The organism is Streptomyces sp. TRD_SC_5 (assembly GCF_056836825.1).
On the sequence record NZ_JBWZZS010000001.1, the window covers coordinates 1,131,521 to 1,243,504 of the forward strand.

At 70.3% G+C, this 111,984-nt stretch carries 103 protein-coding genes, 1 tRNA gene and 2 pseudogenes (1 of these 106 running past the window's edge); 43 read left to right on the forward strand and 63 right to left on the reverse strand.

The window, feature by feature from the left end:
* The first annotated feature begins 563 nt into the window (after window positions 1-563).
* The gene (locus AC1P0E_RS05320) at window positions 564-1,766 is read left to right on the forward strand and encodes an amino acid deaminase/aldolase (RefSeq protein WP_482740979.1); all 1,203 of its coding nucleotides are present in this window, start codon (window positions 564-566) and stop codon (window positions 1,764-1,766) included.
* A 51-nt stretch (window positions 1,767-1,817) separates the two neighbouring features.
* Here the strand turns inward: AC1P0E_RS05320 and AC1P0E_RS05325 are convergent, their stop codons facing one another.
* Genes AC1P0E_RS05325 through AC1P0E_RS05335 form a run of 3 tightly spaced genes read right to left on the reverse strand, consistent with a single transcriptional unit; the run spans window position 1,818 to window position 5,399 of the window.
* Window positions 1,818-2,624, reverse strand: a complete 807-nt coding sequence (locus AC1P0E_RS05325; RefSeq protein WP_482740980.1) for a 3-oxoacyl-ACP reductase — start codon at window positions 2,622-2,624, stop codon at window positions 1,818-1,820.
* A 4-nt stretch (window positions 2,625-2,628) separates the two neighbouring features.
* Window positions 2,629-4,017, reverse strand: coding sequence for an aldehyde dehydrogenase family protein (locus tag AC1P0E_RS05330; protein WP_482740981.1), 1,389 nt, complete (start codon window positions 4,015-4,017; stop codon window positions 2,629-2,631).
* Between the two features lie 8 nt (window positions 4,018-4,025).
* Window positions 4,026-5,399, reverse strand: coding sequence for a glutamine synthetase family protein (locus AC1P0E_RS05335; RefSeq protein ID WP_482740982.1), 1,374 nt, complete (start codon window positions 5,397-5,399; stop codon window positions 4,026-4,028).
* A 77-nt stretch (window positions 5,400-5,476) separates the two neighbouring features.
* Between AC1P0E_RS05335 and AC1P0E_RS05340 the strand changes: the two genes are divergently transcribed.
* The 3 genes from AC1P0E_RS05340 (at window position 5,477) to AC1P0E_RS05350 (ending at window position 8,537) form a co-directional block, all read left to right on the forward strand.
* Window positions 5,477-6,205, forward strand: coding sequence for a FadR/GntR family transcriptional regulator (locus tag AC1P0E_RS05340; RefSeq protein WP_482740983.1), 729 nt, complete (start codon window positions 5,477-5,479; stop codon window positions 6,203-6,205).
* A 118-nt stretch (window positions 6,206-6,323) separates the two neighbouring features.
* Window positions 6,324-7,793 carry an ethanolamine permease gene (gene eat, locus AC1P0E_RS05345; protein ID WP_482740984.1) on the forward strand — a complete coding sequence of 490 codons (1,470 nt, stop codon included), beginning with the start codon at window positions 6,324-6,326 and terminating at the stop codon, window positions 7,791-7,793.
* A 27-nt stretch (window positions 7,794-7,820) separates the two neighbouring features.
* A complete protein-coding gene (locus AC1P0E_RS05350; RefSeq protein WP_482740985.1) occupies window positions 7,821-8,537 on the forward strand; it encodes a gamma-glutamyl-gamma-aminobutyrate hydrolase family protein in 717 nt (238 codons plus the stop codon).
* Window positions 8,538-8,792: 255 nt separating this feature from the next.
* On the opposite strand, the gene AC1P0E_RS05355 is transcribed toward AC1P0E_RS05350, so the two are convergent.
* Complete coding sequence (locus AC1P0E_RS05355) at window positions 8,793-9,248, reverse strand: hypothetical protein (protein WP_482740986.1); 456 nt, start codon at window positions 9,246-9,248, stop codon at window positions 8,793-8,795.
* A 36-nt stretch (window positions 9,249-9,284) separates the two neighbouring features.
* Complete coding sequence (locus AC1P0E_RS05360; protein ID WP_482740987.1) at window positions 9,285-10,250, reverse strand: LysR family transcriptional regulator; 966 nt, start codon at window positions 10,248-10,250, stop codon at window positions 9,285-9,287.
* Between the two features lie 70 nt (window positions 10,251-10,320).
* On the opposite strand from AC1P0E_RS05360, the gene AC1P0E_RS05365 reads away from it, so the two are divergent.
* The gene (locus AC1P0E_RS05365) at window positions 10,321-11,460 is read left to right on the forward strand and encodes a TDT family transporter (protein WP_482740988.1); all 1,140 of its coding nucleotides are present in this window, start codon (window positions 10,321-10,323) and stop codon (window positions 11,458-11,460) included.
* Here the strand turns inward: AC1P0E_RS05365 and AC1P0E_RS05370 are convergent.
* From AC1P0E_RS05370 to AC1P0E_RS05385, 4 genes and pseudogenes are all read right to left on the reverse strand, one after another.
* A complete protein-coding gene (locus AC1P0E_RS05370) occupies window positions 11,399-12,151 on the reverse strand; it encodes a helical backbone metal receptor (RefSeq protein ID WP_482740989.1) in 753 nt (250 codons plus the stop codon). The two genes, AC1P0E_RS05365 and AC1P0E_RS05370, sit on opposite strands and share 62 nt — an antisense overlap.
* Window positions 12,132-12,689, reverse strand: a complete 558-nt coding sequence (locus tag AC1P0E_RS05375; RefSeq protein WP_482740990.1) for a helix-turn-helix domain-containing protein — start codon at window positions 12,687-12,689, stop codon at window positions 12,132-12,134. The genes AC1P0E_RS05370 and AC1P0E_RS05375 overlap by 20 nt, the downstream gene beginning before the upstream one ends.
* 199 nt (window positions 12,690-12,888) lie before the next feature.
* Window positions 12,889-15,506 (reverse strand): annotated as a pseudogene (locus AC1P0E_RS05380) (ABC transporter permease/substrate binding protein).
* Between the two features lie 7 nt (window positions 15,507-15,513).
* Entirely contained in the window at window positions 15,514-16,656 is a 1,143-nt protein-coding gene (locus tag AC1P0E_RS05385; protein ID WP_482740991.1) for a quaternary amine ABC transporter ATP-binding protein, read from the reverse strand.
* Between the two features lie 231 nt (window positions 16,657-16,887).
* Between AC1P0E_RS05385 and AC1P0E_RS05390 the strand changes: the two genes are divergently transcribed.
* Window positions 16,888-17,793: a 5'-3' exonuclease gene (locus AC1P0E_RS05390; RefSeq protein ID WP_482745658.1), complete on the forward strand. Its 906-nt coding sequence runs from the start codon at window positions 16,888-16,890 to the stop codon at window positions 17,791-17,793.
* Between the two features lie 61 nt (window positions 17,794-17,854).
* Window positions 17,855-18,697, forward strand: a complete 843-nt coding sequence (locus tag AC1P0E_RS05395; RefSeq protein WP_482740992.1) for a siderophore-interacting protein — start codon at window positions 17,855-17,857, stop codon at window positions 18,695-18,697.
* 54 nt (window positions 18,698-18,751) lie between these two features.
* Here AC1P0E_RS05395 and AC1P0E_RS05400 read toward each other — a convergent pair whose 3' ends face one another.
* Entirely contained in the window at window positions 18,752-19,393 is a 642-nt protein-coding gene (locus AC1P0E_RS05400) for a MerR family transcriptional regulator (RefSeq protein ID WP_482740993.1), read from the reverse strand.
* 174 nt (window positions 19,394-19,567) lie between these two features.
* Between AC1P0E_RS05400 and AC1P0E_RS05405 the strand changes: the two genes are divergently transcribed.
* The 6 genes from AC1P0E_RS05405 (at window position 19,568) to AC1P0E_RS05430 (ending at window position 24,637) form a co-directional block, all read left to right on the forward strand.
* The gene (locus AC1P0E_RS05405) at window positions 19,568-20,482 is read left to right on the forward strand and encodes a hypothetical protein (RefSeq protein WP_482745659.1); all 915 of its coding nucleotides are present in this window, start codon (window positions 19,568-19,570) and stop codon (window positions 20,480-20,482) included.
* A complete protein-coding gene (locus AC1P0E_RS05410; protein ID WP_482740994.1) occupies window positions 20,479-20,973 on the forward strand; it encodes an ABA4-like family protein in 495 nt (164 codons plus the stop codon). The genes AC1P0E_RS05405 and AC1P0E_RS05410 overlap by 4 nt, the downstream gene beginning before the upstream one ends.
* A gap of 45 nt (window positions 20,974-21,018) precedes the next feature.
* Window positions 21,019-21,603: a sigma-70 family RNA polymerase sigma factor gene (locus AC1P0E_RS05415; protein WP_482740995.1), complete on the forward strand. Its 585-nt coding sequence runs from the start codon at window positions 21,019-21,021 to the stop codon at window positions 21,601-21,603.
* Window positions 21,600-22,364 carry an anti-sigma factor gene (locus AC1P0E_RS05420; RefSeq protein ID WP_482740996.1) on the forward strand — a complete coding sequence of 255 codons (765 nt, stop codon included), beginning with the start codon at window positions 21,600-21,602 and terminating at the stop codon, window positions 22,362-22,364. The genes AC1P0E_RS05415 and AC1P0E_RS05420 overlap by 4 nt, the downstream gene beginning before the upstream one ends.
* Window positions 22,365-22,427: 63 nt before the next feature.
* Window positions 22,428-23,792 (forward strand): cryptochrome/photolyase family protein, encoded by a 1,365-nt coding sequence (locus tag AC1P0E_RS05425; protein WP_482740997.1) that lies wholly within the window; start codon window positions 22,428-22,430, stop codon window positions 23,790-23,792.
* Window positions 23,793-23,980: 188 nt separating this feature from the next.
* Entirely contained in the window at window positions 23,981-24,637 is a 657-nt protein-coding gene (locus tag AC1P0E_RS05430; protein ID WP_482740998.1) for a fasciclin domain-containing protein, read from the forward strand.
* Between the two features lie 64 nt (window positions 24,638-24,701).
* Here AC1P0E_RS05430 and AC1P0E_RS05435 read toward each other — a convergent pair whose 3' ends face one another.
* The 13 genes from AC1P0E_RS05435 to AC1P0E_RS05495 all read right to left on the reverse strand — a co-directional run bounded on the left by AC1P0E_RS05435 (window position 24,702) and on the right by AC1P0E_RS05495 (window position 37,890).
* Entirely contained in the window at window positions 24,702-25,343 is a 642-nt protein-coding gene (locus tag AC1P0E_RS05435; protein WP_482740999.1) for a TetR/AcrR family transcriptional regulator, read from the reverse strand.
* Between the two features lie 447 nt (window positions 25,344-25,790).
* Window positions 25,791-28,619 carry a DEAD/DEAH box helicase gene (locus tag AC1P0E_RS05440; RefSeq protein WP_482741000.1) on the reverse strand — a complete coding sequence of 943 codons (2,829 nt, stop codon included), beginning with the start codon at window positions 28,617-28,619 and terminating at the stop codon, window positions 25,791-25,793.
* A 45-nt stretch (window positions 28,620-28,664) separates the two neighbouring features.
* Window positions 28,665-29,561, reverse strand: a complete 897-nt coding sequence (locus AC1P0E_RS05445) for a diacylglycerol kinase (protein WP_482741001.1) — start codon at window positions 29,559-29,561, stop codon at window positions 28,665-28,667.
* An 18-nt stretch (window positions 29,562-29,579) separates the two neighbouring features.
* Window positions 29,580-30,527 carry a twin-arginine translocase subunit TatC gene (gene tatC, locus AC1P0E_RS05450; protein WP_482741002.1) on the reverse strand — a complete coding sequence of 316 codons (948 nt, stop codon included), beginning with the start codon at window positions 30,525-30,527 and terminating at the stop codon, window positions 29,580-29,582.
* Window positions 30,528-30,598: 71 nt separating this feature from the next.
* The gene (gene tatA, locus AC1P0E_RS05455; protein ID WP_482741003.1) at window positions 30,599-30,898 is read right to left on the reverse strand and encodes a Sec-independent protein translocase subunit TatA; all 300 of its coding nucleotides are present in this window, start codon (window positions 30,896-30,898) and stop codon (window positions 30,599-30,601) included.
* 208 nt (window positions 30,899-31,106) lie between these two features.
* On the reverse strand, window positions 31,107-31,304 hold the full coding sequence (locus tag AC1P0E_RS05460) for a hypothetical protein (RefSeq protein ID WP_364657303.1): 198 nt from the start codon (window positions 31,302-31,304) through the stop codon (window positions 31,107-31,109).
* Window positions 31,305-31,335: 31 nt separating this feature from the next.
* Window positions 31,336-31,620: a hypothetical protein gene (locus AC1P0E_RS05465; RefSeq protein WP_482741004.1), complete on the reverse strand. Its 285-nt coding sequence runs from the start codon at window positions 31,618-31,620 to the stop codon at window positions 31,336-31,338.
* Window positions 31,621-31,634: 14 nt separating this feature from the next.
* Window positions 31,635-32,597 carry a helix-turn-helix transcriptional regulator gene (locus AC1P0E_RS05470; RefSeq protein ID WP_482741005.1) on the reverse strand — a complete coding sequence of 321 codons (963 nt, stop codon included), beginning with the start codon at window positions 32,595-32,597 and terminating at the stop codon, window positions 31,635-31,637.
* Between the two features lie 23 nt (window positions 32,598-32,620).
* A complete protein-coding gene (locus AC1P0E_RS05475; RefSeq protein ID WP_482741006.1) occupies window positions 32,621-33,577 on the reverse strand; it encodes a helix-turn-helix transcriptional regulator in 957 nt (318 codons plus the stop codon).
* 114 nt (window positions 33,578-33,691) lie between these two features.
* Entirely contained in the window at window positions 33,692-34,063 is a 372-nt protein-coding gene (locus tag AC1P0E_RS05480) for an FKBP-type peptidyl-prolyl cis-trans isomerase (protein ID WP_482741007.1), read from the reverse strand.
* A 58-nt stretch (window positions 34,064-34,121) separates the two neighbouring features.
* Entirely contained in the window at window positions 34,122-35,093 is a 972-nt protein-coding gene (locus AC1P0E_RS05485; RefSeq protein WP_482741008.1) for an FKBP-type peptidyl-prolyl cis-trans isomerase, read from the reverse strand.
* 154 nt (window positions 35,094-35,247) lie between these two features.
* Window positions 35,248-36,609 (reverse strand): Pup--protein ligase, encoded by a 1,362-nt coding sequence (pafA, locus tag AC1P0E_RS05490; protein WP_482741009.1) that lies wholly within the window; start codon window positions 36,607-36,609, stop codon window positions 35,248-35,250.
* Between the two features lie 9 nt (window positions 36,610-36,618).
* Entirely contained in the window at window positions 36,619-37,890 is a 1,272-nt protein-coding gene (locus tag AC1P0E_RS05495; protein ID WP_482741010.1) for an MFS transporter, read from the reverse strand.
* 121 nt (window positions 37,891-38,011) lie between these two features.
* Between AC1P0E_RS05495 and AC1P0E_RS05500 the strand changes: the two genes are divergently transcribed.
* The gene (locus tag AC1P0E_RS05500) at window positions 38,012-39,067 is read left to right on the forward strand and encodes a LacI family DNA-binding transcriptional regulator (RefSeq protein ID WP_482741011.1); all 1,056 of its coding nucleotides are present in this window, start codon (window positions 38,012-38,014) and stop codon (window positions 39,065-39,067) included.
* A gap of 81 nt (window positions 39,068-39,148) precedes the next feature.
* On the opposite strand, the gene prcA is transcribed toward AC1P0E_RS05500, so the two are convergent.
* The 5 genes from prcA to arc all read right to left on the reverse strand — a co-directional run bounded on the left by prcA (window position 39,149) and on the right by arc (window position 44,836).
* The gene (gene prcA / locus AC1P0E_RS05505; protein ID WP_482741012.1) at window positions 39,149-39,895 is read right to left on the reverse strand and encodes a proteasome subunit alpha; all 747 of its coding nucleotides are present in this window, start codon (window positions 39,893-39,895) and stop codon (window positions 39,149-39,151) included.
* 56 nt (window positions 39,896-39,951) lie between these two features.
* Window positions 39,952-40,797, reverse strand: coding sequence for a proteasome subunit beta (gene prcB / locus AC1P0E_RS05510; RefSeq protein ID WP_482741013.1), 846 nt, complete (start codon window positions 40,795-40,797; stop codon window positions 39,952-39,954).
* A 147-nt stretch (window positions 40,798-40,944) separates the two neighbouring features.
* Entirely contained in the window at window positions 40,945-41,163 is a 219-nt protein-coding gene (locus AC1P0E_RS05515; protein ID WP_482741014.1) for a ubiquitin-like protein Pup, read from the reverse strand.
* A gap of 135 nt (window positions 41,164-41,298) precedes the next feature.
* Window positions 41,299-42,810 carry a depupylase/deamidase Dop gene (gene dop / locus AC1P0E_RS05520; RefSeq protein WP_482741015.1) on the reverse strand — a complete coding sequence of 504 codons (1,512 nt, stop codon included), beginning with the start codon at window positions 42,808-42,810 and terminating at the stop codon, window positions 41,299-41,301.
* Between the two features lie 259 nt (window positions 42,811-43,069).
* Window positions 43,070-44,836 (reverse strand): proteasome ATPase, encoded by a 1,767-nt coding sequence (gene arc / locus AC1P0E_RS05525; protein WP_482741016.1) that lies wholly within the window; start codon window positions 44,834-44,836, stop codon window positions 43,070-43,072.
* 241 nt (window positions 44,837-45,077) lie between these two features.
* Between arc and AC1P0E_RS05530 the strand changes: the two genes are divergently transcribed.
* A complete protein-coding gene (locus tag AC1P0E_RS05530) occupies window positions 45,078-45,398 on the forward strand; it encodes a ferredoxin (protein ID WP_482741017.1) in 321 nt (106 codons plus the stop codon).
* 4 nt (window positions 45,399-45,402) lie between these two features.
* On the opposite strand, the gene AC1P0E_RS05535 is transcribed toward AC1P0E_RS05530, so the two are convergent.
* The 3 genes from AC1P0E_RS05535 to AC1P0E_RS05545 all read right to left on the reverse strand — a co-directional run bounded on the left by AC1P0E_RS05535 (window position 45,403) and on the right by AC1P0E_RS05545 (window position 48,354).
* Window positions 45,403-45,966 (reverse strand): hypothetical protein, encoded by a 564-nt coding sequence (locus AC1P0E_RS05535; RefSeq protein WP_482741018.1) that lies wholly within the window; start codon window positions 45,964-45,966, stop codon window positions 45,403-45,405.
* 175 nt (window positions 45,967-46,141) lie between these two features.
* Window positions 46,142-47,050 (reverse strand): tRNA (adenine-N1)-methyltransferase, encoded by a 909-nt coding sequence (locus AC1P0E_RS05540; RefSeq protein WP_482741019.1) that lies wholly within the window; start codon window positions 47,048-47,050, stop codon window positions 46,142-46,144.
* A gap of 80 nt (window positions 47,051-47,130) precedes the next feature.
* Window positions 47,131-48,354, reverse strand: a complete 1,224-nt coding sequence (locus AC1P0E_RS05545) for a site-2 protease family protein (protein WP_482741020.1) — start codon at window positions 48,352-48,354, stop codon at window positions 47,131-47,133.
* Between the two features lie 118 nt (window positions 48,355-48,472).
* Between AC1P0E_RS05545 and AC1P0E_RS05550 the strand changes: the two genes are divergently transcribed.
* Both AC1P0E_RS05550 and AC1P0E_RS05555 read left to right on the forward strand, forming a co-directional pair.
* On the forward strand, window positions 48,473-49,366 hold the full coding sequence (locus tag AC1P0E_RS05550; RefSeq protein ID WP_482741021.1) for a RecB family exonuclease: 894 nt from the start codon (window positions 48,473-48,475) through the stop codon (window positions 49,364-49,366).
* A gap of 13 nt (window positions 49,367-49,379) precedes the next feature.
* On the forward strand, window positions 49,380-50,051 hold the full coding sequence (locus AC1P0E_RS05555; protein WP_482741022.1) for a response regulator: 672 nt from the start codon (window positions 49,380-49,382) through the stop codon (window positions 50,049-50,051).
* A gap of 65 nt (window positions 50,052-50,116) precedes the next feature.
* Here AC1P0E_RS05555 and AC1P0E_RS05560 read toward each other — a convergent pair whose 3' ends face one another.
* From AC1P0E_RS05560 to metH, 4 genes are all read right to left on the reverse strand, one after another.
* Entirely contained in the window at window positions 50,117-51,706 is a 1,590-nt protein-coding gene (locus AC1P0E_RS05560) for an ABC transporter substrate-binding protein (protein WP_482741023.1), read from the reverse strand.
* 87 nt (window positions 51,707-51,793) lie between these two features.
* Complete coding sequence (locus AC1P0E_RS05565) at window positions 51,794-53,395, reverse strand: ABC transporter substrate-binding protein (protein ID WP_482741024.1); 1,602 nt, start codon at window positions 53,393-53,395, stop codon at window positions 51,794-51,796.
* 497 nt (window positions 53,396-53,892) lie between these two features.
* Window positions 53,893-54,594 (reverse strand): HAD family hydrolase, encoded by a 702-nt coding sequence (locus AC1P0E_RS05570; protein WP_482741025.1) that lies wholly within the window; start codon window positions 54,592-54,594, stop codon window positions 53,893-53,895.
* Between the two features lie 99 nt (window positions 54,595-54,693).
* Complete coding sequence (metH, locus tag AC1P0E_RS05575) at window positions 54,694-58,209, reverse strand: methionine synthase (protein WP_482741026.1); 3,516 nt, start codon at window positions 58,207-58,209, stop codon at window positions 54,694-54,696.
* Window positions 58,210-58,448: 239 nt separating this feature from the next.
* On the opposite strand from metH, the gene AC1P0E_RS05580 reads away from it, so the two are divergent.
* From AC1P0E_RS05580 to AC1P0E_RS05600, 5 genes are all read left to right on the forward strand, one after another.
* Window positions 58,449-59,213 carry an IclR family transcriptional regulator gene (locus tag AC1P0E_RS05580; protein WP_482741027.1) on the forward strand — a complete coding sequence of 255 codons (765 nt, stop codon included), beginning with the start codon at window positions 58,449-58,451 and terminating at the stop codon, window positions 59,211-59,213.
* Between the two features lie 246 nt (window positions 59,214-59,459).
* On the forward strand, window positions 59,460-60,248 hold the full coding sequence (locus AC1P0E_RS05585) for an MIP/aquaporin family protein (protein WP_482741028.1): 789 nt from the start codon (window positions 59,460-59,462) through the stop codon (window positions 60,246-60,248).
* A gap of 40 nt (window positions 60,249-60,288) precedes the next feature.
* Window positions 60,289-61,815 (forward strand): glycerol kinase GlpK, encoded by a 1,527-nt coding sequence (glpK, locus tag AC1P0E_RS05590; protein ID WP_482741029.1) that lies wholly within the window; start codon window positions 60,289-60,291, stop codon window positions 61,813-61,815.
* Between the two features lie 15 nt (window positions 61,816-61,830).
* Window positions 61,831-63,441: a glycerol-3-phosphate dehydrogenase/oxidase gene (locus tag AC1P0E_RS05595; RefSeq protein ID WP_482741030.1), complete on the forward strand. Its 1,611-nt coding sequence runs from the start codon at window positions 61,831-61,833 to the stop codon at window positions 63,439-63,441.
* A 189-nt stretch (window positions 63,442-63,630) separates the two neighbouring features.
* Window positions 63,631-64,662 (forward strand): PAC2 family protein, encoded by a 1,032-nt coding sequence (locus AC1P0E_RS05600; RefSeq protein WP_482741031.1) that lies wholly within the window; start codon window positions 63,631-63,633, stop codon window positions 64,660-64,662.
* 170 nt (window positions 64,663-64,832) lie between these two features.
* On the opposite strand, the gene mshC is transcribed toward AC1P0E_RS05600, so the two are convergent.
* From mshC to AC1P0E_RS05620, 4 genes are all read right to left on the reverse strand, one after another.
* A complete protein-coding gene (gene mshC / locus AC1P0E_RS05605; RefSeq protein WP_482741032.1) occupies window positions 64,833-66,062 on the reverse strand; it encodes a cysteine--1-D-myo-inosityl 2-amino-2-deoxy-alpha-D-glucopyranoside ligase in 1,230 nt (409 codons plus the stop codon).
* A gap of 266 nt (window positions 66,063-66,328) precedes the next feature.
* The gene (locus AC1P0E_RS05610) at window positions 66,329-67,171 is read right to left on the reverse strand and encodes an SCO1664 family protein (RefSeq protein WP_482741033.1); all 843 of its coding nucleotides are present in this window, start codon (window positions 67,169-67,171) and stop codon (window positions 66,329-66,331) included.
* Window positions 67,135-67,725, reverse strand: a complete 591-nt coding sequence (locus tag AC1P0E_RS05615; RefSeq protein WP_138894543.1) for a DUF3090 domain-containing protein — start codon at window positions 67,723-67,725, stop codon at window positions 67,135-67,137. Before AC1P0E_RS05615 ends, AC1P0E_RS05610 begins: the two co-directional genes overlap by 37 nt.
* Before the next feature lie 86 nt (window positions 67,726-67,811).
* Window positions 67,812-68,498 (reverse strand): histidine phosphatase family protein, encoded by a 687-nt coding sequence (locus AC1P0E_RS05620; protein WP_482741034.1) that lies wholly within the window; start codon window positions 68,496-68,498, stop codon window positions 67,812-67,814.
* A gap of 59 nt (window positions 68,499-68,557) precedes the next feature.
* On the opposite strand from AC1P0E_RS05620, the gene corA reads away from it, so the two are divergent.
* Complete coding sequence (gene corA / locus AC1P0E_RS05625) at window positions 68,558-69,550, forward strand: magnesium/cobalt transporter CorA (RefSeq protein ID WP_482741035.1); 993 nt, start codon at window positions 68,558-68,560, stop codon at window positions 69,548-69,550.
* Window positions 69,551-69,586: 36 nt separating this feature from the next.
* Here the strand turns inward: corA and AC1P0E_RS05630 are convergent, their stop codons facing one another.
* On the reverse strand, window positions 69,587-70,375 hold the full coding sequence (locus tag AC1P0E_RS05630) for a ferritin-like domain-containing protein (protein ID WP_482741036.1): 789 nt from the start codon (window positions 70,373-70,375) through the stop codon (window positions 69,587-69,589).
* 258 nt (window positions 70,376-70,633) lie between these two features.
* Entirely contained in the window at window positions 70,634-71,683 is a 1,050-nt protein-coding gene (locus AC1P0E_RS05635; protein ID WP_482741037.1) for an LLM class F420-dependent oxidoreductase, read from the reverse strand.
* A gap of 187 nt (window positions 71,684-71,870) precedes the next feature.
* Here AC1P0E_RS05635 and AC1P0E_RS05640 point away from each other — a divergent pair, with 187 nt between their 5' ends.
* Together AC1P0E_RS05640 and AC1P0E_RS05645 are read left to right on the forward strand one after the other, a co-directional pair.
* Complete coding sequence (locus AC1P0E_RS05640; RefSeq protein ID WP_482741038.1) at window positions 71,871-72,854, forward strand: aldo/keto reductase; 984 nt, start codon at window positions 71,871-71,873, stop codon at window positions 72,852-72,854.
* 476 nt (window positions 72,855-73,330) lie between these two features.
* Window positions 73,331-75,634, forward strand: a complete 2,304-nt coding sequence (locus AC1P0E_RS05645) for a helix-hairpin-helix domain-containing protein (protein ID WP_482745660.1) — start codon at window positions 73,331-73,333, stop codon at window positions 75,632-75,634.
* A gap of 33 nt (window positions 75,635-75,667) precedes the next feature.
* Here AC1P0E_RS05645 and AC1P0E_RS05650 read toward each other — a convergent pair whose 3' ends face one another.
* Complete coding sequence (locus tag AC1P0E_RS05650; RefSeq protein WP_482741039.1) at window positions 75,668-76,363, reverse strand: hypothetical protein; 696 nt, start codon at window positions 76,361-76,363, stop codon at window positions 75,668-75,670.
* Between the two features lie 47 nt (window positions 76,364-76,410).
* Between AC1P0E_RS05650 and AC1P0E_RS05655 the strand changes: the two genes are divergently transcribed.
* Window positions 76,411-76,599 carry a DUF5703 family protein gene (locus AC1P0E_RS05655; RefSeq protein ID WP_111666225.1) on the forward strand — a complete coding sequence of 63 codons (189 nt, stop codon included), beginning with the start codon at window positions 76,411-76,413 and terminating at the stop codon, window positions 76,597-76,599.
* 81 nt (window positions 76,600-76,680) lie between these two features.
* Here the strand turns inward: AC1P0E_RS05655 and AC1P0E_RS05660 are convergent, their stop codons facing one another.
* From AC1P0E_RS05660 to AC1P0E_RS05670, 3 genes are all read right to left on the reverse strand, one after another.
* Window positions 76,681-77,445, reverse strand: coding sequence for a chaplin (locus AC1P0E_RS05660; RefSeq protein ID WP_482741040.1), 765 nt, complete (start codon window positions 77,443-77,445; stop codon window positions 76,681-76,683).
* Between the two features lie 146 nt (window positions 77,446-77,591).
* Window positions 77,592-77,825 carry a chaplin ChpH gene (gene chpH / locus AC1P0E_RS05665; protein WP_482741041.1) on the reverse strand — a complete coding sequence of 78 codons (234 nt, stop codon included), beginning with the start codon at window positions 77,823-77,825 and terminating at the stop codon, window positions 77,592-77,594.
* A 179-nt stretch (window positions 77,826-78,004) separates the two neighbouring features.
* Window positions 78,005-79,339: a M20/M25/M40 family metallo-hydrolase gene (locus AC1P0E_RS05670; RefSeq protein ID WP_482741042.1), complete on the reverse strand. Its 1,335-nt coding sequence runs from the start codon at window positions 79,337-79,339 to the stop codon at window positions 78,005-78,007.
* A gap of 137 nt (window positions 79,340-79,476) precedes the next feature.
* On the opposite strand from AC1P0E_RS05670, the gene AC1P0E_RS05675 reads away from it, so the two are divergent.
* A tRNA-Leu gene (locus AC1P0E_RS05675) sits at window positions 79,477-79,564 on the forward strand.
* 39 nt (window positions 79,565-79,603) lie between these two features.
* Here AC1P0E_RS05675 and AC1P0E_RS05680 read toward each other — a convergent pair.
* The 4 genes from AC1P0E_RS05680 to AC1P0E_RS05695 are packed head-to-tail and all read right to left on the reverse strand — an operon-like array spanning window position 79,604 to window position 84,556.
* A complete protein-coding gene (locus AC1P0E_RS05680; protein WP_482741043.1) occupies window positions 79,604-80,248 on the reverse strand; it encodes an MBL fold metallo-hydrolase in 645 nt (214 codons plus the stop codon).
* The gene (locus tag AC1P0E_RS05685) at window positions 80,245-81,333 is read right to left on the reverse strand and encodes an S-(hydroxymethyl)mycothiol dehydrogenase (protein WP_482741044.1); all 1,089 of its coding nucleotides are present in this window, start codon (window positions 81,331-81,333) and stop codon (window positions 80,245-80,247) included. The genes AC1P0E_RS05680 and AC1P0E_RS05685 overlap by 4 nt, the downstream gene beginning before the upstream one ends.
* 57 nt (window positions 81,334-81,390) lie before the next feature.
* Entirely contained in the window at window positions 81,391-83,040 is a 1,650-nt protein-coding gene (locus AC1P0E_RS05690; RefSeq protein WP_482741045.1) for an amidohydrolase, read from the reverse strand.
* 40 nt (window positions 83,041-83,080) lie between these two features.
* On the reverse strand, window positions 83,081-84,556 hold the full coding sequence (locus tag AC1P0E_RS05695) for an APC family permease (protein WP_482741046.1): 1,476 nt from the start codon (window positions 84,554-84,556) through the stop codon (window positions 83,081-83,083).
* A gap of 100 nt (window positions 84,557-84,656) precedes the next feature.
* On the opposite strand from AC1P0E_RS05695, the gene AC1P0E_RS05700 reads away from it, so the two are divergent.
* A complete protein-coding gene (locus tag AC1P0E_RS05700) occupies window positions 84,657-85,412 on the forward strand; it encodes a TetR/AcrR family transcriptional regulator (RefSeq protein WP_482741047.1) in 756 nt (251 codons plus the stop codon).
* Between the two features lie 246 nt (window positions 85,413-85,658).
* On the opposite strand, the gene AC1P0E_RS05705 is transcribed toward AC1P0E_RS05700, so the two are convergent.
* From AC1P0E_RS05705 to AC1P0E_RS05715, 3 genes are all read right to left on the reverse strand, one after another.
* Window positions 85,659-87,119 (reverse strand): amino acid permease, encoded by a 1,461-nt coding sequence (locus AC1P0E_RS05705; RefSeq protein WP_482741048.1) that lies wholly within the window; start codon window positions 87,117-87,119, stop codon window positions 85,659-85,661.
* Window positions 87,120-87,134: 15 nt separating this feature from the next.
* Window positions 87,135-87,854: a FadR/GntR family transcriptional regulator gene (locus AC1P0E_RS05710; RefSeq protein ID WP_482741049.1), complete on the reverse strand. Its 720-nt coding sequence runs from the start codon at window positions 87,852-87,854 to the stop codon at window positions 87,135-87,137.
* A gap of 99 nt (window positions 87,855-87,953) precedes the next feature.
* Window positions 87,954-88,655: a FadR/GntR family transcriptional regulator gene (locus AC1P0E_RS05715; RefSeq protein WP_364657405.1), complete on the reverse strand. Its 702-nt coding sequence runs from the start codon at window positions 88,653-88,655 to the stop codon at window positions 87,954-87,956.
* Between the two features lie 135 nt (window positions 88,656-88,790).
* On the opposite strand from AC1P0E_RS05715, the gene AC1P0E_RS05720 reads away from it, so the two are divergent.
* Window positions 88,791-89,342, forward strand: a complete 552-nt coding sequence (locus AC1P0E_RS05720) for a gluconokinase (protein WP_482741050.1) — start codon at window positions 88,791-88,793, stop codon at window positions 89,340-89,342.
* A 6-nt stretch (window positions 89,343-89,348) separates the two neighbouring features.
* On the forward strand, window positions 89,349-90,746 hold the full coding sequence (locus AC1P0E_RS05725) for a GntT/GntP/DsdX family permease (protein ID WP_482741051.1): 1,398 nt from the start codon (window positions 89,349-89,351) through the stop codon (window positions 90,744-90,746).
* Here AC1P0E_RS05725 and AC1P0E_RS05730 read toward each other — a convergent pair.
* The 4 genes from AC1P0E_RS05730 to AC1P0E_RS05745 form a co-directional block, all read right to left on the reverse strand.
* Window positions 90,732-91,391, reverse strand: a complete 660-nt coding sequence (locus AC1P0E_RS05730; RefSeq protein ID WP_482741052.1) for a cytochrome b/b6 domain-containing protein — start codon at window positions 91,389-91,391, stop codon at window positions 90,732-90,734. The genes AC1P0E_RS05725 and AC1P0E_RS05730 overlap by 15 nt on opposite strands.
* Complete coding sequence (locus AC1P0E_RS05735) at window positions 91,375-92,040, reverse strand: molybdopterin-dependent oxidoreductase (protein ID WP_482745661.1); 666 nt, start codon at window positions 92,038-92,040, stop codon at window positions 91,375-91,377. The genes AC1P0E_RS05730 and AC1P0E_RS05735 overlap by 17 nt, the downstream gene beginning before the upstream one ends.
* A gap of 123 nt (window positions 92,041-92,163) precedes the next feature.
* Window positions 92,164-93,714, reverse strand: coding sequence for an APC family permease (locus AC1P0E_RS05740; protein ID WP_482741053.1), 1,551 nt, complete (start codon window positions 93,712-93,714; stop codon window positions 92,164-92,166).
* Window positions 93,715-93,762: 48 nt separating this feature from the next.
* Entirely contained in the window at window positions 93,763-94,713 is a 951-nt protein-coding gene (locus tag AC1P0E_RS05745; RefSeq protein ID WP_482741054.1) for a hypothetical protein, read from the reverse strand.
* Between the two features lie 184 nt (window positions 94,714-94,897).
* Here AC1P0E_RS05745 and AC1P0E_RS05750 point away from each other — a divergent pair, with 184 nt between their 5' ends.
* Window positions 94,898-95,350, forward strand: a complete 453-nt coding sequence (locus AC1P0E_RS05750; protein WP_482741055.1) for an ASCH domain-containing protein — start codon at window positions 94,898-94,900, stop codon at window positions 95,348-95,350.
* On the opposite strand, the gene AC1P0E_RS05755 is transcribed toward AC1P0E_RS05750, so the two are convergent.
* A complete protein-coding gene (locus tag AC1P0E_RS05755) occupies window positions 95,347-97,002 on the reverse strand; it encodes an FAD-binding dehydrogenase (RefSeq protein WP_482741056.1) in 1,656 nt (551 codons plus the stop codon). The two genes, AC1P0E_RS05750 and AC1P0E_RS05755, sit on opposite strands and share 4 nt — an antisense overlap.
* A gap of 113 nt (window positions 97,003-97,115) precedes the next feature.
* On the opposite strand from AC1P0E_RS05755, the gene AC1P0E_RS05760 reads away from it, so the two are divergent.
* The 7 genes from AC1P0E_RS05760 (at window position 97,116) to AC1P0E_RS05790 (ending at window position 102,479) form a co-directional block, all read left to right on the forward strand.
* Window positions 97,116-97,661 (forward strand): NUDIX domain-containing protein, encoded by a 546-nt coding sequence (locus tag AC1P0E_RS05760; RefSeq protein ID WP_482741057.1) that lies wholly within the window; start codon window positions 97,116-97,118, stop codon window positions 97,659-97,661.
* A gap of 128 nt (window positions 97,662-97,789) precedes the next feature.
* A complete protein-coding gene (locus AC1P0E_RS05765) occupies window positions 97,790-98,188 on the forward strand; it encodes a YidH family protein (protein WP_482741058.1) in 399 nt (132 codons plus the stop codon).
* Window positions 98,185-98,511: a DUF202 domain-containing protein gene (locus AC1P0E_RS05770; RefSeq protein ID WP_482741059.1), complete on the forward strand. Its 327-nt coding sequence runs from the start codon at window positions 98,185-98,187 to the stop codon at window positions 98,509-98,511. Before AC1P0E_RS05765 ends, AC1P0E_RS05770 begins: the two co-directional genes overlap by 4 nt.
* A gap of 287 nt (window positions 98,512-98,798) precedes the next feature.
* Window positions 98,799-99,095: a hypothetical protein gene (locus AC1P0E_RS05775; RefSeq protein ID WP_482741060.1), complete on the forward strand. Its 297-nt coding sequence runs from the start codon at window positions 98,799-98,801 to the stop codon at window positions 99,093-99,095.
* Window positions 99,096-99,209: 114 nt separating this feature from the next.
* Window positions 99,210-100,121: an MBL fold metallo-hydrolase gene (locus tag AC1P0E_RS05780; protein ID WP_482741061.1), complete on the forward strand. Its 912-nt coding sequence runs from the start codon at window positions 99,210-99,212 to the stop codon at window positions 100,119-100,121.
* A gap of 108 nt (window positions 100,122-100,229) precedes the next feature.
* Window positions 100,230-101,255, forward strand: a complete 1,026-nt coding sequence (locus AC1P0E_RS05785; protein ID WP_482741062.1) for a phosphotransferase family protein — start codon at window positions 100,230-100,232, stop codon at window positions 101,253-101,255.
* A 9-nt stretch (window positions 101,256-101,264) separates the two neighbouring features.
* Entirely contained in the window at window positions 101,265-102,479 is a 1,215-nt protein-coding gene (locus AC1P0E_RS05790; RefSeq protein ID WP_482741063.1) for an acyl-CoA dehydrogenase family protein, read from the forward strand.
* A 43-nt stretch (window positions 102,480-102,522) separates the two neighbouring features.
* Here the strand turns inward: AC1P0E_RS05790 and AC1P0E_RS05795 are convergent, their stop codons facing one another.
* From AC1P0E_RS05795 to AC1P0E_RS05805, 3 genes are read right to left on the reverse strand one after another with little or no spacing between them, the layout of a single operon-like run.
* Entirely contained in the window at window positions 102,523-103,116 is a 594-nt protein-coding gene (locus AC1P0E_RS05795; RefSeq protein ID WP_482741064.1) for a TetR/AcrR family transcriptional regulator, read from the reverse strand.
* A gap of 41 nt (window positions 103,117-103,157) precedes the next feature.
* The gene (locus AC1P0E_RS05800) at window positions 103,158-104,876 is read right to left on the reverse strand and encodes a class I adenylate-forming enzyme family protein (protein ID WP_482741065.1); all 1,719 of its coding nucleotides are present in this window, start codon (window positions 104,874-104,876) and stop codon (window positions 103,158-103,160) included.
* A complete protein-coding gene (locus AC1P0E_RS05805; protein WP_482741066.1) occupies window positions 104,873-105,637 on the reverse strand; it encodes an SDR family oxidoreductase in 765 nt (254 codons plus the stop codon). Before AC1P0E_RS05805 ends, AC1P0E_RS05800 begins: the two co-directional genes overlap by 4 nt.
* Before the next feature lie 171 nt (window positions 105,638-105,808).
* Between AC1P0E_RS05805 and AC1P0E_RS05810 the strand changes: the two genes are divergently transcribed.
* Window positions 105,809-107,062: an exo-beta-N-acetylmuramidase NamZ family protein gene (locus AC1P0E_RS05810; RefSeq protein ID WP_482741067.1), complete on the forward strand. Its 1,254-nt coding sequence runs from the start codon at window positions 105,809-105,811 to the stop codon at window positions 107,060-107,062.
* Window positions 107,063-107,152: 90 nt separating this feature from the next.
* The gene (locus tag AC1P0E_RS05815; RefSeq protein ID WP_482741068.1) at window positions 107,153-108,499 is read left to right on the forward strand and encodes a serine-threonine protein kinase; all 1,347 of its coding nucleotides are present in this window, start codon (window positions 107,153-107,155) and stop codon (window positions 108,497-108,499) included.
* 52 nt (window positions 108,500-108,551) lie between these two features.
* Here AC1P0E_RS05815 and AC1P0E_RS05820 read toward each other — a convergent pair.
* Window positions 108,552-108,914: pseudogene (locus AC1P0E_RS05820) on the reverse strand (penicillin acylase family protein); the annotation flags it as partial.
* A gap of 190 nt (window positions 108,915-109,104) precedes the next feature.
* Between AC1P0E_RS05820 and AC1P0E_RS05825 the strand changes: the two are divergent.
* Both AC1P0E_RS05825 and AC1P0E_RS05830 read left to right on the forward strand, forming a co-directional pair.
* Entirely contained in the window at window positions 109,105-109,716 is a 612-nt protein-coding gene (locus tag AC1P0E_RS05825; protein WP_482741069.1) for a hypothetical protein, read from the forward strand.
* 115 nt (window positions 109,717-109,831) lie between these two features.
* The gene (locus AC1P0E_RS05830; RefSeq protein WP_482741070.1) at window positions 109,832-110,551 is read left to right on the forward strand and encodes a 3-keto-5-aminohexanoate cleavage protein; all 720 of its coding nucleotides are present in this window, start codon (window positions 109,832-109,834) and stop codon (window positions 110,549-110,551) included.
* A 1-nt stretch (window position 110,552) separates the two neighbouring features.
* Here the strand turns inward: AC1P0E_RS05830 and soxR are convergent, their stop codons facing one another.
* Complete coding sequence (gene soxR, locus AC1P0E_RS05835) at window positions 110,553-111,044, reverse strand: redox-sensitive transcriptional activator SoxR (RefSeq protein WP_482741071.1); 492 nt, start codon at window positions 111,042-111,044, stop codon at window positions 110,553-110,555.
* A gap of 97 nt (window positions 111,045-111,141) precedes the next feature.
* Here soxR and AC1P0E_RS05840 point away from each other — a divergent pair, with 97 nt between their 5' ends.
* The gene (locus AC1P0E_RS05840) at window positions 111,142-111,603 is read left to right on the forward strand and encodes a MaoC family dehydratase (RefSeq protein WP_482741072.1); all 462 of its coding nucleotides are present in this window, start codon (window positions 111,142-111,144) and stop codon (window positions 111,601-111,603) included.
* Window positions 111,604-111,635: 32 nt separating this feature from the next.
* On the opposite strand, the gene AC1P0E_RS05845 is transcribed toward AC1P0E_RS05840, so the two are convergent.
* Window positions 111,636-111,984, reverse strand: partial view of a TetR/AcrR family transcriptional regulator gene (locus AC1P0E_RS05845; RefSeq protein WP_482741073.1) — the 3' portion only. It continues 287 nt past the right edge of the window; only the last 349 of its 636 coding nucleotides appear in the window; its start codon lies beyond the right edge, outside the window — the gene reads right to left on this strand; the stop codon is at window positions 111,636-111,638.

The window sequence follows — 111,984 nt, forward strand, 5'->3', positions numbered from 1 at the left end:
GGCGGCGGCCGGGCCGGCTGCGGCAGGCCGCGGCCCCGGGGTGGTGGCGGTGGCATCGGCCGCGAGTGGGGACTCGGGCGGCATGGGGGCGTGGCCGAGCGGCATGGCGGGTGGGGACTGGCTGCCTGCGGGGGGCTGCGGAGTGCCCGTGCCGGAAGGGGACGAAGCGCGGAAGGCGCCCGCCGAAAGCTGCGGCCGGCCCGAACCCGCGCCGGAAGGGGACGAAGACTGCGGCCGGCCCGCGCCCGCGCCGGGAGCCGTGGCGACCCAAGGGGTGGTCGGTGGGCGCTGTGGCTGGGGCGGCGGAGGGGCGTCTGGGGCGGATGAGGGGTGGGGTCGGAGGGGGGCACGGTGTGCCTCGGTGCTCATCCGCCCCCCTGTTCGTGGTTCGCCCGGCCTGTGCCCCGATCGCCTTTGGGGGCAGGTCCGTTCGAGTCGTCCTCACCGCGTGAGCGCCACTCTACGGGCTGCCGCGAGCCTGGCGGGAACCAGTCCCCGGGCTCGCGGCATCTGACCGGATCATCCCCCTACCCAGCGGTAATCCGCTCTGGCAAGCTCTGGCCATGACACCGCGCGCTGCTGACCGGGCCAGGTACGACCGGGCCACTGCCCACCTCGACGCTCCCCTCGCCGTCGTCGATCTGGAGGCGTTCGACGACAACGCCGCCGACCTGGTCCGCCGGGCGGCCGGCAAGCCGGTCCGGGTGGCCAGCAAGTCCGTACGCTGCCGGGCGCTGCTGGAGCGCGTACTGGCGAGGGACGGGTTCGCGGGGCTCATGTCGTTCACGCTGGCGGAGTCTCTGTGGCTCGCGCGCTCCGGGTTCGAGGACGTGCTGCTCGCGTATCCGTCCGCGGACAGGAGCGGGTTCGCGGAGCTCGCCGCTGATCCCAAGCTCGCCGCCGCCGTGACCGTGATGGTCGACGATCCGGCGCAGCTCGACCTGATCGAGCGGGCGCGGGACGGCGGCCGGGAGGAGATCCGGGTCTGCCTGGAGCTGGACACGTCGTTGCGGCTGCTCGGCGGCCGCGTCCGGATAGGGGCGCTGCGTTCGCCGCTGCGTGAGCCCGCCCAACTTGCCGAGCTGGCCCGCTCGGTGGCCCGACGCCCCGGCTTCCGCCTGGTCGGCATCATGGCGTACGAGGGACATGTGGCCGGCGTCGGCGACTCGCTCGCCGGCCGGCCGCTGCGCTCCCGCGCGATCCGGGTCATGCAGAACGCGGCGCGCAAGGAGCTGGCCGCCCGCCGGGCGGCCGTCGTGCGGGCGGTACGGGCCGTGGCCCCCGACCTGGAGTTCGTCAACGGCGGCGGCACCGGCAGCGTCCAGCACACCGCCGCCGAGCGCGCGGTGACCGAGATCGCCGCCGGCTCGGGGCTGTACGTACCGCGGCTCTTCGACAATTACTCGTCGTTCACGGGACGGCCCGCCGCCCTCTTCGCCCAGCCCGTCGTCCGCAGGCCGGGGGTGGGAGCGGTGACCGTGCTGGGTGGCGGCTATCCCGCCTCCGGGGTCGCCGGCCTCGACCGGTCGCCCGTCCCGTATCTCCCGGAGGGACTGCGGTACGACCCCCAGGAGGGGGCCGGTGAGGTGCAGACGCCACTGATCGGCTCCGCCGCCGACGATCTGCTGATCGGCGACAAGGTGTGGTTCCGGCACGCGAAGGCCGGCGAGATGTGCGAGCGGTTCGACGAGCTTCACCTCGTCGAGGGCGACGTGGTGACGGCGACCGTACCGACGTACCGGGGTGAGGGGCGGACGTTTCTGTAGGACGAAGGCCCGCCGGGCCGGGGGTGTCCGGCCCGGCCCGCCCCTGCCCGCTTAGAGCGGGGTCACGTACGCGCCCGCGATGCCCCCGTCCACCAGGAAGTCCGTCGCGTTGATGAACGACGAGTCGTCGCTGGCCAGGAACGCCACCGCCGCCGCGATCTCGTCCGCCTCCGCGAAACGGCCGACCGGGATGTGTACGAGACGGCGCGCCGCCCGCTCGGGGTCGCTGGCGAACAGCTCCTGGAGCAGGGGCGTGTTCACCGGGCCGGGGCACAGAGCGTTCACGCGGATGCCCTCGCGGGCGAACTGCACGCCCAGCTCGCGCGACATGGCGAGGACCCCGCCCTTCGACGCCGTGTACGAGATCTGGGACGTGGCCGCGCCCATGATCGCGACGAACGACGCGGTGTTGATGATGGAGCCGCGTCCCTGGCGCTGCATGTAGGGGATGGCGGCCTTGCAGCAGAGGTAGACGGAGGTGAGGTTGACGTCCTGGACGCGCTTCCACGCCTCCAGGCCCGTGGTGAGGATCGAGTCGTCCTCGGGCGGCGAGATGCCCGCGTTGTTGAAGGCGATGTCGACCGAGCCATAGGTGTCGTACGCCGTCTTGAAGAGCGCGTCGACCTGCTCGGCGTCGGTGACGTCGACCCGTACGAACGTGCCGCCCACCTCGTCGGCCGCGGCCTTGCCCGCGATCTCGTCGATGTCGCCGCAGACGACCCGCGCACCCTCGGAGGCCAGGCGGCGCGCGGTGGCGAGGCCGATGCCGCTGCCGGCTCCGGTGATGACGGCGGTACGTCCGACCAGGCGGCGGCAGACGATGGAGTCGGCCCCGGCGGTCTCAACAGTCTCGGTCATGGTCTCAGGCCTCCGTGCTGATGAAGATGTTCTTGGTTTCGGTGAAAGCGGCAAGCGCGTCGGGGCCCAGTTCGCGGCCGAGTCCCGACTGCTTGTAGCCGCCGAAGGGGGTCGAGTAGCGGACGCTGCTGTGGGAGTTGACGGAGAGATTTCCCGCCCTGACTCCCTGGGAGACGCGCAGGGCCCGGCCCACGTCCCGCGTCCAGATGGAGCCGGACAGGCCGTAGTCGGTTGCGTTGGCGAGGCGGACCGCGTCCTGTTCGTCGTCGAAGGGGAGGACCACGGCGACGGGGCCGAAGACCTCCTCCGTCGCGGCGGCCGCGTCCGGGCCGACGCCCGTGAGCACGGTCGGCGCGAACCAGAACCCCGGCCCCTCGGGGGCACTGCCACGGATCGCCTCCGCGCCCTCGGGGACGTACGAACGTACCCTCTCCAGCTGGGACTTGGAGATCAGCGGGCCCATCTGCGTCTTGTCGTCCGACGGGTCGCCGACGACCACGCTCTCGATCGCGGGGCCGAGCAGTTCCAGGAAGCGGTCGTACGCCGTGCGCTGCACGAGGATGCGCGTACGGGCGCAGCAGTCCTGGCCGGAGTTGTCCAAGAAGGACATCGGGGTGGCGGCGACGGCGGCCTCGATGTCGGCGTCGGCGAAGACGATGTTGGGGCTCTTGCCGCCGAGTTCGAGGGTCACGCGCTTCACTCGGTCGGCGCACCTGGCCATGATCTGCTTGCCGACGCGGGTGGAGCCGGTGAAGACGATCTTCGCTACGCCCGGATGCTCGACCAGCGCGTTGCCCGCGACGTCGCCGGCTCCCGGCAGGACCTGGAACAGGTTGTCGGGCAGACCGGCTTCGAGGGCGAGTTCGGCCAGGCGCAGGGCGGTCAGCGGTGTCGTTTCGGCCGGCTTGAGGATGACCGCGTTGCCGGCGGCGAGCGCGGGCGCCGTGCCCCAGGCGGCGATCGGCATGGGGAAGTTCCAGGGCGCGATGACCCCGATCACTCCGAGCGGTTCGAGCAAGGTGATGTCCAGGCCGCCCGCGACCGGGATCTGGCGGCCGCTGAGCCGCTCCACTCCCCCGGCGGCGAAGTCGAGCAGGTCGCGTACGTTGCCCGCTTCCCAGCGGGCGTTGCCGAGGGTGTGGCCGGCCTCGCGGACCTCCAGCAGGGCGAGTTCCTCGATGTGCTCGTCGACCTTGGCCGCGAAGCGGCGCAGCAGCCGGGCGCGGTCGGCGGGCGCGGCGGCCGCCCAGGCACGCTGCGCGCCCGTGGCCCGTACGACAGCCGCGTCGACGTCGGCGGCGGTGGAGGCCGCGACGGTGGCGATGACCTCTTCGGTGGCCGGGTTCAGGATGTCGTGCTCGAAGGAGGAGGAAGGGGATGAGGAGGAGGGCAAAGCGGGCCTCACAGTCGTTCGAAGGAGCGGCGGAGCTCCCAGTCGGTCACCGCGGAGTCGAACGCCTGGAGTTCGACCCGCGCCATGTTCCGGTAGTGCGCGACGACTTCGTCACCGAAGGCGGCCTTGGCGATGGGGCTGTTCTCCCAGAGCTCGGCGGCCTCCCGCAGCGAGGTGGGGACGTGCGCGTAGTCGCCGGTATAGGCGTTGCCCGTACAGACCTCGGGGAGTTCGAGTTTGTGCTCGATGCCGTAGAGGCCGGCCGCGACCAGGCCCGCGACGGCGAGATGCGGGTTGACGTCGCCGCCGGGCAGCCGGTTCTCGAAGCGCATGGAGCGGCCGTGACCGACGACGCGCAGCGAGCACGTGCGGTTGTCGTGGCCCCAGGCGACGGCGGTCGGGGCGAAGGAGCCGGGCTGGAAGCGCTTGTACGAGTTGATGTTGGGCGCGTAGAGGAGCGAGAAGTCGCGGAGGGCGGCCAGCTGTCCGGCGAGGAAGTGCCGCATGACGGGGGACATCCCGTCGGCCGCCGCTTCGTCCGCCATGACGTTGCGCCCGGCCTCCTCGGTGGACTGCAAGGAGAGGTGGATGTGGCAGGAGTTGCCTTCGCGCTCGTTGTACTTCGCCATGAAGGTGAGCGAGACGCCCTCCTGGGAGGCGATCTCCTTGGCACCCGTCTTGTAGATGGCGTGCTGGTCGCAGGTGACGAGGGCCTCGTCGTACTTGAAGACGATCTCGTGCTGGCCGGGATTGCACTCGCCCTTGGCCGACTCGACGGTCAGGCCGGCCGCGGTCATGTCGTTGCGGATGCGGCGCAGGAGGGGTTCGATGCGGCCGGTGCCGAGGACCGAGTAGTCGATGTTGTACTGGTTCGCGGGTACGAGGTCCTTGTAGTCGCGGTCCCAGGCCTCCTCGTAACTGTCCTTGAAGACGATGAATTCGAGTTCGGTGCCGACGTGCGCGGTGTAGCCGAGTTCGGCGAGGCGCTCCAGCTGGCGGCGCAGGATCTGGCGGGGCGCGGCGACGACGGGTGAACCGTCGTTCCAGGCCAGGTCGGCGATGAGCATGGCCGTTCCGTCGTTCCAGGGAACGCGCCGCAGCGTGGAGAGGTCGGCGTGCATGGCGAAGTCGCCGTAGCCGCGGTCCCAGGAGGCCATCTCGTATCCGTCGACCGTGTTCATCTCGGTGTCGACGGCGAGGAGGTAGTTGCAGCCCTCGGTGCCGTGGTCCAGTACGTCGTCGAGAAAGAACTGGGCGGCGAACCGCTTGCCCTGGAGGCGCCCCTGCATGTCGGGGAAGGCCAGGACGACTGTGTCTATCTCACCGCTCGCCACAAGGGCGCGGAGCTCCTCAAGAGCGAGCGGGGGTGTGCGGTCTGCCACGGAAAGTTCCTCCTTCGGTCAGCCGGAAGCCATAAGGTATTGCTGAAGACCATTGCTTGGGAAGGGGAAACCGCAACGTGGCGAGCGAAATCGATTCTGCGGACCGCCTGACGCCCGTCCTGCGCCCCGTACGGGCGGGCAACGGGTTCGAGGAGGCGCTGGAGCAGATCCTCCAGGTCCTGCGTCTCGGCCTGGTGCCCGTCGGGGAGCGGCTGCCCGCCGAGCGCGAGCTGGCCGACCGGCTGCGGATCAGCCGGGTCACTCTGCGCGAGGTCCTGAAGGTCCTCCAGGACCAGGGGCTGGTCGAGAGCCGGCGCGGCAGATACGGCGGTACGTTCGTCATGCCGCACCGGGACGCCTCCGGCGAGGGTGAGCTGCGCCGGCGCGTGGAGTCCGTCGACGTGGAGGACGCGCTGCGCTTCCGTGAAGTGCTGGAGGTCGGTGCGGCGGGGCTGTGCGCGGCGCACGGGCTCACCGAAGACGGCGCGCGGCGGCTGCGGGAGGCGCTCGCGGCGACGCACGACGCGCCGCTGGCCGACTACCGCCGGCTGGACACCCTGCTGCATCTCACACTCGCCGAGCTGTCCGGATCGCCGACGCTGACCGCGCAGTACGCCGCCGTACGGGCCACGGTGAACGGGCTGCTCGACTGCATCCCGCTGCTCGTACGCAACCTGGAGCACTCTCAGCAGCAGCACACCGCCCTGGTCGAGGCGGTGCTCGACGGCGACGCGGACGGCGCGCGCGAGGTGATGCGCGAGCACTGCTCCGGCACGGCAGCACTGCTCCGGGGCTTCCTCACGTGACACGTGGCCCCGGACGATGCGGATCCGTAACAGCGGCTTAACGCACAGGCCTTGCGCTGGGACCGGCCGAACCACAAAGGTATGGCCACCCACCATTGACCCGAGGCAGGAGCGGCTCATGGCCGACAGCACCGACTCGCGCACCCCACCGACCCCTGCGGCACCGGCCTCCCCCGATGCCGACGTCGGCTATCTGCAACGGCGCACCCTGCGCCGGGGCAGCGCCGGCTGGCTGCTGCTCACCGGACTCGGCGTCGCGTACGTCGTCTCCGGCGACTTCTCCGGCTGGAACATCGGCCTGGCCGAGGGCGGCTTCGGCGGGCTCGCGATCGCGACCCTCCTGATGGGCGTGATGTACGCCTGCCTGGTCTTCTCACTCGCCGAGCTGTCCGCCATCCTCCCCACGGCGGGCGGCGGCTACGGCTTCGCCCGCCGCGCGCTCGGCACCTGGGGCGGCTTCCTGACCGGCACGGCCATCCTCATCGAGTACATCCTGGCGCCCGCCGCCATCTCCATCTTCATCGGCCAGTACGTCGAGTCGCTGAACCTCTTCGGGCTCACCGCCGGATGGCCGGTCTACCTGGCCTGCTTCGCCGTCTTCATCGGAATCCACCTGTGGGGCGTCGGCGAGGCGCTGCGCTTCAGCCTCCTCGTGACCGCCATCGCCGTGGCCGCGCTGCTGATCTTCGCGGTCGGCGCGTTCACCGAATTCAGCTCGGACAACCTCAACGACATCCCGGTCAGCAAGGACGCGTTCGGCGCCAACTCCTGGCTGCCGTTCGGACTGCTCGGCATCTGGGCCGCCTTCCCCTTCGGCATGTGGTTCTTCCTCGGCGTCGAGGGTGTTCCACTGGCCGCCGAGGAGGCCAAGGACCCCGTGCGCTCCATGCCGCGCGCCCTGGCCATCTCCATGGCGGTCCTCGCGCTCCTCGCCCTGATCACCTTCTTCGCCGCCACCGGCGCGCGCGGCTCGGCCGCCATTCAGGACGCGGGCAATCCGCTGGTCGTGGCGCTGCAGGGCGACGGCGATCCGACACCGCTCAGCCGCTTCGTCAACTACGCGGGCCTGGCCGGTCTCGTCGCCTCGTTCTTCTCCCTCATCTACGCCGGTTCGCGGCAGCTCTTCGCCCTCTCCCGCGCCGGCTACCTCCCCCGCTTCCTCTCGCTGACGAGCCGCCGCAAGGCCCCGTACCTCGGGCTGCTCATACCCGGCGCGATCGGCTTCGCGCTGGCGGCGGGGACGGGGGACGGCGCCCGGATGCTGAACATCGCGGTCTTCGGCGCCACCATCTCGTACGCCCTGATGGCGCTCTCGCACATCGTGCTGCGCCGCCGCGAGCCCGCACTCCACCGCCCGTACCGCACGCCGGGTGGCACCCTCACCTCGTCCGTGGCCTTCGTGCTGGCGCTGTCCGCGCTGGTGGCGACGTTCCTGGTGGACAAGGACGCGGCGTTCATCGCGCTGGGCGTCTACGTCGTCGCTCTCGCCTACTTCGCGTTCTACAGTCGGCACCGGCTCGTCGCGGCGGCCCCCGAGGAGGAGTTCGCGGCCCTGGCCGAGGCCGAGGCCGAACTCGAACGCAACTAACGCTCAGCACAACCGACCGGAGGTCCCGTGTCCAAGCCGCTCATCGGCATCAGCACCTACCTGGAGCCCGCCAAGTGGGGTGTCTGGGACATGCCCGCCGCCCTGCTCCCGGCCGGTTATCCGCGCCTCGTGCAGGCGGCGGGCGGCCTCGCCGCGATGGTGCCGCCCGACTCACCGTCGTACGCCGAGGAGGTGGTGGCCCGCCTCGACGGCCTCGTCGTCGCAGGCGGAGCGGATGTCGAGCCCGTACGGTACGGAGTCGAGCCGGACCCCCGCACCGGGCCGCCGGCCCGGGAGCGGGACGCGTGGGAACTCGCCCTGATCGAGGCAGCTTTGACGTCCGGTACGCCGCTGCTGGGCATCTGCCGGGGCATGCAGCTGCTGAACGTGGCACGCGGCGGCACGCTCGTCCAGCACCTGGACGGCCACACGGCGGGCCCCGGCGCCTTCGGGCGACACACCGTGCGGCCGGTCGCGGGCACGCGATACGCCTCGGTCGTACCGGAGGAGACGGGCGTACCGACGTACCACCACCAGGCGGCCGACCGGATCGGCGGCGGCCTCGTGGTGTCGGCGTACGCGGCTGACGGGACGCCGGAGGCCCTCGAACTGCCCGGGGAACAGTGGGTGCTCGGCGTCCAGTGGCATCCGGAGATGGGCGAGGACCTGCGGGTGATGGAAGCCCTGGTGGCGGCGGCCGCCGTCAGCCGGGCGCCGCGCCGGGAGCGACAGCTCCAGACGTGACGAGGCGCGGCTGTTCGCGGCGGGGATCACGTCGCGCCCCGGCACCCGCGCCGTCGGCCCCGCACACTTCGGTGGCGGGAGGGGGCGTGCCGGGGCGCTCCCCGCAGGGTGTCGAACGCAACCACCCCGAACGACAGCGAGTACCCGGACGTTCGGCACCCGAGGAGACGCCCCGGCGCGTCACCGACCCCCGGAGCTTCCGGCAATGGCGGGAGGGGCAGCGGCTGCCGCTGCCCTTCACTCCCGGACGCGCGCTCAAATACGACCCGACAGCAAGCGGGTGATCGGGCCCATGGAGCGCTGCTCCGCCTTGCGGCCCGCTATGAACGACGCGGCGCCGATCGCCACCGCGCCGGCGCTCGCACCCGCGACGACGGCCTTGCGCGCGTTGATCAGCACCCAGGCGGTGGACGCGGTCGACGCGACCTTGCCGGCCGCGGACCCCAGGGCCTGACGGCTCACCTCGACTCCCTTGACTCCGGCGGCCTTCGCGGAGCCGACCGCGTCCGTCGCCTTGTCCGTCACCTTCGTCGTGGTGTCGGCGGCGGCGGCCTTCGCGGTGCCCGCCGCGTTCGTGGCCTTACCGGAGGCGTCCGTCGTGGCGGCCTTCGCGGAGTCCGCCGCGCCCGTGGCCTTGCCGGTGGCGCCGTTGGCAGCACCGCCCGCTGTGGCGTTGGTCTTGGTCTTGGTGTTCTTGTCCTGTTCAGTCATGTCCTTCGGGTATCCGCTAAGGGCCGTGACAAACGGTCAGTCCTTCTCCAGGGCCGGCCGCGTCAGCCCCAGCAGGTCACGGGCGGGCCCCGTGGGCCGTGGTCCCGTAGGCCAGACCGCGCGCAGATCGCGGCTCATCCGTACACCCTCGACCGGTACTTCGACGAGGCGGCGGGAGGCCAGCTCCTCCCGCACCGCCAGTTCACTCAGCACGCTGGGGCCCGCGCCACTGACCGCCGCCGCCTTCACCGCTGTCGTGGAGGCGAGTTCGAGGAGCGGGGCGGCGAGGCCGCCGTACCCGGCGAGCGCCGCGTCGAGCACCTGCCGGGTGCCGGAGCCCTTCTCCCGCAGGATGAGCGAAGCCTCGGCGAGTTCCCGCGGGGCCACGGGGCGACGCCTGCGCGCCCAGGGGTGGTCCTTTGCCGCGACCACGACGAGCCGGTCGTGGCCGATGACCACGCCGTCGAGCCCCTCGGGCACGGCCAGACCCTCCACGAAACCCAGGTCGGCCTCGCCACTGAGCAGGCGCTGCGCGACGGCGGCGGAGTTCCCCGCCAGCAGCGACACCGCCGTACCCGGCCGCTGTCCGTGCAGCGCGATCAGCCAGCCCGGCAGCAGATATTCGGCGATCGTCATACTGGCCGCGACCCGCAGTCGCGAGTCCCGCCGCCCGCGCAGCGCCTGCGCCCCCGCGTCGAAGGCCTCGGCCGCCTCCACGACCCGGCGCGCCCAGTCGGTGACGAGCGCGCCCGCCTCGGTGAGGCGCGAGCCGCGCGGCGAACGGTCGACGAGGGCGACACCGAGCTGCCGTTCCATGGAACGGATACGGCTGCTCGCGGCGGGCTGGCTGATGCCGAGCTCCCGCGCCGCGCGCCCCAGGCTCCCGAGCCGGGCGACCCCCAGCAGCAGCTCCATGGCGCCGAGGTCGGGCACCCGGTGGGCGAGCGGGGCCCTGTCGCCGGAGGTGCGGTCCGCGTCGGACCCGGGGTCCTGAAAACTCATAAAGTCAGTTTATGACCTCATAGGGGAACCGTCCCTGGTGGGGGCCGCCTCGTCCATCCAATGTGGACGTATGGCCACCTATGCGCAGCCGAGCCCCCTCCTCGCCGCCCCCCGCCTGCCCGCGCTGCGCCATCTCGGCCCCAACTGGTACTCCACCGTCATGGGCACCGCCATCGTCGCCAACGCGGGCGTCGCCCTTCCCTTCGCGGTCCCCGGCCTGCGCGCCGCGTGCACCGTCGTCTGGGGGCTGTCGGCGGTGCTGCTCTGCGCGTTGCTCGTCGCGCGCGCCGGCCACTGGGCGTACCACCGCGACCAGGCGGGAACGCACCTCCTCGACCCCGCCGTCGCCCCCTTCTACGGCTGTCTGGCCATGGCGCTGCTCGCGGTCGGTGGCGGCACCGTGGCGGTGGGCAGCGACGTCATCGGCCCGGAGGCCGCCCTTGCCGCCGGTGCGGCGCTGTGGGGCGTGGGGACGGCCGTCGGTCTGGCGGCGGCGGTCGCGATCCCGTACCTGATGGTCGTACGGCACAGGGTGGAGGCCGGCAGTGCCTCGCCCGTGTGGCTGCTGCCGGTGGTGGCGCCGATGGTCTCGGCGGCGCTCGGCCCGCAGCTCGTCCCGCATCTGCCCCAGGGCCAGTGGCGGGAGGCGATGCTGCTCGCCTGCTACGCGATGTTCGGGCTCAGCCTGCTCGCGACGCTGCTGATGCTGCCGCTGATCTTCGGCCGCCTCGTCCACGGGGGCCCGCTGCCGCTCGCGCTGACTCCGACGCTTTTTCTCGTACTCGGCCCGCTCGGCCAGTCCACCACCGCGGTCAACTCGCTCGCGGACGTGGCGCCGGGCGCGATAGCGGAGCCCTACGCCGACGCGCTCGGCGCGTTCGCCGTCCTCTACGGCGTGCCGGTGATGGGCTTCGCGCTGCTGTGGCTGGCGCTCGCCGCCGCGATGGTGGTCAGGGCGGCCAGGAACGGCATGCCGTTCGCCATGACGTGGTGGGCCTTCACCTTCCCCGTCGGTACGTGCGTGACGGGCGCCGCCGGACTCGCCCGCCACACCGGGCTCGACGCCCTCGGCTGGCTGGCCGCCGGGCTCTACGCGGCGCTTGTCGTCGCCTGGGCCGTCGCGGGCGTACGTACGCTGCGCGGTCTGGTCAGCGGAGCGCTGCTCGCAGCCCCCGGGGCGCCTCGGCCAACGACGGCCCGTACCAGGTGAGATGGCGCCCGCTGACCAGCGCGGCGGGCTGTCCGGGAAAGGCCTCGGGACCGTCGTCGGCCGTGAAGCGGTAGGGCTCGTCCGGCAGTACGACGAGGTCCGCCCCGGCGGCGCGCAGTTCGTCGAGGGGGATGCGCGGGTAGCGCTCGGCGTGACCGGCGTAGAGGTGATCGACACCGAGTCTGGCCAGCAGGTCTCCGGCGAAGGTGTCGCGGCCCAGGACCATCCAGGGCCTGCGCCAGATGGGCACGACCGCCGTACGACGTGCGAGACGCGGGGACGGCTCGATCCCGTCCCATGCCGCCCGGGCCGCGTCCAGCCAGGCGGGGCGGGTGTTCAGCCCGCAGCCGTCGGCCAGGACCCGCTCCAGCTCGGCGAAGGCCTCGGGCAGGTCCCGGATCACGGTGACCATGACGGTGAGTCCGGCCTGCCGCAGGGCGGCTAGATCGGCTTCGCGGTTCTCTTCCTCATTGGCGATCACGAGGTCCGGGCGCAGCCGCAGGACCGCCTCGACGTCCGGGTTCTTCGTGCCGCCGATCCGTACGACGCCGAGGTCCGCCGGATGGCTGCACCAGTCGGTCGCCCCGACGAGCAGGCCGGGCGCGCTGACGGCCACGGCCTCCGTCAGGGACGGTACGAGCGAGACGACGCGCACGGCCGGGCCCGCCCCGTCAGCCGTCGGCTTCGGCATCGTGACCGACGGTTCCGGCCGCCGCGACCACGAGGATCCGGGTGCCGGGTTCGGTGGCCCGCCAGCGGTGCCGTACGCCACCGGACAGGAACAGCGTGTCACCGCGCTCCAGCCGGTACGCCCGGCCCTCCGCCTCCACCTCGGCGGCACCTTCGGCGATGTACATGAGCTCGTCGCCGTGGTGCTGGAACTCGCGCCCGGTGTCCTGTTCCCCGGTGTACTCGGTGGCACGCAACTGGTGCCTCCCGCGTACGACGCACCGCACACCCGTGCCGTCGCCGTCGTCCTCCCCGGCTCGTACGACATCCACCGTACGACCAGAGTCCGCCGCGGCGATCAGCTCCGCCGCGGAGGTCTCCAGCGCCTCGGCCACCCGTTCCAGGGAACGGGTGCTGGGTCTGGCGCGCTCGTTCTCGATCTGACTCAGGAACGGCACGGAGAGCCCACTGCGGGCCGCGACCGTGGCCAGGGTGAGGGCCAGGGACTTGCGACGCCTCCGGACGGCCGTACCGACCCGAAGAGTTTCCTTGTCGTCCATAGCTCCGGCTCCCTCCCTGTCTCGTGGTCGTCAACGTCTCGTGGTCGTCAGCACTGGGTGCAGCCTACGCAGCTTCGCTCGCCGGTTTCGTACATACGTCAGGGAAGGCCCCCTGTCCAGGACAGCACCGAGGGGCGAGCCTCGCCACAAGGCGATGCCCACCCCTCGGTGGAGCTGCGGTGATGCGTCCGCGCGCGGCTCAGCCGGCGGCCGGCGCCATCTTCTCCGCGATGCCCGGGTTCTCCTTCATCCAGGCCTTCACGGCTTCCTCCTCGTGCCCCGAGCCGCGCTTCTGGATCTCGTTCTCCAGGCCGCCGAGCTGGTGCTCACTCAGCTTGAAGTTCTTGAACCACTTGGTCAGCCGCAGGTAGTTCGCCGGGAACTCCTTGCTGCCGATGATGTGCAGCCGGTCACCCTCGCCGAAGAGCTTCTCGGAGTCCTTGAGCTTGGTCATCGGGTACTCGTTGTAGGCCCAGTGCGGGGTCCACAGAAGCACCGCGACGGGCTCCTTCTTGGCATACGCGCGCTTCAGCTCGGCCAGCATGCCGGGCGTGGAGCTGTCGACGACCTCGTACTCCTTGTCCAGGCCGTAGCCGGGCAGGACGTTCTTCTTGAGGTTCTCCATCGTCGCCGTGCCCGGCTCGATGCCGATGATCCGGCCCTTGAACTTCTTCCCCTTGCCCTTGAGGTCCTCGAGGGTCTTGACGTCCTTGACGTACGACGGGACCGCGACCTCGATCGACGTCGGCCCGTACCAGGAGCCGATGTCGGTCAGCTTGTCGCCGTACTTGTCCCAGTAGTTCTTCTGCGTGTACGGCAGCCAGCCGTCCAGCTGTACGTCGACCTGGCCGCGCGCCATCGCGGCGTACATCGGACCGACCTCGAACTGCTTGAGGTTGATCTTGTAGCCGCGCTGTTCGAGGACTTCCTTCCACAGGTACGTGGCGGCGATGTCCTCCTCCCACGGGAACCAGGCCATCTCGACGGCCCGGTCGCGCTCGTCCTTGCCGTTGGCCGCCTTGGACGTCTTGGCGACGGGGGCCCACTTGTCGGCGAGGCCCGGGTTGTCCTTCAGCCAGGCGCGGACGGCCTCCTGCTCCTTGCCCTTGCCGCCCGCCTGGATCTTCGCCTCGAGGCCCGTGAGCTGCTTCTCGGTCATCTTGAAGTTCTTGAGCCACTTGCCGACGGCCGGGTTCTCGTCCGAGAAGCCCTTGCGGGTGAGCGTGTGCACGCCGTCGCCCTTGCCCCAGGCCCCCTTCGGGTCCTTGAGCTTCTTCAGGTCGTACGTGCTGTACGCCCAGTGCGGGGACCACAGCGTGGTGACAATGGGCTCCTTCTTCGCGTACGCGCGCTTCAGCTCGGCCAGCATGCCGGGCGTGGAGCCGTCGACGACCTTGTACTCGCCCTCCAGGCCGTACTGCTTGAGGACCTTGTCCTTGAGGAGGCCCATCATTCCGGCGCTGGGCTCGATGCCGATGATGCGGCCCTTGAACCGGTCCGACTTGCCCTTGAGGTCTTCGAGGGAGTCGATGCCCTTCATGTACGAGGGGACGGACAGCTCGAGGGAGGTCGGGCCGTACCAGGAGCCCATGTCCTCGAGCTTGTCCTGGTACTTCGCCCAGTACTTCTCGTGGGTGACGGGCAGCCAGGCGTCGGTCTGGACGTCGATCTGGCCGGTCGACTGGCCGGTGTAGAGGGAGCCGGCCTCGTACTGCTTGGCGTCCACCTCGTAGCCGCGCTGCTCCAGCAGCTCCTTCCAGAGGAAGGTGGAGGCGATGCCCTCGTCCCACGGGATGTAACCCATGGAGATCTTCTTGCCCTTGCCGACGTTGCCGGGGTCGTCGGCATTGGCGGCCTTGGCGCCGCCGAACATGCTCATGCCGCCGGCGATCAGCGCCAGTACGAGGACTCCGGCGATGGCGACGGCGGGCTGCGGGCGGTAGTTCCAGATCTTCGGGCCGCCCGACCTGCCCATGGCCTTGGCCTTGGCGAGCGCGCGGCGGCCGAGCGGGGAGACCTGGTGGCCGAGCGCGCCGGTCATCCGGTCCAGATACATGGCCAGGATGACGATGGACAGGCCGGCCTCGAAGCCGAGACCGACGTCGATGTTGCCGAGCGCGCGGTAGACCGCGCCGCCCAGGCCGCCGGCGCCGACCATGCCGGCGATGACCACCATGGACAGGCCCAGCATGATGACCTGGTTGATACCGGCCATGATCGTCGGCAGCGCGAGCGGCAGCTGCACACGCAGCAGGGTGTTGCGCGGACTCGTACCGAACGCCTCGGCCGCCTCGACGAGGTCGCCGTCGACCTGGCGGATGCCCAGCTCGGTCATGCGAACGCCGGGGGCAGCGCGAAGATGATCGTCGCGATGATGCCGGGGACCGCGCCGACGCCGAAGAAGAGCACGCCGGGGATGAGGTAGACCATCGCCGGCATGGTCTGCATGAAGTCCATGACGGGGCGGGTCACGGCGCTGACCGTCTTGGAGCGGGCGGACCAGATGCCCAGTGGTACGGCGATGACGAGCGTGATGATGGTCGCCACGAGAACGAGCGAGAGGGTCGACATGGCGTCGTCCCACATCTCGATCGAGTCGATGAGCGCGAAGCCGACGAAGGCGAGGGCACCGGCGGTCAGGCCGCGCAGCCAGCACGCGATGACGGCGAGGATGCCGGCGAGGAGCAGCGGCTCGGGGGCGGCGAGGACGGTGTAGATGCCGTCCTGCATGCCGCTGATGACCGTGCTGGCGGCGTCGAATACCGGCGAGAGGTGGGTCTGGAGCCAGTCGACGGCGTCGTTGACCCACTCGCCCATGGGGATCCTAGGCACCGGCGGTCACCTTGTCCGTGTTGCTCGCGGAGTCTTCGGCCGCTGTGTCCTGGGCGGTCTTCGCCGACGCCATCGGCTCGCCGAGGACCGCGAGCAGCCGGGCGCGCGGTACGACGCCGGTGAGCTTGCCGTCGGCGTCCGTCACGGCGACGGGCACGCCGCTGGTGGAGCAGGGGGTGAAGAGTTCGATGATCGGGGTGTCCTCGGTGACGGTCGCGGGGGCGGCGTCCAGCACGTCCTGCGCGTCGCGCAGTTCCCGGCCGTCGTCCGTCTTCGTACCGAAGGCCGACTCGGGATCGGCCATGACGGCGCCCGCGGTGAGCACCCGGGAGCGGTCCACGTCCTGGGTGAAGGAGGCGACGTAGTCGTTGGCCGGGGTGACGAGGATGTCCTCGGCGGTGCCCAGCTGGACTATGCGGCCGTCGCGCATGACGGCGATGCGGTCGCCGAGGCGCATGGCTTCGTTGAGGTCGTGGGTGATGAAGACGATGGTCTTCTTCAGCCGCTTCTGGAGTTCGAGGAGCTGGTCCTGCATGTCGCGGCGGATCAGCGGGTCGAGGGCGCTGAACGACTCGTCCATCAGCAGGAGGTCGGCGTCGGTGGCCAGCGCGCGGGCCAGGCCGACGCGCTGCTGCATACCGCCGGACAGCTCGTCGGGCCAGGACTTCTCCCAGCCCTTGAGGCCGGCGAGTTCCAGGGCTTCGGTGGCGCGCTTCTCGCGTTCGGCGCGCGGTACGCCCTGTACCTCGAGGCCGTAACCGGCGTTCTCGAGAACGCTCCGGTGGGGGAACAGCGCGAAGTGCTGGAACACCATGCTGATCTTCGAGGAGCGTACGGCGCGCAGTTCGGCGGGGCTCATCGCGGTGAGGTCCTGGCCGTCGAAGAGGACCTTGCCGGTGGTCGGCTCCAGCAGCCCGTTGAGCATCCTCAGCAGCGTGGACTTGCCGGATCCGGACAGTCCCATGACCACGAAGATCTGCCCCGGCTCGACTGAGAACGAGGCGTCGATCACCGCGGCCGTCGTCCCGTCGGCGCGCAGCTCGTCACGGTCCGCTCCGCTCTCGAGCTCGCGTACCGCCTCTTCGGGTCGTCTGCCGAACACCTTGTACAAGTGATCGGCTTGCAGCCTGGACACATATGCCTCTCGCGTTGAACCGAAAAACGGCTCGCCACACCCCCGCGGGCGGCGAGCCGTGGAGCGGTACGGATTCCGTCCGTTCACCCACCGAGAAGTTGAAACCACAATGGGGTCTGCTCCGAGGCCGCGCCTGCCCTTAGTTGTATGGGCCAAACACAAGAGTGATCCACTTCACCTGCGGGTCACTTGCGTGACGTACGGCATCATCGGGGTGTGACGCGACGCCTGATGCTCCTCGACACCGCTTCCCTCTACTTCCGCGCGTACTTCGGGGTCCCGGACTCCGTACGCGCCCCGGACGGTACGCCCGTCAACGCCGTACGCGGCCTCCTCAACTTCATCACCCAACTCGTCCAGACCCACCACCCGGACGACCTCGTCGCCTGCATGGACGCCGACTGGCGGCCGCACTGGCGAGTGGAGCTGATCCCCTCCTACAAGGCGCACCGTGTCGCGCAGGAGACGGTGACGGGCCCCGACGAGGAGGAGATCCCGGACACGCTCTCGCCGCAGGTGCCGATCATCGAGGACGTGCTGGACGCGCTCGGGATCGCCCGGGTGGGCGTCGAGCCGTACGAGGCGGACGACGTCATCGGCACGCTCGCGGGCCTGGCCACCGGGCCCGTCGACATCGTCACCGGCGACCGCGACCTCTACCAGCTGGTCGACGACGCCCGCCGCGTGCGCGTGCTGTATCCGCTGAAGGGTGTCGGCACGCTCCAGGTCACCGATGAGGCCTGGCTTCGCGAGAAGTACGCCGTGAACGGTCCCGGGTACGTCGATCTGGCGCTCCTGCGCGGCGACCCGAGCGACGGGCTTCCGGGCGTTCCCGGGATCGGCGAGAAGACGGCCGCGAAGCTCCTCGCCGCGTACGGCGACCTGGCCGGGATCATGGCGGCGGTCGGCGACCCGGCGTCCGGGCTGACGCCGTCGCAGCGCAAGCGCCTGGACGAGGCGCGGGACTACATCGCCGTCGCGCCGAAGGTGGTCCGCGTCGCGTCTGACGTACCGCTGCCGGACTTCGACGCGGCCCTCCCCACCGAGCCGCTCGATCCCGCTTCGCTCGACGAGCTGGCGGCGCGCTGGGGTCTTGGCAGTTCGCTGGAGCGGCTGCTCGCCACTCTCCATGGCTAGACTGCTAACTTAGGTAAGCCTAAGCAAGTGTCTCAGCAAGCGAGAGTCAGGGGAGAGCGCCGTGGCAGAACGACCGGCCCGCAAGACACCGCAGGCCCGCGAGGCACAGGTGGTGCGCACCGAGCGGATCACGCCGCACATGGTGCGCGTCGTCCTGGGCGGTGAGGGGCTGGCCGGCTTCGCGGCCGACGAGTTCACCGATCACTACGTCAAGGTGCTGTTTCCCCCGGCCGGCGCGGTCTACCCGGAGCCGTTCGACATGGCGCGGATCCGCGAGGAGTTCCCGGCCGAGCAGTGGCCGGTCACCAGGACGTACACGGTGCGCGCCTGGGACGCCGTGCACCGCGAGCTGACGGTCGACTTCGTCGTGCACGGCGACGAGGGCCTGGCCGGCCCGTGGGCGGCGCGGGTGCGACCCGGCGAGACGGTGCGCTTCCTGGGCCCCGGCGGCGGCTACGCGCCGGACCCGGCGGCCGACTGGCACCTGCTGGTGGGCGACGAGAGCGCGCTCCCCGCGATCGCCGCTTCCCTGGAACGGATGCCGGAGCGTGCCGTGGTGCACGCCTTCGTCGAGGTGGCGGGCCCCGAGGAGGAGCAGAAGATCGTCACGCCCGACGGGGTGGCGGTGACCTGGCTGCACCGCGGCCACAACCCGGTGGGCGAGGCTCTGGTCGCCGCCGTGCGCGGCCTCGACTTCCCGGCAGGGGACGTGCACGCGTTCGTCCACGGCGAGGCCGGCTTCGTGAAGGACCTCCGCCGCCACCTGCGCATGGACCGCGGGATCGCACGCGAGCGGCTCTCCGTCTCGGGGTACTGGCGTCTCGGCCAGGACGACGACGCGTGGCGCGCGGTCAAGCGTGAGTGGAACGAGCAGGTGGAGCGCGAGCAGGAGTCCGCCGCCTGATCCCCCGCTCCCCTTTCTTGTCCGTACGGACGCGACTCGGCCCCCCGCCGGTATTCAGCGGGGGGTCTTGTCGCCTCCGTAGGTACGGGCCGACTCGTCCACCTGCGCAAGCCTGCGCAGCGCCATGAGCACCGCGTCCCCCAGCACCGTGCCGATCACCACGCTCTCCACCAGGTCGTCCATCGCGGCCCGCCGCGCGACGTACGCCAGGTCCGCGCGGGCGACGGTCTGCGCCGCGTCGGCATAGTCGTCGAGCATGCGGGCGAAGCCGCCGTGCCCGAGCCGGCCGAGCGCGGCCAGCGCCGCCGCCAGCGCGTCCACGGCCGGATTCCCTGGATCGACCTGCCACTGACGGCGGGCGATGAGGGCGTCCACCTCGGCCCGGGCAGCGACGGCCTCGTCGTCCGACTCCTCGCCGTACCGCTTGATGATGCTGTTCGTGGCCTCGCCGAGTACGTCGTGCACCGGCCGGGCGGGATCGTCGACCGCCGCGAGCACCTCGCGGATGGCGGCCACCTTCAGGCCGCCCACATCGAGCAGCGCGCGGATGAGCCGCAGCCTGCGCTCGTGCGTCTCGTCGTAACTGGCCTGGTTCGGGCTGGTCAGCAGCCCGGGCGGCAGCAGCCCTTCTCGTACGTAGTACTTGACCGTCGGCACCGGAACCCCGGTTCTGCGACTCAACTCACCGATGCGCACTTCGCGTTCACCTCTCCGTGCTTGCCAACCCACATCCCATCATAGATAGTTTCGCTATCGGATAGCAGAGAGTCCCACTATCCATAACCGGGGAGGGGAACCCCTATGCTCACCACGCCTGCACCGCGTCAATGGCTCGCCTGGCACCGGCCGTTGCTCGTCTTCTCCGGCGTGATGGCCGTCCTGGCCGTCGTCTCGGCTGTGGGGATGATCGTCGACGACCGCGTGCTGGCGGGCTCGGCGATCTGGTTCAAGCCCCTCAAGTTCTCGGTGTCGCTGCTGATGTACGCGATGACGCTGGCCTGGATGCTGTCGCTCGCCACCCGCGGCCGCCGGGTCGGGTGGTGGGCCGGCACGGTCGTCGCCCTGACGGGCGCGATCGAGATGGTCGTCATCGTGGGCCAGGTGATCCGCGGCAGGCGAAGCCACTTCAACTACGAGACAGCCTTCGACGGGCTGCTGTTCAACGTCATGGCCGTGACGATCGTGACGCTGTGGATCGGCTCCCTGGTCATCGCGGTGCTGCTCTTCCGCTCACGGCTGGCCGACCGCGCCTCCGCCTGGGCGATACGGCTCGGCGCGGTCATCGCCCTGGTCGGCGCCGCCCTGGGCAACCTGATGACGCAGCCCACCCCCGAGCAGCGGGCGGCCGGCGGCCGGGGCGCCTCCGACGTGGTCGGCGCGCACAGCGTCGGCGTACCGGAGGGAGGCCCTTCGATGCCGCTGACGGGGTGGTCGACGACCGGCGGCGACCTGCGGATACCGCATTTCGTCGGCATGCACGCCCTTCAGCTGATCCCGCTCTTCCTGCTGGCGCTGATCGCCCTGGCCCCGCGCCTGGCCCGGCTGCGGGACGACCGCGTGCGGCTGCGGCTCGTCCTGGTCGCGTCCGGCTCGTACGCCGCCGTGCTCGCCCTGGTCACCTGGCAGGCACTGCGCGGCCAGGCACTGATACACCCGGACAGCGCAACGCTGGCCGCCGCGGCACTGATCCTTGCCGGAGCGTTCACGGGAACGCTCGTTTCGCTGCGAACGAGTCCCTCACGGGAAGCGTCGGACGGCCGCACCGAGAAGGAGCTCGCGGCATGACCGGAATCCTCTTCGAGCTCACCTTCTGGCTGGCCGCCCCCGTCTGGCTGTTGCTGATCTTCGCGCCCTCCTGGCCGCCGACGGCACGGCTCGCCGCATCACCCTGGACCGTCGCTCCGGTCCTCGTGGTCTATTTCGCCATGGCACTCCCGGTCTTCCCCGAGCTGTGGGCGGCGGTGCGGGCACCCGACATCGACGTCTTCCGTGACCTGGCGGTGCAGGCGAACGGGGCGGGGGCGATCTGGGCGCAGATCATCGCGTGGGATCTGCTGATCGGCCAGTGGATGTTCCTCGAAGCGCGCAGGCTCTCCATCCGTCCGCTGGTGATGGGTCCGCTGCTGGTGCTGACGGTCCTGCTGTCGCCTTTCGCCCTGCCGGTCTTCCTGGTCCTGCGCGCAGTGCGAACGAAGGCGACGAAGGCGACCATGGGAGGAGAAACGATCTTTACCCCGGACCAATCCATGGGGCCGACGGCTCCGAATGTGCGGTGAAGCCTGTCCCGGGCCCGGTCGGTCCGCACCGTGGAGGAAAGCCGCGTGAACGAAGTCGTACACATCGGGGGAATCGCCTCGGCACCGTCCGATCTGCAGGAGCTGCTCGGGAAGGTGGCCCGTGGTGACCGTGATGCCTTCAGCCAGGTCTACGACACGGTCTGCGGGCCCGTACTGGGCCTGGTGCGCGCGGTACTCCGCGATCCGGCGCAGTCGGAGGAGGTCACCCAGGAGGTGCTGATCGAGGTCTGGCGGGGCGCCGCGCGCTTCCAGCCGTCCCGCGGCTCGGCCATGACCTGGGTGCTCACTCTGGCCCACCGCCGGGCCGTGGACCGCGTGCGGTCCGCGCAGGCCTCCTCGGACCGCGAACGGAAGGCGGCGCTGCTGGAACAGACACCCGCCTTCGACCAGGTGACCGAGGAGGTCGAGAGCCGTCTCGAGCGCGAGCAGGTACGACGCTGCCTGCGCACCCTCACCGAACTGCAGCGGCAGTCGGTCACGCTCGCGTACTACCGGGGACTGGCCTACCGCGAGGTGGCCGAACTGCTGGCCGTACCGCTCGGCACGGTCAAAACACGCCTGCGCGACGGACTGATCCGGCTGCGCGACTGCCTGGGGGTCGGCGCATGAACACCGCGGAGCTGCACACGCTGACCGGGGCATACGCACTGCACGCACTGAGCGCCGAAGAGCGCGCGGAGTTCGAGCGCCACCTCAAGGACTGCCCGCCCTGCGCCCAGGAGGTGCGGGAACTCGCCGCCACCGCGGCGCGGCTGGGGCTCGCGATGACCGTGACGCCGCCCGCCGCGCTCAAGGAGCAGGTGATGCGCCGGATCACCGCCGAACGCCAGGAGCCGCCCAAGGTCCCGCAGACCGTCCCGGCATCCGCCACCGGGCGGCGGGCGCGCGCGCTGCCGCGCCTGGTTCTCGCAGCCTGTCTGGCGGCGGCCACCACCTTCGGCGGGGTCGCGGTGTGGCAGCACCAGGAGGCGGGGGACGCGCGGGAACAGGCGCAGCGGTCCGAGCGGCAGTCCGAGGCACTGGCATCGGTGCTCGCCGCGCCGGATGCCAAGGTCACCACGGGGAAGCTGACGGACGGCGCGACCGGCACGGTGGTCGTCTCCCGTGAGCGGAACAAGGCCGCCTTCCTCGTCTCCGGGATGCCTCAGCCGCCGAGCGGCAAGGTCTACCAGCTGTGGTTCGACGACGACGGCACGATGCGCTCCGCCGGACTGATGGACCGGTCGGCGCTCTCTGGGCCGGCCGTGGCCGTACTGATGGACGGCCCCGTCGACGAGGCTCGGGGGATGGGCATCACCGTCGAACCGGCGGGCGGCTCCCCACAGCCGACCACGGCTCCGCTGGCCCTGATGAACTTCGCGGCCGCCTGAGAAGGCCCAGAGGACTCCTGAGAAAGCACAAGAGCACACACAAAGGACTAGGAGCGCGCGCGTATGAGTGTCGCCGTGGTGCTGTTCACCTCCGATCTGCGGCTGTACGACCATCCGGCGCTCGGCGCGGCGCTGCGCCGGGCCGACGAGGTGGTGCCCTTGTTCGTACGGGACCAGGGCGTGGCGGAGGCGGGCTTCGACGCGCCCAACCGTCTCGCCTTCCTGGCCGACTGCCTGGCCGCCCTCGACGCGGGGCTGCGTGCGCGCGGCGGGCGCCTGGTGGTCCGTACCGGTGATGTGGTGGAACAGGTCTGCCGGGTGGTGGCCCGGTCCGGGGCCCAGGAGGTGCATCTCGCTGCCGGGGTCAGCCGTTACGCGGCGCGCAGGGAGGAACGGCTGCGCGCCGCTCTCGGGAACGTTCGTTGCGCGCTGCACGTCCACGACGCGGTGATCACGGCGGTGCCGCCCGGGCACGTCACACCGGCCGGCAAGGACCACTTCGCCGTCTTCACGCCGTACTTGCTCAAGTGGGAAGCGGCGGGCGCGCGCGGCACGGTGCCGACTCCCCGGTCCGTACGCGTCCCGGACACGGTCGAAAGCGATCCCCTGCCGTCACGCCGAGATGTCACGGGAACGTCGCCCGGCCTCGCGACAGGCGGTGAACAGGAGGCCCGCAAGCGGCTGCGCGCCTGGCTGGCGGACGGCTTGGAAACGTACGAGGAACAACACGACGACCTGCCCGGTGACGCCACTTCACGGCTCTCCCCCCACCTCCATTTCGGCTGTCTCTCCGCGGCCGAACTGGTCCACAGCGCGCGGCACAAGGGCGGCCCCGGTGCGGACGCGTTCGTACGGCAGCTCGCCTGGCGGGACTTCCACCACCAGGTCCTCGCGGCCCGCCCTGCCGCGTCGTGGTCCGACTACCGCGCGCGCGGCGACCGGTGGCGTACGGACCGGCAGGACATCACCGCCTGGCGGGAGGGTCGCACCGGCTATCCCGTGGTGGACGCGGCCATGCGCCAGCTGCGCCACGAGGGGTGGATGCACAACCGGGGGCGGCTGCTGGTGGCGAGCTTCCTGACCAAGACGCTGTACGTCGACTGGCGTGTGGGCGCCCGGCATTTCCTGGATCTGCTGGTGGACGGGGACATCGCCAACAACCAGCTCAACTGGCAGTGGGTGGCGGGCACCGGTACCGACACCCGCCCGAACCGGCTGCTCAACCCGCTGACCCAGGCCAGGCGTTTCGACCCGACGGGTGACTACGTGCGGCGCTGGGTGCCCGAACTCGCGGGGCTCGCGGGCGCGGCCGTCCACCAGCCGTGGACGGTGGCAGGGGCGGACCGGGCCCGGATCGACTACCCGGAGCCGATCGTGGATCTCGCGGAGGGCCGTGCCCGCTTCGAGCGGGCGCGCGGTCTGAACTGACTTCGGCGCCTCTCGCGACCGACCACCAGTACGGGAATTGATCAGTTCGGGGAGCGACCAATCCGCGGCGCCCGCGGCACCGAATAGGGGGTGTGAGCGGAGATCCGGAAGCAATGGCAGCGCGCGGCGGAACAGCGCGTCCGGAGCCTTCGCAGCCCTCTTCGTACGTCCCCCTGAAGGAGAACCCCATGAAGACCTCCCGCTTCCAGCGCATCGCCGTCGTCGTCGCGGGCGCCGCGCTGCTCCCCCTGTCGCTGACCGCCTGCGGCAGTGACGACAGCAACGACAGCGACGCCGCGGGCTCGCCGACCGCTGCGGCGGAGACCTCGGAGTCCTCCGAGTCCTCGACGGGCGACCAGGCTGCGACCACGGACAAGCCGTTCGGCCCCGGGTGCGCCTCGGTGCCGGAGGACGGAGCGGGCAGCTTCGACGGCATGGCGCAGGACCCGGTCGCGACGGCCGCCTCGAACAACCCGGCGCTGTCCACCCTGGTCACAGCGGTGAAGAAGGCCGGTCTGGTCGACACGCTGAACAGCGCCGAGAACATCACGGTGTTCGCGCCGACCAACGACGCCTTCGCGAAGATCCCGAAGGCGGACCTCGACAAGGTCCTGAACGACAAGGCCATGCTCACCAAGATCCTGACCTACCACGTGGTGGGCGAGAAGCTCACGCCGAAGCAGCTCGAGAACGGCTCGTACGAGACGCTCCAGAAGGGCAAGCTGACGACGTCCGGCTCCGGTGAGTCGTACCGGGTCAACGACTCCGCCAAGGTCGTCTGCGGCAACGTCCCGACCTCCAACGCGACCGTCTACATCATCGACTCGGTCCTGATGCCCAAGTAACTTGAGTCCCGAGACCGGCCGGAGGCGACTGAGCGCCCACGGCCGGTTCCGGACGTCCGGCGCTTCACCCCTGCGGGCGCTCCGCGATGCCCGCGACGCGCAGTGCCGCGTCGGCCGTCGCGGTGGCGAAGGCCTCGGGCGGGCGGTCGGGGGCGCAACGGTGGATCAGTATGACGCCCTCGATGAGTCCGAAGACCAGGTCCGTACGGAGCGCCAGTTCACCCTGGCCGAGGTCGCCGCAGGCCTTCGTCGCGGCCAGCAACTGCCGGTAGGCGTCCTTGAGATCGGACCGTACGCGGCGGAAGCCGGAGAAGGCCTCCGTACGCACCTCGGGGAGCAAGTAGAGCGCGCCGAGGTTGTGCGGGCCGCCGCACAGCAGCTCGACGTCGGAGCGGCAGAGCTGCCACAGCCTGGCTTCGGCCGACACCATCTCGTCGGCGAGCAGGCGGCGGGCGAGGACCAGGGACGGGGCGACGGTGGACTCCAGGAGGTCGGCCAGCAGCTCCTCCTTGCCCGCGACGTAGTGGTACATCGTCGCCTGGCGCATCCCGGCGCGCTCGGCGACGGCGCGGGTCGTCGTGGCGGCGTAACCGCGGGTGGTGAACAACTCGGCCGCCGCTTCGAGGAGTTCCTCGCGGGGCGACAGACCGTTGTCCGGCCGCTGCTGGGCGCGCGGCCGTCCCACCCGTCGTCCTGTGGTGCTCATGGAGCCGATCGTCGCACACGCCTTCCCGGTCGATCCCGGTGAGCACCCCGTCAGCCCGCGCCTGCCCCGCTGATCGCGGCGGTGCGGGGTGCGGGGTGGGGGTGCGCCTGCGCGTACCCCGGCCGACGGTGTCCGGGAGCGGAACCAGGCCACCGTCCGGCGCAGCCCCTCCTCCGTCTCGACCCGCGGCTGCCGGCCGAGCCATTCACCGGCCCGTTCGATCACCGGGCAGCGGCGGACCGGGTCATCCACCGGAAGCGGGCCGCGCGGCGCAGCATCCGGTAGCGGGGCGGCGATGGCAGCCGGGCAAAGGTGGCGGCGGCGACTGAGAGGGCGCCAGGGGCTCCTCGGTGCCGGCCGGGCTCCGAGCCGGGGACCCCACACATCAATGCGCCGCTCCCCCGAAGCTCGGGGGAGCGGCGCATCAACAATGCTTGAGACGGATCGTCAGCCCACCGACGAGTACGCGACAACGCCCCGCAGCACGGCGTCAACCGCCTTGCGCGCGTTCTTCGTGACCGTACTGCCCTCGGCCGACGACGGCGCGGCCGCCGCGATCTGCCCCAGTACGTCGATGACCTGCTTGCACCAGCGGACAAAGTCCCCCGCCGGCATCTCCGCCTCGCGCAGCACCTCGTCGAGCCCCTTGCCGGAGGCCCACATGTACACCGCCCACGCGAAGCCGAGATCGGGCTCGCGCTGCCCGACTCCCTCCGCCTGGTTGATCTTGAAGTCCTCCTCCAGGGCATCGAGCCTGCCCCAGATACGGACCATCTCGGCCAGCGCGTTCGTCGCGGGACCCGTCGGCACCTTGGGCGCGACCGCGTCGTCCGCCTGGCGCGCCTCGAAGACCAACGCCGAGACGCACGCAGCCAGTTCGGCCGGGTTGAGCCCTTCCCACACGCCCTCGCGCAGGCACTCGGACGCCAGCAGGTCCAGCTCGCCGTAGAGCCGGGCGAGCCGCTTGCCGTGCTCGGTGGCCTTGTCGCCGCGCAGATAGTCCAGCTCGGTCAGCAGGGCGTAGATCCGGTCGAAGGTACGGGCGATGGTGTTCGTCCGCCCCTCGATGCGCCGCTCCAACTGCTTCGTGTCCCGCTGGAGACGGTGGTAGCGCTCGGCCCAACGGGCGTGGTCCTCACGCTCGTCGCAGCCGTGGCACGGATGCGCCCGCAGCTCGGTGCGCAGCCGTGCGATCTCACGGTCGTCGGCCGCGACCGCGCGCTGCTTGCGGTGCCGCTCGGGCGCGATGTGCCCTGCCTTGGTCCGCAGCGCGGATGCCAGGTCACGCCGCGACTGCGGGCTGCGCGCGTTGAAGGACTTCGGGATCCGCATCCGCTCCAGCGCCTCCACCGGCACCGGGAAGTCGATCGACGCGAGTCGCTTGACCTGCCGCTCGGCGGTCAGCACCAGCGGCCGTGGCCCGTCGTGCTGATCGAACCCGCGGTGCCCGTTGGCCCGTCCGGCGGGCAGTCCCGGATCCAGGACCAGCGCCAGCCCCGCGAACTTGCCGGTGGGCACATGGATGACATCGCCGGGCTTGAGCTTCTCCAGCGACGCGGCCGCCGCGACCCGCCGCTGCACCGCGCCCTGCTTGGCCAGCTCGGTCTCGCGGTCCTTGAGTTCGCGGCGCAGCCGCGCGTACTCCTCGAAGTCCCCGAGGTGGCAGGTCATGCCCTCCCGGTAACCCTCGATCCCCTCTTCGTTCTTCTGGACCTGCTTCGAGATCCCGACGACCGACTTGTCGGCCTGGAACTGCGCGAAGGAGGTTTCCAGCAGCTCGCGCGACCGGTGCCGCCCGAACTGCTGCACCAGGTTGACCGCCATGTTGTACGACGGCTTGAAGCTGGAGCGCAGCGGATACGTACGCGTCCCGGCCAGTCCCGCGAGCGCGCCCGGGTCCATACCGCGCTGCCAGAGCACGACCGCGTGGCCCTCGACGTCGATGCCGCGCCGTCCGGCCCGGCCGGTCAGCTGCGTGTACTCGCCGGGGGTGATGTCGGCGTGCTGTTCGCCGTTCCACTTGACGAGCTTCTCCAGCACCACCGAACGGGCCGGCATGTTGATGCCGAGCGCCAGCGTCTCGGTGGCGAAGACGGCCTTGACGAGCCCCCGCACGAACAGCAGCTCGACGACCTCCTTGAAGGTCGGCAGCATGCCCGCGTGGTGCGCGGCGATGCCCCGCTCCAGCCCTTCGAGCCATTCGTAGTAACCGAGGACGTGCAGGTCCTCGCCCGGGATGGAAGCCGTCCGCTCCTCGACGATCTCGCGCACCAGCAGGCGCTCGTCCTGGTCGTTGAGGCGCAGTCCGGCGTACATGCACTGCTGTACGGCGGCCTCGCAGCCGGCCCGGCTGAAGATGAAGGTGATCGCGGGCAGCAGGCCCGCGCTGTCGAGCCGCTCGATGACCTCGGGTCTGGCGGGGGTCCAGATGCGGCTGCGCTGTCTGCGCTCCCGCTCCCGGTCGGCCTCCCGTGTGTTGCCCCGGACGCGGCCACGGCCGCGCGCGAAGGACGTCGTGCTGTTCTCCATCCGCGCCATGCGGACCAGGTCCGGGTTGACCTCGCGCCTGCCGCCCCTGCCGTCGTCGGACTCCTCGAAGAGGTCGTACATCTTCCGTCCGGCGAGCACGTGCTGCCACAGCGGCACGGGCCGGTGCTCGGAGACGATCACTTCGGTGTCCCCGCGGACGGTGTCCAGCCAGTCGCCGAACTCCTCCGCATTGGACACGGTCGCCGACAGCGACACGAGCGTCACCGAATCGGGAAGGTGGATGATCACCTCTTCCCAGACGGCTCCGCGGAAGCGGTCGGAGAGGTAGTGCACCTCGTCCATCACCACATACGCGAGCCCGCGCAGCGCCTGCGATCCCGCGTACAGCATGTTCCGCAGGACCTCGGTGGTCATGACGATCACCGGGGCGTCGGGGTTGACGCTGTTGTCACCGGTCAGCAGCCCGACCTTGTCGGCGCCGTAACGCCGCACGAGGTCCTGGAACTTCTGGTTGGACAGCGCCTTGATGGGCGTGGTGTAGAAGCATTTGCGGCGCTCGGCCAGCGCCAGGTGCACGGCGAACTCACCGACGATGGTCTTGCCCGAACCGGTCGGGGCGGCCACGAGCACACCCTTGCCGGCTTCAAGGGCTTTGCAGGCCTCGATCTGGTACGGGTCCAGCTCGAAGTCGTACAGCTCGCGGAAGGGCGCAAGCGCGGTGGCCTGCTCGGCTGTGCGGATCCGGGCAGCGGCGTAACGCTCAGCTGGGGAAAGGTCCTCTGTCATCTTGTCTTCGAGCCTACCCGCCACGTATGACAGTCAGCCCGATCTTTAAATACGCGGGCCGAGCACCCTGACCGCGCCGGGTACGCACACGGCGGTGAGCGGCAGCGCCCCCAGCGGCTCCCCGTCGGCGTACCCGGTAATTCCGTCCGCCACCAGCTCGACCTTGGCAGCCCGATGGACGGAGACCTTGGGGTGGCTGAGATGCGTCCCCCTGTACACCTTCGGAAAGACCTTGATCAGCGTCGTACGGGAGCAGTCCCCGACCACCGTGACGTCGAAGAGCCCGTCGTCGGCCCGCGCGTCGGCGCAGATCCGCATCCCGCCCCCGTACGACGTCCCGTTCCCCACGGCGACAAGCGTCGCCTCGACCTCACGGACATCCCCGTCGTCAAGCGTGATCCGGTACGCAACGGGCCTGAAGGAGGCCAGTTCCGCGATCATCGCGAGGTCGTACTTCAAACGCCCGCTGGGCCACCGCATCCGGTTGCCCCGGTCATTGACCCGCGAGTCGAATCCGGAGGCGAGTACGGTCCCGAACCACTTCTCCCCCACCCGCCCCAGATCCACATCCGTGATCTGCCCGCCCTTGAGGGCTTCGGCGACCAGCCGCCCGGCCCCGGCCGGGTCCCGTACGGGCAGCTTGAGCGTACGGGCGAAGTCGTTGCCGGTCCCGACGGCGACCACCCCCAGCGGCGTCCGCGTCCCGGCGACGGCCTGCAGAGCGAGCGAGACCATCCCGTCGCCGCCGACGGCTATGAGCGCCCCGGTGCCGCCCTCGACGGCGTCGCGCGCCCGCCGCAGGGCGTCGTCCGCGTCCTGACCGAGGACCGTGCGTACGGAGAATCCCGCGTCCCGCAAAGCAGAAGCGGCCGGCTGCGCGGCGTGCGCGCCCCGGCCGCGGCCCGCGGTGGGATTGACGAAAAGGGTGATCTCACTGGTCACCCGGCGGACCCTACAAGGTCACGTGACGTCGTCGTAGCCGTTCAGCTGCTTCGGTCCCGAGCCGGCGCGCTCGGCGCCCGTCTGCTCGGGGAGCGCGCGAGCGGCGGGGACCGTTTCGATCTCCCCGACCGCCTCCGGGGTGAGGTCGAGCTCCGAGGCCTCGTCGTCGTCCAGCTCGGCGTCCGGGTCGTTGCGGGCCCGTCGCTTGTCGTTCAGCATCGAGAATCCGACCGCCATGAAGTACAGGAGGGTGATCGGCCCGGCCAGGGCGAGCATGCCGATCGGGTCGGTCGTCGGTGTGATGACCGCACCGAAGAGGAAGACACCCATGATCACGCCGCGCCACCACCCGAGCATGCGACGCCCGGTAAGAATGCCCGTGAGGTTGAGCATGATCAACACCAGTGGCAGCTCGAAGGCGAGGCCGAAGACGAGCACCATGCGCAGGGTGAAGTCGAGGACGTCGCCCAGGGACAGGATGTTCGCCGAGCCCGCCGGAGTGAGGCTGATGAGCACCTTCACGCTGATGGGAAGGATGAGGTACGCGAGGTAGGCACCGGCCGAGAACAGCGGCACCGCGGCGCCGACGAACGCGTATGTGTACTTCTTCTCGTTCTTGTGCAGCCCCGGCGCCACGAAGGCCCAGAGCTGGTACAGCCAGACAGGGCTCGCGAGGACCAGACCGGCGGTGAGGCTCACCTGGATCGTCACGGTGAAGGGAGCCGTCAGCGTGTTGAACGAGACGATCGCGCAGTTGCCACCGTCGCTGGTCTCGTTCCTCCCGCACTTGGGCACCGACTGCGTCAGGAACGACATGAGCTCCTCGCTGTACACGAGGGCCACAATCGTGACCGCCATGATCGCGAGCAGCCCCTTGGCGAGCCGGTTGCGCAACTCGCGCAGGTGCTCCACGAGAGGCATGCGCCCCTCGGGGTCCTTCTCCAGTTTGGGGGCAGACTTGAGCAACCCACGTCCTCATCTCGTGCGGCAGGCCATCACCGTTCTTCGCGAAAACGGCGCCTGCGGCGGCCCAGGTGTCAGCGCTTGGTCGTGTCGGTCGGCTCGGCCACAGGGCGCGAACTCGTCACGTCACCGGGCGCGGCCTTGATCGTACGAGGCGCCGGCGTGGTGGGGTCCTGGGCGTTGCCCGTCGCGTGCGGCGGCGGGTCCGCGGGGGTGCTCTGGTCGTCGTCCTTCTTCATCGCCTTGGCCTCGCTCTTGAGAATGCGGGCCGACTTGCCCAGCGAACGGGCCATGTCCGGAAGCTTCTTGGCACCGAACAGCAGGATGATGATGACGAGGATGAGGATGATCTCGGTGGGGCCGAGCCTACCCATAGCTTTTACCTTCTTCACCGAGGCGACAGGGAGTCTGATGCCCGACCGGCCGGACATTTGTCCGGTCGCCGCGCTGGCTGCGATCGTAACCCGTAGGAGTAAACGCAGAGCAATGCCCGTGCATACTCCGGATTGCGGCCCGCGCCTCGCTCCAGGAGCCGCTCAACCAGCCTACGCCTTCACCCGCGCCGTACGGCGCCCGCGCTCCCTACCGCCAGGCTTCGCCAGTGCGAGCCAGGTCCTCGGCCGCGCGTTCCAGGTTCTCCGCGGCCGTATTGATCTCCCGCGAGGTGTCGGCGACCTGGCGCCCGAGGCGCTGGACCTCGACGAACACCCGGATCGCCAGCACGCCCAGTACGGCGAGACCACAGAAACCAAGAGCGATTGCGAGCATCGGCCAGAGCATGCGCAGAGCCTAGACGGTCGGGGGGCGGGGTTCAGCCGGTGGTGTGGAGTCGCAGCGTCCGTACGCCGCCACCTGTGAGCAGCTCGACGATTCGCTCGCCCGCCGGTTTGCGCACCGCCGCGTCGCACTCGGGGCAGGTGAAGGAGTAGAAGGTCGTACGGCGGCTGGCGCCTATCGCGAGGCGCAGCGAGCCCGCGGACAGTTCGAAGCGGGCACCGCAGTCCGGGCAGCCCGCCTTGAAGAGGACCGGGCCCACCTGGGCGTGGATCCCCTGGGCGTGGGCCCCCTGGGCGGGGATCCCTGGCAGTAGCGACATGTCCACCGATCTCCTTACGCCCCGCCGGGGCTCTCGTACGCCGCCAGCGCCTCGCGGGCCGCCTCCCGCGCGCTGACCGCCAGCCCCGGTGGCGACACGATGTGCCCGTCCCTGCCCAGCCGCAGCCCGAGCCGCCGCAGCGAGGCCGGTTCCGGCGTACGCAGGGTGATGCGCAGACCGCCGTCGGGCAGTTCCTCCGCACTGTCGTGCGGGTAGTACTCGGCGACCCAGCGCCCGCCGGGTCCGACCTCCACGACGACCTCCGGGTCGTCCGCCGAGGGCTGGACGAGCCCCTCCGACAGGTCACGCAGCTCGATCTCCGGCGGTACGGACGGCTCGTCCAGCAGCCTGATCTCGGCGACCCGGTCGAGCCGGAACGTACGCCGCGCCTCGGAGAGCCTGCACCAGGCCTCCATGTACGTGTGGCCGACGGCGAAGAGCCGGATCGGGTCGACCTCTCGCTCGGTGAGTTCGTCGCGCGCCGGGGAGTAGTAGCGCAGCCACAGCCGGCGCCGCTCCGAGATCGCCCGGTCGACGTCGGCGAAGACCCCGCCCTCGGATTCGAAGGTCACGGAGAGCCTGGAGCTGGCGCCCGCCACTTCACCCGCCGCGGCCTCCAGCTTCGCGGTGGCCCGCAGCAGCGCCTGCCGGTCGCCCTCACGCAGCCCGGGGAGGGTGGAGACGGCGCGGGCGGCGACGAGCAGCGCGGTGGCCTCGTCGGCGGCGAGCCGCAGCGGCTCCGCGACATCGTCGGGGTTGTGCCACCAGATCCGGTCGCCGTCGGTGTCGATGTCGAGAAGGTCGCCGCCGCGGAAGCTCGTTCCGCACATGGGCAGGACGTCGAGGTCGGAGATCAGCTCGTCCTCGGTGATCCCGAAGGCGCGGGCGACGTCGGTGACATGTGCGCCGGGGCGCTCGCGCAGGTACGTCACCAGGGAGAGCATCCGCCGGGTCTGGTCGATCGCGTTCGTGGCCATGGTGGCTGTGTCCTCGGTCCTTCTCAGTCCTTGGCCACGGCGCGCAGCCGGTCCACGACGTCCGCCCGCAGGTCAGCGGGCTCCAGTACGACGACCTCGGGGCCGAGTTCGACGAGCCAGGCGTCGAGCCCGTGTCCGTACGGAATCGCCAGCTCGTCCCAGCCGTCACCCAGGTCCCGTACGGCGGTGGCCCTGGCCCGCAGCGGGTAGCCGGAGCCCTGGCGCAGCTTGATCAGGGCGCTGCGGGTCGCGGTCTCGCCCGCCCAGCTCTCGACGGTCTCGCGTACGGTCACGACGTCCGGCACCTCGGCGGTGAAGGACCCGGCGCGGGAGCGGACCTTGCCGGTGATCCGGGAGAGCCGGAATACGCGCTCGGCGCCGCGCTCGCGGTCCCAGCCGGCCAGGTACCAGTGGCCGCGCCAGCACTCCAGCGTCCACGGCTCCACGTGCCGGGTCTCGGCGCGGGCGGAGTTGGCCTTGCGGTAGTCGAAGACGACGGGGCGCCGGTCGCGGCAGGCGAGCATCAGCGGCTCGAAGGCCGTCTCGTGCACCGGGATACGGGGTTCGAGGGCGCTGTGGTGGCCTTCGAACGGGTCCTCCGCCTCGGGCATGCCCGCCGCGCGCAGCTTCTGCAGTGCGCCGCTGGCGGCGCCGGCGAGGCGGGCCTGCTGCCAGACCTTGGCCGCGAGGGTGAGGGCGGCGGCTTCTTCGGCGTCGAGGGTGATGGCGGGGAGCCGGTTGCTGTCGCGGCGGGCCAGATAGCCGGCGTCGCCGTCGAGGTTTTCGACGGTTTCGATGACCAGACCGAGTTCGCGCAGATCGTCCTTGTCGCGCTCGAACATCCGGTTGAAGGAATCGTCGGTGCCGGCTTCGAGGTAGGCCTCGATGGACCCTCTCAGTTCCCGCTTGCTGAGCGGGCGCCGGGTCCCGAGCAGGCACAACGCCAGGTTCATCAACCGTTCGGCCTTGGCAATCGCCATCGGCACCCTCTCTCTTGCTCTACGACCCTCGACCGTACCGCCCCGGGGTGTCGCGGCAAAAGCCGAGGGCCCATGCCGACGGACGGCATGGGCCCTCGTACCGCTCCTAGTTGATCAGACCGCGACGAGGTCGCAGACAAAGATCAGCGTCTCGCCCGGCTTGATGACGCCGCCGGCGCCCTGGTCGCCGTACGCGAGGTGCGGGGGAATGATCAGCTCGCGACGGCCGCCGACCTTCATGCCCTGCACGCCCTGGTCCCAGCCGGCGATGACCTGGCCGCCGCCGAGCTGGAACTGCAACGGCGTGCCGCGGTTCCAGCTGGCGTCGAACTCTTCACCGGTGGAGAAGGCCACGCCCACGTAGTGGACCTTGACCTTCTGGCCCGCCTGGGCCACCGCGCCGTCGCCCTCCCAGATGTCCCTGATCTGCAGGTCCTTCGGCGCCTCGCCACCCGGGAAGTCGATCTCGGGCTTTTCGATGCTCACGGAAAATGCTCCTCTGTACTACGAACTGGGCAACCTGGACAGTCTCACAGATCGCCGGTCAGACGGCGCCGAGGATGTCGACGACGAAGACCAGCGTGTTCTTGGCGAGTGGGCTGCTCGGGTCCGCGCCGTAACCGAGCGAGGGCGGGACGACCAGCAGTACGCGGTCACCGACGCGCTTGCCGGTCAGGCCCTTGTCCCAGCCCTGTACGACGGATCCGGTGCCGATCTGGAAGGCCGTGGCGCCACCGTGGTCCCAGGAGGAGTCGAACTTCTTGCCGTCTTCCCACTTGACGCCGGTGTACTGGCCGATCAGGCCCTGGCCGGCCTCGATCTTCGCGCCGGAGCCCTTGATCAGTACCTGCTGCTTCAGCTCCTTGGGGGCCTTTTCGCCCTTGGGGATGGTGACGGTGGCGGCCTTCTGGGGCTCGGCCTTCACCGTGGGCATGCCCGCGTCGGGCGCCGCCTGCGTTCCCTTGACCTCACCCTTGGCGTCGACCTTCGCCGCCCCGACCAGATCCACGACCCAGACGAGGGTGTCCTTCGCGGTGATACCCGACTGGGGGTTCAGGCCCTCCCCGATCAGATCGCTCGCGGTGCCCTGGACCAGCACTCGGCTGCCGGTCTTGCGGCCGGAGACGGAGTCGAGGACTTTCGCGGGCACTTGCTGGCTCGGCTGGCCGAGGCGCTCCACGGGCTGCCGGTGCGGCTGCTTGTCGCCGCCCTGCCCTGCCCAGGTACCGCCGAGGTCGGCCGGGTCGTCCCACTTCCGCACGGAGTAGTCCACGCGGATGAAGTCGCCCTTCTTGGCCTCCGGTCCGCTGCCCTCGGAAACCGTCTTGACGACGGTCTTGTCGTCGGGCTTTGCGTCCTTGGCCACGGAGACCTCGGGCTTCTCCCCGAATTTCCCCTTGACCTCGGCCACACCTGCTGCCGACTCGTTTGACGAGTCCGAACCACACGCGCTTGTGAGCAGCAGGGCGGGCACGGCCAGCAGGGAGGCGATACGTCGCTTGGTGTTGTAGTTCATCAGTCCAACTGGGAGTCGGGGCCACGGGCAATGGCCGCCACTCTACGGTGTGCCGTCGGCTCAGCCGTCGATCGTTCGCGTCACAAAATGCTTCGGTCCCCGCCCGGACGGGGCGAGGACCGAACCACTGTTCACGACCGGGTCAGTCTGTCGACTACATGCCGGCGATGAGCTTTTCCACCCGGTCGTCGACCGACCGGAAGGGGTCCTTGCACAACACGGTGCGTTGTGCCTGGTCGTTGAGCTTGAGGTGCACCCAGTCGACGGTGAAGTCGCGCCGCTGTTCCTGGGCCCGGCGGATGAAGTCGCCGCGCAGCCGCGCCCGGGTGGTCTGCGGCGGCACCGACTTGCCTTCGAAGATCTTCAAGTCGTTGCAGATGCGCGCGGCTTGCCCCTTCTTCTCCAGCAGGTAGTACAGCCCGCGCCGACGGTGGATGTCGTGGTAGGCGAGGTCTATCTGGGCGACCCGGGGGTTCGACATGGTCATGTTGTGCTTGGCGCGGTAGCGCTCGATGAGCTTGTACTTCATGACCCAGTCGATTTCGGTGCCGATCCGGTCGAGGTCCTCGGCCTCGATCGCGTCGAGCGCGCGGCCCCACAGTTCGAGAACCTGCTCGACCGTGCCCGTGCGGATGCCGCGGCGGTCCACGAAGTCCACGGCCTTCTCGTAGTACTCGCGCTGCACTTCTATGGCGGACGCCTCGCGGCCGCTCGCCAGGCGCACCTTGCGCTGGCCGGTGATGTCGTGGCTGACCTCGCGGATGGCCCGGATGGGGTTCTCCAGGGTGAGGTCACGCATGACCGTGCCGGCCTCGATCATGCGCAGGACGAGGTCGGTGGCGCCGACCTTGAGCAGCATGGTCGTCTCGGACATGTTGGAGTCGCCGACGATGACGTGGAGCCTGCGGTAGCGCTCGGCGTCGGCGTGCGGTTCGTCGCGGGTGTTGATGATCGGCCGGGAGCGGGTCGTCGCGGAACTGACGCCCTCCCAGATGTGCTCGGCGCGCTGGCTGACGCAGAAGACCGCGCCACGCGGGGTCTGCAGCACCTTGCCGGCGCCGCAGATGAGCTGGCGGGTGACGAGGAACGGGATGAGGATGTCCGCGAGCCTGGAGAACTCCCCGTGCCGGGCCACCAGGTAATTCTCGTGGCAGCCGTAGGAGTTTCCCGCAGAGTCGGTGTTGTTCTTGAAGAGATAGACGTCGCCCGCGATTCCCTCCTCGTGCAGGCGGCGTTCGGCGTCGACGAGCAGGCCTTCGAGAATGCGCTCGCCCGCCTTGTCGTGGGTGACGAGCTCGGTCACGTTGTCGCATTCGGGAGTTGCGTATTCCGGATGCGATCCCACGTCGAGGTAGAGGCGGGCGCCGTTCCGCAGGAAGACATTGCTGCTGCGGCCCCATGACACAACACGGCGGAAGAGGTAGCGCGCCACTTCGTCAGGAGACAGTCGGCGCTGTCCCCTGAACGTGCACGTGACGCCGTACTCGTTCTCCAGCCCGAAAATGCGGCGGTCCATGACTGAACATTACGCCTGATGGCCTGTCCTGAAACCGGGTTCGGCCGCACCGATTCGATCATTTTCGCAAGGGATTACGACAGAGTCCTGGGGAAGGGGAGCGGCGACGGGAATCGTGAGAACCCGCCGGGTCGCCAGCAGGACAAGCAGCGCGGCCACTCCGCCGCCCGCCGCGACGGCGAAACTCGCGGCCGTGCCGCCGTATTCGACGGCCGGTCCCGCGGCGCCGGTTCCCACCGCGGCGCCTACGCCGAAGGTGGTGACCAGCCAGGAGAACGCCTCGGTGACGGTGCCGCGCGGGGCGTGCCGGTCGACCACGATAAAGGCGCAGGCGAGCGCGGGCGCGAGAAAGACTCCGGAGACGGCGGCGAGTACGACCATCGCGGGGACGCCCGGGGTGAGCATCAGCGGCAGATACCCGAGCGCGAGCAGGGCCACGATGAACCGCAGCCGCCGCTCGGGGGCGCCGGCCCACTGCCGGGCGCCGTACACCGTGCCGCCCACCAGCGCGCCGAGTCCGAGGGCCGCCATCAGCCAGCCGTACACCGCGTCCCGGCCGTGGTCGTCGGCGTACGCGACACCCGCGACCGTGATCGAGCCGAGCGCCAGGCCCACGAAGAAGAACGAGCCGAGGAGGGCCAGCAGACCCGGCGAACGCAGGGCGCCCAGCCAGTGCGCCTCGCGGGGCGCCGAACGCCAGGCCCGCGAAGGCTCGGAGAGTACGACGGAGAGCGCGCCCAGCACGCCTATGGCGTTGATGACGAGCAGCGCGGCCGCCGGTGACCACAGCGCCACGAGCAGCGTGACGAGCAGGGGCCCCACGGTGAAGATGATTTCCTGCGCCACCGCGTCCATGGCATACGCCCGGTGCACCCGGTCCTCACGGCCGAGCACGTTCGGCCACAGGGCTCGCAGGCCGCCTTCGAGGGGCGGCGTGAAGACCCCGGCGAGGGCCACAGCGGCGTACGCGAGGGGCAGCGGGTCGATCCCGGCGAAGGTGAGCAGCACCATGCCGAGCGCGGACAGGACCGCGGCGGGAAGCTGCACGCGCGGCTGCCCGTACAGGTCCACGGCGCGGCCGAGCAGCGGCTGCCCCACCGCGTTGCCCAGCCCGTACACCGCGGCGAGGCCGCCCGCCAGCGAGTAGCTGCCGCCCTCGGCGCGGGTGAGGAGCACGATCGCGATGGGGGCGGTGGCGTTGGGCAGCCGGCCCACCAGAGTGCCCGCCAGGAGGCGCGCGGCGTACCGCGTCCTCAGCAGTTCCGCGTATCCCGCGGCCATGTCCGCCCCTCTCTGCTCCGGCGCGAACCGAAGTTGTACGTATAACGTCCTGTGTCATACGTACCATGAGCCAGTCCGCGGGTCCACCTCGCGGCAAGAAGCCGTTGCTGCGGAGGCACGAGTGACCAGCCCGGACGAAACCCCGGACGACACCAACGAAACCGCCGGTCCCGGGGCGCACGCCGCGCCGCCCACCAGCAGGGATGTCGCCCGCGCCGCCGGGGTCTCGCAGGCGACCGTGTCGCTGGTACTCGGCGACAAGTGGCGCGGCCGTGTGTCGGAGCGCACCGCGGATGTCGTACGCGAGGCAGCGCGCGAGCTCGGGTACCGCCCCAATCTCGCCGCCCGAAACCTGCGGCTCGGCAGGACCAGGACGGCGCTGCTCGTCGTGCCGGCGCTGACCAACGAGTTCTTCGCCCGGGTCTACGAGGGCGCCGCCCGCACGGCCGCCGCCCACGATTTCGGCGTCGTCCTCTACCCCTCCCCCGACGGTACGGGGCCGGCCCGCGACCCCTTCGCCTCGGCACAGGCCACACTGGACGGCGTCATCGCGTCCTCCATGGCCGCCGGCGCCCTCGGTGCGATCCGCGGCGCGGGGCTGCCGCTCGTGATGCTCGACAGCGACCCGGCGGACCCGGGCGCCGCCGCGCACGTGAATCTCGACATCGCGGACGGGATGCGCCAGGTGACGGACCATCTGCTCGCCCTCGGGCACCGCCGGTTCGTCCACCTCGCGTCGGCCGTGGCGTCCTGGACGTTCGACGTACGCGCCGCAACCCTCCACGACGAGCTGCGGCGGGCCCCCGACGCGGTCGTACGCACGGTGCCCGCGCCCCTGGACGTACACGGCGCCAGAGAGGCCGCCGAGCTGGCGCTGACCGGCCCGGGGCCGCGGCCGACGGCGCTGATCTGTGACGACGACATCGTCGCGGCGGGCGCCTGCAAGGCGGTGCGCCGCCTCGGGCTGCGGGTGCCCGAGGACGTCTCGGTCACCGGGTTCGACGACCTGGCCCTGGCGACCGCCGTGGAGCCGGAGCTCACAACCGTGCGGCTGCCCGCCGAGCAGGTCGGCGAGCGGGGCATGGCCGCGCTGCTGGCGGTCCTGGAGGGCCGGCGGCCCGAGGGCGGCGAGATCGCCGTGGAGCTGGTCGTCCGCGGCTCCACCGCACATGTCTGACGCGGGTTCACCGCATTCACCGCATGCCGGTGCCCCGGGCCGCTGGACGGCCCGGGGCACCGGCTGTGACGTCCGGAGCGGCTACTCCTCGGTGTCCGAAGCGGTGTCGGTCGGCGCGGCCGCGTCACCGTCCGCCTCCAGCAGGCGTGAGAGCTGACGGCCGACGATGCGCTTGAACTTCCGCTCCTGCGGGCGCGTACGGTCCAGGACCGCCACCTCGAGCCGCTCGGCGGGGATCTCCCGCTCGCTGCCGTTGGTGTCCCGCGAGAGCGCCTGTACGGCGAGCTTGAGCGCCTCCGCGAGCGTCATCCCGTCCCGGTGGCGCTGGTCGAGGAAGGTGCTGATCTGCTCCGCGTTGCCGCCGACCGCGACCGAGCCGTGCTCGTCCACGATCGAACCGTCGTGCGGCAGCCGGTAGATCTGGTCGCCCTCGGGGCGGGCCCCGACCTCGGCGACGACCAGCTCCACCTCGTACGGCTTCTCCGCGTTGCTGGAGAAGATCGTGCCCAGCGTCTGCGCGTAGACGTTGGCGAGGCCACGGGCCGTCACATCTTCACGGTCGTAGGTGTATCCGCGCAGATCGGCGTACCGGACGCCGCCGATCCGCAGGTTCTCGTACTCGTTGTACTTGCCGGCGGCGGCGAAGCCGATCCGGTCGTAGATCTCGCTGAACTTGTGCAGCGCGCGGGACGGGTTCTCGCCGACGAATACGATGCCGTCGGCGTACTGCAGCACGACAAGGCTGCGACCGCGGGCGATGCCCTTCCGGGCGTATTCCGCCCGGTCGGCCATGGCCTGCTGGGGTGAGACATAGAACGGCGTCGACACCGGCTATCCGTCCCTTTCTGTCAGTGGCACGTCGGATCTCATAAGGACAGGAGCCGTCAGAGAAGCGCGGCCCGGGGACCGTCGGGCTGTTCCAGCCGCCGCTCGAGGATCGAGCGGGCCAGCTCGGAGGACTCCGCCTCGGTGAGCCGCCGGAAGCCCTCGTCGGTGATCACGGTGACGATCGGATAGATGCGGCGGGCCACGTCCGGGCCGCCCGTTGCCGAGTCGTCGTCGGCCGCGTCGTACAGCGCCTGGACGACCAGCGTGGTCGCCTGCTGCTCCGTCAGATCGTCGCGGTAGAGCTTCTTCATCGACCCTCGGGCGAAGATGGAACCGGAGCCCGTGGCCGCGAACCCGTGCTCCTCGGAGCGGCCGCCCGTCACGTCGTACGAGAAGATGCGGCCCTTCTCACGGTCGACGTCCCAGCCCGCGAAGAGCGGGACGACGGCCAGGCCCTGCATGGCCATGCCGAGATTGCTGCGGATCATCGTGGAGAGCCGGTTCGCCTTGCCCTCCAGGGAGAGCTGGGCGCCTTCCACCTTCTCGAAGTGCTCGAGCTCCAGCTGGAAGAGCCTGACCATCTCCACCGCCAGACCGGCGGTACCGGCGATGCCCACCGCCGAGTACTCGTCGGCGGGGAAGACCTTCTCGATGTCGCGCTGCGCGATCATGTTGCCCATGGTCGCCCGGCGGTCACCGGCGAGCACCACGCCGCCGGGGAAAGCGGCGGCGACGATCGTCGTGCCGTGCGGAGCCTCTATGACGCCCTTCATGGGCGGCAGGACCCGCCGTCCCGGCAGCATGTCGGGCGCATGGTCGCCCAGAAAGTCCATGAACGACGACGAGCCCGGCGTCAGGAAGGCAGCCGGCAGACGCCCGGTGCTACGAGGGTTGGCTTCCACGCGTTTCCTTCCGGATAAGCGGCGGCCCGCCACTGGGAGGCCGGGCCGATCTTTCGAACTGTGCACGGACCATACCCGTACGGTCGCCGGTCATCCGTCCCGGTGTGCCGGACCTGGGTCCACGGCCACCGGGACGGACAACGGGCTTTACTCCCCGCCCTTTTGAACGAAGGAGCGAACGAAGTCCTCGGCGTTCTCTTCCAAGACGTCGTCGATCTCGTCCAGTACGGAGTCGACATCGTCCGACAGCTTTTCCTGGCGCTCCTTGAGGTCCTCGGAGGCCTGCGCGTCCTGCGCGGTCTCCTCGGTCTCCTCGGTGGAACGTGTCGCCTTCTGCTGTCCGCCGTCGCTGTCCTTGGTCGCCATCTCTACCTCACCCCGCTCGCTCGGTTCGATGTCCTTGATCAGACCCTACAAGCGGGGTCTGACATCCGCGCCGTACTTTCACAACGCGTGGGGATCACCTCGATGATTCCCACCCGCCGCCCCTTTCAGCCGCCCTCAGCCGCCGGAAAGCACCCGGACCAGGTCTTCCGCCGTCCTGCACCGGTCGAGGAGTTCCTTGACGTGGTTACGTGTACCGCGCAACGGTTCCAGGGTGGGCACGCGCTGGAGCGAGTCCCGGCCCGGCAGGTCGAAGATCACGGAGTCCCAGGAGGCCGCCGCGACGTCGTCCGCGTACTGCTCCAGGCAGCGGCCGCGGAAATACGCCCTGGTGTCCTCAGGAGGCTTCGTACCGGCCCGCAGCACCGCGTCCTCGTCCAGCAGCCGCTTCATCTTCCCGCGGGCCGCCAGGCGGTTGTACAGGCCTTTCTCGGGGCGCACGTCGGCGTACTGGAGGTCCACCAGGTGAAGCCTCGGCGCGTCCCAGTCCAGGCTGTCGCGCCTGCGGTAGCCCTCGAGCAGCTCCCGCTTGGCGATCCAGTCCAGCTCGCCCGACAGGCTCATCGGGTCGTTCTCGAGCCGGTTCAGTACGTCCTCCCAGCGCGCCAGGACGTCCTTGGTCTGGTCGTCCGCGTCGACGCCGAACCGCTCCTCGACGTACTTGCGTGCCAGCTCGAAGTACTCCATCTGAAGCTGGACAGCGGTGAGTGTCCGGCCGCTGCGCAGCGTGATCAGCCGTTGCAGCGTCGGGTCGTGCGAGACCTGGTGCAGGGTGCGCACCGGCTGGTCGATCGCCAGGTCGACGTTGATGAAGCCGTCCTCGATCATCGACAGCACCAGGGACGTCGTACCGAGCTTCAGGTAGGTCGAGATCTCCGAGAGGTTCGCGTCGCCGATGATCACGTGCAGCCTGCGGTACTTCTCGGCGTCGGAGTGCGGCTCGTCGCGGGTGTTGATGATGGGGCGCTTGAGGGTCGTTTCGAGGCCTACCTCGACCTCGAAATAGTCCGCTCGCTGGCTGATCTGGAAGCCGTGCTCGTGGCCGTCCTGGCCGATGCCGACGCGGCCGGCGCCCGTGACGACCTGCCGGGACACGAAGAACGGCGTCAGGTGGCGCACGATGTCCGAGAAGGGGGTCTCCCGCTTCATCAGGTAGTTCTCGTGCGTGCCGTAGGACGCGCCCTTGTTGTCGGTGTTGTTCTTGTAGAGGTGGATCGGCTGGGCGCCCGGCAGCTGGGCGGCCCGCTCCGCCGCCTCAGCCATGATCCGCTCGCCGGCCTTGTCCCAGAGCACCGCGTCCAGCGGATTGGTGACCTCCGGGGAGCTGTACTCGGGGTGCGCGTGGTCGACGTACAGCCGCGCGCCGTTCGTGAGGATGACATTGGCCAGGCCGATGTCCTCGTCCGTGAGCTGACTGTTGTCGGCGGCCTCCCGGGCGAGGTCGAAGCCTCGCGCGTCCCGCAGCGGATTCTCCTCCTCGAAGTCCCAGCGGGCGCGTCGCGCCCGGTGCATCGCCGCCGCGTAGGCGTTGACGATCTGGGACGAGGTGAGCATGGCATTGGCGTTGGGGTGGCCGGGGACGGAGATCCCGTACTCCGTCTCGATGCCCATTACTCGCCGTACGGTCATGCGGCCCTCCTTGCCCGGCGTCGCCCCCGGACGGGGGCGGCACTCAAGTACCGCTGGTTCTCCGGTGCGTGTGCGGTGCCCGGCCCCGCACTGCGCGACTCGGCGGTACCGAAGAGCCTAGAACGCCTCTGCCCTGGTAGGGAGATCAATTCCGTCATTGCTCTGGTGTGGTCGGTATGGCGGCCGGTGTGGCAGCCGGTGTGGCTGGAAAGCAGCAGGCTGCGGATACCCGAGCGGGTACCCGCAGCCCGTCTGCGATCTACAGGTACTGACCGGTGTTTGCCACCGTGTCGATGGAGCGTCCGGTGTCCGCGCCCTGTTTTCCGGTGACGAGCGTGCGGATGAATACAATCCGCTCGCCCTTCTTTCCGGAGATACGGGCCCAGTCGTCCGGGTTGGTGGTGTTCGGCAGGTCCTCGTTCTCCTTGAACTCGTCCACGCAAGCCTGGAGGAGGTGGGAGACCCGAAGGCCCTTCTGGTTCTGGTCGAGGAAGGCCTTGATGGCCATCTTCTTGGCCCGGTCGACGATGTTCTGGATCATCGCGCCGGAATTGAAGTCCTTGAAGTACAGGACTTCCTTGTCGCCGTTCGCGTACGTGACCTCGAGGAAGCGATTTTCCTCGGACTCCGCGTACATCTGCTCGACGACCGACTGGATCATGCCGTGGACCGCGCCCTCCCTGGAGCCCGTGTGCTCGGCCAGGTCGTCCGCGTGCAGCGGCAGGGTGGAGCGGAGGTACTTCGCGAAGATGTCCTTCGCCGCCTCGGCGTCCGGACGCTCGATCTTGATCTTCACGTCGAGCCGGCCCGGCCGCAGGATCGCCGGGTCGATCATGTCCTCACGGTTGGAGGCGCCGATGACGATGACGTTCTCCAGGCCCTCCACGCCGTCGATCTCGGCGAGCAGCTGCGGAACGATGGTGTTCTCCACGTCCGAGCTGACACCGGAGCCACGGGTGCGGAAGAGCGACTCCATCTCGTCGAAGAAGACGATGACGGGGGTGCCCTCGCTCGCCTTCTCCCGGGCACGCTGGAAGACGAGGCGGATGTGCCGCTCGGTCTCACCGACGTACTTGTTGAGGAGCTCGGGGCCCTTGATGTTGAGGAAGTAGCTCTTCCCCGCGGGCTGGCCGGTCACCTCGGCGACCTTCTTGGCAAGGGAGTTGGCGACGGCTTTCGCGATCAGCGTCTTGCCGCAGCCGGGCGGACCGTAGAGCAGGATGCCCTTCGGCGGCCGCAGTTCGTGCTCCTTGAAGAGGTCGGGGTGGAGGTACGGAAGCTCGACCGCGTCGCGGATCATCTCGATCTGGCCGCCCAGACCGCCGATCTTGTCGTAGTCGACGTCCGGGACCTCTTCGAGGACGAGCTCCTCGACCTCGCTCTTCGGGATGACTTCGTAGACGTAGCCGGACCTGGTTTCCAGCAGCAGGGCGTCGCCGGGGCGGATGGTGACGTCCATCAGCGGCTCGGCGAGCCGCACCACCCGTTCCTCGTCGGTGTGCCCCACCACCAGGGCGCGCTCGCCGTCCTCAAGGATTTCCTTGAGGGTGACGATTTCCCCGGCGCGCTCGAACTCCATGGCCTCGACCACGTTGAGGGCCTCGTTGAGCATGACCTCCTGGCCACGCCTGAGCTCTTCGAGCTCCACGCTCGGGCTGACGTTCACCCGCAGCTTGCGGCCGCCGGTGAAGATGTCTGCCGTGCCGTCCTCGTTCGCGACGAGGAAGACACCGAAGCCGGCCGGCGGCTGCGCGAGCCGGTCGACTTCTTCCTTGAGGGCCACGATCTGGTCGCGGGCCTCACGGAGCGTATTGGCGAGCCGCTCGTTCTGTGCGGACACGCCGGCCAAGTTGGTCTGCAGCTCGACGATCCGCTCTTCGAGAATCCTCGTATGGCGCGGAGAGTCGGCGAGCTTGCGGCGCAGGACGGCGATTTCCTGCTCGAGATAGGCAACCTGTCCGGCGGGGTCCTCAGACCCTCGCCCGGGCCGGATGCCGCGGTTGATGTCGTCGTCGTGGGCTGCCACGGTCCTCACCTCCTCCAAGGGGAGCTGGACGCTTCCTGACCCTACCTGGGCGGGTGCTGGTTGAAACCCCTAGATCACAAAGACTGCGGGGTGTGTCCGATCTTCACCCTTGCGTACTCGCTCACACCAGGGGAATACCCACCCATCAACACGGCAAAGCGGCCGGTTGTATCGTCGAAGTGTTCAACACCCGTCAGGGCTGGCTCCAATTGCTACAACCGCGCAGAAAACGGCAGGAGATATGACCGTGCAGCAGAAGGCTCCCACCGACGACGGCGCACAGACCGGTGACCCGCTCGAGGTGTGGATCGACCAGGACCTCTGCACCGGTGACGGCATCTGCGTCCAGTACGCCCCGGAGGTCTTCGAGCTCGACATCGACGGCCTGGCGTACGTGAAGAGCTCCGGCGACGAACTGCTGCAGAGCCCCGGCGCCACAACGCCCGTGCCCCTGACGCTTCTGAGGGACGTCGTCGACTCGGCGAAGGAGTGCCCGGGCGACTGCATCCACGTACGCCGGGTTTCGGACTGCGTCGAGGTCTACGGTCCCGACGCGGAGTGACGGATCACATACTGCGCGCGTCCGGCAGGACGGTCTTGGCGAACTTGCCGCCCTTCCACTGCCACTTGACCTTCTCCTGCCGGTCGGGGCAGCAGCGCGGCACGTCCGGCGCCGAGTAGCCGAGCAGCGTCGCGGAGACCGCGCCACCGCTGACAGCGAAGTCAGTGACTCCCGTCCCGTCCGCCGGGTCCACCAGGGTCGCCACGACGCGCGAGGGCCCGGTCAGTACGAACACACCGCTCGGCGGGGTGCCGATCCCCGACACACAGCGCACGACCGCGACGGTCTCGGGCCGGCCGTCGCCATCGAGGTCCCCGGAGCCCTGCTTGACCACGGCGGGCTTCTCGCCGTGGCAGTCCAGTGGGTACACCGCGCTCGACGCGTCGGGTGCGGCCGCGACCGCCGCCTTGACCGGCCCGGCGCCGTGGGCGGTCTGGGAGGCGGTGGCGGCTTCGGGCTGGAGCAGCCCGGCCGCGGCGACGACCGCGGCCATCGCGGCGGCGGTGGCGAGCCAGTGCGCCGGGCGGGGCCGGGTGTGCGCGAGGTCCAGGGCGGCGGAGGTCTGCACGCGGGGTGTCTCCTGGGGCTGTACCGGGTGGGTGGCGAGCATCGTGCCACACGTCACAGCTACGCGGAACGGCGGGGTCCGTACCCGTAGGAGACGAAGCGGTAACGGAAAAGCGCCGCCGCTGAGTTCCCCGGTCGGTCGGGGAACTCAGCGGCGGCGCTTGCTCGTTGTCGGGTCAGCCTCGGGAGGCCGACCCGCTCTCGCTTCCGGGCCCCGTGTAGTCGTCGCCGTACGCGCCCTTGGCGGGACGGCGGCGGCGCAGCGGTGCCTCCACGCCGTCCGCGAGGCGGCGGGCGGTCAGCAGGAAGCCGGTGTGGCCGATCATCCGATGGTCGGGCCGGACGGCCAGACCCTCGACGTGCCAGTTGCGGATCATCGACTCCCAGGCGGTCGGCTCCGCGAAGCAGCCGATCTCGCGGATGGACTCGACGGTGCGCGCCAGCTGCGTGGTGGTGGCCACGTAGCAGCAGAGGATGCCGCCGGGGACGAGCGCCTTGCGTACGACCTCCAGGCACTCCCACGGGGCGAGCATGTCCAGGATCACGCGGTCGACGTCGGTGTCGGACAGATTGTCCTGGAGGTCGCCGACGGTGAGCTGCCAGGCGGGGTGCGGACCGCCGAAGTAGCGCTCCACGTTCTGCGTGGCGATCTCGGCGAAGTCCTGGCGGCGCTCGTAGGAGTGCAGCATGCCCTGGTCACCGATGGCGCGCAGCAGGAAGCTGCTCAGCGAGCCGGAGCCGACCCCCGCTTCGACGACGCGGGCGCCGGCGAAGATGTCTGCGAAGGCCAGGATCTGCCCCGCGTCCTTGGGGTAGACCACGGCGGCACCGCGGGGCATGGACAGGACATAGTCGGGGAGCAGGGGGCGCAGCGCGAGGTAGGCGACGTTTCCCGTGGTACGGACAACACTGCCCTCGGGAGCACCGATCAGCTCGTCGTGGGGGAAGGAACCCTTGTGGGTGTGGAAATTCTTCCCGGCCTCGAGCGTGAACGTGTAGTGGCGTCCCTTGGGGTCGGTGAGCTGGACCTGATCCCCGACCTGGAAGGGGCCGCGACGTCGGGCGGCACCGGTCGGTTCGGACATGTGACCAGCCTACCGGTCTTTTGGGGGGCGGATTCGCCGCCGTACGCCGTCGGAGGGGCCAGGACTTCGCCGGGGACTGGCTACTGCGGGCGGGCCATGGCCGACACGAAGGCGCGCTCCACGTCGGCGGTGGACAGCACACCGTAGATCTCGCCGGTCTCCTCGACCACCAGGTACTCCGTGGCCGGGGCGGCCCGCAGGCGCTCCAGGAGTGCCTCGCCCGCCAGCTCGGCCGCGATCTTCATGTCCTCGGTGAGATCCTGCGCGAGTCCGCTCACCGCCACCCAGGGCCTGCGGTGTTCCGGTACGCCGACGATGGCCGCCTCGCGGACGACGCCGGTGGGCTCGCCCTGGCCGTCGACGACGACCAGGGCGCGGGCGCCGGCGGCGTTGGCGCGGCGCAGTGCCTCGGAGAGCGGGGTGGCGGACTCGACGGGGACGGCGCGCCGGGTGAGCGTACGGGCGCGCAGGTCGGGGAGGTGTTCGCGCAGCCGGGCCATGCGCAGGCTGTTGCCGGCGCCGGTCCAGATGATCGCGGCGAGGATGGCGGCGAGCAGGGCGTCGGTGACGGTCTCCATGCCGCCGATGTCCTCGGTGGCGTTGCCGAGGGCGCCGGTGTGCGTGAGCAGCGGAAGGCCGATGAGGACGGCGACGGCGAGCGCCCTGCCGACCCAGGCGGCGGCGATGGTGCCGCTCATCGGCTTGCCGGTGATCTTCCAGACGATGGCCCGGAGCATGCGGCCGCCGTCCAGCGGCAGGCCGGGCAGCAGGTTGAAGGCCGCGACGATGAGGTTGGAGATCATCAGACCGGCCAGCAGGACGCCGGGCACGGTGCCGGGCTCCACGATCCGCATGCCGGCGTAGAACACTCCGCCCAGTACGAGCGAGAGCAGCGGGCCGACGAAGGCGAGGACGAACTCGCGCCCGGGCGTCTCCGACTCCTTCTCGATCTCCGAGACGCCGCCGAAGAACTGGAGCTGGATGCGGCGCACCGGCAGCTTGAAGCGCAGTGCCGCGACCGTGTGGGCCAGTTCGTGGACCAGTACGGAGGCGTAGAAGGCGACGGCGAAGAAGAGGGAGACCAGATAGCGGAGGTTGCCCAACTCGGGGAGTACGCGGTCGAGCTGGCCGCCGAAGACCCAGGTGATGAGGGCGGCGACGAGGAACCAGCTGGGGGCGACGTACACCGGCACACCGAAAGGGCGGCCCATCAGCAGGCCGCCGCCCGGCTCGCGCGGGCGCTGCGGCTTGTCGCCGTTCCCGCCGCTCTGGCCGCGCTTGTCGCGCTCGCCGCTCTCGTTCACAGGGGCCCTTCGTTCGCAAGCGTCCTCGCCGCCGCGTCCGCCGGCCACGCAGCGCGAGAGGGGTCTGCCGTCGATGGTATGCGGACGGCTGTCAGTGGCGGGCCGTAGGGTCTTTGACATGACTACGAGTTCCGGTCGGGCCGACGCTGCCCAGCGCCCCATGTCGCTCTCCCCCTCGCGGGCGAGCGACTTCATGCAGTGTCCCCTGCTCTACCGGTTCCGGGTGATCGACAAGCTGCCCGAGAAGCCGAGCGCGGCGGCGACGCGCGGCACGCTGGTGCACGCCGTGCTGGAGCGGCTCTTCGACGCCCCGGCCACGGAGCGCACGGCCGGGCGGGCCAGGGCGCTGGTACCGGGCCAGTGGGACCGGCTGCTGGAATCGAAGCCGCAGCTCACGGAGCTGTTCGCGGAGGACCAGGAGGGTGAGCGGCTGTCGCGCTGGCTGGTGGAGGCCGAGGAGCTGGTCGAGCGGTGGTTCACGCTGGAGGACCCGACCCGTCTGGAACCGGCCGAGCGGGAGCTCTTCGTCGAGACGGAGCTGGAGTCGGGGCTGCGGCTGCGCGGCATCATCGACCGGGTGGATGTGGCGCCGTCGGGCGAGGTACGGATCGTCGACTACAAGACGGGCAAGGCTCCCCGGCCGGAGTACGCCGAGGGCGCGCTGTTCCAGATGAAGTTCTACGCGCTGGTGATCTGGCGTTGGAAGGGCGTCGTACCGCGCCGGCTTCAGCTGGTGTACCTCGGCAGCGGTGATGTGGTGACGTACGACCCGGTCGAGGCGGATCTGGAGCGGGTGGAGCGCAAGCTGCTCGCGCTGTGGGAGGCCATCAAGGAAGCCACCGAGACGGGTGTCTGGCGTCCGCGCCCGACCAAGCTGTGCGGATGGTGCGACCACCGCGCGGTCTGCCCGGAATTCGGCGGCACTCCCCCGGCGTACCCGCTGCCCGTCGCGATCACGGTGCGCCCGGCCGATCCGGCCGAGACCGGCCAGGGCAGAATGGACCCGGTCTAGAGAAGGAGACTCCGTGGCTATCCGCGTCCTACTGGTCGACGACCAGCCCCTGCTGCGCACCGGCTTCCGGATGATTCTGGAGGCCGAGCAGGATCTCGCGGTCGTCGGTGAGGCCGGAGACGGTCTGCAGGCGCTCGACCAGGTCCGGGCGCTGCAGCCCGATGTAGTCCTGATGGACATCCGGATGCCGCGGATGGACGGCGTGGAGGCGACCCGTCAGATCACCGGCCCCGGCAAGGACGGCCCGGCGAAGGTGCTGGTGCTGACCACCTTCGACCTCGACGAGTACGTGGTGGAGGCGCTGCGCGCCGGGGCCAGCGGCTTCCTGCTGAAGGACGCGCCCGCCAACGAGCTCGTGCAGGCGATCCGGGTGGTGGCCGCGGGCGAGGCGATGCTGGCGCCGAGCATCACGCGCCGGCTGCTCGACAAGTACGCGGATCACCTGCCGTCCGGCGATGAGCAGGTCCCGGACGCGCTGCACACGCTGACCGAGCGTGAGGTCGAGGTGCTGAAGCTGGTGGCCCGCGGGCTGTCCAACGCGGAGATCGCCGCCGACCTCTTCGTGAGCGAGACGACGGTGAAGACCCATGTGGGACATGTGCTGACGAAGCTGGGGCTGCGCGACCGCGTCCAGGCCGCGGTGTACGCGTACGAGAGCGGCCTGGTCAGGCCCGGCGCCCAGTAGCGGACGGCCGGGCCCGGCCCGGCGGACGCCGGCCGTCGGCGTTCGCCGGCGGCCGGCGTCCTGCCTCAGCCCTTGCTGATCTCCCAGAACCGGAAGACGGTCGACGCGTCGAGGGTCCACTCCAGGCCCGCGATGTCGTCGTATGCCACGGCGTACTGCTTGCCCTGCCAGAGCGGGATGATCGGCACCTCGTCGGCGACGATGTCCTGGAGCTTGCCGAAGTCTTCCTCGGCCGTGGGGCGGTCGGTCGCGGCGGCGGTGTCCGGGATGATGCCCTCGGTGATCCGGCGGTTCTCGTAGTTGTTGGCGAGGACGTTGTCCTTGCCGAAGAACGGCAGGGTGAAGTTGTCCGGGTCCGGATAGTCGGGGACCCAGCCCTTCACGTACACCCCGTACTTGCCGGCTGCGATGTTCTTCTCGTACTGCTCGATCTCGACCGACTCGACGCTCGCGTCGAAGAGGCCGCTCTTGTTGAGCTGCTTGGCTATCGCCTTGAACTCCTGGACCGTGGCGGGTCCGTAACGGCTCGGCGTGGCCCAGAGGGTGACCTTCACCTTGCCGTTGATGCCCGCGCCGCGCAGGGCCCGCTCGGCCTTGTCGGGCTGCGGGCTGCCGCCGTAGGTGTCGAAGAACGCCGTGTTGTGGGCGCCGATACCGCTCGGGATGATCGAGTACAGCGGGGTGGCGGTGGACTGGTAGACGTCCCGCACCAGCGCGTCGCGGTCGATGAGGAATGCCATCGCCTTGCGCACGGCGGGCTTGCCGACGACCGGGTCGTTCACGTTGAAGACCAGGTGCTGGACCTCGGCGCTGGAGCCCTCGACGACCTCGATGCCCTTGTCGCTGTCGGCCTTGGAGTGCTCGAGCTCGGCGATGTCGCCGGCCATGAGGCCTCGGTAGGCGATGTCCACGTCGCGCCTCTTGAGGGACGCGGCCAGCGCCTTCTGGTCACCGTGGAAGAACTTCATGGTGACGCCGTTGTTCTTCGTCTCGGCGGTGCCCTTGTAGTTCTCGTTGACGGAGAAGACCGCCTCGGTCCGGCCGAAGGCGTCCAGGTTGTACGGGCCCGAGCCGACCGCCTGCTTGTCGGTGCGCAGCTTGTCGAAGTCGTACTCACGGTGGTCGACGATGGAACCGGCGCCCGAGGCGATCTTGCTCGGGAAGGTGGCGTCCGGCACCTTGAGGTTGAAGATGATGTTCTTCTCGTCCGGCGTCTCGATCGTGTCGATGGAGCCGAGCATGACCGCCGCGGGGCCGGTCTGGTCGTTGATCTTCAGGGAGCGCTCGAAGGAGTACTTGACGTCCTTCGAGGTCAGGTCGTTGCCGTTGCTGAACTTCAGGCCGTCGCGCAGCGTGCAGCGGAAGACCGTGCTGCCGCCCTTGTCGAAGTCGCAGGTCTCCGCGGCCTCGGGCTGCGGAGTGGAGCTGCCCTTGGGGAAGCTCAGCAGCGACTGGAAGACGTTGTTGAACAGCAGCCAGGAGCCCGGGTCGTAACCCGATGCCGGGTCGGTGGCCAGCACCTCGTCCGACATTCCGATGACCACACCGCCGTCAGTGCCCCCCGAGCCGCCCTTCTCGGTGCCACAACCGCTGAGCAGCCCTGCCGCCAGCCCCGCAGCGAGCGGGGCCGTCAGCCACTGATTACGCCTTTTCACGGATCCTTGCCTCACAGATTCGATGAATTGCCTACCGGCGACGCGGTCTTCGCGGCCCGGCTTCTGACGGACTACTGCCTGCCGGCGTCAGGAGACGCCGCGGCCCAGCTCCCACAACTGCAGGTCCGCCGAGGAGTTGAGGGCCCACTCGACACCGGTGATGTCGTCGCGCGCGGCGACGTACTGCTTGCCCTGCCACAGCGGCAGCACCGGCACGTCGTTGGCGACGATCTCCTGGATCCGCTCGAACGGCCCCGCGGCCGAGGCCCGGTCGGCCGCGCGGCGCGACTGGGGAATGAGCTTGTTCCTGGCTTCGCTGCTTACGTACGGGGAGTTGAGGAAGTTGTCCTTGTCCAGGAACGGCGCGACGTAGTTGTCGGCGTCCGGGAAGTCGGGGAACCAGCCCATGCCGTAGACGGCGTACTCGCCGCGCTTCTGGCTGTCACGGAACTCCGACCACGCGGTGCCCTTGATGCCGACGTCGAAGAGCTTCGTGTCGTTGAGCTGCTCCTGGAGCACCTCGAACTCCTTCTTCGTCGCCGGTCCGTAGTGGTCGCTCGTGTAGTTCAGCGTCAGCTTCACCGGCGTGGTGATGCCGGCGGCCCTCAGGAAGCCGGCGGCCTTGGGCCGGTTCGGCTCGCCGTACTTGTTGAAGAACGAGTTCTGGTGCCCCGTGATGGTGTTCGGGATGAGCGAGTACAGCGGCTCGGCCGTCGCCGGGTAGACCTCGCTCGCCAGCTCCCCACGGTCGACGACGGCGGCCAGGGCCTGGCGCACCGCCTTGCTCTTCACCGTGGAGTCCTCGGTGTCGAAGCCGAGGTAGCGGATTTCCAGCCCGGGCATCTCGATGAGGTCGATGCCCTCGGTGGGGTTCTCCGCCAGGTCCTTGATCTGTTCGGGCTGCAGGGTGCGCGTCATCATGCTGATGTCGCCGTCCCGCAGCGCCTTCTCCATGGACTCGGTGTCGGCGAACGACCGCAGTTCGACCTTGTCGTTCTGGAGCTCCAAGTCGCCCTTGTACTCGGGGTTCTTGGTGAAGACCGCCTTGACGACCCGATCGCCCTGGGTCTCGGTCTTCAGCGTGTACGGGCCCGAGCCGTCGGCGGAGAACCCGTCCCGGAGCGCGCCGGCCTTGTATGTGTCGGAGTCGACGATCGCCGCGGCAGGCGTCGCGATCTTGTACGGGAACGTGGCGTCCGGCGTCCTGAGGTGGAAGACGATCTCGTGGTCGCCGTTGGTCTCGATCATGTCGATGTTCGAAAGGAGCGCGACCGGACCGTTGTTGTTCTTGATCTTCAGCACCCGCTCGACCGAGAACTTGACGTCCTGGGCGGTGAGCGCGTCGCCGTCGGCGAACTTCAGCCCGCTGCGCAGAGTGCAGCGGTAGCTCTCGTTCTGGGTGTCGGTGAAGCCGCACTTGGAGGCCGCGTCCGGCACCGGCTCACCGCCGCCGCGCGGGACGTGCATCAGCATCTGGACGGTCTGCCGGAGAACGTTCCAGGCACCCGCGTCATAGGCGAACGCCGGATCGAAGGGCGCGGGCGCGTCCTTGGTGGCCACGAACTGGTCCGTGGTGCCCACGACAATGGCATCACCGCCCTTACCGCCGCTGCCCGGCACGCCGCACGCGGCGAGCACGGGCGCGAGCAGGCCGATTACGGCCGGCAGCACCAAAGTCTTGCGGTTCATCCTGGACGTTCTCCTCATCCGGCACTGAGTTTCAGCGTGTACGGGATACTCCGCCGCGGCCGCCCGGTCGGGGCGGTGCGATCGGGCCGGGATCAGAGCGATCGGTTCTGTGGTACCAGCAACTGGTTGAGCGCTGGAGCACATGATGGTGCGGCGAAGTTCTCGTGTTGAGATTAGTGGGAATCGCCGGGGAGGCCGGACCGGGCCCGCGCGGACCCGTTATCGGCCGGTGATCTTGAATCCCGGCAGGCCGTCGCAGTGGGGCGGGAATGATTCGTACACCACTCCATCAATCAGGACACAAGGGCGGCAAATACGGCCCTTCGGGGGCGGTTTGAGGCCTCCGATCCCCACCGGAGAGAGTCCATGGGGTGACTAAGGTCACCCCATGAATACTTTTGTTCCACGGCGCATTTGTATTTCGGCCTGTCACGGAAAATGCACGGCCCAATGCCGAGAGTTTCCGCCCAATAGCGAAAGCACGCTCGGTGAACGGGTCAGTTCACTCGTGTGATCAAAGTCGTGAGAAAAGCGAGATCGACCTCTTCCAGCGATCCCACGACCACCCGGCCGCGCGCGGGAGCGATCGGCGCGACGGACGGGACGGCCACCACGCGGCAGCCGGCCGCCTCGGCGGAGGCCACGCCGGTCGCCGTGTCCTCGACGACCGCACATCTCTCAGGATCGGCGCCGAGCCGCATCGCGGCGTACAGATACGGGTCCGGATGCGGTTTCGTACGGGGCACCTCGTCGCCCGCGACCGTCAGCGTGAACATCTCCGGGCCCAGCGTCTCCAGGACGCGGTCGATGATGCGCCGGTGCGAGGCGGAGACCAGAGCGGTGGGCACCTCGTGCGCCGCCAGTTCCGCGAGCAGCCGCGCCGCACCCGGCATCAGCGGTACTCCGCGGCCGATGCGCTTCTCGAAGCGGTCGTTGAGCAGCACCGTGAGCTCGGGCAGCGTGATGTCCGCGCCGGTCACCTCGATCAGGTAGCCCGCGCTGCGGGTCATGGGCCCGCCGACCACCACGTCGCGCCACGCCTCGTCCAGCACATGGCCGAGGTCCGCGAAGACCTCCGCCTCGACGTCCCACCAGAATCCCTCGGTGTCGACCAGGGTGCCGTCCATGTCGAGGAAGACGGCCTGGAGGGCAGAGCCTTCGGCCGTACGGGTACCGGGCGCGGGGACGGTACTTGTCATCCGGGCACACCTCCTGAAGGGACGAGAAGGCCGGCCGTCTCCCCAGGTGGGAAGGCGACCGGCCTGCGCTGGACGGACCAGTGTACGACTCGTCCGGGTCTAGCGCGCGTTGAAGTACTTCGCCTCGGGGTGGTGAATGACGATCGCGTCGGTGGACTGTTCCGGGTGCAGCTGGAACTCCTCCGACAGATGGACGCCGATCCGCTCCGGCTTCAGCAGCTCCGCGATCTTGGCGCGGTCCTCGAGGTCGGGGCAGGCGCCGTAACCGAGCGAGAAGCGAGCACCGCGGTACTTCAGGGCGAACATGTCCTCCATGGCGTCGGGGTCCTCGCCGGCGAAACCGAGCTCGGAACGGACCCGGGCGTGCCAGTACTCGGCAAGGGTCTCGGCCAACTGCACCGACAGACCGTGGAGTTCGAGGTAGTCACGGTAGGAGTTGGCCTCGAAGAGCTTGGCGGTCTCCTCGCCGATACGGGAGCCGACCGTGACCACCTGCAGGCCGACGACATCGGGCTCACCGGACTCCTCCGGGCGGAAGAAGTCGGCGAGGCACAGTCGGCGGCCGCGACGCTGGCGGGGGAAGGTGAAGCGGGTGCGCTCGGAACCGTCGTCGTTGAGGAGGATCAGGTCGTCGCCCTTGGAGTGGCAGGGGAAGTACCCGTAGACGACGGCCGCTTCGAGGAGGTTGTTGGACTGGAGGTGGTCGAGCCAGCCGCGCAGACGCGGGCGCCCCTCGGTCTCCACCAGCTCCTCGTAGGTGGGCCCGTCACCGTTGCGGACCTGCTTGAGGCCCCACTGCCCCTTGAAGAGGGCGCCCTCGTCGAGCCAGGGTGCGTACTCCTTGAGCTGGATGCCCTTCACCACCCGGGTGCCCCAGAACGGCGGGGTCGGGACCGGGTTGTCGACGGCGACGTCGGAGCGCACGGAGCCTTCCGGCTCCTCGACCTCCAGGACCGCGGTGTCCCTCTTGGCGACACGGCGCTGCTTGAGCTCGGGCAGGACCGCGCCGGGGACACCGCGCTTGACGCCGATCAGGGCGTCCATCAGACGCAGGCCCTCGAAGGCATCACGGGCGTAGCGGACCTCGCCCTCGTAGATCTCGTGCAGGTCCTGTTCGACGTACGCCCGTGTCAGGGCCGCGCCGCCGAGGATGACCGGGAAGTCGGCGGCCATCTTGCGCTGGTTGAGCTCCTGAAGGTTCTCCTTCATGATCACAGTCGACTTGACCAGGAGGCCCGACATTCCGATGACATCGGCCCTGTGCTCTTCGGCGGCTTCCAGGATCGCTGAGACGGGCTGCTTGATGCCGAGGTTGACGACGGTGTAGCCGTTGTTGGAGAGAATGATGTCGACGAGGTTCTTGCCGATGTCGTGTACGTCGCCCCGCACGGTGGCCAGCACAATCGTGCCCTTGCCCTCGTCGTCGGTCTTCTCCATGTGCGGCTCAAGATGGGCGACCGCGGTCTTCATCACTTCGGCGGACTGGAGCACGAACGGCAGCTGCATCTGGCCGGAGCCGAAGAGCTCACCGACGACCTTCATGCCCGCCAGGAGGGTGTCGTTGACGATGTCCAGGGCCGGGCGACTCCGGAGGGCCTCGTCGAGGTCGGCCTCCAGGCCGTTCTTCTCGCCGTCGATGATGCGGCGCTGCAGGCGCTCGTCGAGCGGGAGAGCCATCAGCTCCTCGGCGCGGCCGGCCTTCATCGACTTCATGTTGACGCCCTCGAAGAGGGCCATGAGCTTCTGGAGCGGGTCGTACCCCTCGGCGCGGCGGTCGTAGATCAGGTCGAGGGCGACCTGGACCTGCTCCTCTTCCAGCCGGGCGATGGGGAGGATCTTGCTCGCGTGCACGATCGCGGAGTCCAGGCCCGCCTTGACGCACTCGTCGAGGAAGACGGAGTTCAGGACGACGCGGGCGGCCGGGTTGAGGCCGAAGGAGATGTTGGACAGCCCCAGGGTGGTCTGGACGTCCGGGCGGCGGCGCTTGAGCTCACGGATCGACTCGATCGTCGCGATGCCGTCCTTGCGGGACTCCTCCTGACCGGTGCAGATGGTGAAGGTCAGGCAGTCGATGAGGATGTCCGACTCGTTGATGCCCCAGTTGCCGGTCAGGTCCTCGATGAGCCGCTCGGCGATGGCGACCTTGTGCTCGACGGTACGGGCCTGGCCCTCCTCGTCGATGGTCAGCGCGATCAGGGCGGCGCCGTGCTCCCTGGCGAGCGCGGTGACCTTGGCGAAGCGGGACTCCGGGCCGTCGCCGTCCTCGTAGTTGACGGAGTTGATGACCGCGCGACCGCCGAGCTTCTCCAGACCGGCCTGGATGACGGGCAGTTCGGTGGAGTCCAGGACGATGGGGAGCGTGGAGGCGGTGGCGAAGCGACCGGCCAGTTCGGCCATGTCCGCCACGCCGTCGCGGCCCACGTAGTCGACGCAGAGGTCGAGCATGTGCGCGCCCTCGCGGATCTGGTCGCGGGCCATCTCCACACAGTCGTCCCAGCGGGCCTCGAGCATGGCCTCGCGGAACTTCTTGCTGCCGTTGGCGTTGGTGCGCTCGCCGATCGCCATGTAGGCGGTGTCCTGGCGGAAGGGGACCGACTGGTAGAGCGAGGCGGCGCCCGGCTCGGGGCGCGGCTCTCGCTGCGTCGGGGTGAGGTCGCGGGCCCGCTCGACGACGGCGCGCAGGTGCTCGGGCGTCGTACCGCAGCAGCCGCCGATGAGGGACAGGCCGTAGTCGCGGACGAACGTCTCCTGGGCGTCGGCGAGGCCGACGGCGCCGAGCGGGAAGTGCGCGCCGTCCTTGGTGAGCACAGGAAGGCCGGCGTTCGGCATGCACATCAGCGGCGTACGCGAGTGGCGGGCCAGATAGCGCAGGTGTTCGCTCATCTCGTCCGGGCCGGTCGAGCAGTTCAGGCCGATCAGGTCGATACCCAGCGGCTCCAGGGCGGTCAGGGCGGCGCCGATCTCGGAGCCGAGCAGCATGACGCCGGTCGTCTCGAAGGCGAGTGAACAGATCAGCGGCACGTCGATGCCCAGGGCGTCCATCGCCCGGCGGGCACCGATCAGGCTCGACTTGGTCTGGAGCAGGTCCTGCGTGGTCTCCACGATCAGGGCGTCCGAGCCGCCGGCGAGCAACCCCTCGGCGTTCTTCTGGTAGCCGTCCCGCAGCACGTCGTACGCGATGTGGCCGAGCGACGGCAGCTTGGTGCCGGGGCCGATCGAGCCCAGGACCCAGCGCTGGCGACCGTCCTTGGCGCCGAACTCGTCGGCGACCTCGCGGGCGATGCGGGCACCCGACTCGGACAGCTCGAAGATCCGGTCGGCGATCTCGTACTCGTTCGCCGCCGAGTGGTTCGCGCCGAAGGTATTGGTCTCGACGCAGTCCACGCCGACAGCGAAGTACTCCTCGTGGACGGAGCGCACGATGTCGGGGCGGGTGATGTTGAGGATCTCGTTGCAGCCCTCGAGGTTCTCGAAGTCCTCAAGGCTGGGATCCTGCGCCTGGAGCATCGTGCCCATCGCCCCGTCGGCGACCACGACCCGGCTGGCGAGTGCTTCGCGGAGGGCGTCTGCGCGGCTGCTGTGACTGGCAGGCGTGGGGGTCGGCAACGAGGCCATGGATCTGCTCCCTGGAGTGCGACGGCTGTCGGCTTTGCGCCTTCCCGGCGGAGGGCGCACGTGGTCAGCGTAGCCGTGCTCCCGTCCGTGGCGTGAAGGTGTCCCACGGGGCGGACGGTGTCGCGTTCGTGTCGTGTTCTGATGGCTCACGGTCGCCGAGCGGGGATCGGACCGTGACGCCAGGTCGACATGAACCGATAGTGTTCAGCATTGTCGAACCGAGGTGGAGGTGGCCGAGCGTGGCGAAGAACATCCAGTCGCTCGAGCGGGCGGCGGCGATGCTGCGCCTGCTCGCGGGTGGCGAGCGCAGGCTCGGCCTGTCCGAAGTGGCCTCGTCCCTCGGTCTTGCCAAGGGTACGGCGCACGGCATCCTGCGCACCCTTCAGGCGGAGGGTTTTGTCGAGCAGGACTCCGCCTCCGGCCGCTATCAGCTGGGCGCCGAGCTGCTGCGCCTGGGCAGCACCTATCTGGACGTGCACGAGCTGCGCGCCCGCGCGCTGGTGTGGACCGACGATCTGGCCCGTTCCAGCGGCGAGAGCGTCTATCTGGGCGTACTGCACCAGAAGGGCGTACTGATCGTCCACCACGTCTTCCGTCCGGACGACAGCCGGCAGGTGCTCGAAGTCGGGGCCATGCAGCCGCTGCACTCCTCGGCGCTGGGCAAGGTGCTGTCCGCGTACGACCCGGTGGCGCACAACGAGGTCGTCGAGAACGAGCGCAAGACCTTCACTCCGCACACGATCACGGACGCCCAGGACTTCGAGGCGGTGCTCGACCTGACCCGTGCGCGCGGCTGGGCCGCCGACGTGGAGGAGACCTGGGACGGGGTGGCCTCGATCGCCGCCCCCATCCACGACCGCCGGCGGATGCCCGTCGGCGCGGTCGGCATCACGGGCGCCGTCGAGCGCGTCCGTGAGGGCCAAGACCTCCGCTCCGAGCTCGTCGCGGCCGTACGGGACTGTGCGCGCGCGGTGTCGCGGGATCTGGGCGCAAGCCGCTTCTGAGGCGCGTACCGCCCCCTCCTGTCACGCTGGTAACGATAGCGATACCGCGGCACAGAACTCTTGACGTGCCAGTTAACCGGGAGCAAAACTGCCGTTCATCGGTCGGCAATGCCGAACACCTACCGGCAATACGCGCTAGAGTGTGGCAACGCCAAGGGACCGGCTAGGCCCTCACCGAGGGCGCGGACCACCCGGAGGGACCCGGGGTTCGCCTTTCCCCTGGAACGAAGGACAAAGGAGTCGCGGGTGTCCAGCTCCGACATCTTCATCGGCGAGATCATCGGTACCGCCGTACTCATCCTGCTCGGCGCAGGCGTCGTCGCCGCCGTCGTGCTCAAGCGCTCGAAGGCGCAGAACGCCGGCTGGCTCGCCATCACCTTCGGGTGGGGCTTCGCCGTCATGACGGCCGTCTACATGACGGGCAGCCTCTCCGGCGCCCACCTCAACCCGGCAGTCACCGTCGGCATCGCGATCAAGGACGGCGACTGGAGCAACGTTCCGGTCTACTTCGCCGGCCAGATACTCGGCGCGATGATCGGCGCCGCCCTGGTCTGGATCGCGTACTACGGCCAGTTCCAGGCCCATCTCACGGACCCGGAGATCCTCGCGGAGCAGCCGGCCGAAGAGGGCATGGTCGACCAGAAGGCCGCACCCAAGGCCGGACCCGTGCTGGGCATCTTCTCCACCGGCCCGGAAGTCCGGAACGTCTGGCAGAACCTCGCCACCGAGATCATCGGCACCGTCGTGCTCGTCCTCGCGGTGCTCACCCAGGGCCTCAACGACAGCGGCAAGGGCCTCGGCGCCGTCGGCGGACTCATGGTCGCCCTCGTCGTGGTCGGCATCGGCCTCTCGCTCGGCGGCCCGACCGGTTACGCGATCAACCCGGCACGTGACCTGGGGCCGCGCATCGTGCACGCCCTGCTCCCGCTGCCGAACAAGGGCGGCTCCGACTGGAGCTACGCCTGGATCCCCGTCGTCGGCCCGCTGATCGGCGGAGCCCTCGCCGCGGGTATCTACAACATCGCGTTCGCCTGAGCCGACCGGCCGACCCTCTACAGACCTCCGGGAGCACACCGTGACCGACGTACACAGCACCGGCCCGTTCATCGCGGCCATCGACCAGGGCACCACCTCCAGCCGCTGCATCGTCTTCGACAAGGACGGCCGGATCGTCGCGGTCGACCAGAAGGAGCACGAGCAGATCTTCCCGAAGCCGGGCTGGGTCGAGCACGACGCGGCCGAGATCTGGACCAACGTCCAGGAAGTCGTCGCCGGCGCCATCGACAAGGCCGGCATCACCCCGGCCGACGTCAAGGCGATCGGCATCACCAATCAGCGCGAGACCACGCTGATGTGGGACAAGAACACCGGTGAGCCCGTCCACAACGCCATCGTGTGGCAGGACACCCGCACCGACGCGCTCTGCAAGGAGCTCGGCCGCAACGTCGGCCAGGACCGCTTCCGCCGCGAGACCGGCCTGCCGCTCGCGTCGTACTTCGCGGGTCCCAAGGTCCGCTGGCTGCTGGACAACGTCGAGGGCCTGCGCGAGCGCGCCGAGGCCGGCGACATCCTCTTCGGCACCATGGACTCCTGGGTCATCTGGAACCTGACGGGCGGCACCGACGGCGGCGTACACGTCACCGACGTCACCAACGCGTCGCGCACCCTTCTCATGAACCTGCACGAGATGCGGTGGGACGAGAAGATCCTCCAGTCGATGGACATCCCGGCCGCCGTGCTGCCGGAGATCCGTTCCTCCGCCGAGGTGTACGGCGTCGCCAAGGCCGGCCCGCTGATGGGCGTGCCCGTCGCCTCGGCGCTCGGTGACCAGCAGGCGGCGCTGTTCGGCCAGACCTGCTTCTCGCAGGGCGAGGCCAAGTCGACGTACGGCACCGGCACCTTCATGCTCATGAACACCGGTCACACGCCCGTCAACTCGTACAACGGCCTGCTGACGACCGTCGGATACCAGATCGGCGACCAGAAGGCCGTCTACGCCCTCGAAGGCTCCATCGCCGTCACCGGCTCGCTCGTCCAGTGGATGCGCGACCAGATGGGCCTGATCAAGTCGGCCGCCGAGATCGAGACGCTGGCCTCCTCGGTCGAGGACAACGGCGGCGCGTACTTCGTGCCCGCCTTCTCCGGCCTGTTCGCCCCGTACTGGCGCCCCGACGCCCGCGGTGTGATCGCCGGCCTCACCCGGTACGTCACCAAGGCGCACATCGCCCGTGCCGTGCTGGAGGCCACCGCCTGGCAGACCCGCGAGATCAGCGACGCCATGACCAAGGACTCCGGCGTCGAGCTGACGGCCCTCAAGGTCGACGGCGGCATGACCTCCAACAACCTGCTGATGCAGACCCTCTCGGACTTCCTGGACGCACCGGTGGTGCGCCCGATGGTCGCCGAGACCACCTGCCTCGGCGCCGCCTACGCCGCCGGCCTCGCCGTCGGCTTCTGGTCCAGCACGGACGAACTGCGCGCCAACTGGCGCAGGGCGGCCGAGTGGACCCCCCGCATGGACGCGGCCACGCGGGACCGCGAGTACAAGAGCTGGCTCAAGGCCGTCGAGCGGTCCATGGGCTGGCTCGACGACGAGAGCTGACGAGGAGTTACGAAAATGACCACCCTGCAGAGCGTCCCGGCACTCGGGACGCGCCCGGCCGACGGTTCCACCACGAGCCGCGCCGAAACCCGGGACCAGCTTTCCAAGGCGACGTACGACCTCCTGGTGATCGGCGGCGGCATCCTGGGCATCTCCACTGCCTGGCACGCCGCTCAGTCGGGGCTGCGGGTGGCCCTGGTGGACGCCGGCGACTTCGCCGGCGCCACCTCCTCCGCCTCCTCCAAGCTGCTCCACGGCGGACTGCGCTACCTCCAGACCGGCGCGGTCAAGCTGGTGGCGGAGAACCACTTCGAGCGGCGCGCCGTCTCCCGGGACGTCGCGCCGCACCTGGCCAACCCGCTGACCTTCTACCTCCCCGTCTACAAGGGCGGTCCGCACGGCGCGGCCAAGCTCGGCGCGGGCGTCTTCGCCTACTCGGCGCTGTCCGCCTTCGGTGACGGCGTCGGCCATGTCATCAGCCCGGCGAAGGCGGCCCGTGAGGTGCCCGAGCTGCGTACGGACAACCTCAAGGCCGTCGCGGTGTACGGCGACGACCAGATGAACGACTCGCGCATGGCCCTGATGACGGTCCGGGCCGCCGCCGAGTCGGGCGCGACCGTTCTCAACCACGCCGAGGTCACCGGACTGCGCTTCACCAACGGGCGGGTCACGGGCGCGGACCTCAAGGACCGCCTGGACGGTGCGGAGTTCGGCGTGACGGCCCGCCTGGTGCTCAACGCCACCGGGCCGTGGGTCGACCACCTGCGCAAGATGGAGAACCCCGACGCGGCACCCTCCATCCGCCTCTCCAAGGGCGCGCATCTGGTCCTCAAGCGCACCGCCCCCTGGAAGGCCGCGCTGGCCACGCCGATCGACAAGTACCGCATCACCTTCGCGCTGCCGTGGGAGGACCAGCTCCTGCTGGGTACGACCGACGAGGAGTACGAGGGCGACCCCGCGGACGTCTCCGTGAACGAGAAGGACATAGCCCAGATCCTGGACGAGGCCGCCTTCTCGATCCGCGACCAGCAGCTGTCCCGCGACCTGATCACGTACTCCTTCGCGGGTCTTCGCGTGCTGCCCGGCGGTCCGGGCGATACGTCGAAGGCCAAGCGGGAGACGGTCGTCACCGAGGGACGCGGCGGCATGCTGTCGGTGGCCGGCGGCAAGTGGACGACGTTCCGTCACATCGGCCGCACCGTCATGAACAAGCTCGCCGCCCTGCCCGGCCACCCGCTGGGCGAGGACATGGAGCCGATCTCGCGACTGCCGAAGAGGCAGCCGCTGCCGGGCATCTCCAACCCGAACGCGGTCGCGCACCGGCTGCTCGTCGACGGCGGTACGCCCGGCCCGCGGATGGCCGCCGACACCGCCCGCCACCTGGCCACGCACTACGGCTCGCTGTCCTTCGACATCGCGCGCATGGCCAACGAGGACCCGGCGCTCGCCGAGCGCGTCCACCCGGACGCGCCGGAGATCTGGGCGCAGGTGGTGTACGCCCGTGACCACGAGTGGGCCGAGACGGCGGACGACGTACTGCGCCGCCGTACGACGCTGACGATCCGGGGCCTGGCCACGGACGAGGTCCGCGCGAAGGTCGAGGACGTACTGGGCCGCAAGGCCTGAAGCACTTCGGCCGGAGCCGACGGGTAAGGGGCAGCCGCCCAGGTGGCTGCCCCTTACCCGTCCTGAAGGTCCGGCGGTTGATCCGGCAGGCGCCGGGCACGCTTCCCGCATGCGCATCAGGCGTCACCGCGCCTGGTGGAAGCCGTAAGGTTGGTGCGTGCACAAGGGAACTTCGAAAGGGGGCACTGGGTGATCGAGCTCGAGGGGGTTCCCGAGCTGATCGACCCGGTCATGGTGGCCGCGTTCGAGGGCTGGAACGACGCCGGCGACGCCGCCTCCACCGCGGTCGCGCATCTGGAGCGGGAATGGAAGGGCGAGGTCTTCGCCGCGCTCGACGCCGAGGACTACTACGACTTCCAGGTCAACCGGCCCACGGTGTTCATCGACAGCGGAGTCCGCAAGATCACCTGGCCCACCACACGGCTCTCGGTCGTACGCATCGGCGGCGACAAGCCCCGTGACCTCGTCCTGGTCCGCGGCATCGAGCCGTCCATGCGCTGGCGCTCGTACTGCAACGAGATCCTCGGCTTCGCCCACGAACTGGGCGTCGAGATGGTCGTGATCCTCGGCGCGCTGCTCGGCGACACCCCGCACACCCGGCCGGTGCCGGTCAGCGGCGTGACCTCGGACGCCGATCTGGCGCGGACCATGGATCTGGAGGAGACCAAGTACGAAGGCCCCACCGGCATCGTCGGCATCCTCCAGGAGGCCTGTACGCACGCGGGCGTGCCGGCGGTGAGCCTGTGGGCCGCCGTACCGCACTACGTGTCACAGCCGCCGAACCCCAAGGCCACACTGGCGCTCCTCAACCGCCTCGAAGACCTCATCGACCTGCGGATCCCGCTCGGCGAACTGCCCGAGGACGCACGGGCGTGGCAGGTCGGCGTGGACCAACTGGCCGCCGAGGACAGCGAGGTGGCGGAGTACGTACAGTCGCTGGAGGAGGCGCGGGACACCGCGGAGCTTCCCGAGGCGACGGGCGAGGCCATCGCCCGCGAGTTCGAGCGGTACCTGCGACGGCGCGACGGCGGGCCGGGACCGGGCGGCACCGGCGCCGGCCACGCGACGGACGGCAGCGAGGGCACCGGCACGTACCTGCGTGACAGCTCCAGCGGCCGTACGCGCCCCCCGAAGCCACCGCGCACGGAGGCCGAGGCCCCGCCGGAGGACGCGGAAGGCGCCGAAGGCTCCGACGGGACGGACGGCTCCACGGAGGAGTGAAGCGGGGCAGCGCCGGGCGGCGCTGCCCCGCAGCCGTCGGACGAGTGCTCTGAGCTCAGAGCTCTGTCAAAGCGAACTCCTCATCTCACAAGGGCATTTGTCCGCAGCGGAACGAAACCGCCCCCGGCACTCTCCGAGAGAGAACCGGGGGCGGCAAGGCCGGAAGGCGACTAGAGAGCCACGCCGAGCAGCGCGTCCACGGCGCGCGAGACGACACCGGGCGCGCCTTCGTCCGTACCGCCTTCGGACGCCTGCTGAGCGGCCCAGCGGTCCACGGCGGCGAGTGCGGCCGGGGCGTCGAGGTCGTTGGAGAGCGCCTCGCGGATCTCCTCGACCAGGGCGTCGGCGGACGGTCCGTCGGGGCGGGACACGGCCGCGCGCCAGCGCCCGAGCCGCTCCAGGGCGTCCTCGAGCACCTGGTCCGTCCACTCCCAGTCGGCCCGGTAGTGGTGCGCCAGCAGCGTGAGGCGGATCGCGGCCGGGTCAACGCCGTCGCGGCGCAGCTTCGACACGAAGACCAGGTTGCCCTTGGACTTCGACATCTTCGCGCCGTCCAGGGCGACCATCCCGGTGTGTACGTACGTCTTGGCGAACGGGTACTCACCGGTCAGCGCCTGGGCGTGGGACGCGCCCATCTCGTGGTGCGGGAAGGCGAGGTCCGACCCGCCGCCCTGTACGTCGAAGCCCATCCCCAGGTGGTCCAGGGCGATCGCCACGCACTCGATGTGCCAGCCGGGCCTGCCGAGGCCCAGCGAGGCACCGTCCCAGCTCGGCTCGCCCTCACGGGCGGCCATCCAGAGCATCGGGTCGAGTGGATTCTTCTTGCCGGGGCGCTCGGGGTCACCGCCGCGCTCGGCGGACAGCAGCCGCATCGCGTCGGCGTCGAGCCCGGAGACCTCGCCGAAGTGCGGGTCGGCCTCGACGGAGAAGTACACATCCCCTTCGAGCTCGTACGCCGCGCCCGCGTCCCGCAGCCGCTCGATGAGCGGCACGATGCCGGGTATCGCTTCGACGGCGCCGATGTAGTGCTGCGGGGGAAGCATCCGCAGGGCGGTCATGTCCTCGCGGAACAACGCGGTTTCGCGCTCCGCGAGTTCGGTCCAGTCGTGTCCGTCGCGGATCGCCCGCTCGAGCAGCGGATCGTCTACGTCCGTGACGTTCTGGACGTAATGAACCTGACGCTTGGTGTCGAGCCACACGCGCTGCACGAGGTCGAACGCGTTGTAGGTCGCCGCGTGACCGATGTGGGTCGCGTCGTACGGCGTGATGCCGCAGACATAGATACGGGCGACGGGACCGGGGTCGAGGGTGATCAACCCACTGGTCGCGGTGTCGTGGATCTGGAGGTCGCGGCCCTTGCCAGGCAGGGCGGGGACCTCAGAAGCGGGCCAGGCATGCATGCCTTGAGCGTAACCGGACGCACGTTCCGGATACGAACCGGCTACGGGAACGTGTCCGGTAAGCCACTCTTGCGCTGCGCTTGCCGCCTGCGGCGGGCTTTCCCCTACCCGCCCCTTCCCGGACTGGGGTGCTGCCCCAGACCCCGCTCCTCAAACGCCGGAGGGGCTGGACAGTGCCGCTGAGCGGGGATGTGTCCGCTGCGCGGCACGTGTCACAGCGGGAAGGAAGGGGCGGGTAGGGGAACAGCGCCGCAGGCAACCCGCGCCTACACCGGGGGCCACGGAATGGCCGGCCACTCCCCGCTCGGCTCCGGGTGGCGCCCGGTGGTCCGCAGCGCCGTCACCCGTCCCCGCAGCGCCTCCACCTCCGCCGGGGTGATCAGCTCGGCCATACGAGTGGCGAGCGGGCGCCCCGGGGCCAGCTCCTCCGCCAGCCGGGTCAGCGCCTCGACGGCCTCGGCCGTCAGCGGCTCCCCCGCCCAGCCCCACAGCAGGGTCCGGAGCTTGTCCTCCACGTTGAACGTGACCCCGTGGTCGATGCCGAACAGCTTGCCGTCCGCCGTCGGCAGCAGGTGCCCGCCCTTGCGGTCGGCGTTGTTGATCACCGCGTCCAGCAGCGCCAGGCGCCGCAGGCGTGCATCGTCGGCGTGCACAAGGAGCGCCGTGCGCCCCTCCCCCACCTCGGCGAAGGCGATCGCCTTCCAGCCCTCCCCGGGCTCCTCGTCTTCCACCAGCGCCAGCAGACCGCCGTCGGACCCTTCCCCGGGCGTCTCGATCCACAGCTGGCACATGCCCTCGCCGTACGGACCGTCCCTCAGCACGGTCGGCGGCACAAGGCCCCACCCCGTCGCCTCGGAGATCTCGTACGCCGCCACCTCGCGCTGAGCGAGCGTGCCGTCGGGGAAGTCCCACAGCGGCCGCTCACCGGCGACCGGCTTGTACACACAGGACGCCGATACACCGTCGTACTCGATCCCGCAGTACAGCACCGCGTTCGACGCCTCACGGACGCGTCCGCGCACCGTCAGCTGCCCCTTCGCCAGCACGGTGAGGAGGTCGTTGTGCGCCGGAGTCACGCTCCGCGGCGGTATCCGTTCTGGCGCGGGCATACGTGTCCCTCCGGGTCGAGCGGCAGGCTGCACAGCGGGCACGGCGGCCGGCCGGCGTTGACGACGTCCAGGGCGCGCTTGGCGAAGGCTCTGGCCTGCGCGCCGCTGAGCCGGACCCGCAGCATCGGGGGGCCGTTCTCCTCGTCCTGGAGCAGCCGTTCCTCAGCCTCCGCGAGATCCTCTTCCGTCTCCACGTCCAGCTCGACGAGGGCCTGCGCCTCGACGATCATGCGCTGCTCCTCACCGTCCCAGGCGAGCGCCATCGTGCCGACGCGGAACTCCTCCTCGACAGGAGCGTCCAGCGGTGCGCTGTCGGTGACGTCGGCGGGAGCCACCGCCGGCACGGGGGCGTTGCCGCCGGTGCGGCGTACCACTTCGTCGAGCAGCTCGTCGATCCGTTCGGCGAGCGCGGCCACCTGGGTCTTTTCCAGGGCCACGCTGGTGACGCGGCCGGCCGCGGATGCCTGCAGGAAGAACGTACGGCGTCCAGGCAGCCCGACCGTACCGGCCACAAAGCGGTCCGGCGGGTCGTAGAGGAATACCTGACGGGACACGTCCTGATCTCCCTTGAACTCGTCACTGCCCTGAAATCGTCTGTATGCGCGGTCTTGGGGCGCGTCCACCCTACTGCGCGGAGCGATCACGGTGCGCCTGCGCCGCCCCCTACGGCCGCGTCCCCGTCACTGGCGCTCTCACGCGGCGCCAGCGAGGAGAGGTCCCCCGTGTCGCCGAGGCGCACAAGAAAGGGGCGGAGACCGGTGTACCGGATGGCCGTCAGGGAACACGGGTCCACGTGAATCCGCTGGAAGAGGTCAAGATGAAGGCCGAGTGCGTCCGCGACGACGGACTTGATGATGTCGCCGTGCGAACACATGAGATAGACCGCGTCTTCGCCGTGCTCGGCCTCGATGCGCGCGTTCCAGTCCCGTACGGCGTCGACCGCGCGGGCCTGCATGGCGCGCATCGACTCACCGCCCGGGAACGTCACGGAGGAGGGGTGCTGTTGTACGGCGGCCATCAGCGGCTCGTCGGAGAGCTCGGCGAGCTTGCGGCCCGACCAGTCGCCGTAGTGGCACTCCCCTATCCGCTCGTCGGTGTGCAGCGGCAGCCCGGGCCGCGCGTCGAGCAGCGGCTGCAGGGTCTCGCGGCAGCGTTCGAGGGGGCTGGTGACGGCGGCGGCGAGCGGCACGTCGGCCAGCCTGCCGGGCAGCGCGGCCGCCTGTGCGGCGCCGCGCTCGTCGAGGGTGACACCCGGTGTCCAGCCGGCGAGCAGCCCGGCGGTGTTGGCGGTGGAGCGTCCGTGCCGTACGAGAATCAGCGTGGCCATGGCCGCCAGCCTAGGCGGAAGACCGCTCCGGGGTGTGCCCGGACCCGTACCGGGGGAGAATGCGCGCCGTGATCGTCGACTGCGCCATCTACCGGGAAGGGCGCCGCACCGAAGGCCCCTCCGACTTCTCCGACGCCCTCTTCGAGGCGCGGACCACCGGCGACGCCTTCTTGTGGATCGGGCTGCACGAGCCGACCGAGAAGGAATTCGCTCTCGTGAGCAGCGAGTTCGGCCTGCACCCGCTGGCCGTCGAGGACGCGCTGCGCGCCCACCAGCGGCCCAAGCTGGAGGTGTACGACGACTCGCTCTTCGCGGTGCTGAAACCGGTGATCTACGAACCGGAGAGCGACACCGTGACGACGGGCGAGCTGATGGTCTTCGTGGGCGACTCGTTCGTGGTGACGGTGCGGCACGGCGAGGGCGCTCCGCTCGCCGCCGTACGCCACCGCCTCGAAGCCGAACCCGAAGTCCTGGGGCACGGTCCGACCGCCGTGCTGTACGCCGTGAGCGACGCCGTCGTCGACTACTACATAGAGGTCGGCGCGGAGCTGCAGACCGACCTGGAGGAGCTGGAGGCGGAGGTGTTCGCGCCGGTCGGCCGCGACTCCAAGAACACGGCCGCGCGGATCTACACGTTCAAGCGGCAGGTGCTCGAATTCCGCCGTGCGACGGGGCCGCTCGCCCAGCCCATGCTGCGACTGTCGAGTCCGGGGCTGCCGTTCGTCGACGAGCAAGCGCAGCCGTTCTTCCGGGACGTCAGTGACCACCTCACGCGAGCGAACGAGCAGGTGGACGGGCTCGACCGGCTGCTGTCCGACATCCTGTCCGCCCATCTCGCGCAGATGAGCGTGCGGCAGAACGACGACATGCGCAAGATCTCGGCGTGGGCGGCGATGGCCGCCGTACCGACGATGGTCGCGGGGGTCTACGGCATGAACTTCGACCACATGCCCGAGCTGACCTGGGTGTGGGCGTATCCGGCCGTGATCGTGCTGATGGTGATGTGCGAGATCGGCCTGTACCGGCTGTTCAAACGCCGCGGCTGGCTCTGAGCCGGCTCTCTGGCGGGGCGGCCGCGGCCGCGCCCTTCAGACGAGTCCGGCGGCGGACGTCGCGGGGCCGCCCAGCGCGTCGCGCCGCTCCGGCATCGACAGGCTCACCATGCGCCGCCAGCCGCCGAGACGCTCGTACGCGTACACGGCGTGGATGCCGGCGGTGAGCACGGCGGACTTGGACTTCGGCCACTTCAGGATGCGCCCCATGTGGGCCATGACGGCAAGGCTGACGTCCCGGTAGACGCGGCACTCCGCCAAGGCGCACTCGCGCAGGACGCGCTGGATCGTACGGCCGTGTCCCGCGCGGGCCAGCCCGAGCAGCTCCTCGTGGCAGTACGCGAGGTGGTTCTCCTCGTCGTGGCAGATCATCCTGAGGGGCCTGCCCGCCTCGGGGTGGTCGCCGAAGTACTTGACCAGCATGTCCATCTGGTCCGCGGCCCGCTGTTCGGTCACCCGGCTGTGCGAGAGGTAGACGAGGATGTCCTCCTCGGTCAGCGGCTCGTCGCGGCGGAGCTTGTCGTGGGCGAGGCCGATGCCGCGCCGTTCCAGCAGCATCGTGTAGTCGGTCTCCGGCGGGACGGGGACCGGGCCGAGCTCCCGCTTCTTGAGCAGGGCGTTGAAGAGCCGCCCGTGCTTGTCCTCGTCGGCGCCGTGCCGGGTGATCTTCGGGGCGAGGTGCCTCATGCCCTCGGGCGCAAGGGCGGCGATCCGGCCGTTCTCCCAGCCGCCCTGGGTCTCGCCGCCGGCGGCTATGGAGCAGAAGAGCTGGAAGGAATCGTCGTTGTCGAGAATTTCCTGGAAGAGACTTCGGGCCGACAGCATCACTGATACCTCCGGTGAACCTCCGTGCAGACGTCCGCAAAGAACAAGTCAAGAGCGGTACGGGACGGCAGGCAACAGGTGCGCCGGTCAACTCAGCCGGACGAATGAACCCCGGGGGTGGTACGGGCGCGTAACCCCAACGGGCCGTGAGGCGTTGTTGTGCGTGACGGCCGTGGCGGGGAAGACCCCCCGAGCCCCCACCACGGCCGCAGACTTTCCTTCTGTTTTCCCAACCCGCCGGGTTTCCCACCCGCCGGGTTACGCCAGGCCGGAGCGCTCCAGGGCGTCGGTGCCGGCGCGCAGGGCGGTGATCCGCTCCTCGAGCGTGAAGCCCGCCGGGGCCAGCGTCAGCGTCGTGACTCCGGCCGCGGCGTACGCCTGCATCCGCTCGGCGATCCGCTCCACGGAGCCGAGCAGGGTCGTCTGGTCGATCAGCCGGTGCGGAATGGCGGCGGCCGCGCCCTTCTTGTCGCCCGTCAGGTACTTGTCCTGGATCTCGGCGGCTTCCTTCTCGTAGCCCATGCGCTGCGCGAGCTGATTGTAGAAGTTCTGCTTGCGGCTGCCCATGCCGCCGACGTACAGGGCGGTGTACGGACGGAACATGTCGGCCAGCGCGTTGACGTCGTCACCGACCGCGAGCGGCAGGGTGGGGCAGACGTCGAAGCCGTCCATGCTCTTGCCGGCCTTCTCGCGGCCCGCGCGGATGTGCTGGAGCGCGGTCTCCTCGATGTGCTCGGCGGAGGGGAAGATCAGCAGCGCGCCGTCGGCGATCCCGCCGGTCTGCTCCAGGTTCTTGGGGCCGATCGCGGCGATGTAGAGCGGGATGTGCTCGCGCTGCGGGTGGACCGTGAGCTTCAGCGGCTTGCCGGGGCCGTCGGGCAGCGGCAGCGTCCAGTGCTGCCCCTCGTACGTCAGGCGCTCGCGGGTCATGGCCTTGCGGACGATCTCGACGTACTCGCGGGTGCGGGCCAGCGGCTTGTCGAACTTGACGCCGTACCAGCCCTCGGAGACCTGCGGGCCCGAGACACCGAGGCCGAGGCGGAAGCGACCGCCGGAAAGGGAGTCGAGGGTGGCGGCGGTCATCGCGGTCATGGCGGGCGTACGGGCCGGGATCTGGAAGATCGCGGAGCCGACGTCGATGCTCTCGGTCTGGGCGGCGACCCAGGAGAGGACGGTGGCGGCGTCCGAGCCGTAGGCCTCGGCGGCCCAGCAGACGTCGTAGCCGAGCCGGTCCGCTTCCTGGGCGACGGCGAGATTGTCGCCGTCCATCCCCGCGCCCCAGTAACCGAGGTTGATGCCGAGCCGCATGCCGCTCCCCTTACTGATCAGTAACGTCCCTGTTGTCGGGGACTCTAGCGCGCGGGGCCGCGATCCGTCAGTGGGCGTTCCGCACCGGACGGCGGGGCGCTGGGAGACATGGTGCCCGCGACTCTTGTCCACAGGACTTGTCCACAGGACTCCTGCCGCCGGGCCCCTGGCCAGTAATCTCGCGCCCATGGAGCAGAGGCATCTCGGCCGCACGGGCCTGCGCGTATCGAGAATCGGGCTGGGCACCCTCACGTGGGGCCGGGACACCGACGAGCACGACGCCGCCGACGTGTTGAAGGCTTTCTGGGACGCGGGCGGCACGCTCGTCGACACGGCGGACGTGTACGGCGACGGCGAGGCGGAGTATCTGCTCGGGCAGCTCGTCGAGCGGCTCGTTCCGCGGCGGGATCTGGTCATCGCGACCAAGGCGGGCAGTGTGCCCGACCCCGACCGGCGCTTCGACGGTTCGCGCGGCCATCTGCTGGCGGCGCTCGACGGGTCGCTGGAGCGGCTCGGCACGGACTACGTCGACGTGTGGCAGGTGCACGCCTTCGACTCGGCGACGCCGCTCGACGAGACGCTCCAGGCGCTCGACATCGCGGTCGGCAGTGGCCGGGCGCGGTACGCGGGAGTCTCCAACTTCTCCGGCTGGCAGCTGGCGAAGGCCGCGACCTGGCAGCTCGCGGCGCCCGGTGTACGCACCCGGCTCGCCAGCACGCAGATGGAGTACTCGCTGCTCCAGCGCGGTGTGGAGCGGGAGGTGCTGCCGGCTGCGCTCGATCTGGGGGTCGGTCTGCTGCCGTCGTCGCCGCTCGGCCGGGGCGTGCTCACGGGCAAGTACCGGCGCACCGTTCCGCCGGACTCGCGCGGCGGGTCGGAGCACCTCTCCGGGTTCGTCGCGCCGTACCTCGACGACGCGGCGAGCCGCATCGTGGACGCGGTCGCGACGGCCGCGGACGGGCTCGCCACGACCCCGCTCCAGGTGGCCCTCGCGTGGGTCCGCGACCGGCCCGGCGTGGTCGCCCCGATCGTGGGCGCGCGCAACGCGCAGCAGCTCGCGGCGGCATTGTCAGTGGAGGCGCTTAGTCTTCCAGACGAGATCTGCCAGGCGCTCGACGACGTGTCGGCGCCCGTGCACCGCTATCCCGACCAGGACTGGAGCACGCTGTGACTGCGCTTCCCCGGGGGGCAACCCCCGGACCCCCGGCCGAACCCCGCGACACCACCGCGGCGGTCGGCACCGAGCCGGCCGCCGAGCCGACGGTCCCGGCACCGGGCCCCGCCGGGGACGACGCGAAGCCGCACACCGAGCCCGGCACCACGGGGCCGGCGACCGGCCCCGGATCCGACGCCTTGGCCGCCGCGAGCGCCGCGCGTGCGGCAGCGGCCCCGACGGACGCGATTGAGAACGCAGGTACCGACGTGCACGCCGACAACACCCCGCACTCAGCAGACGGAACGGACAGCGAAGGCCATCCGGCGGTCGCCGCCGAGGACACCGCAGGGCATTCAGCCGGCGCCGGCACCGACCCGGCGGACGCCGAAGCGCCATCCGCCGACGGCGACGGCGCCTCCACAGGTCGTCCGGAGGGCACCGGCGCGGGCGCTGCGGACGGCGAGGAGCCCTCGGAGGGGCATGACGCGGGCCTGGGCGAGGTCGCAGGGCACGCGCGCGGTTCCGACGAGGACGCGGCGGGCGACGAAAGGCCATCCGCCCGTGACGGTGACAGCCCTGCGGAAGCACCCGGCCGCTCGACGGACACCGGCGCGGGCGCTGCGGACGGCGAGGAGCCCTCGGAGGGTGGCGGCGAGGATCTGGTGGACGCCGGAAACCTGTCCGCCGACGGCGACGACAGTCCCTCCGGCGCCGCGAGCCGCCCGGCCGGGACCACCGAAGGCGCGGCGGAGGGTGAAAAGGCGCCTGTCGTGCCGCAGTTGTCCGAGGCCGAGGCTGAGATTGCCGCTCAGCGTGCACTGCGGGAGCGGATCGAGCGACGCAAGGCCGAGAAGCCCGCGCCCGTCGAGGCCGGGGCCAAGCTGAGCGGGCAGGCCGCCGATCTGCTCGCGGCCGTACGGGCCGTGGAGAGCGGCGCCAAGTCCGGGGACGCGTTCTTCGCGTCCCCGGCGCCCGCACCCCGCCGCGTGGCGCCCGCTACCACTCCGGCGCCGCCGCGCGCTGCCCAGGCGGCGGAGCCCGTCGCCGTCGCGCCCGAGGCCGTGGCTTCCGTACAGGCCGTGCTGGCCGAGGGCGGTGCTCCCGAGGCGCTGGCCGGGCCCGTCGCGGCCGTACTCGGGGAACAGGCCGCGCAAGTGCTGCGCGACGACCCGTGGCAGCTGCTCTCCGTGCCGGGAGTGCGGCCCGAACAGGCCGACGGATTCGCGCGCGCCCTGCTCGGGGCGGAGTGCGGGCCCGGCGACGAACGCCGGACCTCGGCGCTCGTCGGCTGGCTCCTGGAGCGGGCGGCGGTCCAGGGCCACACCGCCCTGGCGTCGGGCGCCGTCCGCAAGGCGCTGACCGAGCACAAGGTGCCCGACCCGGACGAGGCCATTCAGCACGCCGTCGCCGAGGGAGTGGTACTCGTCTTCCAGGACGGTGCGCACGACGGCGGGGACGGCCATGCCTCCGAGGCCGCCGACAGCGACGAGGCCGTGGAGGTGCTGCTCGGGCTCGACCGGTACGCCCTCGCCGAGGAAAGCCTCGCCGACGGCCTCGCCCGACTGGCCAGTACGTTCGGCAACGGCGCGGCAGGGGCGGGCGATTGGGACCCGGGGCCGGTCTCACCCTCCGCCGCCGAGCTGATCCGCGCCGTCGCGGCCAACGGCCTGGTGGCCCACAGCGGTGGCGAGGCCGCCCGCGCCGAACCGGCCGCGCTGGTGGCCGTGGCACGCGGGCTGGGCCTGCGGGCGTACGCCGCGTCGCACAGTGCCGACGGCCGCCGCCGCCTCGCCGCCGCGATCGACGACGCGTCGGGCTCGGTCACCGTCTCCGGTCTGCTCGCCGGGACGGAAGGCCCCGGCCGGGACGAGGACGGCGCTCTCGCCCTCGACGTGCTGATCGTGCTGGACGCCCCGCAGCTGGACGTGGAGAACGCCGCGATCCTCGTGGAGTCGCTGGCGGACGGCACCAGGCTCGTTCTCAGCGGCGACCCCGGCGTGCTGTCGTCGGCCGGCGCCGGCCGGGTCTTCGCCGACCTGCTGGCCGCCCGCGCGTGTCCGCACGTCGTCTCGCGTACGCCCGATCCGGGCCCGATCGGCGAGCTGGTCTCCGGCATCGGGATCGGGGAGCTGAACCAGGTCGAGGCGCCCGGCAAGGAGGTGGTGATCGTGCCGGTCCGCGACGCGGGCGAGGCCGTGCACCGTACCGTCCAGCTGGTCGCCGATTCGGTGCCGCGCGCCTTCGGGGTGTCCCCGGCCCAGACCCAGGTGATCACCCCCGGACACGGCGGCTCCGCGGGAACCCGCGCGCTGAACGCCGCGCTCAAGCAGCGGCTCAACCCCGGCCCGGGCCGGTTCGGCGGCTTCGACCCGGCGGACCGGATCGCGTACGTCCCGGCGCCCGGCAGGACGCTGCCCGGCACGGTCGTTTCGGCGGACGCCGACGGCCTGCATCTCGACTGCGAGGGCACGCCCGTCGTCGTGGCCAAGGAGAGAGTGGAGACCACGGTGCGGCACGCGTGGGCGCTCACCGCCCACCAGGCGACCGGGATGCGGTGGCCCGCCGTCGTGGTCGTCCTGCCCGGCGACGCCGCCCCGGCGCTGAGCCGCCCGTGGATCTACACCGCGTTCAGCCGCGGCGAGCGGCACCTGTCCGTGGTCCACGGCGTCGACCAGGCGCTGCCGCGCGCGGTGACCGAAATCCCGGACCGACCGCGCACCACGCGCCTGCGCACGCTGCTCCAGCCCCCTGCCGAGTCGCCGGGCGCGCAGGAGCCCGGCCCCGTAGAGGTGTGACAGAGGCCGGCGGTCGGGCCTGGTCGGAGCTCGTCAGACCTGGTCGGGACCGTCGGTCTCGTCGAACTCGTCGTCGAAGACCGAGCTGACGTCGAAACGGCACACGACCCGCTGCGGATCGGCCTGGTCGAAGGGGGCGCTCAGCCACTCCCCCGGCTCGGGCAGGTCGTCCGAGGCTGCCACCCACAGTGTGGAGTCGCCCTCCTCCAGGCCGAATTCCTTGTGCCGGGAAGCGATTTCATCCGGTTCGTACTCGCCGAAGAGCACGCCGAGCGCGGCATGGACGCTACCGCCGACGATCGCCACCGCGTTGCCGCGCTCCTCGGCGTCGACGTCGGTATCGAGCTCGACCTCGATCGCCGGGGCGTCGACGTCCGGGTCCAGGTCGGCGATCCGCTGCGCCTGGGCGAGCAGCCGCTGGGTCTCCACCACCGCGTAGTCCCGGCGGATCAGCACGCTCACCGCATTGGGCTCCTCGGGCCCGGTGTAAGGCGGCAGGGAGTCGTCGGACCCCGGAATCTCGAAGGGGGTGACCTCGTCGTAGCGGTCGTAGAGCCGCTCGTCGTACGCCTCGGCGGCCGCGGCAAGCTCGTTGAACGCGTCATAGACGGCGGGGTCGTCGTCCCCGGTGCGGCGTTCGACCGCGTCGAGGTGACGGTCGAGCGCGACTTTGACCGCCTCGGCGGCGGCGCGTACCTCGGCAGCGGTGGGCTGCGCAGCATCAGACATAGTGCAGACGCTATCCGTACTGGGGCGCAGCTTGCACAATAGATGCGATGCCGGAATACGAATTTGTCGACGTGTACGTGCCACGCGGGGTCTCCCGCAAGGATGCGACGCGTCTGCTGACCGACCATGCCGAGTACGGACACTGGGAGTTGGACCGACTGAGTCTGCGCCGGGACGGCAGCCGCCGTGTGCGGCTGCGCAGGCGCATCATCCGACAGGTGCGCGCCACCTGGTGAAGACGGAGCGGGCCCCGCGATCGCGGGGCCCGCTCCGTTTCCCGCGCCGGAAGTGCCGACGTGCCGGCGGAATTTCCTGCCTTACGCCGCTGAGCGCGACCGGCGGTACAGCACCGCGCCGGCCAGCAGCAGCCCCGCGCCGGCCGGGATCACCACGCCGAGCGGAGCGCCGGCGCCGGTCTGCGCGAGCACGTCGCTGCCCTTGGGCTGGGTGACGGTCTGGGTGTCCGGGCCGTTCGGGCTGTCCGGCTTGCCGGGCGTCGCGGGCTCGTCCGGGTCGGCGGGCACGCCGGGCTCCGTGGGCTCTGCCGGAGTGCCCGGCTCCGTGGGCTCCACCGGCTTCCCCGGCTTGCCAGGCTTCCCCGGCTTGCCCGGAGGCTGCTCGGTGCCGGGACCCGGCGGGGTCCCGGTGGAGTCGTTGGCGCAGTCGTTGCCCGTGGCGGTGTTGCCGAGGCCGCCGACGGTGACCGTGTTCCCACAGGCGTTCACGGGTACGTGGACCGGTGCCTGGACGTTGTTGCCCGAGCCGACACCGGGCGAGTCGCTCGTGTGGCCCTCGGCCGCCGATCCGCCGCCGTGCTTCTTGCCGGGCCCGGAGCCCTTCGACTCGTTGACGCAGTTGTTGCCCATGGCCGGATTGAGCACGCCGATCACGTTCACGGTGTTCCCGCACACATTGACCGGGACATGCACCGGAGCCTGCACGGAATTCCCGGAGAGTACGCCCGGGGAGTCCGACGCCGACCCCTGGGCCCCCGAGTCGGCGTGCGCGTTGCCGCCGCTCATGGCCAGCAGACCACTCGCGGCCGCCATGGTGATCAGGCTCTTTCGCGTTACCTGACGCATTGGTACGTTCCTCTGCCTTTAGCCTTCACCGAATGCCCGCGGGACGTTGTCGCCTGCCGCGGGCCGAATGCCCAGCGGCCCCGGAGTGCATGGAGCGCACTCCGGGGCCGCCCGGGACTCAGACCCTTACGGGTTCATGCGCAACGTCACTTGTTGACGCAGGTGTTGCCGAAGGCGGGGTTCAGCAGCCCGATCACGGAGACCGTGTTGCCGCACACGTTCACCGGCACGTGAATCGGGGCCTGAACGACGTTGCCCGAAAGCACGCCGGGGGACTTGACCGCAGCACCCTGGGCACCCGAATCGGCGACGGCCATGCCCGCCCCGGCGAGAATCAGACCACCAGTAGCAGCCGCAGCAGCGACGACCTTCTTGATCATTACTTTTCCTCCTTGTAGGCAACGAATGCGATCCCAGCCGCGGACCGCACACCTTGTAACGAAGGGAAAGCAATGGGGCTACTAGCCTATGGTTTCATTCACTCTTTTCAGTCAAATAGCACGTCCGGCCGATTAGTTGGAAAGTCGTTTCAGCACTTGTCCCATCAGCACTTGTCTCATCAGCAGTTGTCCAGGAAGCGGTCCAGGACGCGTACACCGAACTTCAGCCCGTCGACCGGAACCCGCTCGTCCACGCCGTGGAACATCCCGGCGAAGTCCAGCTCGGGCGGCAGCTTCAGCGGCGCGAAGCCGAAGCAGCGGATCCCCAGATCGTCGAAGGACTTGGCGTCGGTGCCGCCGGAGAGCATGTACGGGACGGCCCGCGCGATGGGGTCCTCGGCCCTCAGCGCCACCTGCATCGCGTCGACGAGGTCACCGTCGAAGCTGGTCTCCAGGGCCTTGTCTCCGTGCACGTCCTCGCGCCGCACGCGCGGGCCGAGGATCCGGTCGAGGTCGGCAAGGAACTCGTCCTCGTACCCGGGCAGGAAGCGCCCGTCGACGTGCGCGGTCGCCTGCCCCGGGATGACGTTCACCTTGTAGCCGGCGCCGAGCATGGTCGGGGCGGCCGAGTTGCGCAGTGTGGCGCCGATCATCTTCGCGATGCCGCCGAGCTTCGCGAGCGTCGCCTCCATGTCCTCGGGGTCGAGCGGGGTGCCGAGCGCGTCGGAGAGCTCGTCCAGGAAGGACCGTACGGTCTTGGTCATCCTGACCGGCCACTTGTGCCGCCCGAGCCGCCCCACGGCCTCGCACAGCTCGGTGATCGCGTTGTCGTTGTTGGTCATCGAGCCGTGACCGGCCGTGCCGTCCACGGTGAGCCGCATCCAGTGCATGCCCTTCTGCGCCGTCTCGACGAGATACAGCCGCAGGTTCTCGTTGACGGTGAAGGAGAAGCCGCCGACCTCGCCGATCGCCTCGGTGACGCCCTCGAAGAGCCCGGGATGCTTGTCGACGAGATGCCGCGCCCCGTACGTACCGCCCGCCTCCTCGTCGGCGAGGAAGGCCAGTACGACGTCGCGCGGGGGCTTGCGGCCGCTGCGCATCCGCTCCCGTACGACCGCGAGGGTCATCGCGTCCATGTCCTTCATGTCGACCGCGCCCCGGCCCCACACACAGCCGTCCGCGATCTCGCCCGCGAAGGGGTCGTGGGTCCAGTCCTGGGCGTTGGCCGGTACGACGTCGGTGTGCCCGTGGATGAGCAGCGCGGGCTTGGACGGGTCCTCGCCCTCGATCCTGGCCACGGTGGAGGCCCGTCCCGGATGGGACTCGAAGATCTGCGGTTCGAGCCCGACCTCGGCGAGCTTCTCCGCGATGTACTCCGCCGCCGCGCGCTCCCCCGGCCCCGAGTGGTCTCCGTAATTGCTGGTGTCGATCCTGATCAGGTCCCGGCAGAGATCGACGACCTCGTCCTCGCCCCGGACCGTCCTGTCCTGGCCGGCCCTCTTCGACTCGCTCACGCTGCTTCCTCCCACTGGCTGTGCTGGTGGTCCCTCTCATCCTCCCGCTGCCCGGCAAGGGGGTGTGATCAGGGGGTCTGAATGTTTGCTATGGTTTTCCACGTCGGAACGGCCCAGGGCCGCGAGACAGACACCTTGTCCGGGTGGCGGAATGGCAGACGCGCTAGCTTGAGGTGCTAGTGCCCTTTATCGGGCGTGGGGGTTCAAGTCCCCCCTCGGACACCAGCGAAAAACCCCCAGTCGAACTGGGGGTTTTTCTGTTTCTCAGTGCCCCCTGGCGATCCACTCCTCCAAGTGCGGGGCCTCGGCGCCGATGGTGGTCGGGTCGCCGTGGCCCGTACGTACCCCGGTCTCCGGCGGCAGGGTGAGCAGCCGGTCGCGGATCGAGCCGACGATCGTCGGGAAGTCCGAGAAGGACCGCCCGGTGGCACCGGGCCCGCCCTGGAAGAGGGTGTCGCCGGTGAAGACGGTCGCCAGGTCCTGGGCGTACAGGCAGACCGCGCCGGGCGCGTGGCCCGGGGTGTGCAGAACGGTCAGCGTGGTGCCGGCGACGTCGATCCTCTGGCCGTCGGTGAGCTCGCCGTCGGGGGCTCGGTCCGGGTGAGTGTGCTTCCACAGCGGCAGGTCGTCGGGGTGGAGCAGGATCGGGGCGCCGGTGGCGGCGGCGAGCGCCGGTGCGGCGTCGATGTGGTCGTTGTGGGCGTGCGTGCAGACGATGGCGCGCAGGGTACGGCCGCCGAGCGCGGCGGCGATGGCGTCCGCGTCGTGGGCGGCGTCGATGACGATCGCTTCGTTGTCGTCACCGACGATCCAGACGTTGTTGTCGACGTCCCAGGTGCCGCCGTCGAGGGAGAAGGTGCCCGAGGTGACCAGGTGGTCGATGCGGGCGGATGCGGATGCGGATGTCATGCGAATTCCACCACCGATCGCAGTACGTCGCCCTCGTGCATGCGCGCGAAGGCCTTCTCGATGTCGCCGAGGCCGATGGTCTCGGTGACGAAGGCGGCGAGGTCGATGCGGCCCTGCTGGTGCAGGTCGATCAGCATCGGGAAGTCGCGGGAGGGCAGGCAGTCGCCGTACCAGGACGACTTGAGGGCTCCGCCGCGGCCGAAGACGTCGATGAGCGGGAGCTCGAGCCGCATGTCGGGGGTGGGGACGCCGACGAGGACGACGGTGCCGGCCAGGTCCCGGGAGTAGAAGGCCTGCTTGTACGTCTCGGGGCGGCCCACCGCCTCGATGACGACGTCGGCGCCGAATCCGCCGGTGAGCTCGCGGATGGCGTCGACGGGGTCGGTGGAGCGGGAGTTGACGGTGTGGGTGGCGCCCATGGTGCGGGCGGTCCGAAGCTTGCGGTCGTCGATGTCGACCGCGATGATCTTCGCCGCGCCCGCGAGCCTGGCGCCCACGATCGCCGCGTCGCCGACACCGCCGCAGCCGATGACGGCGACCGAGTCGCCGCGGCCGACCTGGCCGGTGTTGATGGCCGCGCCGATGCCGGCCATGACGCCGCAGCCGAGCAGGCCCGCGACGGCCGGTGAGACGGACGGGTCGACCTTGGTGCACTGGCCGGCCGCGACGAGGGTCTTCTCTGCGAACGCGCCGATGCCGAGCGCCGGGGACAGCTCGGTGCCGTCGAGCAGGGTCATCTTCTGCTTGGCGTTGTGAGTGTCGAAGCAGTACTGGGGACGGCCGCGCAGACAGGCCCGGCACTGGCCGCACACCGCGCGCCAGTTGAGGACGACGAAGTCGCCGGGGGCGACGTCGGTGACGTCCTCGCCGACCGACTCGACGATGCCCGCCGCCTCGTGGCCGAGGAGGAAGGGGAAGTCGTCGTTGATGCCGCCCTGCTTGTAGTGCAGGTCGGTGTGGCAGACGCCGCACGCCTGGATCCTGACCACGGCCTCGCCCGGCCCCGGGTCCGGCACGAGGACGGTCTCCACCCGCACCGGTTCGTTCTTCCCTGGGGCGATTACGCCTTGGACCTGCTGTGTCATGCGTGAACTTCCTTCCTCGCGCGTCGAGTACGGGCCCGCTCCCGCACCGTACTCGCTCTACAGACCGCAGTCGTAGACCTTGTGGCCGGCCACGAAAGTGCAGGCGACGCGGGTCTCGGCGATCTCCTCGGGCGGCGCGGCGTACGGGTCGCGGTCGAGCACGGCCAGGTCCGCGAGAGCTCCGGGACGGATGCTTCCCGTGTCGTCCAGGTGGTTCACGTACGCGGAGCCCGCCGTGTACGCGGCGAAGGCGTCGTTGAGGCCGATGCGCTGCTCCGGGAGGAAGACGGGGCCGTCGCCGTTCGGCTCGACGCGGTTGACCGCCGTGTGGATGCCGTGCATCGGGTCGGGGCTGCTGACCGGCCAGTCGCTGCCTGCCGCGAGGGTGGCTCCCGAGCGCAGGAGCGCGCCGAACGGGTACTGCCGTCCGGCCCGCTCGTCCCCGAGGAAGGGGATGGTGAGTTCGTCCATCTGCGGTTCGTGCGCGGCCCACAGGGGCTGGATGTTGGCGGTGGCGCCCAGCTCCCTGAAGCGGGGGATGTCGTCCGGGTGGACGATCTGGAGGTGGGCGAGATGGGGGCGGGTGTCACGGTGGCCGTTGGCGGTGCGGGCCGCTTCGACCGCGTCCAGGGCGTCGCGTACGGCGCGGTCGCCGAGGGCGTGGAAGTGGGCCTGGAAGCCGAGGGCGTCCAGCTCGGTGACGTACCGGCGCAGGTCGGCGGGGTCGATGAAGCTGGTGCCGCGGTTGGCGGTGGCGCAGCCGCAGCCGTCCAGGTACGGGTCGAGGAGGGCGGCGGTGCCCGTCTCGGCGACTCCGTCGACCATGATCTTCACGGATCCGGCGCGGAACCGGCCGTGGCTCAGCTCGGCCCGGCGCGCGACCAGTTCGGGGATCTGCTCGGCGCCGCGTTCGCGGTCCCACCACAGGGCTCCGGTGACGCGGGCGGTGAGTGATCCGTCGCGGGCGGCGGTGAGGTAGGCGTCGGCGGGGTCGGCCATGGAGCCGAAGGTGCCGACGATGGCGTCCTGCCAGGCGGTGATGCCGTACGAGTGGAGGAGCCGCTGGGCGCGGAGGAGGGCGGCGAGCCGGTCGGCGGGGGTGGACTGCGGGGTGAGACGGGCGACCAGGTCCATGGCGCCCTCCTGGAGGAGTCCGGTGGGCTCCCCGCTGCCGTCGTTGGCTCGCTCGATGCGGCCGTCGGCGGGGTCGGGGGTGGTGCGGTCGATGCCGGCGAGGCGCAGGGCGCGGGTGTTGGCCCAGGCGCCGTGGTGGTCGCGGTTGGGCAGGTAGACGGGGCGGTCGGGGACGACCGCGTCGAGCAGGTCCCTGGTGGGGCTGCCGCCGGCGAACGCCTCCATGGACCAGCCGCCGCCGGTGATCCACTCCCGGTCCGGGTGACTCTCGGCGTACGCCCGTACTGCGGCGATGGTCTCGGCTGCCGTACGGACGGCGGTCAGGTCGCACTGTGCCAGTTCCAGGCCGGCCGACACCGGGTGGACGTGGGCGTCCTGGAAGCCGGGGACGAGCAACCGCCCGGCCAGGTCGACGACTTCGGTCTTCGGGCCGATGAGGTCGCGTATGTCGTCGTGGCCGACGGCGGTGATGCGGCCGTCGGTGACGGCGACCGTGGTGGCGCGGGTGCGGGCGGCGTCCAGGGTGAGGACGGGGCCGCCGGTGAGGACCAGGTCGGCGGGGCTGTGGCGCATGGAGCGGGTTCCTTCGGTAGGAGTGATGGAGTGGGGAGGGTCAGACGGTCAGGGGGACCGCGTCGGGGTCGGTGCCGCGTCCGGTGTCGAAGTACGGGGACTTGCGCACCCACTTCGCCCACGAGGCCGCCATGACGCCGCTCAGCAGCATCACAGCGGGGCACGCCAGCATGAACCAGCCGTTGTCGGGGCTGATTTCGAAGTGGTCGGCCGAGGTGTAGAAGGTCCAGCAAAGGTAGCCGCCGAGGGCGAGCAGGACGGCTGCGCTGAGCACCGGCACCACGACCACGCGCGGGGTGGAACGGAACCGCACGGCGGCGGCGAGCGCGGTCAGGGCGTAGTAGAGGGAGACGACGACGCCGATCGCGTTGACCGAGGCCAGGATCAGGTCGGCGATCTTCGGGAGGACGAGGGAGAGGAAGGCGACGGCCGCCGCGAAGCAGCCGATCGCGACCGTGCCGGCCGCCGGGGTTCCGTAACGGGGGCTGATCCTCGACCAGAGCGGGCCCATCGTACGGTCGCGGCTCATCGCGAACATGCCGCGCACGGTGGGGATCACGCCGGCCTGGAGCGAGGCGACGGCGGAGAAGGTGAGCGCGATCAGCGGGAGCGCGGCGATCGGCTGGTCGGCGAGGCGGTCGCCGAAGAAGGTGAGGCCCTGTGCGCCGTTGCCGGCCAGTTCGTCCTGGGACAGGACGCGCTGGAAGGCGAAGGAGCCGAGCAGGAAGAGGCCCAGCATGGTGAAGAGCGTGATCATCCCGGCTCTGGAGGCGTCCTGCGGGTCGCGGACCTCCTCGTTGACGCTGAACGCGGACTCGAAGCCCCAGTAGCAGAAGACCGAGAGGAGCAGCCCCTGGGCGAGGGCCTGGCCGGAGGGGATGGTGAAGGGGTTCAGCCAGTCGAGGCTGAAGGGGTGCGGGCCGACGACGAGTCCGTAACCGCAGAAGGCGAGCAGGACGGCGTACTCGAAGACGAGCAGGTACTTCTGCAGGTTCGCCGCCGCGCGCAGGCCGGTGACGGCGGTGAAGGTGACGGCGATCAGGACGAGGATTCCGAGGGCGGTGGACTGTGCGGTGGAGTCGGGGTCCAGGGTGAGGCCGGCGACGCCGCGTATGCCTGTCTCGCCGGCGAGCTGGAGAAGGGCGGAGCCGGTGACGGCGGTCGTGTAGGAGAGGAAGACGACTGTCGCGACGAGGCTGATCCAGCCGACGAGGAAGCCGAGCCACGGGTTGAGGGAGCGTCCCACCCAGACGTAGCCGCTGCCCATGTTGGGCTCGGCCTTGTTGAGCCGTGCGTAGGCGCGGGCGATGCCGAGGACCGGGAGGAATGCCAGCAGCATGATGATCGGCAGGTGCAGGCCGACCACGCCGGCGATGACGCCGAGGCCGATGCCGATGCTGGTGGTGGCGGCGGTGCTGGAGGCGGCGATGGCGAAGCCGTCCATGACGCCGAGGCTCCTGGTGAGCGTGCCGGGCGCGGGCGGGTCGCTGCCGTACGGGGTCTTCGATGGCGTCATCGCTGGCTCCTTCACCGGGGGGCCACGACGGCCCCGATGGCGGCACATCGAACTCCGCGGGACCTTCACACGTCAACGGTGTTGTCGTAACGTGCGCGGCATGAGCGAGCGAGTGGTGTCGGAGGAGGGGCGGCGGCGCAGGCGCCCCACCAAGCAGGGCACGGTTCTGTCGGAGGAGCTGATCGTCGGTACGGCGCTGCGGCTGATCCACGAGCACGGTGCGGCGGCGCTCACCGTGCGGCGGCTCGGTGCGGCGCTGGGGGCGGATCCGAGTGCCCTCTACCGGTACTTCCGGGACACGGATGATTTGCTGCTCGCGGTCGCCGACGAGCTCATCGGCCGTACGCTCCGGCGCTTCCGGCCGACGGGTGAGTGGCGGGCCGATCTGCGGACGCTGGGTCTGATGATGCACGCCGACTATCAGGCGCATCCGCAGGCGGCGATGCTGACCTGCGCGCGGGTGACGGGGCGGGAGAACGAGACGCGCTCGGTGGAGACGATCCTGGGCATCCTGCGCGGGGCGGGTTTCCCCGACACCGAGGCGGTACGGGTCTACCACGCCTTCGTCGACCAGACGCTGGCCTTCGCGGCGCTGGACGCCTCCACGCTCGCGCTGCCGGCGGCCGCCCGGGAGACGGAGGCGCGGGCCTGGCGGGAGACGTACGCGCGACTGCCCGCCGACAGCCATCCGAACATCGCGGCGACCGCGCCGGTGCTGGTGGCGGAAATGGGCCGCAGTGGGTATCCGGCGGCGCTGGAGATGGTGCTGGCGTCGGCGGAGGCGCGGCTGCGGGGCGGTTCTTCCCAAACTGGGGCTCCGCCCCGTGCCCCGGTCCTCAAACGCCGGACGGGCTGAATCTGCCGGGGGAGCCGATACGGCCGGAGTGCCGGATTTGGTGGGGTGCGGTTCAGGCAACGCGATTGCCGCAGCGGGCGGCCCGGGCGACGCGAACGGATTGGCCGGTGCGGCTCGCGTGGAGTCGCACCGGCCAGTTCAGCCCGTCCGGGGGCCCGGGGGCCTGGCCCCCTCACGCGGCGGAGCCGCAAAGTGTCACAGCCCGGATGAGGTGGGGTGGGGAACAAGCCCCCGCAGGGGTGCGGGCTAGGCGTCCTTGCGCTCTGCCGCCAGCGCGGCCACCCGCTTGCGGACCACGAACCAGCCGCCCACCAGCGCCGCCGCGATCAGCGGGAGGCACGTCACGGTCGTACGGCCGATTCCACCGCCCCACCACATCAGGACGACCACAGAGGCCAGGAAGGCCAGCGTGACGATCTGCGTGTACGGGGCCCAGGGCAGACGGTAGGACGGGCGCGTGACCCGGCCGTCCTTCGAGCGGTGCCAGAACAGCAGCGAGCAGAGCATGATCATGCCCCAGGTGCCGAGGATGCCGATCGACGCGAAGTTCAGGACGATCTCGAAGGCCTCGCCGGGCATCACGTAGTTCAGGCCGACGCCGAGCACACCGAAGCCGGCGGTGAGCAGGATGCCGCCGTACGGCACCTGACCCTTGTTCATGCGGCCCGTGAACTTCGGCGCGGAGCCCGACAGCGCCATCGAGCGCAGGATCCGGCCCGTGGAGTACAGACCCGAGTTCAGGCTGGAGAGGGCCGCCGTCAGCACGACGAGGTTCATGACGTCCGCCGCGCCGGGCACGCCGAGCTTGTTCATGACCGTGACGAAGGGGCTCTCGTCGCCGGAGTACGCCGTGTACGGGAGCAGCAGCGCGAGGAGGACGACCGAGCCGACGTAGAAGATGCCGACGCGCCACATGATCGAGTTGATCGCCTTCGGCATGATCTTCTCGGGGTTCTTGGTCTCGCCCGCCGCGACACCGCACAGCTCGACCGACGCGTACGCGAAGACGACACCCTGGATGACCAGCAGCATCGGCAGCATGCCGACCGGGAACAGGCCGCCGCCGTCACTGATCGTCGAGAAGCCGGGGGTGTGGCCGTCCAGCTGGTGCTGGGTGGCGACCAGGTAGATGCCGATGGCCATGAAGACGACCAGCGCGGCGACCTTGACGATCGCGAACCAGAACTCCATCTCGCCGAAGTACTTCACCGAGATCAGGTTCGCGGTGAGGACGATCGCGAGGGCGATCAGCGCGAGAATCCACTGCGGTACGTCGCTGAACATGGCCCAGAAGTGGGCGTAGGTGGCGGCGGCTGTGATGTCCGCCACCGCGGTGGTCGACCAGTTGAGGAAGTACAGCCAGCCGGCGGCGAAGGCGCCCTTCTCACCCATGAATTCACGGGCGTAGGAGACGAAGGCGCCGGAGGACGGGCGGTAGAGCACCAGCTCGCCGAGCGCGCGGACGACGAAGAAGGCGAAGACGCCGCAGACCGCGTACGCGATGGCCAGGGAAGGACCTGCCCCTGCCATGCGGCCGCCGGCGCCCAGGAACAGGCCGGTGCCTATCGCCCCGCCGATCGCGATCATGTTGATGTGGCGGGACTTCAGGTCCTTGCTGTAACCCTCGTCACCCGCGTCGACATGTGGGGATGTCGATACGGGATCGGCGGGACCGGCGGGGGCCGCAGACAGGGTGCGGTCGCTCATGCTGTTTCTTCGCCTTCATTTCGGGGGGTGCTGTGCGGTACCGGGCCGCACGATGGTGTTGAGGGTGATCTCGACGTGTTCGAGGTGAGCGGCCATGGCCTGCACCGCCGCTCCCTCGGAGCCGCCGACGATCGCCTCTACGAGCGCCCGGTGCTCGAGGTCCGACTGGCGTCGTCGGTCCCCGAGTTGGTTCAGGAAGGTGGACTGCCGGGCAAGGGCGTCCCTGATCTCTTCGATGATCTTGTGGAAGACAGGGTTGCCCGACGCCTGGGCGACGGAGATGTGGAAGAGCATGTCGAGCGCCACCCATGCGGTGGGGTCGGGCTCCTGCTCCATCTTCCCGATCAGGTGCGTCAGCAGGTCTACGTCGTCCTGCGTGCGACGCGTAGCAGCGTAACCCGCCACGGGGATCTCGACGTGCCGTCGCACTTCGAGCAGGTCCCGGGCGGAGTACGCGCCGAAGATCGGGTTCTGGTCCGGTCCGCTGGCCGCGACGTACGTGCCCTTGCCTGCCCGGGACACCGTGAGGCCGAGCGCCTGGAGCGCGCGCAGGGCCTCCCGTACGACGGAGCGGCTGACGGCGAAGTACTTCCCGAGCTCGGCCTCCGTGGGGAGCTTCTCGCCGATGGCGAGTTCACCCCGCTCTATGGCGTCCCGGAGGTGGGTGAGGACGGCTTCCATCGCGCTGATGCGCCGCGGTGCGCCGTCACCTGTCCGGCTGTCTGACAAGACCATGCGGAGAATGCTCCGAGGTCGGACACGCAAGCGTCAAGAGTGTTCAAAGAGTTGATTTGAGGTGAAGGAAAGGATAATGAGGCGGACATTCCGGGCGTTTCAGGGGGCCAGTACGTCGAGCTCCTGGAGGGCGCCGACGGCGATCTCGCGAGTCAGCCGTTCCGCCCGTAGCGCGTCGCCTTCCCTTACGGCTTCGGCGACTTGGACGTGCAGCGTGACCGCGGCGGGGTCCGGATCCTCGAACATCACCTGGTGCCTGGTGCGTCCGCTGAGCACCTCCGCCACCACGTCGCCGAGCCGGGCGAACATTTCATTGCCTGATGCACGCAGTACGACACGATGGAACGCGATGTCGTGCACGAGGTACGCGTCGAGCTGCCGGCCCCGCGAGGTCGCGACCATCCCGAGCGCCTCCTCGGTGAGCGCCGCGCACTGCTCGGGGGTCGCGAACTGCGCGGCGAGTCCGGCCGCCACCGGCTCCACGGCGGAGCGCAGGACGGTCAGCGAGCGCAGCTGGCGGGGGCGGTCGGCGCCGGCCAGCCGCCACCGGATGACCTGCGGATCGTAGACGTTCCATTCCTCGGTCGGGCGTACGGTCACGCCCACCCGGCGGCGGGACTCCACGAGGTGCATCGACTCCAGGACCCGGACCGCCTCGCGGATCACCGTGCGGGAGACGTCGAAGCGCTGGGCGAGCTCGTCCGTACGCAACACGCTGCCGGGCGGATACTCACCGGCTGTGATCGCGGGACCGAGGCTTTCCAGCAGCTGGGCGTGCAGCCCCCGGGCCTGGTTGGTCATGGGCTCAGCGTACGGGGCGCCCTTCGCGAACAAAAAGTACGACGTTTATGTCACAGCCTCTTGAATACGTCGTACCTAATGAGTTTCAGTAGCGCGACGGACCGATGTCGAAGAAGACAGCGAGGCACTCCACTCATGAACAGCCCTCACGTCGTCGTGGTGATGGGCGTGGCAGGGACCGGCAAGACCACCATCGGTCCCCTGCTCGCCGCCCGGCTCGGCGTTCCGTACGCCGAAGGTGACGACTTCCACCCCCCGGCCAACATCGCCAAGATGTCGGCCGGCACCCCGCTGGGCGACTCGGACCGGTGGCCCTGGCTCGACGCGATCGGCCGGTGGGCGCACGACAGGGCCGGGCTCGGCGGCGTCGTGAGCAGCTCCGCGCTCAAGCGCGCCTATCGCGACCGGCTGCGCACGGCCGCCCCCGACGCCGTGTTCCTGCACCTCACGGGTGACCGGGAGCTGATCGAGGAGCGGATGCGGGAGCGCAGGGGCCACTTCATGCCGACCGCGCTGCTCGATTCGCAGTACGCCGCCCTGCAGCCGCTCCAGGAGGACGAGGCGGGCGTGTCCGTGGACGTCTCGGGGTCCCCCGAAGACATCGCCGAACGAGCCGTCGCGGCCCTGCACGGGCTCAAGGGCCCGGCTTCCCAAGATTCCCAGGATTCCCAAGACTTCAGAAAGTAGAGAGCCGTGACCAGTCTCAGCGTCGAGACGCTGGCAGCGGACGTCGTCGAGCCGATCACCTCGGCGGGCAACGGCCAGTTGGGGATAGCAGTCCTCGCCGGCATTGCCGTCATCGTCCTGCTCATCACGAAGTTCAAGCTCCACGCCTTCCTGGCGCTGACCATCGGGTCGCTGGCGCTGGGAGCGTTCGCGGGCGCCCCGCTCGGCAAGGCCATCACCAGCTTCTCGACCGGCCTCGGCAACACGGTCGCGGGCGTCGGCGTGCTGATCGCCCTCGGCGCGATCCTCGGCAAGCTGCTCGCCGACTCCGGCGGCGCGGACCAGATCGTCGACACGATCCTCGCGAGGGCGAGCGGCCGTGCGATGCCGTGGGCGATGGTGCTGATCGCGAGCATCATCGGTCTGCCGCTCTTCTTCGAGGTCGGCATCGTGCTGCTGATCCCGGTGGTGCTGCTCGTCGCCAAGCGCGGCAACTACTCGCTCATGCGGATCGGCATCCCGGCGCTCGCCGGCCTGTCCGTGATGCACGGGCTGATCCCGCCGCACCCCGGTCCGCTGGTCGCGATCGACGCGATCGACGCCAACCTGGGCATCACGCTGGCGCTCGGCGTGGTCGTGGCGATCCCGACCGTGATCATCGCCGGGCCGCTCTTCTCGAAGTACGCCGCCCGCTGGGTCGACGTACCGGTGCCCGAGAAGATGGTTCTGCAGCGTCCCTCCGAGGACCTGGAGCGCCGTCCCGGCTTCGGCGCGACCGTCGCCACCGTGATGCTGCCGGTCGTGCTGATGCTGGCCAAGGCGCTCGTGGACATCGTCGTCGACAACCCCGAGAACGCCGTCCAGCGGGTCACGGACGTGATCGGCTCGCCGCTGATCGCGCTGCTCGCCGCCGTACTGGTGGGACTCTTCACGCTGGGCCGCGCCGCCGGGTTCACCAAGGACCGGCTGTCCTCGACCGTCGAGAAGTCGCTCGCGCCGATCGCGGGCGTGCTGATGATCGTCGGCGCGGGCGGCGGCTTCAAGCAGACGCTGATCGACGTGGGCGTCGGACAGATGATCCTGGACTTCTCCGAGGACTGGGCGATCCCGACGCTGCTGCTGGCCTGGCTGATCGCCGTCGCGATCCGCCTCGCGACGGGCTCGGCGACCGTCGCCACCATCTCGGCGGCCGGTCTGGTCGCCCCGCTCGCCGCCGACATGTCGGCGTCCCACGCGGCGCTGCTGGTGCTCGCGGTCGGTGCGGGCTCGCTCTTCTTCAGCCACGTCAACGACGCGGGGTTCTGGCTGGTGAAGGAGTACTTCGGCATGGACGTCGGCCAGACGATCAAGACCTGGTCGGTGATGGAGACGATCATCTCGGTGGTCTCGCTGGGCTTCGTCCTGCTGTTGTCACTCGTCCTTTAGGTCCGGGGAGTGTCCGGGGGAGTCTTTCAACTCCTTCGCCCACAACGGGTGTTCCAGCTCCGCCCAGTCGCGGTCGACAGTCCCGGTGCGCATGCCGCGCCGGGACTCCGGCCGGCTCAGGGCCATCCCGATGTGTCCGGCGATCACGATGCCCATGGCGAGAGCGAGCCAGTCGTGGACGAAGGTGGCGCTCGTACGCCAGACCAGCGGAGCCAGGTTCGTGAACCACATCAGCAGTCCGGTCCCGAGCATCACCAGCACCGCGCCCGCGATCCACGCCGCGTAGAGCTTCTGGCCCGCGTTGAACTTCCCGGCGGGGCGCGAGGCGTGGCTCTTGTCCCGGCGCAGCACGGCCCGCAGCCACTGCCGGTCGTGCGGGCCGAACCGGTTGAGCCGGCCCAGGTCGGAGCGGAAGGCGCGCGAGGCCAGGCCGAGCAGGAACGGCGCCGGGATCATCAGTCCCGACCATTCGTGCACGGTGACCACCAGGTGGCGCCGGCCGACGAGTTCGGCCAGCTGCGGTACGTACAGACAGGCCGCCGTCGCGATGCACAGCAGGGTCAGGCCGGCGGTGGCGCGGTGCACCCAGCGCTCGGAGCGGCCGAAGCGCCTCACGCGGGCGGGAAGTTCAGACCGTAGGAGCATCGTCGCGTCCGTTCGAGCGGCCGACCCACGCGTCGACGTCATAGCCGCGCTCCTCCCAGTACCCGGGCCGCACCTCGGGCGTGACGGTGATGCCGGAGAGCCATTTCGCCGACTTGTAGAAGTACATGGGCGCGACGTACAGCCGTACCGGGCCGCCGTGCGCGTGGCTGAGCGGCTTGTCCTGCATGCGCAGGGCCACCAGTACGTCCTGGCGGCGGGCCTGCTGGAGGGTGAGGCTCTCGCTGTACGTACCGTCGAAGCAGGTGAAGCGGATCGCCTTGGCGTCCGGCCGCACGCCCGCGGCGGCCAGCAGCCGCGACAGCTGTACGCCCTCGAACGGAGTGTCCGGGACCCGCCATCCCGTGACGCACTGGACGTCGCGCACGAGGCGCGTCTGCTGCATCGCGCGCAGGTCGTCGAGGGTGTACGTGGCGGGCCTGTCCACCAGCCCGTCGACCTTCAGCCGGTAGTTCTCCGGGCCCTTGCGCGGTACGGAGGGGGCGACGGAGTAGTAGCGGAATCCGCCGCCGTTGGGGAGGAGGCCGGTCAGGCCGGTCGGGTCCTTGTCCGCGGCGGAGCCGAGGAAGGCTTCGAGCCCGTTCTGGAGGTACGGCGCGGTGGCCAGGCCCGCGGCGCCGAGGCCGAGCATGCCGAGGACGACGCGGCGGCCGACGGGCGAGCCGCCGCTGTCCGGTGCTGAAGAGGTCACGGAACAATTCGAACACCCGCGGCCACCAAGGGCCAGCGACCGCGGGTGCCCGTCAGACTTCCGTCAGACTTCGGTGGCCTGCTTCTCGAGCTGGAAGGCCTCGTTGCCCAGGCCGATCCGCCCGTGGACCTCGGGCTTCGCCGAGCGCAGCACCGCGCCGTACACCAGTCCCCCGACCAGCGCGACGCCGATGATGCCCGGCAGGATCCAGCTGAGGGCGGAGCCCGGACCCGCGCCCACCAGTACGTCGAAGTCCTTCACCGTGTAGAAGGCGATGACCAGCAGAGCGACCCCGGCGATGGCCGAGGCCACCAGCCGTCCCGCCTGCGCGCGGCCGGCTCCGCGGCGTACGAAGAAGGCGATGACCGCGAACGAGGCGGCGGCCATCAGCAGGATGACGCCGAGCGCGCCGACGTTGCCCATCCAGGTGAACAGGCGCAGCACGGGCACGGTCGGGTCGCCGGCCGGCTTGTCGTCGGTGAACGCGAAGGCCAGGACGATGGCCAGGGAGACGCCGGACTGGAGCAGCGAGCCGGCGGCGGGGGCGCCACTCGTCTTGTTCGTACGGCCGAAGGAGGCCGGCAGCAGGCCCTCACGGCCCATGGCGAAGGCGTACCGCGCGACGACGTTGTGGAAGCTGAGCAGCGCGGCGAACATGCCGGTCACGAAAAGGATGTGGAGTACGTCGGTGAAGGTGGAGCCGAGCCTGCTCTCGGTGAGGGTGAAGAGGAGCCCCGGCCCCTGCTCCCCCGCCACCTTGACGATCTGGCCGGGCCCGGCTGCGACGCTGAGCGCCCAGGCGCTGAGGGCCAGGAACAGCGCGGCGTACCCGACGGCGAGGAACATCACGCGCGAGACGACGATCTGCGGGCGGCTGGTCTCCTCGGCGTACACCGGGGCCTGCTCGAAGCCGACGAAGGCGGCGATGCAGAAGCAGAGCGCGGTGCCGAGTCCGGCGCCGGTGAGGGTCTCGGGGTTGAACGCCTGGAGGGACAGGCCTTCCTTTGCCGGGTCGGCGATCGCGGCCACGTCGAAGATCACGACGAGGGCGCACTCGACGACCAGCAGGACACCGAGGACCTTGGCGTTCAGGTCGATCTTGAGCCAGCCGAGGGCGCCGACGACGAGCACGGCGACGAGCGCGGGTATCCACCACGCGATGGTGATGTCCAGGTAGGTGGCGAAGATCCCGGAGATCTCGAAGCCGAGGATGCCGTAGATGCCGACCTGCATGGCGCTGTACGCGACGAGGGCGACCAGGGAGGCTCCGGCGCCGGCGGTCGGGCCGAGGCCGCGGGCTATGTAGGCGTAGAAGGCGCCGGCGTTGTGGACGTGCCGGCTCATCTCGGCGTATCCGACGCTGAACAGCATCAGGACCACGCCGAGGATGACGAAGAGGAGGGGCTGTCCGACGATACCCATCACGCCGTATGTGGTGGGCATGACACCGGCGACGACCATGAGCGGGGCGCTCGCGGCCAGTACGGACAGCAGCAGGCCCGTCGTGCCTAGGCGGCCGGCTCGCAGCGCCCGGTCCTGCCCCTTGTACGTACGGATCTCACTGCTGCTGGTGTCTCTGCTTCTCTCGCTCGTGCTCGAACTGCCCGTCGACATGGCGGGGGTTGTCCCTTCGCTGAGGTGGGTTGACGTTGAACTGCTGAGTCATGCGATGCCGAGCGCGGCGCTGCGCGCGGCGCGGAAGGCCTGGTGCGGGTCGCGGTCGGGGTACGACCACGGGGCCTCGGTGGCGTGCGGGCCGATGCGGTTGAGCAGGGCGGCGGCCTCGGCGGGCCTGCCCTCGCAGAGCTTGGCGTGGGCCAGGTAGTTGAGGTCGACGAGCCGGCGCGGGTGACCCTCGTGCTCCCACTCCAGCCACCAGTCGAACGCCGCCTTCATCACCTGCCGGGCGCGGCGGCCCGACCAGTGGCCGGAGGCCGCGGGGTCCTTCGGCTCCTGGCCCGCGAGGGCGAGGGCGCGGTAGCGCTCGGCGTGGGCGACCACGGGGAGTACGGCCAGCGGGGAGTCGGCGGGGGCCTGTTCGGCGGCCCAGGCGGCGAAGTCGTACACCTCGTGGAGGGGGTCGTTTCCTATGTCCGGCCGGCGTTCGGCGAGGCGGGCGGCCATCAGGTGGTGGGCGTGATGGTGCTCGGGGTGGCGCAGCCGCACCTGGTCGAAGAGCTGGGTGACCTCTTCCTCCGTACCGAGGGAACGGGCCAGGAGCAGCAGCCCGAGCCACGGGGTCGGGTCGGCGGGTGACCGCTCGGCGGCCCGTCGGCAGGCCTCGCGCGCGCGGTCCTCGGGCTCCTTGCCGCGCAGCGCGCCGAGGACGGTGGCGCAGGCGATGAGGGTGACGGCGTCGGCGCTCTCGGGTTCGGCGAGCAGCCAGTCGCCGGCCCAGGCGGCGGCGCCGTTCGCCTGGGCGAGTACGACGAGACGGTGGCCGCGGCGGTCCCAGTCGTCGCCGGTCGCGGCGAGCAGGGAGCGGGCCCTGGTCCAGCGACCTTGGGCCAACTGGGCGCGTACGGTGACGAGTTCGGCGTCGTCGAGGGCGGCATCGAAGGAGGGATCGGTCCGACGGCGCGAGCGGCCGAGGGGTGGCGGAGGTGGGGGCATCCGCGGGTCCTCCACGGCGCAGTGTGCGAGCGTTTGATCACGCACAGCAAAGCGGTAGGGGGCAGTCCACGTCAAGGGCGGTCTGGACCAACTTTGCGCCGACTTGAGGTAGTTGAATGAGCACCGACCTCCTGCGCCCGGTTTCCTCCGGGGCCGGTCCCGTTCCAGGGCCTAGTCTTGCCCCATGCCTGAACACTCTTCGCTGCCGCCGTGCCTGCTGGCCTTTCCCGGGCCGCTGCGGGACCGGCTGGTCGCCGCGGTGCTGTCCGGCGAGAAGGTCTCGACGACCGGCCTGCTCGCCGAGTACGAGGCCGAGAAGGAGGAGCTGCCGCCCGTCGGCGAGCGGTCCGTGGTGATCGGCTCGGACGGCCGCGAGGTGGCGGTGATCGAGCTGACCGAGGTACGGGTGCTGCCGCTCGGCGAGGTGGACCTCCAGCACGCGCTGGACGAGGGCGAGGGTTACACCTCGGTGGCGGACTGGCGCGCGGGGCACGAGAGGTTCTGGCACAGCGAGGAGATGCGGGACGCGCTGGGCGACCCGGAGTTCACGGTCGACGACGCGACGGTGGTCGTCGCGGAACGGTTCCGGGTGGTGGAACGACTGGACCCGCGCACGGGCGCCCCTCCCAGGGCCTAGGCCACCGCCCTCGCCGCCGCGCGGCCCGCCGTGCGGCCGGAGAAGAGGCAGCCGCCCAGGAACGTGCCCTCCAGGGAGCGGTAACCGTGGACGCCGCCGCCGCCGAAGCCCGCCGCCTCCCCCGCCGCGTACACGCCCGGCAGCACGCCGCCGCCCTCTGTGAGTACGCGCGAGGACAGGTCGGTCTCCAGGCCGCCGAGGGACTTCCGGGTCAGGATGTGCAGGCGTACGGCGATGAGGGGGCCGGCCTTGGGGTCGAGGATGCGGTGCGGCGAGGCCGTACGGATCAGCTTGTCGCCCAGGTAGTTGCGGGCGCCGCGGATCGCCATCACCTGGAGGTCCTTGGTGAAGGTATTGGTGATCTCCCGGTCCCGCGCGGTGATTTCGCGGCGCAGCTCCGCCTCGTCGATCAACGGCTCTTTGGTGAGCGCGTTCATTCCGCGTACCAGCGACGCCAGATCCTTCTCGACCACGAAGTCCGCGCCCTTGTCCATGAACGCCTTGACCGGGCCGGGGACATCGGCCCGCGCGCGGCCGATGACGTCACGGACGGACTTGCCCGTGAGGTCCGGGTTCTGTTCGGAACCCGAGAGCGCGAACTCCTTGCCGATGATCCTCTGGTCGAGGACGAACCAGGTGTAGTCGTACCCCGTCTTCATGATGTGGTCGAGCGTGCCCAGGGTGTCGAAGCCGGGAAAGAGCGGGACCGGCAGGCGCTTGCCGCGGGCGTCGAACCAGAGGGACGAGGGGCCGGGCAGGATGCGGATGCCGTGCTTGGCCCAGATCGGGTTCCAGTTCTGGATTCCCTCTGTGTAGTGCCACATCCGGTCGCGGTTGATCATGCGGCCGCCCGCCGCCTCCGTGACGCCGAGCATCAGGCCGTCGACGTGCGCGGGTACGCCGGAGAGCATCGAGGCGGGCGGGGTGCCGAGCCGCTGGGGCCAGTTGGCGCGTACGAGATCGTGATTGCCGCCGATCCCGCCCGAGGTGACGATCACCGCCTGTGCCCTCAGCTCGAAGGAACCGGTCGCCTCGCGGCTGCTGGCGGCCCCGCGCTCGGCGGCCGAGGGCTCCAGGATCTCGCCGCTGACGGTGTCCACCGCACCGGCGCTGCGCGCGAGACCGGTGACGCGATGACGGAATCGCAGCTGGACCAGGCCGCGCGCCACCCCTTCGCGCACGCGGCGCTCGAAGGGGGCGACGATGCCGGGGCCCGTGCCCCACGTGATGTGGAAGCGGGGTACGGAGTTGCCGTGCCCGGTGGCGTCGTAACCACCGCGCTCGGCCCACCCGACGACCGGGAAGAAGCGCACGCCCTGCCCGTGCAGCCACGCCCGCTTCTCGCCGGACGCGAAGTCGACGTACGCCTCGGCCCACTTGCGCGGCCAGTGGTCCTCCTCGCGGTCGAAGCCCGCCGTGCCGTGCCAGTCCTGGAGGGCGAGCTCGCGGCTGTCCCTGATCCGCATCCTGCGCTGCTCGGGAGAGTCGACGAAGAAGAGCCCGCCGAAGGACCAGTGCGCCTGACCACCGATGGACTGCTCGGGTTCCTGGTCGAGCAGGATCACCTTGCGGCCCGCGTCGACGAGTTCCGCGGTGGCCGCCAGGCCTGCCAGGCCCGCCCCGATCACGATCACATCAGCGTCGTACGCCATGGTTTCCGTCCTTGCCGGGGCGAGTGGGGCCGAGAAGTTACTCGTGCGTCAGATCTTCGGCAGCGGCGGGCGGCACGTCAACCGCCTCGCCGCCGTGAGGTTGGATGGCCCGTATGACTCCTGCGGACGAGATCCTGGACATCGTCGACGAGAACGACGAGGTGGTCGGACAGGCCCCGCGCGGTGAGGCGTACGCCCGCGGCCTGCGCCATCGCTGCGTTTTCGTCCTGGCGCGGGACGGGGAAGGCCGGTACTTCGTGCACCGCAGGACGCCGGTGAAGCTCGTCTTTCCCTCGATGTACGACATGTTCGTGGGCGGGGTCGTCGGTGCGGGCGAGTCGTACGACGAGGCGGCACTGCGCGAGGCCGAGGAGGAACTGGGTGTGTCCGGGCTGCCCGCGCCCGTACCGCTGTTCAAGTTCCTGTACGAGAGCGGCGACGGCGCGCAGACGTGGTGGTCGTACGTCTACGAGGTGCGCTGCGAGCTGCCGGTGAATCCGCAGGCGGAGGAGGTCGCGTGGCACGGCTTCCTGACCCGCGCGGAGCTGGAGCGTCGGCTCGCCGGGGGCGCGTGGGAGTGGGTGCCGGACGGCCTCGCGGCGTGGGAACGGCTGCGTGCGTACCCGGGCCCCGTGACTGCGGCTTCCGGGCAGGCCTGATCACGTGCCAGTACGCCCCGTGGCCGGAGAAGCTCGTTCCCAGTAGGTGCGCGGGGAAACGCACCACTCCGTCCATGCACGGCAGCGTAGGCGGGGCCACTGACAATCGGCCCGGTAGGGTGCGGCGGGTGACCGAGTTTGTACGGAGTCTGCGGCTCTGGTTCGCGCCGCAGCGCATCCGGGAAGAGGGCGAGACCCCCGACTACCGCTTCTCGCTGGCCAATGAGCGCACGTTCCTCGCCTGGATCCGTACCGCGCTGGCCCTCATCGGCGGCGGTTTCGCGGTCGATCAGTTCCTGCCGGAACTGACCTGGGCCGTCCGCGCCGGCATGGCGCTCGGGCTGCTGGCCGCCGGTGTGCTGTGCGCGCTGCGGGCGGTCAACCACTGGGTGCGCTGCGAGCAGGCGATGCGGCGCGGCGACGATCTGCCGGTCACGCGGTTCCCGACGCTGCTGAGCCTCGTGGTCGCGGTCGTCGCCGTCGTCATGGTCGTGGTCGTCATCTTCGGCTGGCAGGGCGGCAATTGACCACCCCGGCCCCCGGCCCCGCCAGGGACCCCGGGCTCCAGCCGGAGCGGACCCGGCTGGCCTGGCGCAGGACCACGCTGGCCTGCACGGTGGTGGCCGTACTGGCGGCGAAGCAGGCGGTCCATGACGAGATCAGCGTGGCCGGGGCGATCGCCACGGCGCTCTGCGTGCTCGTCTGGCTGGGGTTCCTGCGGGTCGCGCACCACCGCATCCGAGCCGTCAGCAGCACGGCCAGGCCGGCGCCGATGTCGGTGCGCGCCGCGATGACGGCGACGGCCTGCACGATCGCCCTAGCCGGGTTCGCCGTGGCGATCGTTGTCTGACTCAGACGGCTCAGGCGACTCACACGACTCGGACCGTGGCCGCCTCGAACGGCGGCAGCGTGCGGCGCGGGTCCTCGCCGCTCACCCATAGTCCGGTGAGGTGTCGGGTACGGACCGACCGGGCTCGGGGCGACCTTCCTGGAACCAATCCGCGCGCGGGGCAGGTGGTCGGCGGAACACGGTGACGAATTCGCCGCGGCGCAGGGCTGGGAGACGGACGAAGCGGTCGCGCAGGACTAGCCTGAAGGTGCCGCAAAGCATCCGGAAACGCACCAGAGGTGAGCACAATGACCACCCTCCATCAGGAGCACCCCACCCACGAGCACGCGCACGGTCCGGCCTGCGGGCACATCGCGGTGCCGCACGGCGACCACACCGACTACGCCCACAACGGGCACCTGCATCGTGAGCACTCCGGACACTGGGACGAGTGCGAGTCGACGGATCACATCACGCACAGCGGTCACACCCACGAGCACGGCCAGGACTGCGGCCACAGCGCCGTCGCTCACGGCGATCACCTGGACTACGTCCACGACGGCCACCGCCACGCCGCCCACGACGACCACTGGGACGACCACTGATCCACCGTTGGTCCCGCCCCTGACCCGCCGTTTCCAGGGGGTCGCCTTCCCCCGGATGTGCGTCAACTGGCAGGCTCGTCCCGACCAGTTCGGCCATTGACCCGGGGGAATCCAGTGCCTGCCACGGATCCGTACACCGTTCAGCTCGCGCCCGAAGTGCACGCGTACATCCAGCCGGACGGCGGGTGGTGCCTGAACAACGCCGGGTTCGTCAGCGACGGCGCCTCGACCCTGCTCGTCGACACCGCGGCCACCGAGCGCCGCGCGCACGCACTGCGCGAAGCGCTTCTCGCGACCGGCGCGCCGCTCCCCCGTACCGTCGTCAACACCCACCACCACGGCGACCACACCTACGGCAACAGCGTCTTCACCCCCGAAGCCACGGTCGTCGGCCACGACACCTGCCGCGCCGAGGTGCTCGCCGTCGGGCTCCAGCTGCATCTGGTGTGGCCGCAGAACGACTTCGGTGACATCAACGTCACCGCGCCCACCCTCACCTACAGCGAGCGGCTCACCGTCCACGCGGGCGGGACCGAGGTGCGCCTGATCCACCCCGGCGTCGCGCACACCACCGGCGATTCGATCGTTCACCTGCCGGAGTACGGAATCGTCTTCACCGGCGATCTGATCTTCCAGGGCGGCACACCCTTCGTCCCCATGGGATCGCTGAGCGGATCGCTGCGCGCCCTCGACCTGCTCCGCTCGCTGGGCGCGGACACCGTCGTGCCCGGCCACGGCCCGGTGACCGACCCGTCGGCGTACGACGCGACCGAGCGCTATCTGCGGTACGTCGCCGAGCTCGCCGAGGCCGGGCACGCCAAGGGCCGGACGCCCCTGGAAACCGCTCAGCAGGCCGACCTCGGCCCCTTCGCCGGGCTGCGCGAGAGCGAGCGGCTCGTCGCCAATCTGCACCGCGCGTACGCCGAACTGGACGGCCTGCCGGAAGGCTCGCCGCTCGATCCGGTGACCGTCTTCGGTGACATGGCGGCCATGAACGGCGGTAAGCCGGTCGCCTGCCACGCGTGATCCACGTCTCGGGGTACGTCGGCACACTGGACGGCATACCGACTGGTCGGCATGATGAGTCGTGACGTCTTGTCCGTCCCGACCGTGTCCGCCCTCGGAGGTACCCCCATGAGCGCAGTCCACCCGCCAGGTCTCGACCCCGAGCAGCTGCGCGGTCATCTCGACCGCGAGCGGCCCGGGCTGGTGAACGGACCGCTCAGCGCCCGGCTCATCGAGGGCGGACGCTCGAATCTGACGTACGCCGTCACGGACGGCACGTCCCGGTGGGTGGTGCGGCGACCGCCGCTCGGCCATGTGCTCGCGACCGCGCACGACATGAAGCGCGAGTTCCGGGTGATCAGCGCGCTGCACCCGACGGATGTGCCGGTGCCCGCGCCGCTGCTGCTGTGCGAGGACGAGTCGGTGATCGGATCGCCGTTCTACGTCATGGAGTACGTGGAGGGCGTTCCGTACCGTACGGCCGACGAGCTCGCCGCGCTGGGCGCCGAGCGGACCCGCGCGGCCGTACTCGGCCTGGTCGACACCCTCGTCGCCCTGCACGCCGTGGATCCCGCCGAGGTCGGTCTGGGCGACTTCGGCCGCCCCGAGGGCTTCCTGGACCGGCAGCTGCGGCGCTGGGGCAAGCAGCTCGACGCCTCCCGCAACCGTGAGCTGGCGGGCATCGACGAGCTGCACGCCGCGCTCGGGCGCTCGCTGCCCGACTCCCCCGCGCCCACGGTCGTACACGGCGACTACCGTCTCGACAACGTCCTGATCGGCGGCGCCGACGACCGGATCAACGCCATCCTCGACTGGGAGATGTCGACGCTCGGCGACCCGCTCACCGACCTCGGGCTGCTCGTGATGTACAGCTCCGAGCTGGGGCTGCCCGACTCCCCCGTCTCCACGACGGCCGGCGCCCCGGGCCACCCCTCGGCGCGCGAGATCGTCGAGCGCTACGCCGCCGGGTCCGGCCGGGACACCTCGTCGATCGCCTGGTACACGGCGTTCGCGTGGTTCAAGCTCGCCGTGATCCTCGAGGGCATCCACTACCGCTACACGCTCGGGCAGACCGTCGGCGCCGGCTTCGACCGGATCGGCGACCTCGTGCCCGTCTTCATCGAGCACGGCCTGACCACCCTTCAGGAAGGCTGAGACACCACCATGGATTTCGCATACGACGCACGGACCGAAGAGCTCCGCGGCAAGCTTCTCGCCTTCATGGAGGACTTCGTGTACCCGGCCGAGACCGTCGCGCACGAGCAGCGCGAGCTGCTCGCGTCGCCGTGGGACACGCCGCAGGTCGTGGAGGACCTGAAGGCGGAGGCGCGCAGGCAGGGCCTGTGGAACCTCTTCCTGCCGGATGCGGAGTACGGCGCCGGGCTCACCAATCTGCAGTACGCGCCGCTCGCCGAAATCACCGGCCGCAGCCCGCACCTGGCGCCCACCGCGCTGAACTGCGCGGCGCCGGACACGGGAAACATGGAGCTGCTGGCGCAGTTCGCGTCCGACGAGCAGAAGAAGCAGTGGCTGGAGCCGCTGCTCTCGGGCGAGATCCGGTCGGCGTTCGCGATGACCGAGCCGGAGGTCGCCTCGTCGGACGCGACGAACATCGAGACCCGGATCGAGCGCGACGGTGACGAGTACGTCGTCACTGGGCGCAAGTGGTACATCTCCGGGGCGATGAACCCCGACTGCAAGATCTTCATCGTCATGGGCAAGAGCGACCCGGACGGTGCGGACGTCCGCCGTCAGCAGTCGATGATCCTGGTGCCGCGTGACACGCCGGGCGTCGAGATCCGGCGCGCCATGCAGGTGTACGGGTACGAGGACCACTCCCACGGCGGCCACGCCGAGGTCGTCTTCGACGGGGCGCGGGTGCCCGCGTCCGCGCTGGTCGGCGAGGAGGGCGGCGGCTTCGCCATCGCCCAGGCCCGCCTCGGCCCCGGGCGTATCCACCACTGCATGCGGCTGATCGGCATGGCCGAGCGGGCGATCGAGCTGATGTGCCGCCGGGCGGTGTCGCGCGAGGCCTTCGGCAAGCCGCTGGCCCAGCAGGGCGTCGTACACAACTGGATCGCGGACGCGCGGGTGGCTGTCGAGCAGCTGCGGCTGCTGGTGCTCAAGACGGCGTGGCTGATGGACACGGTGGGCAATCGCGGGGCGCACACGGAGATCCAGGCGATCAAGATCGCTACGCCGCGGGCGGTCGTCGACATCATCGACAAGGCGGTGCAGTTGCACGGGGCGGGTGGGGTCAGCCAGGACTTCCCGCTGGCGGAGCTCTGGGCGGCAGCCCGGACGCTGAAGCTGGCGGACGGGCCGGACGAGGTGCACCAGCGGTCGCTGGCCCGGCGCGAGCTCAAGCGGTACGTGTAGCGCGGGCTTGGGGTGGGCGGGGGTTGCGGCCCGCCCGCACCCCCTACGGGCGCAGCGCCCGCAGCAGCAGATCCGCCAAGTGGTCCGCCACCTGCTGCGGCGTGAGCGGGCCGTCCGGCCGGTACCACGTCGACAAGTGGTGCACCGACCCGAAGTGGTAGTCCACCACCAGATCCGCCGGGGTCGCCGTCGAGAAGACCCCCTCCTTCTGCCCCTCCTCCACCAGCGCCCGGAACCGCTCGTGGTACCGCCGCCGCTCCGCCCGCACCTGCTTGTCCTTCTCCGGGCTCAGGTGGTGCATGGACCGAAAGAAGATCGACGCGTCGTCGAGGTTGTCGATGGTCGTCACCACCACGTCCGCCGCCGCGTCCCGCAGCCGCCGCTCCACCGGCGCGTCCGCGTCCGCGAACGCGTCGAGCCGTTCCTGCTGCAGCCGCAGGACACGGGCGTACACCTCGTGCAGCAGGTCGTCCTTGGAGCCGAAGTAGTGGTAGAGCGCGCCCTTGGTGACGCCGGCCGCCTCGACGATCTCCTGCACCGACGTGCGGTCGTAACCGCGCTCCGCGAACAGGCGGGTGGCGGCGGCCAGCAGCCTCTGTGGGACGGGGATGCCGCTTCCGTCCGTCGTCCTGGCCATGGGCCGCCACCTGCCTTTCGTCGAAACAACCGGTTGAGTGTTCAGGAACGGGAACGCAGTTCCCGCCTGAGGATCTTCCCACTCGTCGTCTTGGGAAGTTCGGGCAGGATCTCCACCTCGCGCGGGTATTTGTACGCGGCAAGCCGCTCCTCGCAGTACGCGGAGATCTCCGAAGGCGCGACTTCCGCTCCGGGGCGCAGGCTGACGTACGCCTTGACGCTCTCCCCCCGGTACGCGTCGGGGATGCCGACGACGGCCGCCTCGCGCACCGACGGGTGGGTGTAGAGGACGTCCTCGACCTCGCGCGGCCAGACCTTGAAGCCGGACGCGTTGATCATGTCCTTCTTGCGGTCGACGACATAGAGCCAGCCGCCCTCGTCCATGAAACCGATGTCGCCGGTACGCAGTTCCCCGCCGGGGAACGCCTCCGCAGTCGCCTCGGGACGGCGCCAGTAACCGGGGACCACCTGCGGGCCGCTGACCGTGATCTCGCCCTGCGCGCCGAAGGGCACGTCGGCGCCCTGCTCGTCGACGATGCGTACGACCGTGTCCGGGCCCGGTACGCCGACCGAGAGCGTCCCGGAGGCCGGGTCGACCGGGGCTTCCTTCTCGGGCGGCACGGACGCGCAGGGCGCGGTGCACTCGGTGAGTCCGTAGCCGTTGCGGATGTACGGGCCGAAGCCCGCCCGGAACTTCTCCACCAGGGCCGGTGGCACCGGCGCGCCGCCCGACGAGATGACCTGGAAGGACTCGAAGTGTTCCCGTGTGACGCCGGGGGTGGCCGCGAGCGCCATGAAGGCGGTGGAGGGGCCCACGGTGTACGCGGGGCGGTGCTCGGTGAACGCGTCCAGGACGACACCGGGGTGGAAGCGGTAGGCGAGGACGAGCGTGCCGGCGTTGGCGACGCACGCGGCCAGCTCGCAGACCATGCCGGTGATGTGGAAGAGGGGCGCGAGGGCGAAGTACGTCGAGCCCTCGGCTATGGGGTGTCCGGTGCGCTGGCGCTCGGCGTTGTACATGATCCCGCCATGGGTGTTCATGGCTCCCTTGGGCGTGCCGCTCGTACCCGAGGTGTAGCTGATCAGCGCGATGTCGGTGGCGGTGAGGTCGCGGTCCGCCGGGGCCGGAAGGCCCTGGCGGGCGACGGTCACCAGGTCGTCGGCGTCGTCCTTGGCCTTCGGCGCCCGCTCGAAGTTCAGGACCCGGGTGTCGTTCCTGGTCTGGAGATCGAGTTCACAGGCGGTGAGGGCGATGCGTACGGGCGAGTCCGCGGCGGTGTCGCGCAGATACGCCTCCCACGCGCGGTCCGAGCAGATCAGCGCGGTCGCCTCGGCGTCCCCGAGCGCGTGGCCGACCTCGGCCGACTTGTACATCGGGTTGAGCGGTACGACGACGGCGCCGGCCTTCCAGGCACCGAGCAGAGCGATGACGAAGTGCGGGCTGTTCTGGAGCATGACCGCGACCCGGTCGCCGGGCCGCAGGCCCTTGGCGGCCAGGTGACCCGCGACGGAGTCCGACAGCTCGTCGGTCTCCCGGTAGGTGAGGCGGCCGTCGAAGTAGGCGAGGGCGGGGTGCTCCGGCGCGCGGGTCACCGCGTTGCTGAACGCGTGCAGCAGGGTGGCCGGCGGGTCCACGGGGGCCCGCTGTGCGTCGGTGAGCTGGGCGAGCCAGGGCTTGGCCGCGTAGACCGACCCGGTCGCGGGCTCTTTCGTGCGCTCTGTCGTGGACTCTGTGGTGGGCTCTTTCGTCGACTCGCTCATCGGCCGGCCTCTTCCCACTTCTGCTGAAGGTGGTTCATGTTGCCCAGCCAGCGGTCGGGGTCCCCGGCGCGCGCCCGGTAGTACCCGGCGACCTCGGCGTGCGGCAGGATCAGGAAGCGGTCGGCCGCGATGCCGTCGAAGAGCGCCTCTGCCACGTCCTCCGGCTCGATGGCGGTGGGCGCCAGGACCAGTTCGCCGGCCGAGCCCGCGGCGGTCAGCATGTCGGTGCGTACACCCTGCGGGCAGATCGCGTGGACCTTGACCCCGCGGTGACGGTAGGTCAGCGAGAGCCACTCCGCGAAGGCCAGCGCGCCGTGCTTGCTGACGCTGTACGGGGCCGCGCCGACCATGGTCAGCAGGCCGGCCGCCGAGACGGTGGAGACGAACCGGCCACTGCCGCGCTCCAGCCAGTCGGGCAGCAGCGCCCTGGCCGCCCTGACGTGGGCCATCACGTTGACGTCCCAGGCCGCGGCCCAGACCGCCTCGTCGGCGAAGGCGTCGCCGGGCGACGCGAGGCCGGCGTTGGCGCAGTACACGTCGACCTTGCCGCCGAGCGCCTCACGAGCCTCTTCGACGATCGCGGAGGCGTCGCCCGCGACGGCCGTGGCGCCGGTCTCGTCGGCGATCGCCTTGATCTTCTGCGCGTCGAGGTCATTGACGACGACGCGCGCTCCCTCGGCCGCGAATCTGCGGGCGAGGGCGGCTCCGATGCCGCCTCCCGCACCGGTGACGACGACTCCCGCGTCCTGGAACTGGCTCATTTTTGAGGCCCGCCTCTCCTGCCGACAACCCCGGCAGACTAACCGGTCGGTATGGAGCAGTGGAAGGGGTGAAGCGCTATCGACCCGCCGTGCCGGACTCGTTCCCCGCGGCCGCCTCGCGCGCTAGCGTGCGTGGCCATGACAGACGGCGTCGATCACGGAGGTACTGGGATGAACCTGTCCAGACGCGGATTGCTGGCCGCCACCGGGGCGGCGGGAGCGGCGGGAGCACTCGGCGCCGCCGCGCCCTCGGCCGCCGCCGGCCGCCCCGGGCAGTTCCGGGTGCGGACCGGCTTCGACCGGCTGGCCGCCGACGGTTACGCACTCCTCGCCGGACAGAAGGTCGGTGTCGTCACCAATCCGACGGGCATCACCTCGGACGTACGCCACATCGTGGACGTCATGCACGCCGACGACCGGGTGAACCTCGTCGCCGTCTTCGGGCCCGAGCACGGCTTTCGCGGTACGGCGCAGGCGGGCGGCTCGCAGGGGCGCTACGACGATCCGGCGACGGGGCTGCCGGTGTACGACACGTACCTGAAGAGCGGGCAGCCGCTCGCGGACATCTTCACGGCGTCGGGCGTGGACACGGTCGTGTTCGACATCCAGGACGCGGGCGCGCGTTTCTACACGTACATCTGGACGCTGTACGACTGCATGGTGGCCGCCGTGCTCGCGGGCAAGCGGTTCGTGGTGCTCGACCGGCCGAACCCGGTGACGGGGCGGGCTGCCCTCGGGCCTGTGCTGGACAAGGCGTTCGCGACGTTCGTGGGGCGCGAGCCGATCGCGCAGGCGCACGGGATGACGGTGTGCGAGCTGGCGCGGCTCTTCAACGGCGAGTTCCTGTCGCGGCCGGTGGCGCTGGAGACGGTGAAGATGTCGGGCTGGCGGCGCGGCGACTTCTTCGACCGGACGGGCCTGCCGTGGGTGCCGCCGAGCCCCAACATGCCGACGCCCGACACGGCCCTGGTGTACTCCGGCACCTGCCTCTTCGAGGGGACGAACCTGTCGGAGGGGCGGGGAACGACCCGGCCGTTCGAACTCCTGGGCGCGGACGGCATCGACCGTGGGTGGGCCGAGACCGCGAACGCCGCCGGGCTGGCCGGGGTGCACTTCCGGGAGGCGTACTTCGCGCCGACGTTCTCGAAGTTCCAGGGGAAGACGATCGGCGGCGTACAGCTGCATGTGCACGACCGGGACGCCTACGACCCGGTGCGCACCGGCATCGCGCTGCTGATCACGGCGAAGAAGAGCTGGAGCGGCTTCGCGTGGCGGGCCGACAACTGGATCGACAAGCTGACGGGCAATACGCGGGTCCGCACGATGATCAACGCGGGGGCGGGAACGGACGAGGTGGTGGGCGCCTGGCGGTCCGACCTGGCGGCGTTCAGCTCCGTACGGCGGGAGTATCTGCTGTACCGGTGATCTGCTCTGACGGGGTGTATGGCCAGTCCTGCGGTCCGGCGGGATGCTGAGCCCGCGGGGGCAGGCCCGCACGGACCCAAGGGGTGCGCCATGGTGGATGTGGGCGTGGAACCGTACCGGGAGATCACCTTCGACGCGGACGGTGATGTGGACGCGCGCCGGCGCGAGCGGCTGGCGGATCTCGATGTCACCGACCTGGTGATGTTCGCGCACGGCTGGAACAGCGACCGCTCGGTCGCGACCCGGATGTACGACCGTTTCTACGCCCCCTTCCCCGGCCTGCTCGCCGGCTCCCCGGGGGTACGGCTCGGCTATGCGGGCATCGTGTGGCCGTCGATGCGGTTCGCGGACGAGCCGATCCCGGACTTCGGGCCGAGTGCCGTCGCCGCCGGCGTCCCGGCCGGGAGCGGCTGTCCGGGCGGCGCCGGCCTCGACCAGGGCACCCGGCGGGCGCTGGCCGAGGCCTTCCCCGGCCGCGAGCAGCTCGTGGAGCGGCTGGCAGAGCTGCTCGAGGAGCGGCCCGAGGAGCGGGCGGCGTTCGATGAATTCGGCCGGCTGGTACGGCAGCTGACCGTCGCGGAACCGGGCGGGATCGCGTCGACGCACGCGGTGGACTTGGAACCGGAAGAGGAGGAGGGGCTGCGGCAGGGCGAGCGGCTGGGCGAACCGATGATGCTGCACGAGGACACGCTCACCGTGTGCCGGGCCTTCACGGCGGCGCTGACGGAGACCGGCGCGGAGCCGGCTGCGCAGAGCCTGGCGCTCGGCGGTGGTCTGAAGAGGGCGTGGCAGGGCGCGAAGGAGTTGCTCCGCCAGGCGACGTACTACGAGATGAAGCGCCGGGCCGGGACGGTCGGCCGGCAGGGGCTCGGGCCGCTGCTCGGGCAGCTCGCCCGGTCGTCACCGTCGATGCGGGTGCATCTGGTCGGGCACAGCCAGGGGGCGCGGCTGGTCGCTTTCGCGCTGCGGGGGCTGCCCGACGGCGTACGGAACGTGAAGTCGGTGACCCTGCTCCAAGGTGCCTTCTCGCACTACGCGTTCGCGACGCGCCTGCCGCACGCGGTGCGCGACAGCGGCGCGCTGCGGGAGATGGAGCGGCGGGTGGACGGGCCCGTGGTGGCGTGTTACTCGCGTCACGACACGGCGCTCGGTGTGATCTACCCGCTGGCGTCGCGGCTGGCCGGGGACTCGTCCGGGCTGGCGGGGCTGGGCAGTCGGTGGGGCGCGGTCGGCTTCGACGGGATTCAGGCGGTACGGGGCACGCCGGTGCTGACACTGGCGCAGGCACTGCGCGACGGCGTCCCCGCGTCGGGGTGCGTGAACATCGACGCGGCGGCGGTTGTGCGGCGCGGGGGTGTGCCTTCGGGGGCGCACAGCGACATCCTGCACGCGGAGCTGGCGGGGGTGGTGGTGGCCGCGGGCCGGATCAAGGGCTAGGGCGGACGCCTGCGGCGGGAGTCCATTCCCACCCGCCCCTGCTGGGGCCCTCGGGGACGCCGAACGAGGCGTCGTTGAAGAAATCGGTCAGTTTGTCGTCGGTGAGGCCTTGGTGGCCCGCGACCAGGGCGTCGTACTTCGCTGTCTGTTCGGAGCTGTGCGCGGGGCGGGTGCCGAGGACGCGGTGGGCGAGAATCTCGGCCAGAGTTGCGTTGCCGTTCTGACCGGGCGGCAGGATGTCGTCGCACTGGCTCTGGCAGTGATCGGTGGCCGGGGCGGGGCCCGGGGCGGGGCCTTGGGCGGTGTCGGCCGTGGCGTGCGGCAGGGGGGACAGCAGGCCTGCGGCGAGTGCGATCACCGCCGCTGCCAGGGCTGTTCTGTGCCGTGCGGGACCGGTACGTCGTCGTCGTCGCATGCGTGCTTCTTGGAGGGGAGGCCGGTGCGACGGACGTTACTGGCGGTACGCGCCCGCCGGAAAGTGAGCATGCGTCACCTTTTCGAAATCGCCACTGATGACGTCCATTCGATTTTCGATGGAGCCGAATGGGGCACCCGTACGTCCACTCTGTGACGCCGAAGTACCAGCGACGGAGGTGGCAAGTGCAATGGCCGGTTTCCGGAGTCTTGCGAGACAGGTGCGCGACCCGCGGTGCGACCTGGCGCTGCGGCGGTATTCGCTGCGCAAATGCCTGGAACGATTTGCCCCTTATGGGCACCGGGCGACCTGGCACCATCTGTGTTCGAGGCACATGATCGAACCGGAGGACAGGGCGCCCGATCCGGCGCGGCTGGTGGCCGCGCTCGACGAGTTGGAAGAAGCGCGGGCCGTCTGGCTCGCGTACGAAGTGGAGTTCGCCCACCGCCGCAAGCGCGAGAAGCACGACGGGCTGCGGCGGCCCGGTTCCTTCGACGACTGGCACCGCCGCACCTGGGGCGGGTGCGGAGTGGCCTGGTGCGACGATCCCTCGGTCCATCCGGTGGCGCCGCTCGGCGACGTACTGCGCCGTCTGATCTCCGCCCTGGAGTCGCAACCCGGTGCGAACTGCCCGGTGTGCGCGGGGCGCGGGATCGTGTGGAAGCTGGGACTGGCGCATGATCCGTGGTTCGGGCCGGTCTGTACGGGCTGCGGCATTCTGGTGCCGCAGCCGGTTCTGACGGCCGAGGCGCTGGCGGAGTCCAAGAGGGTACGGCGCAGGGAACTGGCGTCGGTGGCGTGAGCGCGCGGGGGCGCGGCGCTCCTTTGGCCGCCGTGCCTCCGCGTGGCCGGTACCGCTGTCGCTGTCCAACTCGTCGGCGGCCGCGTTGTCAGTGGTGGCTGTCACCATGGACCGCATGAGTCGGTTTCGGGTTCAGGTCTGTCTGAACGGCACGCGCGGTGCGGGTGACGGTGCGGCCGTGCCGGTGTCGCCGGACGCGATAGCCGAGGCCGCTGCCGCCGCTGTCGCGGCCGGGGCCTGTGACGTGCATGTGCACCCCAAGTCCCCTTGCGGTGAGGACACGTTGTCGCCGCGCGCGGTGGCGGCGACGCTCACGGCGATACGGGCCGCGCTCCCCGCGTCGGTCCCGGTCGGAGTGACCACGGGCGCCTGGGCGGAGCCCGACCCCCGGCGGCGGGTGGAGTACGTGCGCTCCTGGACCGTGCTGCCGGATCACGCGTCCGTGAACTGGCACGAGCCGGGCGCCGAGGAGGTCGCGGCCGCCCTCATGGAGCGGGGCGTCGGCGTGGAGGCGGGCCTCTGGTCGGGCACCGACGGCATACGCCGCTTCCTCGGCTCGCCGCTCGCGCCCCGCGTGCTGCGCGTGCTCGCCGAGGTGACGGACATCGACCCCGCCACGGCGGAGGGGTCGGCGCGCATACTCCTGGCCGAGCTGGGCGACGCGCACGGCAGGCCCGTACTCCTGCACGGCGAGGAGGGCGGCGCCTGGCCGGTCCTGCGGCTGGCCGGCGCGCTCGGCCTGGCGACCAGGGCGGGCCTGGAGGACACCCTGCTGCTTCCGGACGGCCGGCCTGCGGCCTCGAACGCCGAGCTGGTGCGCGCGGCCCTGCGGTAGCTCAGACGCTCCGCTTCTGCTTGCCTTCCCGCGCGCCCCGGCGTTCCGGGAGCAGCCGGGAGCCTGCCATGCGCTCGCCGAAGGCGTCTTCCGGGTTGGACAGTACGCACGTCTCCAGTGACAGGCAGCCGCAGCCGATGCAGTCGGTGAGGTGGTCGCGGAGCCGGCCGAGCTGGGTGATGCGCTCGTCCAGTTCGGAACGCCACGCCTCGGAAAGCCGGGCCCAGTCCTCGCGGTTGGGCGTGCGCTCCTCGGGAAGTTCGGCCAGGGCGTTCCTGATCGTCGCGAGCGGGATGCCGACGCGTTGGGCCGCGCGCACGAAGGCGACGCGGCGCAGCGCGTCACGGCCGTAGCGTCGCTGGTTGCCCGCGGTCCTGCGGCTGCTGATCAGGCCCTTGGACTCGTAGAAGTGAAGGGCGGACACGGCGGCGCCGCTGCGCGCGGACAGCTGGCCGACCGTGAGCTCGTGGATCTTCTCTGGTATCTGCGGCACTCCTCGAACCCTACTTGCCCGTCGTTGACAGAACACAAGAGCCGAACCATGCTGAGCAAGCGCTTAGACAAGCTGGATGAGAGGCAGGGGCCGGGACATGGCAGAGCCGAGGATCTTCACTTCCCCCGAGGAGCTGCGCGCCGGGGTCGGCGAGCAGTTGGGGCACAGCGAGTGGCTTGAGGTCGACCAGAAGCGGATCGACCTGTTCGCCGAAGCGACCGGCGATCACCAGTGGATCCATGTGGACCCGGAGAAGGCGGCGGCGGGCCCCTTCAAGACGACGATCGCGCACGGCTATCTGACGCTGTCGCTGCTGCCGGCGCTCGTCCCGCAGATCATGCGGGTCGAGGGCATGAAGATGGGCATCAACTACGGCAGCAACAAGGTGCGCTTCCCCTCCACCGTGCCGGTGGGCTCGCGGGTGCGGGCGACGGCGGTGCTCAAGGAGGTCACGGAGGCGGGCGGCGGCGTACAGGTGACGGCCGTCGTCACGGTGGAGCGCGAGGGCGGCGACAAGCCGGCGTGCGTGGCGGAGTCGGTGTCCCGCTACTACTTCTGAGCCGCCGCTTCCGAGCGGCGGCTTCCGAGCCGCTACTTCTTGGCGGCGACCATCCGCAGGACGAGGTCGGCGTACAGCTCGCCGACCTCGTCGGGCGTCCTGCGTCCCTGCGCGTTGAACCAGCGCGCCACGTCGATGCACAGCGACAGCACGGCGAGCGTGGTGCCGGGGACGTCCGGGACGTCGAACTCCCCCGCCTTCACACCGTCGTTCAGGATGCGGCGTACAGCCGCGTCACTGAGCCGGCGCAGCTCGACGATCTCGGTGCGGTGCTCGTCGCTCAGCGCGTCGAGTTCGTACTGGACGACGCGCGCGGTGGTGTGCCGTTCCGCGTGCCAGCGGACGAAGGAGCGTACGGCGCCGTCGAGCCGCTCGGCTGCC

Bases quoted from the DNA above. Each gene is read 5' to 3' on its own strand.
- AC1P0E_RS05815 (WP_482741068.1), top strand. From the start codon at position 107,153: ATGGTGGATGTGGGCGTGGAACCGTACCGGGAGATCACCTTCGACGCG.
- AC1P0E_RS05830 (WP_482741070.1), top strand. From the start codon at position 109,832: ATGAGTCGGTTTCGGGTTCAGGTCTGTCTGAACGGCACGCGCGGTGCG.
- AC1P0E_RS05360 (WP_482740987.1), bottom strand. From the start codon at position 10,250: ATGAGTTTTCAGGACCCCGGGTCCGACGCGGACCGCACCTCCGGCGAC.
- AC1P0E_RS05840 (WP_482741072.1), top strand. From the start codon at position 111,142: ATGGCAGAGCCGAGGATCTTCACTTCCCCCGAGGAGCTGCGCGCCGGG.
- AC1P0E_RS05825 (WP_482741069.1), top strand. From the start codon at position 109,105: ATGGCCGGTTTCCGGAGTCTTGCGAGACAGGTGCGCGACCCGCGGTGC.
- AC1P0E_RS05595 (WP_482741030.1), top strand. From the start codon at position 61,831: ATGACCACCCTGCAGAGCGTCCCGGCACTCGGGACGCGCCCGGCCGAC.
- AC1P0E_RS05320 (WP_482740979.1), top strand. From the start codon at position 564: ATGACACCGCGCGCTGCTGACCGGGCCAGGTACGACCGGGCCACTGCC.
- AC1P0E_RS05465 (WP_482741004.1), bottom strand. From the start codon at position 31,620: ATGTCGCTACTGCCAGGGATCCCCGCCCAGGGGGCCCACGCCCAGGGG.
- AC1P0E_RS05690 (WP_482741045.1), bottom strand. From the start codon at position 83,040: ATGCGCCACAGCCCCGCCGACCTGGTCCTCACCGGCGGCCCCGTCCTC.
- AC1P0E_RS05660 (WP_482741040.1), bottom strand. From the start codon at position 77,445: ATGCGTCAGGTAACGCGAAAGAGCCTGATCACCATGGCGGCCGCGAGT.
- AC1P0E_RS05470 (WP_482741005.1), bottom strand. From the start codon at position 32,597: ATGGCCACGAACGCGATCGACCAGACCCGGCGGATGCTCTCCCTGGTG.
- AC1P0E_RS05365 (WP_482740988.1), top strand. From the start codon at position 10,321: ATGGCCACCTATGCGCAGCCGAGCCCCCTCCTCGCCGCCCCCCGCCTG.
- AC1P0E_RS05785 (WP_482741062.1), top strand. From the start codon at position 100,230: ATGAGCGCAGTCCACCCGCCAGGTCTCGACCCCGAGCAGCTGCGCGGT.
- AC1P0E_RS05635 (WP_482741037.1), bottom strand. From the start codon at position 71,683: ATGCGGCTCGGCATCAACCTCGGTTACTGGGGCGCGGGGATGGACGGC.
- AC1P0E_RS05515 (WP_482741014.1), bottom strand. From the start codon at position 41,163: ATGGCGACCAAGGACAGCGACGGCGGACAGCAGAAGGCGACACGTTCC.
- AC1P0E_RS05550 (WP_482741021.1), top strand. From the start codon at position 48,473: ATGACTACGAGTTCCGGTCGGGCCGACGCTGCCCAGCGCCCCATGTCG.
- AC1P0E_RS05620 (WP_482741034.1), bottom strand. From the start codon at position 68,498: ATGGCCACGCTGATTCTCGTACGGCACGGACGCTCCACCGCCAACACC.
- AC1P0E_RS05695 (WP_482741046.1), bottom strand. From the start codon at position 84,556: ATGACGCCATCGAAGACCCCGTACGGCAGCGACCCGCCCGCGCCCGGC.
- AC1P0E_RS05800 (WP_482741065.1), bottom strand. From the start codon at position 104,876: ATGAGCGAGTCGACGAAAGAGCCCACCACAGAGTCCACGACAGAGCGC.
- AC1P0E_RS05540 (WP_482741019.1), bottom strand. From the start codon at position 47,050: ATGTCCGAACCGACCGGTGCCGCCCGACGTCGCGGCCCCTTCCAGGTC.
- corA (WP_482741035.1), top strand. From the start codon at position 68,558: ATGCGCGCCGTGATCGTCGACTGCGCCATCTACCGGGAAGGGCGCCGC.
- AC1P0E_RS05460 (WP_364657303.1), bottom strand. From the start codon at position 31,304: ATGCTCTGGCCGATGCTCGCAATCGCTCTTGGTTTCTGTGGTCTCGCC.
- AC1P0E_RS05430 (WP_482740998.1), top strand. From the start codon at position 23,981: ATGAAGACCTCCCGCTTCCAGCGCATCGCCGTCGTCGTCGCGGGCGCC.
- AC1P0E_RS05410 (WP_482740994.1), top strand. From the start codon at position 20,479: ATGACCGGAATCCTCTTCGAGCTCACCTTCTGGCTGGCCGCCCCCGTC.
- AC1P0E_RS05370 (WP_482740989.1), bottom strand. From the start codon at position 12,151: ATGCCGAAGCCGACGGCTGACGGGGCGGGCCCGGCCGTGCGCGTCGTC.
- AC1P0E_RS05795 (WP_482741064.1), bottom strand. From the start codon at position 103,116: ATGGCCAGGACGACGGACGGAAGCGGCATCCCCGTCCCACAGAGGCTG.
- AC1P0E_RS05700 (WP_482741047.1), top strand. From the start codon at position 84,657: ATGAGCGAGCGAGTGGTGTCGGAGGAGGGGCGGCGGCGCAGGCGCCCC.
- AC1P0E_RS05810 (WP_482741067.1), top strand. From the start codon at position 105,809: ATGAACCTGTCCAGACGCGGATTGCTGGCCGCCACCGGGGCGGCGGGA.
- AC1P0E_RS05750 (WP_482741055.1), top strand. From the start codon at position 94,898: ATGCCTGAACACTCTTCGCTGCCGCCGTGCCTGCTGGCCTTTCCCGGG.
- AC1P0E_RS05485 (WP_482741008.1), bottom strand. From the start codon at position 35,093: ATGAACTACAACACCAAGCGACGTATCGCCTCCCTGCTGGCCGTGCCC.
- AC1P0E_RS05640 (WP_482741038.1), top strand. From the start codon at position 71,871: ATGGAGCAGAGGCATCTCGGCCGCACGGGCCTGCGCGTATCGAGAATC.
- AC1P0E_RS05705 (WP_482741048.1), bottom strand. From the start codon at position 87,119: ATGAGCGACCGCACCCTGTCTGCGGCCCCCGCCGGTCCCGCCGATCCC.
- AC1P0E_RS05655 (WP_111666225.1), top strand. From the start codon at position 76,411: ATGCCGGAATACGAATTTGTCGACGTGTACGTGCCACGCGGGGTCTCC.
- AC1P0E_RS05495 (WP_482741010.1), bottom strand. From the start codon at position 37,890: ATGGCCGCGGGATACGCGGAACTGCTGAGGACGCGGTACGCCGCGCGC.
- AC1P0E_RS05745 (WP_482741054.1), bottom strand. From the start codon at position 94,713: ATGCCCCCACCTCCGCCACCCCTCGGCCGCTCGCGCCGTCGGACCGAT.
- AC1P0E_RS05420 (WP_482740996.1), top strand. From the start codon at position 21,600: ATGAACACCGCGGAGCTGCACACGCTGACCGGGGCATACGCACTGCAC.
- pafA (WP_482741009.1), bottom strand. From the start codon at position 36,609: ATGGACCGCCGCATTTTCGGGCTGGAGAACGAGTACGGCGTCACGTGC.
- AC1P0E_RS05375 (WP_482740990.1), bottom strand. From the start codon at position 12,689: ATGGACGACAAGGAAACTCTTCGGGTCGGTACGGCCGTCCGGAGGCGT.
- metH (WP_482741026.1), bottom strand. From the start codon at position 58,209: ATGGCCTCGTTGCCGACCCCCACGCCTGCCAGTCACAGCAGCCGCGCA.
- AC1P0E_RS05425 (WP_482740997.1), top strand. From the start codon at position 22,428: ATGAGTGTCGCCGTGGTGCTGTTCACCTCCGATCTGCGGCTGTACGAC.
- AC1P0E_RS05710 (WP_482741049.1), bottom strand. From the start codon at position 87,854: ATGGTCTTGTCAGACAGCCGGACAGGTGACGGCGCACCGCGGCGCATC.
- AC1P0E_RS05680 (WP_482741043.1), bottom strand. From the start codon at position 80,248: ATGACATCCGCATCCGCATCCGCCCGCATCGACCACCTGGTCACCTCG.
- AC1P0E_RS05565 (WP_482741024.1), bottom strand. From the start codon at position 53,395: ATGAACCGCAAGACTTTGGTGCTGCCGGCCGTAATCGGCCTGCTCGCG.
- dop (WP_482741015.1), bottom strand. From the start codon at position 42,810: ATGACCGTACGGCGAGTAATGGGCATCGAGACGGAGTACGGGATCTCC.
- AC1P0E_RS05475 (WP_482741006.1), bottom strand. From the start codon at position 33,577: ATGGCGATTGCCAAGGCCGAACGGTTGATGAACCTGGCGTTGTGCCTG.
- AC1P0E_RS05740 (WP_482741053.1), bottom strand. From the start codon at position 93,714: ATGTCGACGGGCAGTTCGAGCACGAGCGAGAGAAGCAGAGACACCAGC.
- AC1P0E_RS05715 (WP_364657405.1), bottom strand. From the start codon at position 88,655: ATGACCAACCAGGCCCGGGGGCTGCACGCCCAGCTGCTGGAAAGCCTC.
- AC1P0E_RS05355 (WP_482740986.1), bottom strand. From the start codon at position 9,248: ATGACTGAACAGGACAAGAACACCAAGACCAAGACCAACGCCACAGCG.
- eat (WP_482740984.1), top strand. From the start codon at position 6,324: ATGGCCGACAGCACCGACTCGCGCACCCCACCGACCCCTGCGGCACCG.
- AC1P0E_RS05530 (WP_482741017.1), top strand. From the start codon at position 45,078: ATGACCGTGCAGCAGAAGGCTCCCACCGACGACGGCGCACAGACCGGT.
- AC1P0E_RS05440 (WP_482741000.1), bottom strand. From the start codon at position 28,619: ATGACAGAGGACCTTTCCCCAGCTGAGCGTTACGCCGCTGCCCGGATC.
- AC1P0E_RS05650 (WP_482741039.1), bottom strand. From the start codon at position 76,363: ATGTCTGATGCTGCGCAGCCCACCGCTGCCGAGGTACGCGCCGCCGCC.
- AC1P0E_RS05630 (WP_482741036.1), bottom strand. From the start codon at position 70,375: ATGCTGTCGGCCCGAAGTCTCTTCCAGGAAATTCTCGACAACGACGAT.
- AC1P0E_RS05610 (WP_482741033.1), bottom strand. From the start codon at position 67,171: ATGCCCGCGCCAGAACGGATACCGCCGCGGAGCGTGACTCCGGCGCAC.
- AC1P0E_RS05325 (WP_482740980.1), bottom strand. From the start codon at position 2,624: ATGACCGAGACTGTTGAGACCGCCGGGGCCGACTCCATCGTCTGCCGC.
- AC1P0E_RS05775 (WP_482741060.1), top strand. From the start codon at position 98,799: ATGACCACCCTCCATCAGGAGCACCCCACCCACGAGCACGCGCACGGT.
- mshC (WP_482741032.1), bottom strand. From the start codon at position 66,062: ATGCATGCCTGGCCCGCTTCTGAGGTCCCCGCCCTGCCTGGCAAGGGC.
- AC1P0E_RS05390 (WP_482745658.1), top strand. From the start codon at position 16,888: ATGCTCCTCGACACCGCTTCCCTCTACTTCCGCGCGTACTTCGGGGTC.
- tatA (WP_482741003.1), bottom strand. From the start codon at position 30,898: ATGGGTAGGCTCGGCCCCACCGAGATCATCCTCATCCTCGTCATCATC.
- AC1P0E_RS05760 (WP_482741057.1), top strand. From the start codon at position 97,116: ATGACTCCTGCGGACGAGATCCTGGACATCGTCGACGAGAACGACGAG.
- AC1P0E_RS05570 (WP_482741025.1), bottom strand. From the start codon at position 54,594: ATGACAAGTACCGTCCCCGCGCCCGGTACCCGTACGGCCGAAGGCTCT.
- AC1P0E_RS05405 (WP_482745659.1), top strand. From the start codon at position 19,568: ATGGCCGTCCTGGCCGTCGTCTCGGCTGTGGGGATGATCGTCGACGAC.
- AC1P0E_RS05730 (WP_482741052.1), bottom strand. From the start codon at position 91,391: ATGCTCCTACGGTCTGAACTTCCCGCCCGCGTGAGGCGCTTCGGCCGC.
- AC1P0E_RS05755 (WP_482741056.1), bottom strand. From the start codon at position 97,002: ATGGCGTACGACGCTGATGTGATCGTGATCGGGGCGGGCCTGGCAGGC.
- AC1P0E_RS05685 (WP_482741044.1), bottom strand. From the start codon at position 81,333: ATGACACAGCAGGTCCAAGGCGTAATCGCCCCAGGGAAGAACGAACCG.
- chpH (WP_482741041.1), bottom strand. From the start codon at position 77,825: ATGATCAAGAAGGTCGTCGCTGCTGCGGCTGCTACTGGTGGTCTGATT.
- AC1P0E_RS05790 (WP_482741063.1), top strand. From the start codon at position 101,265: ATGGATTTCGCATACGACGCACGGACCGAAGAGCTCCGCGGCAAGCTT.
- AC1P0E_RS05735 (WP_482745661.1), bottom strand. From the start codon at position 92,040: ATGCTCGGCCTCGGCGCCGCGGGCCTGGCCACCGCGCCGTACCTCCAG.
- AC1P0E_RS05435 (WP_482740999.1), bottom strand. From the start codon at position 25,343: ATGAGCACCACAGGACGACGGGTGGGACGGCCGCGCGCCCAGCAGCGG.
- AC1P0E_RS05805 (WP_482741066.1), bottom strand. From the start codon at position 105,637: ATGAGCCAGTTCCAGGACGCGGGAGTCGTCGTCACCGGTGCGGGAGGC.
- AC1P0E_RS05720 (WP_482741050.1), top strand. From the start codon at position 88,791: ATGAACAGCCCTCACGTCGTCGTGGTGATGGGCGTGGCAGGGACCGGC.